Raw genomic sequence first — 111,082 nt, forward strand, 5'->3', positions numbered from 1 at the left:
GCTGCAGGCGCTGGCGCGCATCAAGTCCTTTGCCACGGTCGGCGTCGACCCGGCCGTGATGGGCATCGGCCCGATCCCGGCCACGCGCAAGGCACTGGCACGTGCCGGCCTCACGGTGGCTGATCTCGACGTGGTCGAGATCAACGAGGCTTTCTCTTCGCAGGCGCTGGCCTGCATCCGCGAGCTGGGATTGAACCCAGCCACCGTCAACCTCGATGGCGGCGGGCTCGCAATCGGCCATCCGCTGGGCGCCACCGGTGCGCGCATCACGGGCAAGGCGGCTTCGCTGCTGGTGCGCGAGAAGGGCCGCTATGCGCTGGCCACGCAGTGCATCGGTGGCGGGCAGGGCATCGCCACGGTGCTCGAGCGCGTTTGAGCACCGCGTGACAAGATTCCCCGCCCACACCCGAGGAGACCCCATGGCCGGGACCCTGTACCTGGAAGACCTGTCGCCGGGCGCTCGCTTCACGAGCGGCGAACAGGCGCTGGACGCGGCGCAGATCGTCGAATTCGCGCAGCGCTTCGATCCGCAACCCTTCCACCTGGATGTGGAGGCAGCGAAAAGCACCTTCTTCCAGGGCCTCGCGGCCAGCGGCTGGCACACGGCCTCGATCACGATGCGGCTCTTGGTTCAAAGCGGTCTGCCGCTGGCCGACGGCATCATCGGTTCGGGCGGCGAGATCCAGTGGCCGAAGCCGACCCGTCCGGGCGACGTGCTGCATGTCGAGAGCGAGGTGCTGGAAGTGATCCCCTCGCGCTCGCGGCCCGAGCGCGGCATGGTGGTGGTGCGCAGCGAGACGCTCAACCAGCATGGCGATGTTTGCCAGCGGCTCACGACCAAGCTGGTGGTGTCGCGGCGGCCTGCCGGCTAGTCTTGCTGCAGGTTCTGTAGTTCCTCGTCGGTGAACCCGGCCCGCGCGCGGGCCTCGAGGTTGAAGGGCGCCCGCAGGCGCGGCGCCTCGTGCCGCCGGTACAGCACGCGGTAGTGCGCGATCGGATCGAGCCCTTCTCGCTCGCACAGCCAGAGGTACCAGCGGTTGCCGATGGCCACGTGGCCGACCTCGTCGCGCAGGATGATGTCGAGGATCTCGCAGGCCCTGAGCGCATCGGGCGTGTTCACGCGCCGGAGCTTGGCCTGGATCAGCGGTGTCGCATCCAGCCCGCGCGCCTCCAGCGTGCGCGGCACCAGCGCCATGCGCGCGAGCACATCGTCCTTGGTCTTCTCGCACATGCTCCACAGGCCGTCATGGCCGGTGAAGTCGCCATAGCTGCAGCCCATGCCGCGCAGATGCTCGTGAAGCAGCGTGAAGTGCTGCGCCTCCTCGTCGGCCACGCGCAGCCAGTCGCGGTAGTAGGCCTCGGGCATGCCGTCGAAGCGCCAGGCGGCGTCGAGCGCGAGATTGATCGCGTTGAACTCGATGTGGCAGATCGAATGGACCAGCGCCGCGCGGCCCTCGGGCGTGAAGGGCGAGCGCTTCTCGACCGCGGTGGCGGCCACGCGCAGCGGGCGATCGGGGCGGCCCGGGACGCCGGCCTCGTCGCCGGCTGCGCGGATGGGCTCCGGCGCCATCGGATGCAGCGCGGCCTGCGCCGCCGTGGCGCGCGTCGCCGCGACCTTGCGGTCGGGATCTGTCAGGCGCAGCGCGGCCAGGGCGCCGAGGCGGGGGTGCATCCCTACAATTCTAGTTTTTCCCCCTTCAGGAGCACGGCGATGGCCCTCTACGAAATCGACGGCGTGGCGCCGCAGCTTGGACCGGGCGCCTATGTCGCAGACAGCGCACAGGTCATCGGCCGCGTCGTCATGGGCGAGAACGCGAGCATCTGGTTCGGCGTGGTGGCGCGTGGCGACAGCGACACCCTGACCATCGGCCGCAACAGCAACATCCAGGACCTTTCGATGCTGCATGCCGATGCCGGCGTGCCGCTGACCATCGGCGAGAACGTGACGGTGGGCCATCAGGTCGTGCTCCACGGCTGCACCGTGGGCGACAACTCGCTGATCGGTATCGGGGCAGTGGTCTTGAATAACGCCAGGATCGGCCGCAACTCGATCGTTGGCGCCGGCAGCGTCGTGACCGAAGGCAAGGAGTTCCCCGACAACTCGCTGATCATCGGCTCGCCGGCCAAGGTGGTGCGCACGCTCGACGATGCCGCCGCCGCCCGTCTTCGGCAGAATGCCGACCACTATGTGAAAAACGCCCGTCGCTTCGCGATGGGCCTGAAGAAGATCGGCTGAAGAAGCCGCTCGGAGAGATTGCCTTGAGCGAGTTGCACAAGTTCCTGTTCGACGGCATGCCGGTGCGCGGCATGATCGTTCGCCTGACGGAAGCCTGGCAGGAAATCCTGGCGCGGCGCGCCTCCAACACGAGTACCGGCGCCTATCCGACCCCGGTGGCCGAACTGCTCGGCGAGATGACGGCGGCGGCCACCCTGATGCAGGCCAACATCAAGTTCAACGGTGCGCTGATCCTGCAGATCTTTGGCGACGGCCCGGTCAAGGTCGCCGTCGCCGAGGTCAAACCCGACCTGAGCCTGCGCGCCACCGCCAAGGTGGTGGGCGAGCTCGCGTCCGATGCGCATCTGCCCGAGATGGTCAATGTCAGCAACAAGGGCCGCTGCGCGATCACGCTCGACCCCAAGGACAAGCTGCCGGGCCAGCAGCCCTATCAGGGCGTGGTGCCGCTTCACGGCGACAGCGGCGAGAAGCTCGGCCGCCTGAGCGAGGTTCTGCAGCACTACATGCTGCAAAGCGAACAGCTCGACACCACGCTGGTGCTCGCGGCCGACGACAAGGTGGCGGCCGGCCTCCTGATCCAGCGCCTGCCGGTGAAGGGCGAGGCCAACCTCGAAGGCACGGCCGCCGGCGATCGCAACCAAGCCAACGAGGACCAGATCGGCCACAACGAGGACTACAACCGCATCTCGATCCTCGCCTCCACCCTGACGCGCGACGAGCTGCTCACGCTCGACGTCGAGACCATCCTGCGCCGCCTGTTCTGGGAAGAGAAGCTGCTGCGCTTCGAGCCGCAGAGCGGCATGCTGGGGCCGCATTTCGCATGCACCTGCGGCCGCGAGCGCGTGGCCCAGATGATCCGCGGGCTGGGTGTGGAGGAGGCCGAGGGCATCCTCGTCGAGCGCGGCGATATCGAGGTCGGCTGCGACTTCTGCGGCAAGCAGTACCGCTTCGATGCGGTCGATGTCGCGCAGCTGTTCACCGCGCCGGGCGCCCAGCTGCCGGCGAGCCCGGTGATGCAGTAGATCGCTCGAAGCCGCTGAAGCGGATGTCCGGCGCGCTCGTGTTGTGGCGCGAAGGGAGGCTGCGGCCGAAGCGCACTTCCGCCGCCTGCAGCGTGGACACTTCCGGCAGCGGCTTGGTCTCGGTGGCGGCTTGCGGTGTGGTCCGCCACGACACCTCGCTCATGTCGGCGTTGTCGGGCGCGACGTACATCGAGCGCAGGACCGCGAATCGGGGACCGTGCCGGCGCCCCGGCTTCATGGCGACGCCGAGCGCGGTGCGCGACGCGCTGATCTCCTGGACATCGACAGTCGCTGAGCCACCGTTCGCGAACTTCAGCTTGAACCGGAGCGGCTGCGTGTCGATGGTAATGTCGATGATGTTCGCGACCGGACGCCCGGCCTGCTCGACCGGCCCCATCACGAAGGACGAACCGTAGACACCGTCGCCGAAGCGCGGTGCCGGCAGCGGCTTGATGCGCCAGTAGCCGTCGGCGGGGTACATCACCAGCGCTTCGAGCGGCTTGGCGCCGGTCTTCGCGAAGACCTGGATCATGTGGAACCCGCCTGCGGTCTTGCGTCCGTCGACGCGCACCGGCACGCGGTGCGGCCGCCAGAAGCTGGGCAGCGTCATGCCGACGACCATCCAGCGCGGCCCGTCGTGCAGCACTTCGCGGCGCTCCTTGAAGGTGTGGCGCGGGTCCGTGGGATGCGTGCTGCCATCGAAGTTGCAGCCCGAAAAATCCGGCGCAGTGATGTCTTTGTCGATGGATGCCAGGTACGCGGGTGGCAGCGCCTCGACGCGGAATTTGCGGATGTTCTTTCCGCTCAGGTTCAGCGAAACGTTGTCTTCTTCGGCGCAGGCGGTCGCGTGGGTCTCGTTGTCGATCGTCGCCTGGATTGGCGCGGCCGAAACTGCCGCGGAAGACAGCAGGGCCCACAGCAGGGCGGCCGCACGGAGTCTGAGGTGCATTCGTTCGGTTCCTTTACGAGCGCTTCGCAACGAGATCGCTGAACAGCCGGTGTTCGCACGCGGGGTCGGAGCACTTGTCGCAGGCCCAGGACCATGCAGCTGCCGCTCCCCGCGCGGCACTTCGGCGGGCGTCGGGGTCTGCGGCGGCGTTGATCGCATTCCATGCGTTGGCCAGTTGCTCCGCGCCTTCGCCGTGCACCACCGCAAAGCTCAGGTTCGCGTCCATCAGCGCCTTGCGCAGCATCTCGTCGATCGGCGTCGGCGAGGCCGGGGCGATGAGCAGGATGAGGGCATGGCCGCGATACGCCTCGAGCGCGGTTGCATCGAACGCGTGTTCGGGCAAGGGGTCGGCCACGAGCGTGGCGGCGATGTCGCGCTGCGCAAGCCGTTGCGCGAGCGCCTCGGCGAGCTGGGTCTTGCCGCCGTCATCAGCGCCTAGCAGCGCGATCACGCAGCCGGCCGGCAGCGCAGGCGTCATGGCATTCAGCGCGTGATCTGCACGAACACTTCGTTGGGCTTGACCATGCCGAGCTCCTGCCGCGCGCGCTCCTCGACCATCTCGAGCCCTTCCTTCAAGTCGTTGACCTCGGAGTTGAGCCGGTCGTTGGTCACGGCCGCTCGCGCATTGGACTCCTTCTGCTCGGCCAGCTTGTCCTTGAGTTGGACCACGTCGCGCACGCTCCCGCGCCCGGTCCAGAGCTGCCACTGGAGGATCAGCAGCAACAGGACCAGGATGATCGGGACGATGCGTGAACGCATGGCGTCTCGGTCGCAGGGCTAGCGCAGGTTGTAGAAGGCGCCGCGGCCGGGGTAGCTGGCGACGTCGCCGAGGTCTTCCTCGATGCGCAGCAGCTGGTTGTACTTGGCGATGCGGTCCGAACGCGACAGCGAGCCGGTCTTGATCTGGCCGGCGTTGGTGCCGACCGCGATGTCTGCGATGGTCGAGTCTTCGGTTTCGCCCGAGCGGTGGCTGATCACGGCGGTGTAGCCGGCGCGCTTGGCCATCTCGATCGCGGCGAAGGTCTCGGTCAGGGTGCCGATCTGGTTGATCTTGATCAGGATCGAGTTGGCGATGCCCTTGTCGATGCCTTCCTGCAGGATCTTGGTGTTGGTCACGAACAGGTCGTCACCCACCAGCTGCACGCGCTTGCCGAGGCGTTCGGTCAGCATCTTCCAGCCGTCCCAGTCGCCTTCGTGCATGCCGTCTTCGATGCTGATGATCGGGTACTTGTCGACCCAGGTCGCGAGCATGTCGATCCAGTTGCCGGCCGACAGCGTGAGGTTCTCGCCGGAGAGAACGTAGTGGCCGTCCTTGTAGAACTCGCTGGCCGCGCAGTCCAGGCCCAGTGCGATCTGCGTGCCTGCCGTGTAGCCGGCCTTGTCGATCGCTTCCAGGATCAGCTGGATCGCGGCTTCATGGTTTTCGACGCTCGGCGCGAAACCGCCTTCGTCGCCCACGGCGGTGCTGATACCGCGGTCGCCCAGGATCTTCTTGAGCGCATGGAACACCTCGGCGCCGTAGCGCACCGCTTCGCGGAAGCTGGTCGCGCCCACGGGGATGATCATGAACTCCTGCAGGTCCAGGCTGTTGTTGGCGTGCGCGCCGCCGTTGATGACGTTCATCATCGGCACCGGCAGCTGCATGCCGCCCATGCCGCCGAAGTAGCGGTACAGCGGCAGGCCCGATTCTTCGGCCGCGGCGCGGGCCACGGCCATCGACACGGCCAGGGTCGCGTTGGCGCCCAGGCGGGCCTTGTTGTCGGTGCCGTCGAGGTCGTTCAGCGTGCGGTCCAGGAAGGCCTGTTCGCTCGCGTCCAGGCCCAGCACGGCCTCGGAGATCTCGGTGTTGATGTTCTCCACCGCCTTGAGCACGCCCTTGCCCAGGTAGCGGCTCTTGTCGCCGTCGCGCAGCTCGATCGCCTCGCGCGAGCCGGTCGAAGCACCGGAGGGAACCGCCGCGCGGCCCATGGTGCCCGATTCGAGCAGCACGTCGCATTCGACGGTGGGGTTGCCGCGGCTGTCGAGAATTTCGCGCCCGACGATGTCAACGATTGCACTCATCTTTTCTCTTTCTCAAAAATTCGAATCACAGACCTTCGACAACGATCATTCGCATGACCGCCGCACCTTGGCGAGACGCGCGAGCTTCTCCGTATTCAGGCGACTCGCTGAACTTCTTCGCGGCCTCGACGCTCGGGAACTTGAGCACGACGAGGCGTTGCGGATTCCAATCGCCCTCGAGCACTTCGACCTTGCCGCCGCGCACGCAGACTTCTGCGCCGTAGACCTGCATGGCTTTGGAGGACAGCTTCTTGTACTCCTCATATTGCGTCGGATTCGTGACCTCGACATTCGCAATGATGTATGCGCTCATGACTGAAATGTGTTCTCCAGGAATGCGTTTTTCTTGGTAACGCCGTCGAGCGCCAGCAGCGTCTCGAGCAGCGCCTTCATGTGCTTGAGCGGCACGGCATTCGGCCCGTCGCTCAGTGCCTTGGCAGGATCGGGGTGCGTCTCCATGAAGAGGCCGGCCACGCCCACGGCGACCGCGGCGCGCGACAGCACCGGCACCATCTCGCGCTGGCCGCCCGAGCTCGTGCCCTGGCCGCCGGGCAGCTGCACCGAGTGCGTGGCATCGAACACCACCGGCGCGCCGGTCTCGCGCATGATCGCGAGCGAGCGCATGTCCGACACCAGGTTGTTGTAGCCGAAGCTGGCGCCGCGCTCGCAGGCCATGAAGCTGTCTTCGGGCAGCCCCTTTTCCTTGGCCGCCGCGCGCGCCTTGTCGATCACGTTCTTCATGTCGTGCGGCGCGAGGAACTGGCCCTTCTTGATGTTGACCGGCTTGCCCGACTGCGCCGCGGCGCGGATGAAGTCGGTCTGGCGGCACAGGAAGGCGGGCGTCTGCAGCACGTCGACCACCTGTGCAGCGGCCGCGATGTCTTCTTCGGTGTGCACGTCGGTCAAGACCGGCAGGCCCAGCTCGCGCTTGACCTTGGCCAGGATCTCCAGGCCCTTGTCGCGGCCCGGGCCGCGGAAGCTGGTGCCCGAGGAGCGGTTGGCCTTGTCGAAGCTGCTCTTGAAGATGAAGGGGATGCCGAGCGCGGAGGTGATTTCCTTCAGCGTGCCGGCAGTGTCCATCTGCAATTGCTCGGACTCGACGACACAGGGGCCGGCGATCAGGAAGAAGGGCTTGTCGAGCCCGATGTCGAATCCGCAGAGTTTCATGCCACGACCTTCAGTGCTTTCTTGTCCGCGCCCTGGTGTTCCAGCGCCGCCTTGATGAAGGCGTTGAACAAGGGATGGCCGCTCCATGGCGTGGACTTGAATTCGGGGTGGAACTGCACGCCCATGAACCACGGGTGCACGTCCTGCGGCAGCTCGACGATCTCGGTCAGATGCTCGCGCTGGGTGAGCGCCGAGATCACCAGGCCGGCGCGGCGCAGCTCGTCGAGGTAGTTGACGTTGGCCTCGTAGCGGTGGCGGTGGCGCTCGGTCACCACGTCGCCGTAGATGCTGTGGGCCAGCGTGCCCGCGGCCACGTCGGAGCTTTGGGCGCCCAGGCGCATGGTGCCGCCGAGGTCGGACTTCTCGTCGCGCAGCTTGATAGTGCCGTCGTTGTCCTTCCACTCGGTGATCAGCGCGATCACGGGGCAAGAGGTTTCGGGATCGAACTCGGTGCTGTTGGCGTTCTTGAGCCCGGCGACGTTGCGGGCGTACTCGATGGTCGCGACCTGCATGCCCAGGCAGATGCCGAGGTACGGCACCTTCGTTTCGCGGGCAAAACGCGCCGCCGAGATTTTGCCCTCGACGCCGCGCTGGCCGAAGCCGCCCGGCACCAGGATCGCGTCGTACTTGGCGAGCCGGGCCACGTCCTGCGGGGAGATGGTTTCCGAGTCGACGTAGTCGATCTTCACGCGCGCATGATTCTTCATGCCGGCATGGCGCAGCGCTTCGTTGAGCGACTTGTAGCTGTCGGAGAGGTCGACGTACTTGCCGACCATCGCGATCGTCACTTCCTTCTGCGGATGCTCGACCTCGTAGACCAGGTCGTCCCAGCGCTTGAGCTTGGCCGGCGGCGTGTTGATGCGCAGCTTGTCGCAGATCAGCCCGTCCAGGCCTTGTTCGTGCAGCATGCGCGGCACCTTGTAGATGGTGTCCACGTCCCACATCGAGATCACGCCCCATTCGGGCACGTTGGAGAACAGCGAGATCTTGGCGCGTTCGTCGTCCGGAATGGGCCGGTCGGCGCGGCACAGCAGGGCATCGGCCTGGATGCCGATGGCGCGCAGTTCCTTGGCGGTGTGCTGGGTGGGCTTGGTCTTGAGTTCGCCGGCGGCGGCGATCCAGGGCACGTAGCTCAGGTGCACGAAGGCCGAGTTGTTGGGGCCCATGCGCAGGCTCATCTGGCGCACCGCTTCGAGGAAGGGCAGCGATTCGATGTCGCCGACGGTGCCGCCGATCTCGACGATCGCCACGTCCACCTCGTGCGGCGTGCCGAGGCCGGCGCCGCGCTTGATGTATTCCTGGATCTCGTTGGTGATGTGCGGAATCACCTGCACCGTCTTGCCGAGATAGTCGCCGCGGCGCTCCTTCTCGAGCACCGACTTGTAGATCTGGCCGGTGGTGAAGTTGTTGGCCTTGCGCATGCGCGTGGTGACGAAGCGCTCGTAGTGGCCGAGATCGAGGTCGGTTTCGGCGCCGTCGTCGGTGACGAAGACCTCGCCGTGCTGAAAGGGCGACATCGTGCCGGGGTCGACGTTGATGTAGGGGTCCAGCTTGATGAGGGTGACTTTGAGGCCGCGCGATTCGAGGATCGCGGCGAGCGAGGCGGAGGCGATTCCCTTGCCCAGGGAAGACACCACACCACCGGTGACGAAGACGAATTTGGTCATGCCAGTTCCGAACTTGCAGGTCCGGGCAGTGGGAAATGGGGATTATAGGTGGGGCCTCTTGCCCTGGCCGCCGTAGGGCCGCCACAGATACACTGCCGGCCATGCAAGACCTCGCAGGAAAACACATCGTTCTGGGCCTGACCGGTGGCATCGCCTGCTACAAGTCGGCCGAACTTTGCAGGCTGCTCGTCAAGGCCGGCGCCACCGTGCAGGTGGTGATGACCGAGGCTGCCACGCAGTTCATCACCCCGGTGACCATGCAGGCGCTGTCCGGCCGGCCGGTCTACACCTCGCAGTGGGACGGGCGCGAGGCCAACAACATGCCGCACATCAACCTGAGCCGCGAGGCCGATGCGATCGTGCTGGCGCCTGCGAGTGCCGATTTCATTGCCCGCCTGGTGCAGGGGCGTTCCGACGAACTGCTGAGCCTGCTCTGCCTCGCGCGTCCGGCCGAGCGCGTGCCGCTCCTGATCGCGCCGGCCATGAATCGCGAGATGTGGGTTCATCCGGCCACGCAGCGCAACTTGCGCCAGGTCGACGCCGACGGCGCTCGGGTGCTGGGTGTCGGCAACGGCTGGCAGGCCTGCGGCGAGACCGGCGACGGCCGCATGCTCGAGGCCGAGCAACTCCTCGAGGAGATCGTGGCGCAGTTCCAGCCCAAGGTGCTGGCCGGCCGGCGCGTGGTCGTCACGGCCGGCCCGACCTTCGAGGCGCTCGATCCGATCCGCGGCATCACCAACCACTCGTCGGGCAAGATGGGCTTTGCCATCGCGCGCGCGGCGCGCGAGGCGGGCGCCGAAGTCACCCTGGTGGCCGGCCCGGTGCACCTGCCCACGCCGCGCGGCGTCGGCCGCGTCGACGTGATCTCGGCCAAGGAGATGCTCGACGCGACCCTGCGTGCCACGCAGGATGCGGCGGTCTTCGTCGCAACGGCCGCGGTGGCCGATTGGCGGCCGGCATCCCACAGCAAGCACAAGATCAAGAAAGACGGCCGCGGCCAGCCGCCGGCGCTCCATTTCGTCGAGAACGACGACATCCTGCTCACCGTCGCGCAAGGCGAGCGCGCCAAGGCCGGCCGGCTGTTCTGCGTGGGTTTCGCGGCCGAAAGCGAAAACCTGGCCGAGCACGCGAAGGCCAAGCGCGAACGCAAGGGTATTCCGCTCCTGGTCGGCAATATCGGCCCGCTGACCTTCGGGCAGGACCACAACAGCCTGCTGCTGGTCGACGCCAAGGGCGTGCGCGAGTTGCCGCGTGCGCCCAAGCTCGCGCTGGCGCGCGAACTGGTGGCCGAAATCGCGGCACGCCTGCCGGCAAGGAGCTAGCGATGAATCCCCAATGGAACACGCCGCCTGATGGCGACTTCGCGAGCTACGTGGAGCGGCTGACCGCGCAGGCGGCATTGCCCAGAAGCGAGAACCAGAACGGCGAGCACGGTCTGGACGTCGGCATGACGCCGTCCTCCGAGCCGCACAACGCGATCGCGGATGCAGCCTCTGCCGCGCGGCGCAGCGCCCAGTCGAATGGCGAGGTGCGCCCGGCGGCGGGCAGCGGCGACGTGGTGCGCAAGATGATCAAGGTGCTGGGCATCGCCTGGGTCCTGATCCTGCTCGTGCTGTTGTCGATCGACGTGCCCTTGGGCGTGGTCGCGGTGGTGTTTGCGATTGGCCTCTGGCTGGCGCACAAGCTGCGGCGCCTGGCGCTCCCTCCCGGCATGGAGAACTGGAAGCAATGGGTCGAGGCAGCGGCCAGGAAACAGCAAGAACATCAGCAGCAAAAAAGGCGTGGCAAGTAAGTGAAAGTCGACCTTCGAATCCTCGATCCCCGCATGCAGGACCAGTTGCCTGCCTATGCAACCTCCGGCAGCGCCGGGCTGGACCTGCGCGCCTGCCTCGATGCGCCCATCACGCTGGAACCGAACGCCTGGCAACTGGTGGGCACCGGCATTGCGGTCCACCTGGCCGATCCCGGCTACGCCGCGCTGATCCTGCCGCGCTCGGGCCTGGGCCACAAGCATGGCATCGTGCTCGGCAATCTCGTCGGGCTGATCGACAGCGACTACCAAGGCGAGCTGAAGGTCAGCGCCTGGAACCGCAGCGACACCGCCTTCGTGCTGCAGCCGATGGAACGGCTGGCCCAACTGGTGATCGTGCCGGTGGTGCAGGCGCAGTTCCGGGTGGTGTCGGAATTCCCGCCCAGCGAGCGCGGCGAAGGCGGCTACGGCTCGACCGGCAAGCATTGAGGCGAGGGGCTGTAGGCTCGCTCCCACAGGTAAAGAATGGAACCGGCGATGCGGTTTTGGCATCGAAGGTTTCAACATGTGTGCACGGTCATCGCGCAAGAGCGCGATGCGTTAGGACACATGCGCAGCGCGCATCGCGCCAGACCTGTTTCGAGGAGCACTACACCATGAAGATTTCAATCCGCCTTGTTTCCGTCACTGCATCCGTTCTTGCGCTCGCAACCCTGACCGCCTGCGTGGCGCCGGCGCCGGTCTATCAGACCTCGCGCTATCCGTACCAGCCGGTTCAGCCGGTGGCCCAGTCGCCCTATGTGGAATATGGCCATGTGGCCAATATCGAGGTGCTGCGCAGCCAGACCGCAGGCACCGGCACCACCGGCGGCGGTGCGGTGGCCGGCGGCGTCCTCGGCGGCGTGGTCGGCAATCAGTTCGGTCATGGCAGCGGCCGCGCGGCGGCGACTGCGCTGGGCGTGGTCGGCGGTGCGCTGCTGGGCAACAGCATCGAAGCCAACCGCAACGCGCCGCGCGTCTACGAAAGCTACCGCGTCTCGATCCAGACCGACAACGGTGCCTACCGTTCCTTCGATGTGCCGAGCCCGGGCGACCTGCGCGTCGGCGACCGCGTGCGCATCGACGGCGGCCAGATCTCGCGCTTCTGAGCGCGCAGTGCACAAAAGAAAAAGCCGGGCATGCCCGGCTTTTTTTGTCCTTGTGTCCCTTGTTGTTAGTGCAGCAGGTTGTTGCCCGGCGCCATCGGCGGCACCTTGAAGAAACCTGTGCCCGCCGTGCCCCGGCCGATTTCTTCTTCGGTGGCTTCGCGCACCGACTTCACCGTGATGTCGAGCCGGATCGCGATACCTGCGAGCGGATGGTTGCCGTCGAGCACCAGGTGCTCGGGGTAGATCTCGCTCACGGTGTAGATCGCGTTCTTGGGCATGTCGTGATTCACGCCCGCGGGCAAGGCGGCGCCGTCGAAGGTCATGCCTTCTTCCGTGCCTTCAGGAAAGAGGGCGCGCGGCTCGAGGAAGAGCAGCTGGTCGTTGAAGTCGCCGAAGGCCTGTTCAGGTTCGAGCTGGAGCAGCACCCGAGCGCCGGGCCCGTGGCCGAGCAGGGCGGCCTCGATCGCATCGAAAAGATCGTCGCCACCGACCAGGAATTCGACCGGATCGTCGAGCACGTCGAGCACCTCGCCCAGGGTGTCTTTCAGCGTCCAGGTCAGGCCGACCACGCATTGTTCAGAGATTTCCATTGCAGAATTCTCCCATGGAGATTCATCGATCCTTGCCTTTGCTCGGCGGCCTCAGCGCTTCGCAATTCATGCGCCGTCACTGGCAGAAGAAACCGCTGCTCGTGCGCCAGGCCGTGCCCGCCATGGTGCCACCGATCGAGCGCCAGGCGCTGTTCGCGCTGGCCGAACGCGAGGAGGTCGAGACGCGGCTCATTCGCCACGGAAAGGCCGGCTGGACCCTGCGGCATGGCCCCTTGCCGCGCAGGGCGCTGCCATCGCTGAAGCAGCCTGACTGGACACTGCTGGTGCAGGGCGTCGATCTGCATCACCAGGGCGTTCATGCATTGTTGCAGCAGTTCCGTTTCGTTCCCGACGCGCGGCTCGACGACCTGATGATCAGCTATGCGAGCAACGGTGGCGGCGTCGGCGCGCATTTCGACAGCTACGACGTGTTCTTGCTGCAGGCCCAGGGACAGCGCCGCTGGTCCATCGGCAAGCAGCGCGATCTGCGCCTGCAGCCCGTGGTGCCGCTCAAGATCCTGGCGCAGTTCGAGCCCGAGCAGAGCTTCGTGCTCGAAGCCGGCGACATGCTCTATCTGCCGCCGCGCTACGCGCACGAGGGTGTCGCGGTCGGCGGCGACTGCATGACCTATTCGATCGGACTGCGCGCGCCGGCCGCCGCCCCGCTCGGCGTCGACCTGCTCGCGCGCATCGCGGAGGCGCAGGCCGAGGCGCTGGAGGATGCGCCGACGAAGACGGCGCTTCATTACCGCGATCCCGCGCAGCCTGCGGTGGAGGCGCCGGCGGCGATACCGCCCGCCCTGCAAGCCTTTGCGCGCGATGCGGTGTTGGCCGCCTTGCGCAACCCCGACGCGATCGATCGTGCGCTGGGCGAATCGATGACCGAGCCCAAGCCCACAGTCTGGTTCGACCAGGGCGAGTTGCCGTCGGCGCTCGCCGGCGTTGCGCTCGACCGCCGCACGCGTATGCTCTACGACGCGCGGCATCTCTACATCAACGGCGAAAGCTTTCGCGCCTCGGGCCGCGATGCGAAGTTGATGCACCTTTTGGCCGATCAGCGCGCGCTCGGTCCGCGCGATCTCCGAGGCGCGAGCGAAGGTGCGCTGGCGCTCCTGGGCGACTGGTGCGAAGCGGGGTGGCTGCATGCCGAATGAAGAAGTCGACACCACGTCCTTGCCCGAGGGGCCCTTCGATGGCCGTCATGCCTTTCAGGCCCATCTGCATGCGGCGCTCGCTGCTGCTGTGCAACAGAACTGGCGCGAGATCATCCTCTCCGACCCCGGCTTCGGCGATTGGCCGCTGGGCGAGCGCGCCATCGCCGATGCGCTGCAGGCCTGGTCGGCCAACGGGCGCAGCTTCGTGCTGCTGGCGCAGCGCTTCGACGTGTTCGAGCGCGAGCATGCACGCTTCGTGCACTGGCGCCGCATGTGGAGCCACATTGTCGACTGCCGGGCCTGCGAGGGGCCGGGCCTGCCGCAGGTGCCGAGCGGCATCTGGACGCCGTCCTGGTTTCTGAACCGCATCGATGTCGAGCGCAGCCGCGGTGTCTGCGGCCGCGAGCCCGCGGGCCGGCGCGCCTTGCGCGAAAGAATCGACGAGTGCCTGCGGCATGCGCGACCGGCCTTTCCGGCTTCCACGCTGGGCTTGTAAGCCAATGCCGCGAATCGCGGCGCCAGACATCTTCCTGCGAGGGTGCAGGTCTAGAATTTTTCTTTCGAGACCTTCATCCAAAGGAGTCATGTAATGAGAAAGTCCGTCCTGCTCGCCTCACTGATCGCCGCTGCTGCATTGACTGCTTGCGGCAAGAAGGAGGAATCCGCGCCGGCCGTCGTCACCCCGCCGCCTGCCGCCGTCACGCCGGCACCCGCACCTCCGCCTCCACCGGCAGCAGCACCTGCTGCGCCCGATACGTCGGCCACGACGCCTGCACCGTCGCCCGGCTCGCAGTCGGCACTCGATGCGGCCAATGCCGCCACCGAGGCGGCCAAGAAGAAAGAGGAAGCACCCAAGCAGTAGGGCTGCAGCACATGCTCAAAGGCCGCCTTCGGGCGGCCTTTTTCATGGTGCGCCCAGCATGGGCGCCCTCCCGGAGGTGCAAGTCCTCCCGTAAGTTGATCACAGCGAACGAAGCGAAGCGCAACTGCATGAGGGCGACTGATTGTGGGAAGGAAGCGTGGAGCGAAGCTGCGAGCCGATGGACAAGAACCGGATAGAAGGCGGTGCCGAGCAGGGCGAGCGGGCCATGAACCGCGAAGCTCTCGTGATCAAGGCGAGGCGGCGTAGATCCGGCGGTTGTGCAGCGAAGGAGTGCGTTCTTACCTGGGGAGATCTCGCCTTGCGCCTGAAAGGGCGACCGTGTCGAACGGGAGCGAGAAGTCAGCAGAGGTCGTAGTAGCCGGAGTTGCGGGGCTGAAGAGGCCGGAAGTCAAACGGCGAAGGACCGAACGAGAGCAAGTGTTGAGCAAGACGTCGATGTCCGAGGCCATGCGTCAGATGCCCGCGCAAGCGGGGCGGGCGGGAGTCGCGCGCGGTGAAGCCGCGTGTCAACCCGCCAGCGACGAAGCCGAGGGCCCGCGACGTGAAGCGACAGACACGGGGTCAGCGCTGCTGCAAGCGGCGCTGACGAGAGACAACCTGCAGCGCGCGCTCAAGCGGGTGCGGGCCAACAAGGGCGCCGCCGGTGTGGACGGACTGGACATTGACCAGACCGTCGAGCATCTGGTGACGGCCTGGCCGGGCATCCGGGGGCAACTGCTGCGGGGCCAGTACCGGCCCAGTCCGGTACGGCGGGTGGAGATCCCCAAGCCTGACGGAGGCCAGCGCGAGCTGGGCATCCCGACGGTGGTGGATCGGCTGATCCAGCAGGCGCTGCTGCAGGTGCTGCAACCGATTCTGGACCCCACCTTCAGCGAGCACAGCTACGGCTTCAGGCCGGGACGGCGCGCCCAGGACGCGGTATTGGCCGCGCAGGCGTACGCGCAGTCCGGGCGCAGGGTCGTGGTGGATGTGGACCTGGAGAAATTCTTCGACCGGGTCAACCACGACATCTTGATCGATCGCCTGCAAAGACGCATTGCCGACGTCGGAGTCATCCGGCTGGTACGGGCGTACCTGGACAGCGGAATCATGGATGGCGGGGTGGTACAGGAGCGGCATCAGGGCACACCGCAAGGTGGGCCGCTGTCGCCGTTGCTGGCCAACGTGCTGCTCGACGAAGTGGACAAGGAACTGGAACGCCGGGGCCACTGCTTCGCGCGCTACGCCGATGACTGCAACGTGTACGTGCGCAGTCGTCGGGCGGGCGAGCGGGTGATGGCGCTGCTGCGGCGGCTGTATGACAAGCTGCGCTTGAAGGTCAACGAGACCAAGAGTGCGGTCGCCAGTGCGTTCGGGCGCAAGTTCCTGGGCTACGACCTGTGGTTGGCCCCGCGAGGCGAGGTCAAACGCGGGGTGGCGGCCAAGCCGCTGACGACGTTCAAGCAGCGTGTGAGGGAACTCACGGGCCGCTCGGGCGGGCGCAGCATGGCGCAAGTGGTGCAGGGGCTGCGCCCCTACCTGCTGGGCTGGAAGGCGTACTTCGGGCTGGCGCAAACACCCAAGGTCTGGCGCGAGCTCGACGAGTGGCTGCGCCACCGACTGCGCGCGCTTCAGCTCAAGCAGTGGAAGCGCGGCGCGACGATGTACCGGGAACTGCGCGCCCTGGGCGCAAGTCCCGGGGTGGCGCAACGCGTGGCGGCCAACAACCGCCGCTGGTGGCGCAATAGCGCCAAGCTGCTCAACAGCGTGCTGAACATCGCCTGGTTTGATCGCTCGGGACTACCCCGACTCTCATGACCCAAAACTCTCGAACCGCCCGGTGCGGACCCGCATGCCGGGTGGTGTGGGAGGGGCACAGTCTATGAAGACTGCCCCCTATCCCGATTGCGCCCAGCATGGGCGCACTCCTGCGGGTGTAAGTCCCGCCGTAAGTTGATCACGACGAGCGAAGCGAAGCGCAACCGCAGGAGGGTGACCGATTGTGGGAAGGAAGCGCGGAGCGTAAATCATGAGCCGATGGACAAGAACCAGATATGAGGCGCTGCCGAGCGGGGCGAGCGGGCATGAATCCGCGAAGCTCTCGTGATCAAGGCTCAGGCGGCGTAAATCTGGCGGTTGTGTGATGAAGGAGTGCGTTCTTACCTGGGGAGATCTCGCCTCGTGCCTGAAAGGGCGACGGGCCTGCCCGGAGCGAGAAGTCAGCAGAGGCCATAGTAGTCGGGTGATCCGGCGAAGGGCCGAACGAGAAGGACAGTGACGAGGCATGTCGACCGGTAGTGCATGGCATCAGAAGTCCGCGCAAGCGGAGCGACCGACGCGAGGGCGAGGTGAAGCCACGCCTGAGCGGGGGCGCGATGAAGCACAGCTGTCGCGGCATGATCAAACGCACTGGGGGCCAGATGACCTGCTGGAGCAGGCGCTGGCAAAGCACAACATGGCTGCGGCGTGGAAACGCGTCAAAGCCAACAAGGGGAGCGCCGGCGTCGATGGACGCACGGTGTGGTGGTGGACGTGGACTTGGAGAAATTCTTCGATCGCGTGAACCACGACATCCTGATGGATTCGCTTGCGTGCCATCCAACTGAAGTTCTGGTGTCGGGGCCCGACCATGTACCGTGAACTGCGCGCCTTGGGCGCCAGCCGCGATGTGGCAGCCCAGATCGCCGGGAACTCTCGCCGCTGGTGGCACAACAGCGCACTCGGCCTGAACCGGGTGCTCACCATCGCATACTTCGACGGCCTCGGAGTTCCCCGCCTATGCTGACCTCAACTTCTCGAACCGCCCGGTGCGGACCCGCATGCCGGGTGGTGTGGGAGGGGTCCGGTCTTTGTTGACCGGCCCCTATCCCGATTGCCTAGAGATCGAGCCAGGGCGAGCCCTCTGCGGCGTTCGCCGTCAGCATCTCGTCCTCGCCGGCGCCGAGTGCTTCGGCCATCGCGCGCCGCACGATCTCGGGCCGGTTGTTCTGTTCGCTCAGGTGGGCTGCCAGAACGTGGCGCAGTCCGCCGTGATGCACGGCACGCGCAATGGCTGCCGCGGCGGCGTTGGACAAGTGGCCGTAGTTGCCGCCGACGCGCAGCTTCAGGAAGGGCGGATAGGCCGAGCCGGCCAGCATGTCGCTGTCGTGATTGAACTCGATCAGCAGCGCGTCGAGCCCCATCAAGCGGGCCAGCACGTGCGGTGTCGCGTGCCCGAGGTCGGTCAGCACGCCGAGGCTGCGCGCGCCATCGGTGCAGCGCAGCTGCAGCGGCTCACGGGCATCGTGCGGAACGGTGAAGGGCTGGACCACGATGTCGCCGACTTCGATGTCAGCGCCGTCGCGCGCCAGACCCAGGCGGCCTTCGAAATCGCGCCCGCCGGTGGCGAGCCAGGTGCCCTCGCTCATCCAGACCTGCAGCCGCTCGCGGCGCGACAGCGCGTGTGCGCAGCCGATGTGGTCGCCATGCTCGTGCGTGACGAAGACCGCGTCGATGTCGCAGGCCGCGAGGCCTGCGCGTGCCAGCCGCGCGTCGAGCTGCCGCAGCCCGAAGCCGCAGTCGATCAGGAGCCTCGATGTGCGGCCGCCGCTCGTCGCCTCGACCAGCGTGGCATTGCCCGTGCTGCCGCTGCCCAGACTGCGGAAGCGCAGCATTCGAGAAGACCTACTTCAGGTCGTCCGCGATGACCTGCACGATGCGTTGTGCATTCGCCGAGGTTTCGGGCGCGCCGCTTTCGTTGAGTACCGCCACCGTGCTGGCATCGCCCTGGCCCTTGACCATGATGCGGTACTTGAGCGGCGCCTCGGCCTTGCCCGAGCTGCTGAACAGCTTGCCGAAGAAGCCGGGCTCCTTCTTGTCCGGGTTGGGCGCCACGTAGCGCACGAAGTAGGTGCCGGCGCTGCGGTCGCGGTCTTCGACCGTGAAGCCGGTGCGGTCCAGCGCGAGGCCGACGCGGCGCCATGCCCGCTCGAAGTTTTCGTTGATCTGCACCACCGGCTGGCCACCGACGTTGGCGACGCTGGCGGTGCGCGCGGGTGCGCTGGTCGCGGCGAGCAGCTTCGACTGCTCCTGCGAAACGCCCAGCTTCACCATCAGGCGGCGCAGGAATTCGGTTTCGAGCTCGGGGTCGGTGGCGCGCGGCTGCCAGACCGTCTGGTCCTTGCGCGCGGTGTTGTAGACCTCTTCCATGCCGCGGTGGCTCACGAAGATCTCGGTGCCGTTGGGCGTGCGCTCGAGGCGGGTGCGGAAGCGATCGAGTTCGCCGGTGGAATAGACCGAATCGACCAGCTTGCCGAGCGTGCCGCGGATGACGTCCTGCGGCAGCTTTGCACGGTTCTCGGCCCAGTCGGTCTCCATGATGCCGAGGTTGCGCTGATCGGTGGTGAGCAGGAAGCCGTTCTCCTGCCAGAAGTCGCGCACCGGCTCCCAGAGCTGGTCGGGCGAGCGGTTGACGACGATCCAGCGCTGCGAACCCGAGCGCTCCATGCGAACGTCGCCGATGTTGCCGACGGCCGTCGGGATGCTGGGCGCGTTGGCAATGCCGGCCTGGTAGCCGCTGGCCGTCACCGCGCCGCCGGGCACCGCGTAGCGGTTTTCGCGCGAGAGCTGCGTGAGGTCGGGCGGCACTTCGAGCGTGGGTGCCTTGCCGGCGCTCTTGTAATCGATCTTGTCGCTCTCGAGGACCGAGCAGGCGGCGAGGCTGGCGATCAGGGCCAGCAGTGCGAATCGCGAAATGGTTTTCAACGTCGTCTTCCTTGTGGAATGTTTAGCTCAATCGATGGGCAGCAGCGTCCCGCTGTGTCAGAGCGCCGGCTGCGCAAAAGGTTGCCGGCGTTCGCGAAGGGCGGTGCGGATGGAATCAGTCCTTGAGCAAGCCGCTGGCGCGCAGCGCGGACTCGACCACCGGACGGCTCGCTTCGGCGAGCTCGGTGAGCGGCAGGCGCAGTGCACCGCCGCACAGGCCGAGCCGGGCCATGGCCCACTTGACCGGGATCGGATTCGGTTCGACGAACAGATGGCGATGCAGCGGCATCAGCTCGAACTGGATCTGCATCGCGCGCCGGGTGTCGCCGGCGATCGCGGCCATGCAAAGCTCATGCATCTTGCGCGGCGCCACGTTGGCCGTGACGCTGATGTTGCCCTGGCCGCCGCACAGCATCAGCGCGACGGCGGTCGGATCGTCGCCCGAATAGACCGCGAAATTCTTCGGCAGATCGCGGATCAGCCACTGCGCGCGTTCGATGTTGCCGGTGGCTTCCTTGATGCCGACGATGCCGGGCACCTGCGCCAGGCGCAGCACGGTGTCGTGCGCCATATCGGCCACCGTGCGGCCGGGCACGTTGTAGAGCACGATAGGCAGATCGCCCACGGCCTCGGCGATCGCCTTGAAGTGCAGGTACTGGCCTTCCTGCGTCGGCTTGTTGTAGTAGGGCACCACCTGCAATTGCGAGTCGGCGCCCACGCCCTTGGCGAACCTGGCGAGTTCGATCGCTTCCTTGGTGGAATTGGCGCCGCAGCCGGCCATCACGGGAACGCGGCCCTTGGCCTGTTCGACCGCGACGCGGATGATCTCGCAGTGCTCCTCGACGTCGACCGTCGGCGACTCGCCGGTGGTGCCGACCACGCCGAGGCAATCGGTGCCTTCGTCGATGTGCCAGTCGATCAGCCGGCGCAGGGCGGGATAGTCGACACTGCCGTCGTCATGCATCGGCGTGACGAGCGCGACGATGCTGCCTGTCAGTTGCTCCAAGGGGGTCTCTTTTGTCGGTGGACGAAAAGCAGACATTCTACTAACTGGCGGCGGGCCCTCGGAGCGGGTAGCGCGGCGGCGTTCCGGGCGAGTGGATGGCGGGCCGGACGGCCGCGATCCGCTGCATGAAGCGCTCCGGCTGTGCCAGGAAGCCATCCTCGTAAGCCACGACCCGCAGGCCCGCGCAGGCGCCGAGCAGTTCGCCCGGCTGCAGCAGGAAATCGGGCCGCGAGGGCCTGCCCACGGTCTCGTTGCCCGCGGCGAAGGTTTCGTAGAGCAGCACGCCGCCGGGCGCGACCGCGGCGACGATCTCGGGCAGGCGCGGCCGCCAGAGGTAGTTGGTGACGATCACCGCCCCGAATACCCGGCCGCCAAGGGGCCAGGGCCCGGACTCGATGTCGGCCAGCACAGCCTGCCCGAACTCGGCCGCCGAAGCGATGGCTTCCGGCGACCGGTCCACGCCCGTCACCGGATGCCCGCGCTCAGCGAACCAGCGCATGTGCCGCCCCGCGCCGCAGGCCACGTCGAGCACGCCGGCGCCGGGCGCCAGCAGGTGCGACCAGCCCACGATCCAGGGGGAGGGCGGGAGGTCGTGGCTCAGAAGCAGGCCCAGATCTGGTCCACCAGCGTCACGAGGAAGCCGGGGCGCGTGTAAAGCGCGAACACGCCCAGCAGTGCCAGCACCGCCGCGCCCAGCCAGCCGGCTTGCACGAGGTGATGGCGTGTGTTGGGGCGCATGGCGAAGGATCTCAGGCCGGCTGAGGAACCGGGCGCGCGATCGCGCCTTCCTTGACCGGCAGGTTGACCAGCGCCGCGAACACGCCGAGCGCGATTGCGAGGTACCAGACGATGTCGTAGCTGCCGGTGCTGTCGTAGAGATAGCCGCCGAGCCAGACGCCGAGGAAGGAGCCGACCTGGTGGCTCAGGAACACGAAGCCGCCCAGCATCGACAGGTGCGCCACGCCGAAGATCTGGGCCACGATGCCGCTGGTCAGCGGCACGGTCGACAACCACAGGAAGCCCATCACGCTCGCGAACACGTACACCGTGAGCGGCGTGATCGGCGTCAGCAGGAAGATCGCGATCGCCGCCGCACGGCTGAAGTAGATGGCGGCCAGCAGCTTGCGCTTGGCCAGCCGGGCCCCGAGCGAGCCTGCGACGTAGGTGCCGAAGACATTGAACAGCCCGACCAGCGCCAGCGCATAGCTCGCCACCTCGGGCGACAGCCCCTTGTCGCGCAGGTAGCTCGGCATGTGCACGCCGACGAACGCCAACTGGAAGCCGCAGACGAAATAGCCCGCCATCAGCAGCACGAAGCTCGGGTACTTGAAGGCCTCGTGCACCGCCTGCAGGATGGTCTGGTCGCGGTGCGCGACGGCTGCGTGGCCGACACGCGGCTCGCGCAGGCCGAAAGCGAGCGGCACGATCAGGAGCACCATGAGCGCCAGCACCAGCAGGGCCGTGTGCCAGCCGAAGCCCGCGATCAGGTGGCCCTCGACCGGCACCATGAGGAACTGCCCGAAGGAGCCGGCCGCGGCGGCCACCCCCATGGCCCAGGAGCGCCGCTCCACTGGAATCTGGCGGCCGATCACGCCGTAGATCACGGCGTAGGTGGTGCCGGCCTGCGCGGCGCCGATCAGCACGCCGGCCGTCAGCGCGAAGAGCAGCGGCGTGGGCGAGAGCGCCATGCCCGCGAGGCCCAGGGCGTAGAACACCGCGCCCATCACCAGCACGCGAAAGGCGCCCAGCTTGTCGGCCAGCATGCCGGCGAAGACGCCGATGACGCCCCAGGACAGGTTCTGGATCGCGATCGCGAGCGAGAAGCCTTGGCGCGACCAGCCCTGTTCCTGCGTGATCGGCTGCAGCCAGAGGCCGAAGCCGTGGCGGATGCCCATGGAGAGGGTGACGATCATGGCGCCGCAAAACAGGACTTGCTTGAGCGACAGCGGCTTGAGGGTGGAATTCATTCCAGGCAATGTATCCAAAGCCGGAGCAGCCGCATGGCACGGCGGCGACGGGGATTGTTGATATTTTCGGGCCGCGCTGATGCGGCGGCGGCATCAGAGGGCTTCTGTATGTCCATACAGGGTTTTCGCCGGGCCACGCATACAATCCGCCCCCATGGCGACCCTCAGCAAGACTCCCCCGGCCTATTCGGAAGGCTCGATCCGCGTTCTCAAGGGCCTCGAGCCCGTCAAGCAGCGACCGGGCATGTACACCCGAACGGACAACCCGCTGCACATCATCCAGGAAGTGCTGGACAACGCCGCCGACGAGGCGCTCGCGGGCTACGGCAAGAAGATCAAGGTCACGCTGCACGCGGACGGCTCGGTCAGCGTCGAGGACGACGGCCGCGGCATCCCCTTCGGCCTGCATCCGGAAGAAAAGGCGCCGGTGGTCGAACTGGTGTTCACCCGGCTGCACGCGGGCGGCAAGTTCGACAAGGGCTCGGGCGGTGCCTACAGCTTCTCGGGCGGCCTGCACGGCGTGGGCGTGTCGGTGACCAATGCGCTGTCGGTGCGGCTCGAGGTCCAATCCTTTCGCGAAGGCAAGGCAGCGCAGCTCGCGTTCTCCGGCGGCGACGTGATCGAGCCGTTGGTGGTGCGCGCCAACGACGGCGGCGACCGCAAGCAGGGCACCACGGTGCGCGCCTGGCCGGACGCCAAGTACTTCGAATCGCCCCAGCTTCCGATCCATGAGCTGACCCATCTGCTGCGCAGCAAGGCCGTGCTGATGCCGGGCGTCACCGTCACGCTGGTGGTCGAGAAGACCAAGGAAACGCAGCAGTGGCTCTACAAGGGCGGTCTGCGCGACTACCTGATGCAGGAGCTCAACGGCGACCCGGTGATCCCGCTGTTCGAAGGCGCGGGCCATGCCGACAAGAACGCCGACAACTTCGCCGAGGGCGAGGGCGCCGAGTGGTGCGTCGCCTTCACCGAGGAAGGCCAGCCGGTGCGTGAGAGCTACGTCAACCTCATTCCCACCAGCGCCGGCGGCACGCACGAGAGCGGTCTGCGCGACGGCCTGTTCAACGCGGTCAAGAGCTTCATCGAACTGCATTCGCTGCTGCCCAAGGGCGTGAAGCTGCTGCCCGAAGACGTGTTCGCGCGCGCCTCGTACGTGCTCTCGGCCAAGGTGCTCGATCCGCAGTTCCAGGGCCAGATCAAGGAGCGGCTCAATTCGCGCGACGCCGTGCGGCTGGTGTCCAGCTTCGTGCGGCCGGCGCTGGAGCTGTGGCTCAACCAGCACGTCGATTACGGCAGGAAGCTCGCCGAGCTGGCCATCAAGGCCGCGCAGACACGCCAGAAGGCCGGCCAGAAGGTCGAGAAGCGCAAGGGTTCGGGCGTGGCCGTGCTGCCCGGCAAGCTGACCGACTGCGAGAGCAAGGACATCGCCCACAACGAGGTGTTCCTGGTCGAGGGCGATTCGGCCGGCGGCAGCGCCAAGATGGGCCGCGACAAGGAAAGCCAGGCCATCCTGCCGCTGCGCGGCAAGGTGCTCAACACCTGGGAAGTGGAGCGCGACCGCCTCTTCGCCAACACCGAAATCCATGACATCTCGGTCGCGATCGGCATCGATCCGCACGGCCCCGAGGACACGCCCGACATGTCGGGCCTGCGCTACGGCAAGGTCTGCATCCTGAGCGATGCCGACGTCGACGGCTCGCACATCCAGGTGCTGCTCCTGACGCTGTTCTTCCGCCATTTCCCGAAACTGATCGAAACCGGTCACGTGTATGTCGCCAAGCCGCCGCTCTTCCGCGTCGACGCGCCGGCGCGCGGCAAGAAGCCGGCCTCGAAGGTCTACGCGCTTGACGAGGGCGAACTGGTCGCCATCCTCGACAAGCTGCGCAAGGACGGCGTGCGCGAAGGCGCCTGGAGCATCAGCCGCTTCAAGGGCCTGGGCGAAATGAGCGCCGAGCAGCTGTGGGAGACGACCCTCAACCCCGACACGCGGCGACTGCTGCAGGTGCGCCTGGGCCGCTTCGACGTCTCGGGCACGCAGGGCGAGATCACCAAGCTGATGGGCAAGGGCGAGGCCGCGGCGCGACGCGAGTTGATGGAGCTGCGGGCCGACGATGTCGAGGTCGATGTTTGAGCGCGTGACGCAGTAGGCGTTCGCGCCGAAAATGCGTCTCTGACCCCCATGCGCACCCTTGGCCGTTTCCTCCCATTGCTGCTGGCCCTGCTGCTGTCGACGACGCAGCCGCTCGCGCACGCGGCTGACATCTTTGGCTACGTCGACGAGCGGGGCGTCGCGCATTTCGCGCCCGAAAAGCTCGACGAGCGCTACCAGCTGTTCTTCCGCGGCGGCCAGAGCTTCGACACGGCGGACGGCATCGGTCCGCTTTTGCGCGGACGCGCCGGCAGGATCGACGGCAAGGTGCCGCGCGCCTCGCAGACCCTGCTCGCGCTGTTCGAGGCCTCGCCCAGCTACAAGCCCGCGCAGGGAGCGTTGCGCGAAGCCGCCAGGCGCCATGCGATCGACTACGAACTGCTGCAGGCCCTGATCGCCACCGAGTCGGGCTTCGATGCGCAGGCCGTGTCGCCCAAGGGCGCGCTCGGCCTCATGCAATTGATGCCGGCCACCGCGCAGCGCTACGGCGTGCAGGCCGACAAGCGCGGCTCGCTCGAGAAGAAGCTGTTCGACCCGCGCATCAACATCGCTGCCGGCTCGCGCTACCTGAGCGACCTGATCGAGATGTTCCCCGGCGACATCGAGCTCGCGCTTGCGGCCTACAACGCGGGCGAGGGCGCGGTGCAGCGCGCCGGCAACAAGATACCGAACTACCGCGAGACGCAGAACTACGTGAAGACGGTGCTGCAGCTCTACGCCTATCTCAAGCCTTCGGCGGCCGCAGGCCGCGGCGGCAAGGCGCCGGGGCGCGTGCGCATGGAACTTGCGCCGCCGCGCGGCGGTGCGCTGGGCCGCGGCAACATGCCGCCGGATTCGCGGGGCGTGCCCGCGATGCCTTCGCTGCCCGAGCCGCCGCAGGGGCTGCGGCTCGATCCCGCCCTGTCCTGAAGCTCGATGCAGCGCCGAAACTTCGTTCTCGCCACCGCGCTGGCCGCCACGACCGGTGCGGCGCGCGCGCAGCACCATCTGCCCGTGGCCCCGTCCTCGGCCGAACCCTACGCCAGGCTGCAGGGCGGCGTGCCGCACCACATGACGCCGGAGCAGGAGGCACAGCGCGTCACCGACAGCCCGGCGCCGGCCGGCGCGCCGGGCCGCTGGGTGCCGCGCGCGGCCCTGCCGATCCCGCGCAGCGAGATGGCCTGGGCCACGGCCGCGCAAGGCCGCATGCACGTGGTCGGCGGCTACGGCGAAGGCGCGGTCAACCGCGACTACCACCACATCTACGATCCGGCCGCCGACCGCTGGCTCGACGGCGCGCCGCTGCCGCGCGGCGCCAACCACGTCGCGGTGGCGGCCGAGGGCGGGCGCGTCTATGCCCTCGGCGGCTTCGTCGAGCAGAACCGGCGCTCGGACACCAACGCCTACGTCTATGAGATTGCGGCCAACCGCTGGACCGCCATCGCGCCGCTGCCGCGCCCGCGAGGCGCCGCGGCCGCTGTGGTGCAGGGTGGCGCCATCCACCTGATCGGCGGCGCGTCCGAGCCCGCGGCCGAACGCGCCAGCGTGGGCTGGCACGAGGTCTACGACCCCCAGGCCGACCGCTGGTCCTCGCGCAAACCGCTGCCCGGCGCGCGCGACCATGTGGGCTGCATTGCGCACAACGGCCAGATCCACGTGATCGGCGGGCGCTTCAACACCTTCGAATACAACACCGAACTGCACCACGTCTACCTGCCGGCGCGCGACACCTGGGAGTTGCGCGCGCCGCTGCCCACCGCGCGCTCGGGCCATGGCCTGGTGGTCTATCGCGGCCGCCTCTATGCCATGGGCGGCGAGGGCGGCTTCCTGGCCGGCGGCGTGCCGCGCCTGGCCAAGGTCTTCGGCCAGATGGAAAGCTACGATCCGGTGGCCGACAGCTGGCAGCGCCATGCGCCCATGCCCACGCCGCGCCATGCGGTGGGCGCGGCCGTGATCGGCGACTGGATCTACGTCGCGGGCGGCGGCGCGGTGCTGGGCGGCAGCGTGCAATCGGCGGTGCACGAGGCATTCACACTGGGCTGAGCGCGCTCGCACGCGACGGCCTGCAACTCTTTTTTTCTTCTCTCTTTTCTTCATGGACTCCCAACCCCCGCTCGATCTCCTGGGCCCTGCCGACGAAGGCGACAACGCCCTCACGCTGGCCGACTACGCGCAGACCGCCTACCTCGAATACGCGCTCAGCGTGGTCAAGGGCCGCGCGCTGCCCGACGTCAGCGACGGCCAGAAGCCGGTGCAGCGGCGCATTCTTTATTCGATGTCGCGCATGGGCCTGGGCTTCGGCGGCGCCAACGGCACTGTCGGTGCCAAGCCGGTCAAGAGCGCGCGCGTGGTCGGCGACGTGCTGGGCCGCTTCCATCCGCACAGCGACCAGGCCGCCTACGACGCGCTGGTGCGCATGGCGCAGGATTTCTCGCAGCGCTATCCGCTGGTCGACGGCCAGGGCAACTTCGGCAGCCGCGACGGCGACGGCGCCGCGGCGATGCGCTACACGGAGGCGCGGCTGGCGCGCATCACCAGCCTGCTGCTCGACGAGATCGACGAGGGCACGGTCGATTTCATCCCCAACTACGACGGCTCGACCGAGGAGCCGCGCCTGCTGCCCGCGCGGCTGCCCTTCACGCTGCTCAACGGCGCGAGCGGCATCGCGGTCGGCCTGGCCACCGAGATCCCGAGCCACAACCTGCGCGAGATCGCAGACGCCTGCGTGGCGCTGATCAAGTCGAACGGCAAGCTCAGCGAGGAAGAGCTGTTCGCGCTGGTGCCCGGCCCCGACTATCCGGGCGGCGCGCAGATCATCAGCGGCGCGGCCGACATCGCCGAGGCCTATCGCACCGGCCGCGGCTCGCTCAAGGTGCGCGCGCGCTGGAAGATCGAGGAGCTCGCACGCGGCCAGTGGCAGCTGGTGGTCAACGAGTTGCCGCCGGGCGTGAGCACGCAGAAGGTGCTGGAAGAGATCGAGGAGCTCACCAATCCCAAGATCCGTGCCGGCAAGAAGGCGCTCACGGCCGAGCAGACGCAGCTGAAGGCGGCCGTGCTCTCGGTGCTCGACGTGGTGCGCGACGAGTCGAGCAAGGATGCGGCCGTGCGCCTGGTGTTCGAGCCCAAGACCTCGCGCATCAGTCAGGAGGAGTTCATCACCACGCTGCTGGCGCAGACCTCGCTCGAAAGCTCCTCGCCGATCAATCTCACGATGGTCGGCATCGACGGCAAGCCGACGCAGAAGTCGCTGCGCCAGATGCTCAACGAGTGGATCGCCTTCCGCGAGATCACGGTCGAGAAGCGCTCGCGCCATCGCCTGGGCAAGGTGCAGGACCGCATCCACATCCTCGAAGGCCGGCAGCTGGTGCTGCTCAACATCGACGAGGTGATCGCGATCATCCGTGCGGCCGAGGATCCGAAAGCGGCGCTGATCGCGCGCTTCGATTTGAGCGAGCGGCAGGCCGAGGACATCCTCGAGATCCGCCTGCGCCAATTGGCGCGGCTGGAGGCCATCAAGATCGAGCAGGAGCTCAAGGGCCTGCGCGAGGAGCAGAAGAAGCTCGAGGACATCCTCGCGAGCCCGGCGGCGCTGCGCCGCCTGCTGGTGAAGGAGATCGAGCAGGACGCGAAGAGCTTCGAGGACCCGCGCCGCACGCTGATCCAGGCCGAGAAGCGCGCCGTCGCCGAAGTGCGCGTGGTCGACGAGCCGGTGACGGTGATCGTCTCTCAGAAGGGCTGGGTCCGCACGCAGAAGGGCTGGGCCAGCGAGCGCGCCGCGGGTGCGGCCGCACCCGAGTACAGCTTCAAGTCCGGCGATGCGCTCTACGGCGCCTTCGAGTGCCGTTCGGTCGACACCTTGCTGGTCTTCGGCACCGCCAAGGACAAGACCGTGCGCGTCTACACCGTGCCCGTGGCCTCGCTGCCGGGCGGGCGCGGCGACGGCCAGCCGGTCACGACGCTGATCGATCTCGACAGCGGCACGCACGTGGCGCACTACTTCGCGGGACCGCCCGGGGCGGCGCTGCTGCTCGCCAACACGGGCGGCTACGGCTTCATCGCCTCGGTCGAGAACATGATGTCGCGCCAGCGCGGCGGCAAGGCCTTCGTCGACGTGGGCGAGGGCGAGCAGCTCACCCGGCCCTCGCTGGTCGGCGGCGCGAGCGGTGCCGAGCCGATGCCGCCGGCGACGCACGTGGCCTGCGCCTCGACGGGCGGACGCATCCTGACCTTCGAGATCCTCGAGATGAAGGCGCTGCCCAAGGGCGGCCGCGGGCTCATGCTGATCGACCTCGACGCCAAGGACACGCTCGCCGGCGCCGCGGCCTACACGCGCAGCGTGAAGATCGAAGGTATCGGCCGCGGCGGCAAGGAACGCGAGGAGACGCTGGAGATCCGCACGCTCAACAACGCTCGCGCCAGCCGCGCGCGCAAGGGCAAGGCGGCCGATCTCGGCTTCAAGCCGACGAGCATCGTGCGGGTGCTCTGAGCATGGAATTCGGCGCCCTCGGCATCTTCGTTCTCGTCATCAGCTGCGCCTGCAGCTTCCTGCTCGCGCGCTGGCTCGGCAAGCGCCGGCGCGATGCGCGCCGGGAGCGGGAGCGGCGCGCGGCGGAGGCGGGCCAGAGCCGGCAGGTGCGGCGCGCGAGAGAGCGGGCCAACAACCGTTCGGGCTGAGCTTGTCGATGCCTGGTACCGGCTTCGACCTTCGACCTTCGACCTTCGACCGGCCCAGGACAGGCCGAGCTCAGCACGAACGGTTTGGGATGGGGCCTACCTCAGGCTTTCCCACCAGCGCACGTTCGTGCGCGGCCGTCCCACCGTCAGCACCTCGCCGATCTCCGGCGTCGCAAGCTCGATCTTCTTCGCCTGCGAGAGGTCGGCAATGCGGTCCAGCGGGTCGCGCCAGGTGTGGAAGGCCAGGTCGAAGGTGCTGTTGTGCACCACGTAGAGCATCTTGCCGCGCAGGTCCTGGAAGGCCTGCACGCTCTGTTCGGGCGTCATGTGCACCGAAGGCCAGTAGCTGTCGTAGGCGCCGTTTTCCATCAAGGCCAGGTCGAAGCCGCCGAAGCGCTCGCCGATCTGCCTGAAGCCGGGGAAGTAGCCCGAGTCGCCGCTGTAGAAGATGCGCTCGCCACCGCTCTGGATGACCCAGGAGGCCCACAGCGTCTTGTTGCGGTCGTTCAGCGTGCGGCCCGAGAAATGCTGCGCCGGCGTCGCCGTGAGGCCGACGCCGTCGTGCTCCGCGGCCTGCCACCAGTCGAACTCGGCCACGCGCTCGGCCGGCACGCCCATCTCGATCACGCGAGCGCGCACGCCCAGCGGCACGAAATAGCGCTGCACGCGCTGCGCCAGGTACTCGATGGTCGCCACGTCGAGGTGGTCGTAGTGGTCGTGCGAGAGGATCAGCCCCTCGATCGGCGGCAGCTGCTCGAGCGTGAGCGGCGGCTGGTGGAAGCGCCGGGGCCCGATCCACTGGAAGGGCGAACTGCGCTCGCTGAACACCGGGTCGATCAGCCAGTACTTGCCGCGCAACTTGAGCAGGTGGGAGGAGTGGCCGAGGCGGATCACATGGGTGCCCTGCGGATCCAGGGCGTCGAGTTGCGCGGTGGTGACGGCGCGCACGGGAATCGGGTCGACCGGCACGGTGCCGTTCTTGGTGCCCGCGATGAAGCGCGACCAGATCTTCCACGGGCTCGCGGAGGGCAGGGCCTGCGGATTCGGCGGATTCTGAAAGCTGCAGCCATTGAACTGCGGCGATGCCGCATAGGGCGTTTCGCAGGCGCCGGTGGAGGTGCTGGCGCAAGCGGCCATGAGGCCGCAGGCCGCGGCCAGGAGAAGGCCTCTGCAGAGGGTGTCGGCTGTCATCGCCGCGAGCTTAACCAAATGACTTGCATTCCGGCATAGACCATTTGCGGCATTGATACCCCTCGCCAAGCGTGAAATATTCCACGCGGAACGACGAGGAGCCGCATGGACGACACCATCCAAGAGCTGGTGGCAACGCGCCGCAAGGCGCTGGCGGGCGTCGACGACGGCCGCAGGCCCTGGGGCCTGGCCCTGTCGGGCGGCGGCATCCGCAGCGCCACCTTCTGCCTCGGACTGATGAAGGCGCTGGCCTCGCGCCGGCAACTGCTCAAGTTCGACCTGGTCTCGACCGTCTCGGGCGGCGGCTACATCGGCGCCACCCTGGGCCGGCTCTGTACCGAAGCGAAATCGGCCGACGAGGTGCGCGACATCGAGCGCGCGCTCGGCGACGTCGATCGCGCGCGCTTCGGCTGGTGGCTGCGCAGCAACGGCCGCTACCTCATTCCGGGCGGGCTGCGCGACACGCTGTTCGCCAGCGCGCTCTACCTGCGCAACCTGCTGGGCACGCATATCGAGATCGCGATCGCCGCCGGCCTGATCGGCATGGTGCTGGCCGCCATCAACCTGCTGCTGTGGGACACGGTGTTCCGTGCCGTGGACCTCAACAGCCTGCCCTCGGACGCGCAGGCCGGCGTGACCGATCTCGCAAGCGTGCAGTCGGTGCGCCTGCTGGTGCAATGGTCGACGCAGTGGCCCACGCTGTGGTTCACGCTGGTCGGTCCCTTCATCGCATCGGTGGTGCTGGCCTGCGCCTACTGGTCGGTGCGCGACAAGCCGTCCACCTCGTCGATGCTGCTGCAGGTGGCGATGTGGTGCGCGCTCGGCGCCGGCGCCTGCTGGATCGGGCCGCGGCTGGTGCGGCACTACAGCGGGCCGCTCTGGCTCGCGCCCACCTTCGTGGCCTTCGCGCTGTGCTGGGTGGTCGCGCTGCTGTGGGTGCTGTGGCGCAGCAGCAAGCGCACGCCGGCGCAGCTGCGCAACGAGCTGACGGAGGGGCTCGCCGCGGTGATCAACTCGGCATTGCTGATCGTGATGCTGGGCCTGCTCGACCGCAGCGCCTGGTGGCTCGCGGCCGAAACCCAGCGGGAGCGTGCTTCCTACGGCGCGGCGCTGCTGATCGTGGCAGCGGCGCTGCGCGGCGTGCTGCCGATGCTGTTGTCGCAGAAGCGCCAGGCGCCCGGCATCGGCAAGACGCTGATGCTGACGCTCGCCAGCCTGTTCGGCCTGCTGCTGGCCTTCTGCCTCGCGGCCTGGTGGGTCGGCGTGGTCTATTCGGTGGTGCTGCTGCCGGTGTTCACGCCCGAGGGGCTGGACTTCTCGCGCGGCTGGGTCTGGCTCGGCACCATCGCCGTGATCGTCGGCAGCTATGCGCTGGTCACCGGGCGCAACTTCGGCTTTCTCAACGTCTCCTCGCTGCACATGTTCTACAAGGCGCGCATCGTGCGCGGCTACCTCGGCGCCGCCAACGCCAAGCGCCTGGGCGCCAGCCCGACGGACGCGGTCTCGGGCCTCGAGCCGCCGCGGGTGCCGGTCGGCGAGGTCGATGCGCGCGACGACATCTCGCAGCTTCGCTATGCGCCGCACCTGCATGGCGGACCGGTGCACCTGGCCAACGTCTGCATCAACCAGACGCACGACCCCAAGCAGCGCCTGTTCAACCGCGACCGCAAGAGCCAGCCGCTCACGATCGGCCCGCTGGGCTGGATGCAGGCCGGCGGCGCCAACTGGGCGCAGGCGCATGGCGACGGCGCGCTCACGCTTGGCGCATGGACGGCGATCTCGGGCGCGGCCTTCGCGCCCGGGCTCGGCCGGCTCACCAAGCGCGGCATCGCGGCGCTGTCGGTGTTCGCGGGCCTCAGGCTCGGCTACTGGTGGAACAGCGCCGAAGCCGGCATCGTGCAGCGCGGCGCCGCCGTGCATGCCAGCCCGCTCCTGATGAAGACGCGCTTCATGCTGCTCGAATGCTTCGGCGCCTTTCCCGGCAGCAGCTCGGCCAACTGGTACCTGAGCGACGGCGGCCATTTCGAGAACACTGGCGCCTACGCGCTGCTGCGGCAGCAGGCCTCGCTGATCGTGATCGCGGATTGCGGCGCCGATCCGGAGTACCGCTTCTGCGACCTCGAGATCCTGATCCGGCGCGCCCGCATCGACCTCAACGCCGAGATCACCTTCATGAAGCCGCGGCCCGGCGCCGACTGGGCGCACCTGGGCGCCTTCGGCTCGCTCAACGATCTTGCCTCGCCCCACAGCCAGGCCTGCCTGGCGCTGGCGCAGGTGCGCTATGCGAGCGGCGCGACGGGGCAGATCGTGCTGGTCAAGCCCAACGTCTCGGCGGCGCTGCCGGTCGACCTGGTGAATTTCAAGGCTGCCAATCCGCTCTTTCCGCAGCAGCCGACCACCGACCAGTTCTTCGACGAGGCCCAATGGGAGAGCTACTTCCGGCTCGGCGCCGAGATCGGCTCGCGCCTCGAAGGCGAGATGCTCGACCAGGTGGCGATGGGCGCGCCCGGGCTCTTCGTGCCCGACGACGGCCAGGCGCAGCCGGCGGCGCGCGCGGCTGACGCCAGCGACGACAAGGACGGCGCCGCCGCCCCCACGGCCGGCGCGATGAGCCGGCTGCAGGCCCGCGTGATGAAGGCCGGCGCCGTGACCGCATCGGTCGGGCTCGGCACGGCCGCCACCTTCGGCGTCGCGGCCTGGCAGGGCATCGACAGCTGGCGCGTGCAGCGTGCCGAGACGCAGAAGGCCGAGAACAGCGCATTCAAGGACCTCACCGAACTCTGGGCCCGCCTGCGCGCCGGCGCCGCCACGACCAGCGAAGCGCCGGCGCTGCTGGCCGCCGAGCTGCTGCGCACCGGCGATCTGCTGTGCCGCGACGGCAGCGAGAACTTCATGGCGAAGTTCCGGCTCTCGGTGCGCATCGTCGACGATGCCAAACAGGCCTGCACCAACGAAGCGCCCGAGCAGCGCACGCCGGCCTGCGCGCGTCTGCTCGACCCCGGCAACGGCATCGACTGCCTGCAGCCGACGCAGGCGCCGGCGTGCGCGCCGCGCTACTGGGCGCGCGACTACTCCGGGCAGACGGGTTCCAAGCAGAACTGCAGCGGCACCTTGCCTGAGCCCTGGCCGGTGGTGGTGTGGCTGCGCGATCGGCTCACCGGGCCGCCCGACGTGCAGGTCGCCGCCGCGCCGCCGCCAGTCGTGCAGGGGGCGCAGCCGCCCTACATGCCGCGGCCAGCCCAGAACGGCGAAGCGCCGGCGAACGGCACGCCTCCCGCGCCCGCCGCGGTCGCGCCGCCGCCGGCCGGCGTGTGCAACGACACCGTGGTCTACATCCAGACCTACGGCTCCGCGCTGCGCGACAAGGCCCGCGCGTGGCGCGGACCCTGGCGCGCGCTGGGCGCTTCGGTGCCGCCGATGGAGGACGTGCTCAGCACCTCGCGCCGGGCCGGACGCTCGCCGCCCACCGGCCATCCCGAGCCCAGCGTGATCATCCGCGACGAGACGGCGCGCGCCTGCGCGCAGGCCCTGGTCCAGACCGCCGCCTCGCCGACCGGCCAGCCCTGGGTCATCAAGCTGCTGCCGCGCTCGATCAAGGCGGCGCCCGGCGCGATCGAGGTGTGGCTGCCGCGGAGCAAGGACGCGTCGGCGGGCTGATGAAACCCGTCGTGCAGCGGAACATTCGCTCCGAGCTTAGGGCCTGTTAACAGGCCCTAGTCCGACCCCGGCCGCCAGACCCGCATCAGCACCGCCAGCTTGGTGCGGAAGGTATGGCGCTCGTCCGAGAGCGCATCCAGAAAGTCCGACAGCCGCTTCGACTTGACCATGGTGTAGACCGTGAGGCAGGTGGTCAGCACGCCCACCACGGCAAACCACACCAGTTTGCGTGCCAGCGGCGCCTCGGCCTCGGCCAGCAGGTTCATGCCGAGGAAGCCGGTGGTGATGGTGCCGATCAGGCCGAACAGCGTGACCACCGTGAGCCGCACCACCGTGTTGGCCTGGCGGCGCAGGCTGTCGGCGTCGAGATACGTGTTCATGTCGGCGATGCGCACCTTGACCTCCTCGTAGAGCGGATCGAGCCCGAGGTGCGTGGTGCACAGGTGCGACAGCGCGCGCACCTGCGCCTGTTCCGAGATCTCGTGGAACCAGTAGCGGTGCGTGAAGCGAAGAAAGCCCTCGAAGCTTGTGCGGATCGCGCGCTTGAAACGCTTGACGCTGGCCACGTCGTGTATGTTGAGCATGCGCAGCGCCTCGACCAGGCGATCGGAGAACATCAGCAGCGCGGCCTTCTGGAAATGCGCAATCAGGAACAGCAGGAAGTGCTGGTGCCGGAACTGCGCCAGCACGCCGCGGTCGCGGCAGCAGAAGTATTCGGAGTGCGCGTCGCCGACCACGATGAGCGCGCGGCCGTTGCACATGTAGCGCGTGTTGGGCGCGGCGCCGGCATCGACCCAGAAGCGGTCGTAGCAGTATTTCTGCTCGAAGTCGGCCACGTGCTCTTCGGCATAGGGCAGGGGGCCGGCGCCGCCGACCGCAGGCTCGGCCGCGCCCGTGACCAGAGCCAGGCGGACGAAGTCGTTGCGCGAGAGCCGGCGCGGGTCGTCGAGCGAGAGGTAGGCCATCACCGGCATGCGGTAGTACTCGAGCTGGCGGAAGCGCAGCTCGCCCGGCTGCTCCGAATGGTCGCTCACCAGCGGCTGCATCAGCCAGGCCCAGTGCGCGGCAATGCGCGGCGCGCGGTGCTCGGCCACGTGCGAGAGAAAGGCCTCGCGGTTCTGCACGTCGGAACTCGAAAGCACGCTGCCGTCGCTGCCCAGCCACTCGACGCTGTGCATGCAATGCAGCGCAGCGCCCTGGGCATCCCAGCCGCCGGGATAGGCGCGGCCGAAGCGGTAGAGGATTTCCTGCGCCAGCGGCAGGCTCAGGTCGTCGGCGCCGACCTCCATGTTGAGCAGCACCACGTCGACGTCGTAGAAGAAGTACAGGTCGACATGCACCACCTGCAGCACGACGGGCGCATCGCCGGGCCGGGCCACCACGCGCACGGCGGCGATGTCGCGCCGGCGGAAGATGCGCATCGGCGAGTCGCCGCCGTCGGGGCCCCCGGACTGGCGCCGCGCGCGGCCTTCGCCGTAGAGGAAGCGCTGCACGTAGGGAAGGAAGCTCACGAACTCGTTGTAGTGGCGCTCGTGGAAGCGCTCGCTGTCGCCCGTGTACTCGTCGATCTCCTCGCGCCAGGGAGAAGCGTCGCCGAGCTCGTGCAGCACGTCCCAGGGGCTGCGGTGCGCGTGGCGGGGCTGCGTCGTCGGCATCAGCCGCAGGGGCCACAACAGGGCCTGGCGCAGATGGCGCACGGTGGGCGCGGCGCCCGCACTTTCGCCCCGTGTCGCGGTGTCCGGCAGGGTGGTGGTCAGCATCGTGCGAGTGTAGGCAGAAGGCCGACTAGGGGAAATCCCTGATGTGATGCTGAAACCGGTTTCATACACTTCGTTCCCTCGCATCGAAGTCTTGTCTCCAGAGCGGGATGCACCATCCCGAACCTGTCTCCCCCGTGAACTACCAATTCCAGTTCGACGCTGTCTTTGCCGCGTGGCCGCTGCTCTTGAAAGGCACCTGGATCACCATCCAGCTCTCGCTCGTCGCCACGCTGCTGGGCCTGGTGGTGGCCATCTTCTGCGCCTGGGGCAAGACCTCGGGGCCGGGCTGGCTGCGCTTCATCGTGAACGCGTACATCGAGGTGATCCGCAACACGCCCTTCCTGGTGCAGCTGTTCTTCTTTTTCTTCGCGCTGCCGGCCATCGGGTTGCGCTGGTCGCCCTACACGGCGGCGCTCACCGCGATGGTGGTGAACCTCGGCGCCTATGCGGCCGAGATCGTCCGCGCCGGCATCGAGTCGATTCCCAAGGGCCAGATCGAGGCGGGCAGGGCGCTCAACCTCAAGCCCTGGGAAATCTTCCGCTTCGTCATCATCAAGCCGGCGCTCAAGGCCATCTACCCCGCGCTCACCAGCCAGTTCATTTTGCTGATGCTGAGCTCGGCGGTGGTGTCGGTGATCTCGGCCGACGACCTGACCTCGGTCGCCGCCAACCTGCAGTCGCAGACCTTCCGCAGCTTCGAGATCTACATCGTGGTCGCCGCCATCTACCTGGCGCTGGCGCTCGCGTTCTCGGCGCTGTTCAAGCTGATTTACCGGCGCACCCTCAACTATCCGGATCGGCGCTGACCACCATGCGTACCTTCGGTTATCCAGAGTTCCTGTTCATCCTCGAGGCGGCCAAGTGGACGCTGGCGCTGTCGCTGATCGCCTTCGTAGGCGGCGCCATCCTCGGGCTCGTGATCGCGCTGGCCCGCACCTCGGACAGCAAGACCGCGCGTCTTCTTTCCACCGGCTTCATCCAGATCTTCCAGGGCACGCCGCTGTTGCTGCAGCTCTTCCTGATCTTCTTCGGCGCGCCGGTGCTCGGCTTCGATATCAACCCGTGGATCGCGGCCGGCGTGGCGCTCGTCCTCAACAGCGCGGCCTTCCTCGGCGAGATCTGGCGCGGCTGCATCGAGGCCATTCCGCGCGGCCAGTGGGAGGCAGCACAGGCGCTCAACCTCGGCTACGCGAGCCGCATGCGCGACGTGGTGCTGCCGCAGGCCTTCAAGATCGCGTTGCCGCCGACCGTGGGCTACGTGGTGCAGATCATCAAGGGCACTTCGCTGGCCGCGATCATCGGCTTCACCGAGATCACGCGCGCCGGCCAGATCATCAACAACGCGACCTTCCAGCCGCTCTACGTGTTCACGACAGTGGCGGCGATCTACTTCGTCATCTGCTGGCCGCTGTCGCTGGCGGCCGCGCGCATGGAACGCCGGCGCGCCCGGGCGCTCGCGCGCTGAGCTTGTTTCTCTTTTCGTTTCTGTCCTCAACCCAGGAGACTTCGACATGACCTTCTTCACCACCCGCCGTGCGGCCGTCGCAGCGCTCGGCCTCGGCGCCGCACTGACCGCCTTCGCACCCTTCGCATCGGCCCAGACCATGGCTGACATCAAGAAGAAGGGCGAGATCACGATCGGCATGCTGGTCGACTTCCCGCCCTACGGCACGACCAATGCCAAGAACGAACCCGACGGCTACGACGCCGACGTCGCCAAGCTGCTGGCCAAAGACTGGGGCGTGAAAGCCAACATCGTGCCGGTCACCGGCCCGAACCGCATTCCCTTCCTGCTCACCAACAAGGTCGACCTGCTGGTCGCCTCGCTGGCCGTGACGCCCGAACGTGCCAAGCAGGTGCAGTTCTCGCAGCCCTACGCGGCCGCGACCATCGTGCTCTACGGCAAGACCGGCGCCAACATCAAGAGCGCGGCCGACCTGAAGGGCCAGCGCGTGGGCGTAGCCCGCGCCAGCACGCAGGACGTGGCGGTGACCAAGGCCGCGCCCGAGGGCACCGAGATCCGCCGCTTCGACGACGACGCCTCGGCCATGCAGGCGCTGATGTCGGGCCAGGTCGATGCGATCGGCTGCTCCGTCACGGTGGCGGCGCAGATCGCCAAGCGGGTGCCGCCCAAGACCTTCGAAAACAAGTTCACGCTGGTGCAGCAGGCCATGGCGGTGGCGATGCGCCCGGGCCAGGACGACCTGCTGAAGAACGTGAACGAGTTCGTGCAGAAGAACACGGCCAACGGCGAGCTCAACAAGCTTTACAACAAGTGGCTCCAGACCGATCTGCCGAAATTGAACTAAGCCCCATGACGGACGCAGTCACGACCCACGCCGGCACGGAATCGATCATCCGGCTCGAGGCGGTGAACAAGTGGTACGGCACTTTCCAGGTGCTGACCGACATCGATCTTTCGGTGCGCACCGGCGAACGCATCGTGATCTGCGGGCCCTCGGGTTCGGGCAAGTCGACGTTGATCCGCTGCATCAACCGGCTAGAGACGGTGCAGAAGGGCAAGATCGTGGTCGACGGCATCGAGCTCACCGCCGGCGGCAAGAACGTCGACGCGGTGCGCGCCGAGGTCGGCATGGTGTTCCAGCAGTTCAACCTGTTCCCGCACCTCACGATCCTGCAGAACTGCACGCTGGCGCCGATGCGCTCGCGCGGCATGAGCAAGGAAGAGGCCGAGGAGGTGGCGATGAAGTACCTCACGCGCGTGCGCATTCCCGAGCAGGCGCACAAGTACCCGAGCCAGCTGTCCGGCGGCCAGCAGCAGCGCGTGGCGATCGCGCGTGCGCTGTGCATGTCGCCCAAGATCATGCTGTTCGACGAGCCCACTTCGGCGCTGGATCCCGAGATGGTCAAGGAAGTGCTCGACACCATGATCGGCCTGGCCGAGGACGGCATGACCATGCTGTGCGTCACGCACGAGATGGGCTTTGCGCGCAGCGTGGCCGACCGCGTGATCTTCATGGCCGACGGCAAGATCGTCGAACAGGCGCCGCCGGGCGAGTTCTTCGGCAGCCCGAAGCACGAGAAGACGCGCCAATTCCTCGGCCAAATTCTCAGCTCGCATCAAGCACACTGAGCGATGCCTCAAGTACTGATCTCTCTGTCGTCCTTCGGCGCGGCCGAGGTGGGGCGGCACGGCCAGCTGTGGTGTGCGCAACTGGCCATGGCGGCCGGCGCCGACAGCGTCGAGGTGCGCGGCGAATTGCTGCGCGATCCTGCGGCCGAACTGCCTGCGCTCGCGGGCCTTGCTTCGGTCTACTCCAGTCCCGAAGGTCTCTGGGCCGAGGGTGGCTTGCTCGACAGCGCTGCACTCGCGCGCGGCCTCGCCGCCGCGACCATGCTGGGCGCGCGCCGGCTCAAGATGGCCATCGGCGACTTTCGCGCGTCCTCGCACGGCGCGCTGGCCGGCCTGCGCTCGCGGCTTGCCGAGACGCCGATCGAACTCGTGATCGAGAACGACCAGACCGTGTCGGCCGGCACGCTGCCCGCGCTGCAAAGCTTCTTCGATGCGGCCGACCATGCCGGGCTCGATCTCGGCATGACCTTCGACATGGGCAACTGGCACTGGATCGGCGAATGCCCGCTGCAGGCGGCCCAGGCGCTGGCCCCGCGCGTGCGCTACGTGCATTGCAAGGGGGTTCAGCGCCTGCCGGCCAAATGGGTCGCGGTGCCGCTGGCCGAATCCGCCGCGCCCTGGCGCGCCGTGCTGCGCGCCTTGCCGGCCGAGGTGCCGCACGCAATCGAATACCCTCTGATCGGCGACGATTTGCTCGCCATCACGCGCGACCAGGTTGCGCATATCCGAGCATTGCGAACATGACAAACCCTGCCTTCGACGTCGCGCTCTTCGGCGAGGCCATGCTCTTGCTGGTGGCCGACCAGCCTGGCCCGATCGAGAACGCCACCGCCTTCCACAAGCGCACGGCCGGTGCCGAAACCAATGTCGCGATCGGCCTCGCGCGTTTGGGCCTCAAGGTCGGCTGGGCCAGCCGGCTCGGCACCGATTCGATGGGCCGCGCGCTGCTCGCCACCATGCAGGGCGAAGGCATCGATTGCTCGCACGTGATCAGCGACCCGACGCAGCGCACCGGCTTCCAGTTCAAGGGCCGCGTGACCGATGGCAGCGACCCGCCGGTGGAATACCACCGCAAGGGTTCGGCCGCGAGCCACATGGGCCCGGCCGATGTTGACGAGGCCTGGCTGCGCTCCGCGCGGCACCTGCATGCGACCGGCGTGTTCGCGGCCATCTCCGACACCAGCCTGCAGGCCGCGATCAAGAGCATGGAGGTGATGCGCGCGGCCGGCCGCACGATCTCCTTCGATCCCAACCTGCGGCCCACGCTGTGGGCGTCGACCGAGGTGATGCGGCGTTCGATCAACGACCTCGCGGCCCGCGCCGACTGGGTGCTGCCCGGCATGGAAGAGGGCCTGCTGCTCACCGGCGAGACGACGCCCGAGGGCGTGGCGCATTTCTATCGCGGGCTCGGCGCGAAGCTGGTGGTGGTCAAGCTCGGCGCCGAGGGCGCCTACTATGACGGCGATGTGGCCGGCACCGGGCGTATCGACGGCTTCCCGGTGGCGCAGGTGATCGATACCGTGGGCGCCGGCGACGGCTTCGCGGTCGGCGTGGTCAGTGCGCTGCTGGAAGGCAGGACGGTGCCCGAGGCGGTGCGCCGCGCTGCCTGGATCGGCGCCCGCGCCGTGCAGGTGCTGGGCGATACCGAAGGCCTGCCGACGCGGGCGCAATTGAACGAAGCGAGGCTGTGATGCGCAAGAAGGTGTTGGTCTTTCGCGAACTGCCTGACGACCAGCTCGCCCGCCTGCAGGCGGTGCACGAGGTCACGGTCGCCAATCCGCGCATCGCGGCCGAGCGCGAGGCCTTCGAGGCCGCGCTGCCACTGGCCCAGGGGCTGATCGGTTCGAGCTATCCGGTGGACGATGCGCTGCTCGAACGCGCGCCCAAGCTCGAAGTGATCTCCAGCGTTTCGGTCGGCGTCGACAACTACGCGCTGGCTGCCCTGCATGCGCGCGGCATCATGCTGTGCCACACGCCCGGCGTGCTCGACGAGACGGTGGCCGACACCGTGTTCGCGCTGCTGATGGCAACCAGCCGCCGCGTGGTCGAGCTCTCCAACCTCGTGCGCGAGGGCCGCTGGACCGGGAACATCGGCGAGGATCTGTTCGGCTTCGACGTGCACGGCAAGACGCTGGGCCTGCTGGGCTTCGGCCGCATCGGGCAGGCCATCGCGCGCCGTGCCGCTTTGGGCTTCGGCATGCCGGTGCTCTACCACGCGAGGCGCCCGGTCGATCTGGCTGCTCAGTCGCCGGAGCTGCTGGGGCGCGCGATGCACACGTCGCTCGACGATCTGCTGGCGCGCGCCGACTTCGTGGTCGCGATGCTGCCGCTGTCGGACAGCACGCGCGGCATGATCGACGAGCGCGTGTTCGCTCTCATGAAGCCGGGCGCCATCTTCATCAACGGCGGCCGCGGCGCCACCGTGCAGGAACACGCGCTGCTCGCCGCGCTCGACCAGGGCAGCTTGCGCGCCGCCGGCCTCGACGTGTTCGCGACCGAGCCGCTGCCCGTGGATTCGCCGCTCGCCACCCATCCGCGCGTGACGCCGCTGCCGCACATCGGCTCCGCCACGCACGAGACGCGGCATGCGATGGCCGAACTGGCCACCACCAACCTGCTGCAAGCGCTCGCGGGCGAGCGGCCGGCGGCGGTCTACGACACGGCCTTCGCTTGAACGCGCGACCGCCCATGCAGCGCCCGGCCAAAGCAACGATTGCAGACGTCGCCAAGGCGGCGGGCGTCTCCAAGGCCACCGTCTCGCGCTTTCTCAACCACCGCGAGCGCCTGCTGAGCCCCGACATCGCGGCACGCGTCGAGGCCGCGGTCGCCCAGCTGGCTTACACGCCGAGCCCGATGGCGCAGGCCCTGAGCCACGGCCGCTCGCGCCTGATCGGCCTGATCGTTGCTGACATCACCAACCCCTATTCGGTCGCGGTGCTGCGCGGCGCCGAGAAGGCCTGCCAGGACGCCGGCTACCTGGTCATGCTGTTCAACCTCGGCAACGACATCGACCGCGAGCGCGAGGCCATCGATGCGCTCGCGGGCTACCAGGTGGACGGCTTCATCCTCAACACGCTGGGCCGCGGCGCAGGGCTGATCGATGCCGACGCGCTGCATGGCAAGCCCGCGGTGCTGGTGGATCGCCGCCATGCCGGCATGCACACCGACTTCGTGTCGCTGGACAACCCCGCGGCAATGCAGGCCGCCTGCGGCCACCTCGTCGAGGGCGGGTACCGCGAGCTGCTCTACATCACCGAGCCGCTGAAGGGCGTGAGCTCGCGGCGCGAGCGCACCGCCGCTTTTGGCGACTGCATCGCGGCCCACGAGCCGCGCGTCGCGGGTCAGGTGTTCGAGAGCACCGGCGACGACGGCGATGCCCTCGATGCCGCGCTGCGCGCCCTGCACAAGCGAGCCAAGCGCGGGCGGCGTGCGGCGGTGCTGGCCGGCAATGCGGTCGTGACCTTGCGTGTGGCCTCGGCCATGGCGCGCCTGGGCTGGCGCTTCGGCGAGGAACTCGGCTTCGTGGGCTTCGACGATCCAGAATGGGCGCCCTTGATCGGACCGGGCCTCAGCGCCATCGCGCAACCCACCGACGCCATCGGCCGCGCCGCGGCGACCTGCCTGATCGAACGCCTTCGCGGCCTCGAAGGGCCACCGCGGCAGCTGCTGCTGCCTGGCGAGCTGGTTGTGCGAGGTTCGTCGGGTTCGGCCTGACGTTTTCGATTGTTGGCAAAGGGGAAACGGAGAACTTCCCCTGGGGGCCTTTGACGCCGTCGATGCGGCTTCAAACTCACCACCTCGCACTGCAACAAGCCTCGACGCACCGCGCCGCGGCTCCTTCCAAGGCTTCCCCATCCATGAATGCGCCCTGCACCTCATGCGCCGATGCGCTGCCCTCCGTCTCTGAAACCACCGAAACCCCCCGTTCCGCCTGGCTCGCGGTCGGCTCCATCGCTGTCGGCACCTTCTCGATGGTCACGACGGAATTCCTGCCGATCGGCTTGCTGACGGACATCGCCGCCGGCATGAACGTCACCGACGGCACGGCCGGCCTCATGGTCACGATGCCGGGCGTGCTGGCCGCCTTCGCCGGGCCGGCGCTGATCGTCGCCTCGGGCCGTCTCGACCGGCGGACCGTGATGATCGCGCTCTCCGCGCTGCTGGTTGCATCCAACCTGCTGGCCGCCTTCGCGCCGAACTTCGCGACCATGCTGGTCGCGCGTTTCCTGCTCGGCCTTTGCATCGGCGGCTTCTGGACCTTTGCGCCGGGCGCCGCCACGCAGCTGGTGCCGGATGTTTCGAAGGCGCGCGCCATGTCGCTCGTGCTGGCAGGCGTTTCGGCGGCCACCGTGTTCGGCGTGCCGGCCGGCGCCTTCATCAGCAACTTCGCTGGCTGGCGTGCGGCCTTCGCGGTGACGGGGCTGCTCGCGGCGGTCGTGCTGGCAGCGCAGATCTGGCTGCTGCCGGCGATGCCGCCGGCGCGCGCCATTCGCCCGCGCGACCTGCTGACGCCGCTCACGCGCCGCATGGCGCAGGTCGGATTGCTGGCGGTGCTGTTCCTGATCGCCGGGCATTTCGCGGCCTACACCTACCTCACGCCGCTGCTGCAGCAGACCTTCGGGCTGGCGCCGGGCGCGGTGACGGCGCTGCTGCTGGTCTATGGCGCGACCGGCTTCATCGGCACCTTCGTCGGCGGCAGCCTGGTGGCGCGCAGCGTGCGCGGCACCACGCTGCTGGCGACGATGCTGCTCGCCGCGGCGCTGCTGCTGTCGACGGTGGCCGGCAGCGGGATCGTGGCCGGCGCAGCCGTGGTGGTCGTTTGGGGTGTGGCCTTCGGTCTGATCCCGGTCTCGCTGACCGCCTGGATGATGGAAGCCGTGCCCGACGCGCAGGAGGCCGGGCAGGCGCTGCTGGTGAGCGGATTCCAGGTCGCCATCGCGTCGGGCGCGCTGATCGGTGGCGTGACGGTCGACGGCTACGGCATCTCGAGCACCATGCTCCTGAGCGCCGCGCTGGTGCTGGTGGCCACGGCCGTGGTCGCCATGCTGGGCCGCGGGCCGCGGCCGGAGGTACGGTCAGCGGCTTGACGGCGAGGGCGCCGCCTCCCGCGGCGTCACTCGACTTCCGCGATCAGCTCGATTTCGACGCAGGCACCCATCGGGATCTGCGCCACGCCGAAGGCGCTGCGCGCATGCGCGCCTTTCTCGGGGCCGAAGACCTCGGCGAAGAATTCGCTGGCGCCATTGGTCACCAGGTGCTGCTCGGTGAAAGTGCCGACCGAGTTGACCAGGCTCATCACCTTGACGATGCGCTTGACCTTGTTCAGGTCGCCGATGGCGGCCTGCAGCGTGCCGAGCAGGTCGATCGCGATCGCGCGCGCAGCCTGCTTGCCTTCTTCGGTGCCGAGCGTCGCGCCGAGTTGGCCGACCCAGGGCTTGCCGTCCTTCTTGGCGATATGGCCGGAGAGGAACACCAGCTTGCCGGTCTGCACATAGGGCACATAGGCGGCGGCGGGGGCCGAGACCGGCGGCAGCGTGATGTCGAGGCTGGAAAGTTTGTCGTAAACACTCATGAAGGATCCTCGTCTTGTTGGGATTGCGATTGAGATTGAGATTGCGATTGTGATTGCGTCTGTGTTTGTGTCTGCGCTTGCGACAGCGCCGCTTGCTGCGCCTCGGCCCGCAGCTCTTCGAGCGGCTGCACCGTGACGCCGACGTCGAGCGTGTGGCGCGCGCCGCCGTGCAGCACGCCGCGCATCGGCGAAACGTCGGAATAGTCGCGGCCGATGGCCAGCGCCACGTAGTCCTCGCCGGGTTGGCGGCCGTTGGTCGGATCGAATTCGGCCCAGTCGCCGGGTCCGTCGGCGCCGGGCAGGTAGACCGAGACCCAGGCATGCGAGGCATCGGCGCCGACCAGCCGCGGGCGGCCGGGCGGCGGCTGCGTCAACAGGTAGCCGCTCACGTAGCGCGCCGGCAGGCCCAGCGTGCGGAAGCAGGCGATCATGATGTGGGCGAAGTCCTGGCACACGCCATGGCGCTGCGCCAGCGCCTCGATCGCCGGCGTGCTGATCTCGGTGCTCTCGGTGTCGTAGACGAAGTCGCGATACATGCGCAGCGTGAGGTCCATGGCCGCGTCGAACACCGGACGGCCGGGCGCGAAGCTGGGCCGCGCGTAGGCGGCGAAGTCGTCGTGCCGCGGCACGTAGCGCGAAGCGAAGACGAATTCGGAGGCCGGATCGAAGGGCAGATCCTTGGCGTAGCGGAAGCGCTCGCGCACCTCTTCCCAGGGCAGCTCGAGCGAGGCCGCCGGCGACAGCACCGGCGGGCCGGTCTCGACCACGCTCTCGGCCGTGACCACCAGTTCCTCGTGCGTCGAATCGAGCGCGAAGAAAGCGCGCGTGTTGCCGTAGACGTCGGGCGACTCGCCGCGCTGCGCGGGCTCGGGGCTGATCGCCAGCGCATGGCTCACCAGTCGCTGCGAGCCGGTGGCCAACGGCTTCAGGTGCGCGAGATGCTGCGCGGTCTCGACCGGCGGCGTGTACGCATAACGCGTTTCGTGGGTGACGTGGAGCAACATGATCAGGCACCGACCGAACGCAGCGACTCGGACGTGAGGGTGAAGTAGCGGATGCCGATGGCGTCCGACACATGGTAGGCCGCGGTCTCGCAGTTTTCGAGCACATCCTCGAGCGCGGGATGGCGTCCGTCGAGGCCGGCTTCGCAGAGATGTTCGAGTGTCCACGTGGCCGGAGCGGGCAGCTCGTGCGAGAGGGCGGTGAGCTTGCCCGGCGCGCTGCCCGCCAGCCGTGCGATGCGGCCGCGCAGCGTTTGCGTGACCCAGGCCAGCGAACGCGGGTTGTCGCCGTCCTGCACCAGCAGGTCGACCAGGGTCGCGACATCGCGCCGCTGCTGATAGCGCGCGTGGAAGGTGATGGTGCTGTCGAACAGCGCAACCATGGCCTCGAAGCCGCTCATCTCGTGCACCGAACCGATCTCGAGACCGGCCGCCAGCGAACTGGAGAGAAAGCCGAGCCGCTCGATGTGGCGGCCGATCGAGAGCAGCCGCCAGGCGTCGTCGCGCGTCATGCGATCGGTCTGGGCGCCGGTCATTGCCGCGAGCGCGGCGCTGGTCGATTCGAGCATGCGCAGCGCCCCGGCGCTCGCGTAGCTGCCTTCGCCCTTTTCGCCGGCCTGCTCGGCGGAGCGGCGCAGGAATTCGGCTTCGGCGCGCACGATCTGGTTCCAGTTGTCCTGCGACAGTCGCTCGCGCACCGCGGCCGCGGCCTCGCGCACGCAGCGCAGGCTGTAGCCGACGCTGCCGCCCTTTTCGACGTCGCCCAGCTCCGCGATCAATGCGCGTTCGAACACGCGGCGCGACTTCGGGATGGTCGGCACATCGCGCGGCACCAGCGCATTGCGCAGCGCCAGGCGATGCAGCCAGGCCAGGAGCGCCGGCGAGGACTGGTCTTCGCCGCCGAGCAGGTCGAGCGTGAGCCGCGCGAGGCGCACCGCGTTCTCGGCACGCTCGGTGTAGCGGCCGAGCCAGAACATGTTCTCTGCCGCGCGGCTGGTGACCGGCGCGCGGTGTCGCGCGAGCGAGGCCGGCGTCGCATGCGACTGCAGCAGCGTGGTGCGGTCGACCTCACCGTGGGTCTGCACCCAGACGTCGGCGCTGCTGCCGCCGCGCTGCATCGAGGCGATCTGCGCATCGGCGCCCGCGAGCCGCGCCAGGCCGCCGGGCAGCACCCGCCACGACTTTGCGCCGTCGCTCACCGCGAACACCCGCAGCAGCACCGAGCGCGGCGTGATGTGGCCGGGGCCGAGGTCCTGGGTCCAGGTCGGCATCTGCGACAGCGGCAGGTAGCTCTGCACCGTGTGCTCGTCGCCCTGGCGCACGATGCGCCCGGCCCATTCGTCGAGCGCGCGGCGTCCCATGCGGCTGCCGAGCACGGCGTCGAAGCTGGTGTGGGAATCGTCGCCGGGGTAGGTGGACTTGATCGCGCAGCTGTCGAGCTGCGGCAGCACCGCTTCCATGGCGGCGCGTTCGCCGCACCACCAGGTGGGCAGGGCCGGCAGCCGCAGCTTCTCGCCGATCAGGCGGCGCGCCAGCGCCGGCAGGAAGCCGAGCAGGGCGGGCGACTCCAGGAAAGCCGAGCCCGGCATGTTGGCCACCAGCACGTTGCCGGCGCGGATCGCCTGCAGCAGGCCCGGCACGCCGAGCGTGGAGTCGGGCCGCAGTTCGAGCGGGTCGAGGTACTGGTCGTCGAGCCGCTTGATCAGCCCGTGCACCGGCCGCAGGCCCTGCAGCGTCTTGAGGTAGAGGCGCTGGTCGCGCACCGTGAGGTCGCTGCCTTCGACCAGCGTGACGCCGAGGTAGCGCGAGAGGTAGGCGTGCTCGAAATAGGTTTCGTTGTAGGGCCCGGGCGTGAGCAGCGCGATGTGCGGCGGCTGGCCGGCGGGGCACATGTGCTGCAGGCCTTCCATCATCGCGTGGTAGGTCGCGGCCAGGCGCTGCACGTGCAGCGCTTCGAAGGCCTGCGGAAACTGGCGCGCGATCGCGAGCCGGTTCTCGAGCAGGTAGCCCAGGCCCGAGGGTGCCTGTGTGCGCTGCGACACCACCCACCAGTTGCCGTCGGGTCCGCGCGCCAGGTCGAAGGCGGCGATGTGCAGCCAGGTGTCGCCGGGCGGCTTGACGCCGTGCATCGCGCGCAGGTAGCCCGGATGGCCATGCACCAGCGCGGGCGGCAAGAGGCCCTCGGCCAGCAGCTGCTGCGGCCCGTAGACGTCGGCCATCACGCGGTCAAGCAGGCGCGTGCGCTGCAGCACGCCGGCCTCGATCTGGGCCCAGCTCTCGGGCGAGACGATCAGCGGAAAGAGGTCGAGCGACCAAGGGCGCTGCGGGCCGTCGGCATCGGCGTACACGTTGTAGGTGACGCCGTTGTCGCGGATCTGCCGCTCGAGGCTGACCGCGCGCCGCGGCAGGTCGTTGAAGCCGGTGGCGCCCAGCTGCTCGAAGAAATCGGCCCAGGCGGGCGCCAGCGGCGGGCGCTCGCGCGCAGAGGCCTCTTCAGCATGCACCGCGGGCGGCGCGGACGAAGCCTCGTACAGCGGCGCCGGCTGGGAGGGCCCGCCAACGCGCGGGGCCGCGATCGGCGTCGCGGCCCCGCGCAGCTCGTCGAAGTGGCCCGGCGCTGCCGGCGGGGCGAGCGCCGAGGCCAGCTCGGCGGGCGCTTCCAGCGCCTGGGCGTCGAAAAGGGATTCGTTCAGTGGGTCCAAGATGTGCCGATTGTCACATCGGCGTCATCGCGATGGGGCGGTGGGCGATGACCCCAGGAACTCCGCGGAACCGGCTTTGCCGGGCCGCTGGTGTTGCCCCCTGCAAGGGGGTTGGCGAGAGCGACACGAAGTGCGCGAAGCCTGGGGGTGGGCTCATCCTCGTCTCAAATCCAACGTGAACGGGAACTCGCGGCTTCCAGCAAGTTCGATCGTCGCCGGTGGCGTGCGCAGCAGGCCGGGGGTATGGCCCATGCGCGAGAAGCGCGAATGGCGCCGGCTTTCGGCCTCGTTGGCGTTGACCGGGAAGCTCTCGTAGCTGAGCCCGCCCGGATGCGCGACGAAGTACTGGCAACCGCCGAGCGAGCGCTTCATCCAGGTGTCGACCAGGTCGAAGGTGAGCGGCGCATGGACGCCGATGCTGGGATGCAGCGCCGAGGGTGGATTCCAGGCCTTGTAGCGGATGCCGGCCACGAATTCGCCGACCGTGCCGGTGGGCTGCAGCGGCAGCACCTGGCCGTTGACGGTGACGACGTGGCGGCTTTCGTTGAGGCCGGTCACGCGCACCTCGATGCGTTCGAGCGAGGAGTCGACATAGCGCACCGTGCCGCCGGCCGAGCCTTCCTCGCCCATCACGTGCCAGGGCTCGAGCGCGTTGCGCAGCGACAGCTCCACGCCCATGGCCTGGACCTGGCCCACCAGCGGGAAGCGGAACTCGAAATGCGGCGCGAACCAGTCCGGATCGAAGGCGAAGCCAGCCTGCCGCATCTCGCTGATGACGTCCTCGAAATCCATCTTGACGAAGGTCGGCAAGAGAAAGCGGTCGTGCAGCTCGGTGCCCCAGCGCGTGGCGGGTGCCTTGTAGGGCTCGTCCCAGAAGCGGGCGATGAAGGCGCGCAGGAGCAGCTGCTGCGCGATGCTCATGCGCGCGTGCGGTGGCATCTCGAAGGCGCGCAGCTCCAGCAGGCCGAGGCGGCCGGTGGCGGAGTCGGGCGAGTAGAGCTTGTCGATGCAGAACTCGCTGCGATGCGTGTTGCCGGTGACGTCGACCAGGATGTTGCGCAGCGTGCGATCCACCATCCAGGCCGGCATGTTCTGGCCGTGGATCTCGCGGTTGCGCGCGATTTCCTTGAGCGCGATCTCGAGCTCGTAGAGCTGGTCGTTGCGCGCCTCGTCGACGCGCGGCGCCTGGCTGGTCGGGCCAATGAACATGCCCGAGAACAGATAGCTCAGCGACGGGTGGTTGTGCCAGTAGAGCAAGAGGCTCGCGAGCAGCTCGGGCCGGCGCAGGAAGGGGCTGTCGGCCGGCGTGGCGCCGCCCAGCACGAAGTGGTTGCCGCCGCCGGTGCCGGTGTGGCGGCCGTCGGTCATGAACTTCTCGGCCGACAGGCGCGTCTCGAAGGCCGCGTTGTAGAGGAACTCGGTGTGATCGACCAGCTCGCGCCAGTTGTGCGCGGGATGGATGTTGACCTCGATCACGCCGGGGTCGGGCGTGACCTGCAGCATCTTGAGGCGCGGATCGCGCGGCGGCGGGTAGCCTTCGATCACGATCTGCACGCCCAGCTGCTCGGCCGTGGCTTCGACCGCGGCGACGAGATCGAGGTAATCCTCCAGCCGCGCCAGCGGCGGCATGAACACGTAGAGCACGCCCGAGGCGCTCCCCACCTTCTCGGCCGCCGGCCCGTTGGCGCGGCGCGGGTCGCGCACCTCCACGCACAGCGCGCTGCGCGTGATCCAGTGGGCCGATTCGCCGCGCCGCGGCTCGCGGGTCGTGGTCGGATCGGAGGAGGCCGCGGCAGCGCGTGCCGCCGCCGGGTTGCCGTGCGCGGCCTGGAAGCGCAGCGCGGACGGCGCCTGCTGCGGTACGCCGAAGTCGTAGGGCACGGCGCCCAGATCGACCGGCGCGCCGGCGAGCCCGCCTTCATAGCGCGCACGGAAGAGGGTGGAGGCGGGCAGCGGCGCGCGCGGCGCGGTGGGGTCGCGCTCCACCAGGTAGGGATAGTCGCCCTTGCTTACCCAGGGTTGCGAATCGAGCGGCAGGCGGTAGCCCATCGGCGAATCGCCGGGGACCAGGTACATGCGGTCGTCGCGCAGGAACCAGGGGCCGGTCTTCCAGCCCGGTCCGGCGAGCGCGGGCGCATCGGTGTCGGCGTTCGCGGCCTCGATCGGCAGCATGTAGCCGATCACCGCATCGAGCTTCTGCGTGAACACGCGGCGCAGGCGCACGCGTTCCAGCTCGTCGTCGAGCTTCGAATCGAAGGGGTCGACGTTCACCGGCAGCCGGCGCTCGCGCCAGAGGTAGTAGTAGACGTCTTCGTAGCCGGGCTGCACGAAGCGGTCGGTGAGGCCGAGCTTGTGCGCGAGCGCGCTGGTGAAGCGGCGCGCGTCTTCGCTCGTGTAGTGGGTGGGCGTGCGTTCGTCGGCGAAGAGCTCGGGCTTGTGCCACAGCGGCTGGCCGTCGGCGCGCCAGAAGATCGACAGCGCCCAGCGCGGCAGCTGTTCGCCCGGGTACCACTTGCCCTGGCCGAAATGAAGGAAGCCGCCCTGGCCGTATTCGGCGCGCAGCTTGTGCACGAGCTCGGTCGCGTAGCCGCGCTTGGTCGGGCCGAGCGCATCGGTGTTCCATTCGGGCGCGTCGCGGTCGCTGGTGGCGACGTAGGTCGGCTCGCCGCCCATCGTGAGGCGCACGTCGCCGGCATTCAGGCGCGCGTCGACTGCCTCGCCGAGCGCCAGCACCTCGGCCCATTGATCGTCGGTATAGGGCTTGGTCACGCGCGGCGATTCGTGGATGCGCGTGACCTTCATCTCGTGGGCGAAGTCGACCTCGGCCTCGTCGACCGCGCCTTCGATCGGCGCCGCACTCGAAGGTGTGGGCGTGCAGGCCAGCGGGATGTGGCCTTCGCCGGCCATCAGGCCCGAGGTGGCGTCGAGCCCGATCCAGCCGGCGCCGGGCAGATAGACCTCGCACCAGGCGTGCAGGTCGGTGAAGTCGACCGTGGTGCCGCTGGGGCCGTCGAGCGCCTTCACGTCGGGCGTGAGCTGGATCAGGTAGCCCGAAACGAAGCGCGCCGCCAGGCCGCAATGGCGCAACAGCTGCACCAGCAGCCAGCCCGAATCGCGGCAGGAACCGGAGGCATTGGCCAGCGTCTGCTCGGGCGTCTGCACGCCGGGCTCCATGCGGATCAGGTAGCCGACGTCCTTCTGCACCTGCTGGTTGAGGCCGACGAGGAAGTCGATCGTGCGCTTCGTCTTGCGGTCGATCTTCTCGAGGTAGGCCGCGACCAGCGGCGTGGCAGGGTCGGCCACGAGGTAGGGCGCGAGTTCCTGCGCCTGCGATTCGGTGTACTTGAAAGGGAAGTTCTCGGCCTGCGGCTCGAGGAAGAAGTCGAAGGGGTTGTAGACCGCCATCTCGACCACGAGGTCGACCGTGACCTTGAACCCGCGCGTCTTCTCGGGGAACACCAGCCGCGCCTGGTAGTTCGCGAACGGGTCCTGCTGCCAGTTGATGAAGTGCTGCTCGGGCTCGACGCGCAACGAATACGAGATCACGTTGCTGCGGCAATGCGGCGCGGGGCGCAGGCGGATCACCTGCGGTCCCAATTGCACCGGGCGGTCGTACTTGTAGTGGGTGACGTGGTGGAGAGCGGCGTGGATGGACATTTTTTCTCGGAACGTCGAGGTTGCCTCGGAGTGAGACGCATACTAGCCCACACGGATAGCAATTAGCGCGCCACAGAGAGCGTGTAAGGGAGCGATTGCAGCATGTCATCAGGGATCGTTGCGTGACGCCGGGCGGGGAGCCGCGCGGCCTGGCTTTCTTTGCCACCATGGCCGGCTCGGTGCTGGGCGCTGCGCTGCAATTGCAGCAGGCGGCGCTGTGGCATGGTGGTGTTTACGCCGGGGTGCTGTTGGCCGCGGTCGCCGGCGGGCTGTTGCTGCGGGGATTGCGACGCTCGGTCCTGGCCATGCTGCTGCTCGGCGCGATGGCCGGCGCCGGCCTCGCGGGCTGGCGCGCGACCGCCTATGCGGGTGATGCGCTGGCGCCCGCGCTCGAGGGGCGCGACCTGCAGGTGGGGGGCATCGTTTCGCAGATGCCGCAGCGCGGCGATGGCGCCGTGCGCTTTCTCTTCGACCTCGAATCGGCGCGCTGGGCCGGCGGTGACGACCGCGGCATGCCGCGCGTGACCCCGCGAATGCCAGCGCCGGACCGCGAAACGCTACTGGCACCACGTTGTTCCCTAGAAGCACTGGCCCTGAACTTGCTAAGCTACGCCCAAGGAGATTGGTCGTCCCATGCACAAATTCGACGAGATGTACGAGCAGCTGCCCTACCATGGCGCAGCGGTCCGAAACCACTACAAGCGCTACGACCAATGGCTCGCGAAGCAGCCCGGCGAGGTGATGCGATCGCGGCGCGAGGAGGCGGAAATGATCTTCCGCCGGGTCGGCATCACCTTTGCCGTGTACGGCGCGAAGGACGAGGACGGTTCGGGCACCGAGCGCCTGATCCCCTTCGACCTGCTGCCGCGCATCATTCCCGCGCACGAGTGGGAAAGCATGGAGAAGGGGCTGGTGCAGCGCGTGACCGCGCTCAACCGCTTCATCCACGACGTCTACCACGGGCAGGAGATCGTCAAGGCCGGCGTGGTCCCCTCAGAGCAGATCTTCAACAACGCGCAGTACCGCCCCGAGATGGTGGGCGTGAAGGTGCCCAACGACATCTACTCGCACATCTCCGGCATCGACATCGTGCGCGCGCCGGACGCGGCCGGCAACGGCGAGTACTACGTGCTCGAAGACAACCTGCGGGTTCCCAGCGGCGTGAGCTACATGCTGGAGAACCGCAAGATGATGATGCGGCTCTTCCCCGAGCTGTTCAGCCAGAACCGCGTCGCGCCGGTGGCGCACTATCCCGACCTGCTGCTCGAAACCCTGCGCGCCTCCGCGCCGCCCGCGACCGCCGAGCCCACCGTGGTGGTGCTCACACCCGGCATGTACAACAGCGCCTACTTTGAGCATGCCTTCCTCGCGCAGCAGATGGGCGTGGAGCTGGTCGAAGGGCAGGACCTCTTCGTCAAGGACGACTTCGTCTACATGCGCACCACGCGCGGCCCGCGGCGCGTCGACGTGATCTACCGCCGCGTCGACGACGACTTCCTCGACCCCGAGGTGTTCCGCCCCACGTCGACGCTCGGTTGCGCCGGCCTCATGCGAGCCTACCGCGAGGGCAACGTCGTGATCTGCAATGCGGTCGGCACCGGCGTGGCGGACGACAAGTCGATCTACCCCTACGTGCCGAAGATGATCGAGTTCTACCTCGGCGAGAAGCCGATCCTCAAGAACGTGCCCACCTACATGTGCCGCAACAAGGAGGAACTCGACTACACGCTGGCCAACATGAAGGACCTGGTGGTCAAGGAAGTGCACGGCGCCGGCGGCTACGGCATGCTGATCGGCCCGGCGGCGACGCATGCCGAGATCGAGGACTTCAAGAAAGCCGTGCTCGCCAAGCCCGACGGCTACATCGCGCAGCCCACCTTGAGCCTGTCGACCTCGCCCACCTTCGTGGAGGCCGGCATCGCGCCGCGCCACATCGACCTGCGCCCCTTCGTGCTCTCGGGCAAGGAAGTGCAGATGGTGCCTGGCGGCCTCACGCGCGTCGCGCTCAAGGAGGGCTCGCTGGTCGTCAATTCGTCGCAGGGCGGCGGCACCAAGGACACCTGGATTCTCGAAGGGGACCGCCGCACCAAGCCGCGCTCGGAATCGCAGTCGCAATCGCAATCGCAAACCCAAGTGGGTTGATCAGGGGAGCACCACAGCATGTTGTCACGCACCGCCGATCACCTCTACTGGATGTCGCGCTACACCGAGCGGGCCGAAAACACCGCGCGCATGCTCGACGTCAACTACCAGACCTCGCTCTTGCCGCAATCGGCCGAGGTTGCCAAGTACGGCTGGCAGGGCCTGCTCTCCATCAGCGAGCTGCTGCCCTTGTTCAACGAAAAGCACGAGCACATCGTGCCCGACGAGGTGATGGAGTTCATGGTCAAGGACGAGTCCAATCCCTCGTCGATCCTTTCGTGCCTCCGAGCCGCGCGCGAGAACGCGCGGGCCGTGCGCGGCGCGCTCACCACCGAAGCCTGGGAGACGCAGAACACGACCTGGCTCGAGGTCAACCGCATGCTGCGCGCCGGCGAATTCGAGCGCGACCCGGGCCAGTTCTTCGAATGGGTCAAGTTCCGCTCGCACCTCTCGCGCGGCGTGACCCTGGGCACCATGCTGCAGGACGAGGCCTTCCACTTCTCGCGCCTGGGCACCTTCCTGGAGCGCGCGGACAACACGGCACGCCTAGTCGACGTGAAGTTCCATGCGCTCAACAGCGAGTTCTTCGGCACCGCCACCGAGGAAGACCAGGAGTACGACTTCTATCACTGGAGCGCGATCCTGCGCAGCGTCTCGGCCTTCGAGGTCTACCGCAAGGTGTACCGCGACGTGATCAAGCCTGAACGCGTGGCCGAGCTCCTGATCCTGCGCGCCGACATGCCGCGTTCGCTGCATGCGAGCCTGGTCGAAGTGGTGAGCAATCTTGCGAAGGTGCAGAACGACCAGAGCGCGGAGACGCAGCGGCGTGCGGGGAAGCTGCTGGCCGATTTGCAGTACGCGCGGGTCGATGAGATTCTGGCGACGGGACTGCATGCCTATCTGACGCAGTTTCTCGATCGGGTGAATGAGTTGGGGTGGCGGATCAGTCAGGACTTTTTGGTGCCTGGGCACTGAGCATTTTTCGACTGCGAGTCGGCGACTACGGCGCGCTGTGGGCGCAAGTTCATCGACCTGTAGGACCGACTCTAAACACCGATGGGCGATTCAAAGCAGACTTTCCGGTCCGCCACGGATTCGATGGTGATTCATTGTCGGGTGCATCGTGCCGTTCCCTATGAAACACATAGTGCGAGCGGAACATGATGTCCAGCGCATAGGCCGCCATGCGCCTTGACTCTACCTTCGAGCGGCCAAAGCGGCCCTGATAGTACGCGGCCATCGTCGGCTCGGCCAAACGGTACTGCTTGCGAATTTGACCGAGCAGTTCGTGGTTATAGGGTTCCTTTCGCGCCCAGTCGGCGAGCGACGCATCGGGCGAATCGTGTTCTGGTTTCGCGGGTCATCGTCGCTCACCTGCGCGATGAAATCGTCGGACTTCGTTGCTTCCGGAACCGCGAAGATCGCGTACTGATCGCCTCTCCATCCGTATGGAGTTTCATCAACGACCAGGCGATAGCCGGCTTGGCTGACTTTCTGCCAGTACACGCTTCGGTGCGAGAAGTTGCCGGTCTTCGGCTGCTTGTCGAATGCCGACGGATCCGCTGTGAGCGCATCGCCGCCGGAGATGTCGCGACCCGAGGGCCCAAGGACCACCTCACTGGTCACGCCGGTCGGGATCACGGGTGGGGAATATAGGTAGGGGATGTCCTTGCGTGGCGAGGGGTTGAGGCTCGCCCGCCAACAGGTCGAAAATGCAATCTTCGCATCGCGTGGCAATTGCAGGGATGACGGACTAGGCTGGCACCGGCCCAAGCGCCTATTTGGCCGGCGATGTGCGGGCTAGCCATGGAGGCAATGCGCGATGAAAAACGATGTCAACACGAAGGCGCGACTTGCGTTCGTGGCGTTCCTGCTTGTGTCGATTCTCGCTGGGGCAATCTGGTATTTTGTTTCCATAAGCGATTATGTGAACTATCAGATTTCTACCGAGGAGTCCGTCTCCGGCCTCATTGCCGATGCTCCTGTCGAATTCCACGGCGTTGATGTGGGAAGGGTGAAAAGCGTCAAGCTGGTCCGGTCGAATTCAGTGAGTATTTTGTTGAGTATCGACAAGACCGCTCCGATTACCTCGGCCAGCGTCGCCACGATCACCTCGCGTGGACTCGCTTCGCGAGGATTCACCGGCTACGTTTACATTGCTATCGAAGACGTCGGCATCGATTCGCGGCCGCTGGCAGCACGGCCGGGCGAACTTTATCCGACAATACCGACGGCGCCGTCGAAATCAATGACGCTCGACGGGACGCTGACTCAGATGAACGAGAATGTCCAAGCCGTCACTGAGCTGCTGCAATCGACATTCGACGAGAAGACCATCGCATCGCTGAAGCAATCGGTCGACAGCTTGCAGCAAGTAACCAAGGTACTGGCAGAAAATACCAGGAAGCTGAACTCGATCGTTGCCAATACCGAGCGCGCGAGTCATCGTCTGGAGCCTCTGCTGGAATCGAGTCATGACACAGTGAGAGCGCTTCAGACGCAAATCCTCCCTGAGGCTCACAAGACTCTGTCCAATCTCGATGCGCTGTCCAGTTCCCTCTCCGGCGTGGCGACCAGGATCAATCGAGACCCGTCGATCTTGATTCGCGGCACCAGGCCTCCACCGCTTGGGCCCGGGGAAGAAAAATGAAGGGAAGTATGGCGAGGGCGGCGCTGGTTGCGCTATGTGCCATCCTGCTTTCGGGCTGTGCCCTGTTGTCGCCGGTCGATACTGCCGCCAAGAAACATGTGCTGAGCAGCATCCCACTCGACCTGCCCAACGAACGGACTCGCTCCGCGACCCTGTTGGTTCTGGTCCCCGAGACCCATCCGGTCTATGGCGCGACGCAAATGGCCTATACCACCCAGGCCCATCAAATCGCGTATTTCAGTCGGAATGAATGGGCGGAAACACCAGCGCAGATGATGCTGCCTCTGATCGTCAAGACAATTTCGAATACGCACTATTTCAGCGAGGTCCGGTCGCCTCCTCATTTTGGTCGCCACACTTTCGCTCTTCGCACCGAAATCCTGGAGCTCAAGCAGGACTTCACTTCAGACCCCGCGATACTGCAGCTCACGATACGCTTCCATCTAAGTCGCGAGGCAATGAATCGGGTTATCGCGACCAAGGAAGTGTCGGTGCGCGAACCCTTGCGGGAGAGAAATCCCTCCGCCGGGGTCGCGGCGGCCAATGAGGCTGCGGTAAAAGTATTGCGGGAACTCGCCAGGTTCGTGGTCGAGAAAGCGGGTTAGGGCAGCATTTTGCGCAAAGTATCGTCCTTGAATACGAAATGATGCCTCAGTGCCGCGCCCACATGGACGAATATGACAAGCACGAGCACATAAGCGAGCCACTTGTGGACATCGATGAGTCGCTGAAACAGATGGTCGTCGCGAGGAAGGAAATCAGGCAGCGTGAACAAGCCAAAGAACGATACCGGGATGCCAGCGGCGGAAGACATGAGCCAACCAGTCATCGGCAAGACGAACATCAGTGCGTAAAAGGAGAGATGGACGAATCGGGCGGCGATTTTTTGCCAATCAGGCAGGTGTGCAACCAGTTGCGGGAGCACATTCGTCAAACGCCAACCCAAGCGCACCGCGAGCAAGACGAGTACCAGCAAGCCAAGCTCCTTGTGGTAGAGAATCAGCGTGATCTTTTTTGTATTGAAGCCGACATCTGGAAGCGTGACCATGTAGATGCCCAATGCCAAAAGTCCGATGACAAGAAAAGCCATCAACCAGTGGAGCAGGATCGCAACAGCGCCATAGCGGTCCTCGGTGTTCTCGATCGGGGTCATGGCATCAAACCAGCGTCGCCCTCCGCACCGCCAGCTCCCACCGCTCCATCTTCTCCTCAGCCTTCACCCGGCTCAGGGTAGGCATGAAGCGCCGTTCGACGCGCCACTGCTTCGACAACTCACCCAGGTCGCGGTACACGCCGGTCGAGAGTCCTGCCAGGTAAGCCGCACCGAGCGCCGTGGTCTCGATGACCTCCGGCCGTACCACCGGAATCCCCAGCAGATCCGCCTGGAACTGCATCAGCAGATCGTTGACGGCCGCGCCGCCGTCGACGCGCAACTCCGCCACCGGCGTGCCGCCCGCGGCGACCGCATCGCGGCTCATGGCCTGCAGCAGCGCGGCGCTCTGATAAGCAATGCTCTCCAGCGCCGCGCGCGCGATGTGCGCGACGGTGGTGCCGCGCGTGAGGCCGGTGATGGTGCCGCGCGCGTCGGCGTTCCAGTAGGGCGCGCCGAGGCCGGTAAAGGCCGGCACCATCATCACGCCGCCCGCATCGGGCACGCTCTCGGCCAGCGCCTGCACCTGTGCGCTGCCCTGGATGGCCTTCAAGCCGTCGCGCAGCCACTGCACTACCGCGCCGCCGACGAACACGCTGCCTTCCATCGCGTACTGCGGCTGGGCGCTGGTCTGCGCCGCGCTGGTCACGAGCAGGCCGTTCTGCGAAGGCTGGAAGGCGCCGCCGGTGTGCATCAACAGGAAGCAGCCGGTGCCATAGGTGTTCTTGGCCATGCCGGCCTCGAAGCAGGCCTGGCCGAAGAGGGCGCTTTGCTGGTCGCCCGCCACGCCGCCGACGGGCAGGCTGCGCTCGAACAGGCCCGCGTCGGTGTCGGCAAAGTGCGCGCTCGAAGGCTTCACCTCGGGCATCAGCGAGGCGGGGATGTCCAGCGCCTTCAGCAGATCGGCATCCCACTGGTTGCTGCGGACATTGAAGAGCATGGTGCGCGAGGCGTTGCTTACGTCGGTCACATGCACCTTGCCACCGGTCAGTTGCCAGATCAGCCAGCTGTCGACGGTGCCGAAGGCCAGCTCGCCGCGCTCGGCCGCGGCGCGTGCGCCGGGCACGTTGTCGAGCAGCCAGCGCAGCTTGGTGCCGGAGAAGTAGGCGTCGATCACGAGACCGGTCTTGTCGCGGATGGTGTCGGTCATGCCGTCTTCGCGCAGCCGTGCGCACAGCGGCTCGGCGCGCCGGTCCTGCCAGACGATGGCGTGGTGCACCGGCTGGCCGGTTTTGCGGTTCCACAGCACGGTGGTTTCGCGCTGGTTGGTGATGCCCAGCGCGTGGATGTCGCTCGCTGTGAGCTTCGCTTTAGCGAGCACCTCGCGCGCGGTCGCGAGCTGGCTGGTCCAGATCTCCACCGGGTCGTGCTCGACCCAGCCGGGCTGCGGGTAGATCTGCGTGAGCTCTTGCTGGGCGATGGCGACGATGCGGCCTTCGCGATCGAAGACGATGCTGCGGGAGCTCGACGTGCCCTGGTCGAGGGCGAGCAGGTAGGTCATCTCAATGGTCCTTTGATGCGATCTCGCAGCGCACCTGTGCGCGCTCGAGCAGCTCCGGAAAAGGCGGCGGCGGCTCGGCGTCGGTGAAAAGGCAATCGATCTGCGACAGCTTCGCCAGCTCGATCATGGCAGGGCGGTTGAACTTGCTCGCGTCGGCCGCGAGCCAGACCTCGCGCGCCTGCGCAATGATGGTCTGCGCCACCTTCACCTCGCGCAGGTCGAAGTCGCGCAGCGTGCCATCGTCCTCGATGCTGGAAACGCCGATCAGCGCGATGTCGACCTTGAACTGGCGGATGAAATCGACCGTCGCCTCGCCCACGATCGCGCGGTCGCGCAGCCGCACCGAGCCGCCCGCGACGATCACCTCGCAGTTCGGGTTGTCGCTCAGGATGGTCGCGACATTGAGGTTGTTCGTGATCACGCGCAGCCCGGTGTGGCGCAGCAGCGCTTTCGCGATCGCCTCGGTGGTGGTGCCGATGTTGAGGATCAGCGAACAGTCGTTCGGCACCCGCGCGGCCACGGCGCGCGCGATGCGCGCCTTGCCTTCGGCATTGAGCGTTTCGCGCTGCTGGTAGCCGATGTTCTCGGTGGTCGAACTCGGTACGCGCACGCCGCCATGGAAGCGCGCCAGCAGGCCTTCGTCGGCCAGTCGCTGCACGTCGCGGCGCACGGTCTGCAGCGTCACTTCGAGCATCTCGGCCAGCTGTTCGACCGTGATCGAGCCGCGGGCGCGGACGGTGTTGAGCAGCTTGAGTTGGCGGGGGTTGGAGTTCACTGACATGAAAGAGAAGAGCGCGCGGGGCGCGTTACTTTAAAACGAAAGAAAACGAATGGACTTAAGGGTTAACGCCAAGGAAAATCGCGCATTAAGGAACCAAAATGAAAGAATACGAAAACGCCTCAAGCGAAATAAGTGAACAAATTCACGGGTCCATCCCTCCGTCCGTTGTGAGCGCCATCCCCCCGTCCACCTCCGCCGCCATCACCGACTGCGACGTGCTCATCGTCGGCGGCGGCATCAATGGCTGCGGCATCGCGCGCGATCTGGCGGGCCGTGGCTTTCGCGTGCTGCTGTGCGAGAAGGACGATCTCGCGGCGCACACCTCCTCGTCGTCCACCAAGCTGATCCACGGCGGTCTGCGCTACCTCGAGTACTACGAGTTCTCGCTGGTGCGCAAGGCCTTGCAGGAACGCGAGGTGCTGCTCAAGAGCGCGCCGCACATCATGTGGCCGCTGCGTTTCGTGATGCCGCACGATCCCTCCATGCGGCCGGCCTGGATGGTGCGCATCGGCCTCTTCATGTACGACCACCTGGCCAAGCGCGAGGTGCTGCCGGGCTCGCGCGCTATCGACCTGCGCAGCCACGCGGCCGGCGAGCCGCTCAAGCCGCAGTTCAAACGCGGCTTCGTCTACTCCGACGGCTGGGTCGATGACGCGCGGCTGGTGGTGCTCAATGCGCTCGATGCGCGCGCCAAGGGGGCCGAGGTGCTGACCCGCACGCGCTGCGTGAGCGCGCGCCGCGATGTCGATGGCTGGACCGCTCTGCTCGAATCCGCGGGCGGCGCCCAGCGCACCGTGCGCGCGCGCGCCGTGGTCAATGCGGCGGGGCCCTGGGCCGAATCCTTCTTGCGCGGCGTGGCCCACGCGGCCAAGGGCGAGGCGTTGGCCACGCGGCACCTGCGGCTGGTCAAGGGCAGCCACATCGTGGTGCCACGCCTCTTCAAGCACGACCACGCCTACATCTTCCAGAACCCCGACAAGCGGATCATCTTCGCGATTCCCTACCAGGACTATTTCACGCTGATCGGCACCACCGACATCGAGCTGAACGGCGACGACCCCGGCGCGGCGCGCATCGGCGCGGACGAGATCGACTACCTCTGCACCCAGGCCAGCCGCTACTTCGAGAAGCCCATCGTGCCGGCCGACGTGGTCTGGACCTACTCGGGCGTGCGGCCGCTGCTCGACGACGACTCGGGCGACCCCTCGGCCGTCACGCGCGACTACCTGCTCGAAAGCAACACCGGTGCCGCACCGCTGCTGTCTGTGTGGGGCGGCAAGATCACGACCTTTCGCAAGCTCGCCGAAGACGCGGCCGACGAGGTGGGCCGGATGCTCGGCGATGCGCGGCCGGCATGGACCGAAGGCGCCTTTCTCGCGGGCGGCGACCTGTCGGGCTGGATCGGTACCGCCGCGCGGCCCGATGACGATTTCGAACGCTTCGTGGCAGCGGTTGGCTCGAAGTACCCGTGGCTCGATGCCGCGCTGGCGCGCCGGCTCGCGCGCGCCTACGGCGCCCGCATCTCGAACGTGATCGGCGATGCGCAATCGACGGCCGACCTCGGCGCCGCCGTGGCACCCGGCCTGCACGAGCGCGAGCTGCGCTATCTGCACAACGAGGAGTGGGCCTGCAGCGGCGACGACGTGCTCTGGCGCCGCTCCAAGCTGGGCCTGCACCTCACGCGCCAGGAGCGCGAGCAGGTCGGTACCTGGATGGAGATCAACACGAGTTCGCAAGAAGGAATTGCTGCATGCAACTGACACTCGAGCGCGTCACCAAGAAGGTGGGCGCCCAGACCTGGCTCTACCCGCAGAGCATCGCGCCGAAGCATGGTGCGGTGACCGTGCTGCTGGGCGCCACGCAGGCCGGCAAGACCAGCCTGATGCGGCTGATGGCCGGCCTCGACACGCCGACCGAAGGCAAGGTGCAGGTCGACGGCAAGGACGTGACCGGCGTGCCGGTGCGCGAGCGCAACGTGGCGATGGTCTACCAGCAGTTCATCAACTACCCCTCGCTCAAGGTGGGCGAGAACATCGGCTCGCCGCTCAAGCTGCGCGGCGAGAAGAACGTCGATGCGAAGGTGCGCGAGCTGGCCGACAAGCTGCACATCGGCATGTTCCTCGACCGCTATCCGGCCGAACTCTCGGGCGGCCAGCAGCAGCGCGTGGCGCTGGCGCGCGCGCTGGCCAAGAACGCGCCGCTGATGCTGCTCGACGAGCCGCTGGTCAACCTCGACTACAAGCTGCGCGAAGGCCTGCGCGAAGAACTCACGCAGCTCTTCGCCACCGGCGACTCGACCGTGATCTACGCCACCACCGAACCTGGGGAGGCCCTGCTGCTGGGCGGCTACACCGCGGTGATGGATGCCGGCGAGCTGCTGCAGTACGGGCCGACCGCCGAGGTGTTCCATGCGCCGCAGTCGCTGCGCGTGGCGCGCGCCTTCAGCGACCCGCCGATGAACCTGCTGGCCGGCCGCGTGGTCGCCGGCGGCGTGCAACTCGAAGGCGGGCCGCTGCTGCCGATCGCGCTGCCGGCGGGCGTCGAAGGCGCCGTGACCATCGGCCTGCGCGCGAGTGCGCTGAACGTGAACGCGGGGGAGGGCGACATCGCCCTGCCCGGCAAGGTCGAACTGGCCGAGATCTCTGGCTCCGACACCTTCGTCCACGCCGAGACGCTGGTGGGCGAACTGGTGGCGCAACTGACCGGGGTGCACCGCTTCGAACTCGGCACGGCGATCACCTTGTACTTCGCGGCCTCGCAGGCCTACGTGTTCGACGCCGGCGAGCGGCTCGCGGTGGCGCCGGCCTGGCGCCGGAAGGGAGACTGACATGGCCCGCATCGACCTCGACCTGGCCCATGCCTATCGCCCCAACCCGAGGGAGGACAGCGACTATGCGCTGCTGCCGCTCAAGATGAGCTTTCGCGACGGCGGCGCCTACGCCTTGCTCGGCCCCTCGGGCTGCGGCAAGACCACCATGCTCAACATCATCTCGGGCCTGCTCGCGCCCTCGCAGGGCAGCGTGCGCTTCAACGGTCGCGACGTGACGCTGGAGACGCCGCAGCAGCGCAACATCGCGCAGGTGTTCCAGTTCCCGGTGATCTACGACACCATGACCGTGGCCGAGAACCTCGCCTTCCCGCTGCGCAACCGGCAGCTGCCAGCCGAGCAGATCAAGAGGCGGGTGGGCGAGATCGCCGAGATGCTCGACATGAGCGGTCAGCTCAACCAGCGCGCCGCCAACCTCGCGGCCGATGCCAAGCAGAAGATCTCGCTCGGCCGCGGGCTGGTGCGCAGCGACGTGTCGGCGGTGCTCTTCGACGAGCCGCTGACCGTGATCGATCCGCACCTCAAGTGGCAGCTGCGGCGCAAGCTCAAGCAGATCCACCGCGAGCTCAAGCTCACGCTGATCTACGTCACGCATGACCAGGTCGAGGCGCTGACCTTCGCCGAAGAGGTGGTCGTCATGACGCGCGGCAAGGCGGTGCAGGTGGGCAGCGCCGAGGCGCTGTTCGAGCGTCCGGCCCACACCTTCGTCGGCCACTTCATCGGTTCGCCGGGCATGAACTTCCTGCCGGCGCAGTGCGCGGGCGGCGTGCTGGAGATCGCGGGCAACCGGCTCGCGCTGCCGCGGGCGCTGCCCGACGGCGCGCTCAAGCTCGGCATCCGGCCCGAATACCTCGCGCTGGCCGAACTCCAGTCGCCCGGCGCATTGAGGGCCACGGTCACGCAGTTGCAGGACGTCGGGACGCACCAGATGCTCAGCGCGCAGATCGGCGAGAGCGTGCTCAAGGCCCGGCTGCATTCCGATGCGCAGGTGCCGTCGGTCGGCGAGCCGGTCTGGCTCAAGGTGGTGGACAAGCACACCTGCTATTACCGCGATGAGGAGCTGGTCGCATGAACGGAACCGTGAAACCCATCAACCAGAAGGCCTGGTGGCTGGTGCTGCCGGTGCTGCTGTGCGTGGCCTTCTCGGCCATCGTGCCGCTGATGACGGTGGTCAACTACTCGGTGCAGGACATCATCTCGCCCGAGCGGCGCGTGTTCGTCGGCACCGAATGGTTCGCCGCGGTGATGCGCGACGACGAGCTGCATGCAGCCCTGTGGCGCCAGCTCGGCTTCTCGCTCGCCGTGCTCGTCGTCGAGATCCCGCTGGGCATCTGCCTGGCGCTGTCGATGCCATCGACCGGCTGGAAGTCATCGGCCGTGCTGGTGGTGGTCGCGCTCTCGCTGTTGATTCCGTGGAACGTGGTCGGCACCATCTGGCAGATCTTCGGGCGTGCCGACATCGGGCTCTTCGGTTGGGCGCTGCAGAAGCTGGGCATCGACTACAGCTACACCGGCAACGCGCGCGATGCCTGGCTCACGGTGCTGGTGATGGACGTCTGGCACTGGACGCCGCTGGTCGCGCTGCTGTGCTACGCCGGGCTGCGCTCGATTCCCGATGCCTACTACCAGGCCGCGCGCATCGACGGCGCAAGCAAGTTCGCGGTGTTCCGCTACATCCAGCTGCCCAAGATGCGCGGCGTGCTGGTGATCGCGGTGCTGCTGCGCTTCATGGACAGCTTCATGATCTACACCGAACCCTTCGTGCTGACGGGCGGCGGTCCGGGCAATGCGACCACCTTCCTGAGCCAGTACCTCACGCAGAAGGCCGTCGGCCAGTTCGACCTCGGTCCGGCGGCCGCCTTCTCGCTGATCTATTTCCTGATCATTCTGCTGCTGTGTTTCGTGCTCTACAACTGGATGCAGCGGGTCGGCACGCAGGAAGTGGAGGAAACGAAATGAACGAACGCCGCTTCCGCAAGCGCAGCGTCTTCCTGCTGCTCTACATCCTGTTCGCGCTCCTGCCCATCTACTGGATGGTCAACATGAGCTTCAAGACCAACGAGGAGATTCTTTCGAGCTTCTCTTTCTTCCCCCAGCAGTTCACCTGGGCCAACTACGCGCGCATCTTCACCGACGAATCGTGGTACTCGGGCTACATCAACAGCCTGATCTACGTCGGCATCAACACGGTGATCTCGCTCACGGTCGCGTTGCCGGCGGCCTATGCCTTCTCGCGCTATTCCTTCCTCGGCGACAAGCACGTGTTCTTCTGGCTGCTCACCAACCGCATGACGCCGCCGGCCGTGTTCCTCTTGCCCTTCTTCCAGCTCTACACCACGGTCGGGCTGATGGACACACATCTGGGCGTGGCGCTGGCGCACCTGCTCTTCAACGTGCCGCTGGCGGTGTGGATCCTGGAAGGCTTCATGAGCGGCATTCCGCGCGAGATCGACGAGACGGCCTACATCGACGGCTATTCCTTCCCGCGCTTCTTCCTCACCATCTTCCTGCCGCTGATCAAGGCCGGCGTCGGCGTCGCGGCCTTCTTCTGCTTCATGTTCAGCTGGGTCGAGCTGCTGCTGGCCCGCACGCTGACCAGCGTGAACGCCAAGCCGATCGTGGCCACGATGACGCGCACGGTGAGCGCCTCGGGCATGGACTGGGCCACCTTGGCGGCCGCTGGCGTGCTGACCATCGTGCCGGGCGCGATCGTGATCTGGTTCGTGCGCCACTACATCGCCAAGGGCTTCGCGATGGGACGCGTCTAAGGAGACAAAAAAATGTTCGAGTGGATGGTCTGGACCACGCCGGTGGCCGTTTTCTTCAGCTGCATCGCACTGATGCTGGTCGGCATGACCGTGTGGGAACTCAAGTCGCCGACCACCCTGCGCCGCGGTTGGCTGCCGATGGAAACCACGCGCGGCGACCGGCTCTTCATCGGGCTGCTCATCGCGGCCTACATCAATCTGGCCTTCATCGGCCTGGCCGGCCTGTTCCAGGAGTGGTTCAGCCTGGAGGTCGAACCGTCGATCTGGATCAGCTTCGTGCTGTCGATGCTCGCGCTGGCGCTGATCATGCGCAAGGGCTGACGGCAATCGCTTTCTTCAGCTGTCCGGCTCTTCGCTTTCCCGGGGCCGGGATCTGCACAACACCGGGAAGCACCATGAGGAGACATCCATGAAGATTCGCTACACAGCGTTGGCACTGGCAGCGGCGACTTTTGCCTTGCAGAGCGCCTGGGCCGGAGAACCGGAGGCCAAGAAATGGATCGACAGCGAATTCCAGCCGTCGACCCTGAGCAAAGACCAGCAGACCGCCGAGATGAAATGGTTCATCGACGCCGCCAAGAAGTTGCAGGCCAAGGGCGTCAGGGAGATCTCGGTGGTGTCCGAAACCATCACCACGCACGAGTACGAATCGAAGACGATGGCCAAGGCCTTCGAGGAAATCACCGGCATCAAGGTCAAGCACGACCTGATCCAGGAAGGCGACGTGGTCGAGAAACTGCAGACCTCGATGCAGTCGGGCAAGTCGATCTACGACGGCTGGGTCTCCGACTCCGACCTGATCGGTACCCATTACCGCTACGGCAAGATCATGAACCTGACCGACTACATGGCCGGCAAGGGCAAGGAATACACCAACCCGGGCCTCGACCTCAAGGACTTCATCGGCACCAAGTTCACCACCGGTCCAGACGGCAAGCTCTACCAGTTGCCCGACCAGCAGTTCGCCAACCTCTACTGGTTCCGCGCCGACCTGTTCGCGCGCCCCGACCTGAAGGACAAGTTCAAGGCCAAGTACGGCTACGACCTGGGCGTGCCGCTCAACTGGAGCGCCTACGAGGACATCGCCGAGTTCTTCAGCGTCGACGTGAAGACCATCGACGGCAAGCCGATCTACGGCCACATGGACTACGGCAAGAAAGACCCGTCGCTCGGCTGGCGCTTCACCGATGCCTGGCTCTCGATGGCCGGCACCGCCGACATCGGAACGCCCAACGGCCTGCCGATCGACGAGTGGGGCATTCGCGTCGGCGACGACAAGTGCACGCCGGTGGGCGCCAGCGTGTCGCGCGGCGGTGCGACCAATTCGCCCGCGGCCGTCTATGCGCTGACCAAGTACATCGACTGGATGAAGAAGTACGCGCCCAAGGAAGCCACCGGCATGACCTTCGGCGAAGCCGGCCCGGTGCCCGCGCAGGGCCAGATCGCGCAGCAGATCTTCTGGTACACGGCCTTCACCGCCGACATGACCAAGGCCGGCCTGCCGGTGGTCAACGCGGACGGCACGCCCAAGTGGCGCATGGCGCCCGGCCCGAACGGACCGTACTGGAAGCAGGGCATGCAGAACGGCTACCAGGACGTCGGCTCGTGGACCTTCTTCTCTGCGCACGACGAGAACCGCACGGCCGCCGCCTGGCTCTATGCGCAGTTCATCACTTCCAAGACCACCTCGCTCAAGAAGACCATCGTGGGCCTGACGCCGATCCGCGAGTCCGACATCCAGTCGAAGGCGATGACCGACATGGCGCCCAAGCTGGGCGGCCTGGTCGAGTTCTACCGCAGCCCGGCGCGCGTGGCCTGGTCGCCGACCGGCACCAACGTGCCTGACTATCCGAAGCTGGCGCAGCTCTGGTGGAAGAACGTGGCCGAGGCGGTGACGGGCGAGAAGACGCCGCAGAAGGCCATGGACAACCTGGCCGACGAGATGGACAACGTGATGGGCCGCCTGGAGCGCGCCGGCATGGCCAAGTGCGCGCCCAAGCTCAATGCCAAGGGCGATCCCAACAAGTACCTGAGCGACCAGCATGCGCCGTGGAAGAAGCTGGCGAACGAGAAGCCGAAGGGCGAGACCATCGACTACAACAAGCTGCTGAGCGCTTGGAAGGAAGGCAAGGCACGCTGAGCGCCTGAAGCGCAAGGCTTCGAGGGCTGCTGTGCGAAGGCGCAGCAGCCCTTTTTGCTTTGGGGTCGACCGCGCTTTGCTAGCCTCGCGCGATGCCTGGAAGACGCGAATTCATCCTGCTTGCAGCGGCACTTCTGGGCCGTGCCCATGCCCAGACGGGTGCCGATGCGATGGCCGAGCGCCTGCGTGCCGGCCGGTGCGCGCTGCTGTGGCGCCACGCGCAGACGACGCAGGGCGTCGGCGATCCGCCCGGCTTCAGGCTGGACCACTGCAGCACGCAGCGCAACCTGAGCGAGGCGGGCCGTACGCAGGCCCGCGCGGCGGGCGAGTGGTTGCGTGCCCGCGGCCTCGCACCGGGCGCCGTGCGTTCCAGCGCGTGGTGCCGCTGCAAGGACACGGCGGACCTGGCCTTCGGTGCCCATTCCCTGTGGGCGCCTCTCAACTCGACCTTCGGCAGCACTGAGATCTCGGCCAATAACCGGCAACTCCTGCTCGAGGGACTGGCGCGCATTCCGGCCGGTACTTTCGAGGTCTGGGTTACGCACCAGGTCAACATCACGGCCTTCACCGGCGAGTCGGTGGCGATGGGCGAAGCGGTGGTCGTCGATCGCGCGGCCAAGGTCGTGGCACGCGGCGGCTTTGGCGGCTGATCAGCCGATCGCTTGCTGCAGATTGATGCGCGCCTGGGCTTCCAGCTTCGCCCGGATCGATGCGCTGAGATAGAGCGGATCGCGCGCCAGGAAGCGGCCGAGAATTTCACGCCGTCGCAGCTCGAAGACTTCGGGCGGCACATGTGCGTACTCGGCGCGGATCTGCCGCTCGTACTCGGCAAAGCGCGCGGCAGGCGCGCCGAGGATCGAGAGGTCGATGTCGACCAGCAACTGTGCATCGGCATCTTCGGGCTGTGCGTGGTGGCGCGTGGCCATCACCAGCGCATGGACGCGCCGGGCCGCATCGCCCGCGACGCCGGCGGCCAGCAGCGCGGCTTGCGCCCAGTCGGCGCTTCGCGCCTCGTTGTCGCGCCGGTGCACGTCATAGATCGCGTCGTGGAACCACAGCGCGAGCGCGATCTCGGCCGGGCGCTCTGCATGGCTGCGTTCGCGCGCGAGACCGGCCAGGCATTCGTCCAGGTGCTGCAGCGTGTGGTAGGCGCGATGCGGCTCGCTGTAGTGCGCCAGCAGCTTGGCCAGCAGCACCTCGTCGGGCGCAGCGACGCCGAGGTCGCGCCAAGCATCGATCCACGAGGCGCGCCGCACGCCGGCGTCCATGGCTACTGCCCCATCGCGGTGCGGACTTCGCGGCCGAGATCGATCACCGACATCGCGTAGTAACTGCTCCAGTTGTAGCGCGTGATCACGTAGAAGTTCTGCGTGCCGGCCACGTAGTTCGGCGCGTCGGCACCGTTCTGCAGCTCGATCAGCGCGAGCAGGCCCTTGTGCGTGAGCGCCTCGCCCTCGAGCACGGCGCCGCCGGCCACGAACGCGTCGGCGCTGAAGCTGGGCAGGATGTCGGGCGCCATCAGCACGTCCTTTTTGAGCCGCGCCTCGTCGAAGCCGACCGGGTAGATCGGCGGCATGCCCGGCTGCCAGCCGAAGGCCCTGAAATAGCTGGCCACCGAACCGATCACGTCGGCCGGGTTGTTGACCAGGTCGATGCGGCCGTCGCCGTCGAAGTCGATCGCGTACTTGGCGATGCTGCTCGGCATGAACTGCGGCATGCCCATCGCGCCCGCATAGCTGCCGACCGGCATCATCGGATCTTCCGCGGTGCGGCTTTCGGTGCTGAGAAAGCTTTCGAGCTCGCCGCGGAAGAAGGCCTGGCGCTCGGCCGCGCGCGGATGGCCTTGGGGGAAATCGAAAGCCAGCGTGGCCAGCGCATCGATGACTCGGAAGTTGCCCATGTTGCGGCCGTAGATGGTCTCGACGCCGACGATGCCGACGATGATCTCGGACGGCACGCCGTACTCGGCTTCGGCGCGCGCCAGCGTGTCGGCATTGGCGCGCCAGAAGCGCACGCCGGCCGCGATGCGGATCGGGTCGATGAAGCGGCTGCGATAGACGCGCCAGTTCTTCGCCGTGCCCCTGGGTGCCGGCAGCATCAGGCGCGGCACGTTGGGCAGCAGCCGTGCGTTGCCGATGGTCGCGCGCACCCATTTGCGATCGAGGTTGCGCCGTTCGGCCACGTCGTCGGCGAACTGCATCGCGTCGTCGCGCGTGGCATAGGGCGTCTCGCCGCGCACGGTTTTCTGAGCCGATGCGGGGGTCGGGGCGGTCAGCAGGAGGAGGGCCAGCGGAAGAGCGGTCGAAAGAAGGAGGCGCATGGCCTCGATTGTGCCGCCCGTGCCCGGCGCTCTCGTGCGGGACACATGTGGTTTCAGCGCGGCCAGGCCAGGCGGCGGAACTCGGCCTTGAGCGCGGCCAGCGCCGGCCCGGGCGTTCTGGCGTAGCGCTGCGCCTCGAGCTTGAGCAGCCAGTCCGCAGCCGCCTGCGCGCCGGCACCGAAGCGTTCGGCCAGCCGGGCCGCCATCTGGCGCGGCGGCATCGCGTCGGGCACCTCGATGCCTGCCTTCTTCATGCGTGCACGGGCCTGGCCGAGCAGGCGCAGCCACGGGTCGTGCTGGCTGCGTTCCCACAGCGTCCAGCCGGCGCCCGCCAGGCTGGCCACGACCAGCAGCACGAGCAGCACGGTCGCCAGGTCCTGCAGGCTCGGCGCTTCGAAGCCCAGGTTCTTGAGCAGGTCGAGCTGCCGGCTCTGCGTGTAGTTGAGCACCCACTGGTTCCAGCCGTTGTTGACCGCTTCCCAGGCGGCGCGCAGGTTCTGCGCCAGCGTGGGGCTCATCCCGTTGATCGCGCCGGCGAAGAGGCCCGGCTGCGGCGCGAGGCGCTGGAACTGGCCGACGCGGTCCGGCGAGATGGCGCCGGTCGGATCGACGCGTATCCAGCCCGCGCCTTCCTGCCACACCTCGGCCCAGGCGTGCGCATCGCTGTGGCGCAGCGTCCAGAAGTTGTCGACGCCGTTGATCTCGCCGCCCTGGTAGCCGGTGACGATGCGCGCGGGGATGTCGAGCGCGCGCATCAGCACCACGAAGGCCGAGGCGATGTGTTCGCAGAAGCCGGCTTTCCTGTCGAACCAGAACTCGTCGGCGGTGTCGTTGCCGTAGACACCGGGTTCGAGCGTGTAGCTGTAGCCCCCCGTGCGCAGCCGTTGCAGAGCGGCCTGCACGAAGGCTGGCGTGGCCGCGCCGGCGAGGGCCGGGTCGCGCTTCATCTGCGCGGCCAGTTCGGCCGTGCGCGGGTTCGAGCCCGGAGGCAGCGCCACGTAGGGTTGCAACGCGGCTGTGCGGCGCTGCGGGCCGCTCTGGAACTGCGTGAAGCTCTGGGCGCGGTAGCGCACCAGGTCGCCGATCGGCCGGTTCGCGACCCATTGCAGCTCGGGCGTGCCGAACAGTTCGTAGCCCGGCAACTCCGGCTTGGCCGGCGCGGCATCGAGCGTCAGCAGCCAGGGGCGGTTGCTGGGCTCCAGCGTGACTTCGTAGCCGATGGCGTCCCCGCGCACGCGCAGGTTCTGCGGCAGGAAGCCGCGCGAGAAGAGCGGCGGCGATGTCCATTCGCGGCCGTCGAACTGCGACAGCACCGGGCCGCGGAAGTACAGGTCGCGCTGCGCCGGGATGCGGTTGCCGTCGAACCTGATGCGCGCCGCGATGCCGTCGTCGAGCGCGAGCTGCGCGATGCTGCCCACGCGCATCGTGTTCGAGAGGCCGGTGCGGCCGGTCATCGCGTCGTTGGGCGTGCCCCAGAGCGGCGCCATGCGCGGGAATAGCAGGAACAGCACCAGCATGATCGGTGCGCCGAGCAGCGCCATCCAGCCCGCGGTGCGCGCCGCCTGCATGAGCGGCGGCTTGCCGACCGGCATGTGGGCGTTGACCAGCGCGGTCAGGAGGCCCAGCAGTGCCAGCAGCATCGCGAAGGCGGTGGGCAGCGACTGCGAGTAGAAGAAGTTCGTGAGCATCGTGAAGAAGCCCAGAAAGAAGATCACGAAGGCGTCGCGCCGGGCGCGCAGCTCCAGCGTCTTGAGCGCAAGGAGGATCACGATCAGCGTGACGCCGGCGTCGCGGCCAAGCAGCGTGCGATGCGTGGCGTAGGTGGCGACCAGCGTGACCGCGAGCAGGCCGGCGCGCCACCATCTGCTGGGCAGCGGCTTGGCCTGCACGGCCAGGACGCCGCGCCAGAACAGGACGATGGCGGTAAGGGTGCTGCACCACCAGGGCAGATTCGGGACCTGGGGCAGCAGGATGAGCGCGATCACGCCGAGCAGGAAGAGGGTGTCTCTGGCTTCCCGGGGCAGCGATTGGAGCTTGGTCAACATAAGGCCAGCACCTCCAGACACCGCCGCTTGTGCGCCTCCCCCTGAGAAGGAGCAACCACCTTGCCGCCCACCCGCAACCCGTAATCCACGCCCAACCGGTCCGCCATCAGCACCCACGCGCAAAGCCGCGACAGCCGCGCTTCCCAACCGGGCAGGCCGGCAGATTGCGCGTCCAGCCACAGCTCCTGCCGCTGCGCCTGCTGCGTGTCGCGGCTCACGAGTTCTTCCGAGCCCGTGGCCTGCGCTCGCGCCGCGCGCTTCCACACCACGAGCTTCAGCGGGTCCCCGCGCCGATATGCGCGCACCCCGTCGTACTCGCCGGCCACGTTCGCGCGCAGCATCGACGCCGCCGCCTGCCCGGCCAGGGGTTCGCCGGGCGGCAGCGGCGGCGGGTTCGGCTCGGGGGCCGGGTAGACCAGCACCTGCGAGGCCGGCCGCCACACCGTCCAGACGCGAAAGGTGCCCAGCGGAAAACGGGTTTCGGCCGTGAGCGTCGGCACCGGATGCAGACCGCGGCGTTCGGGCTTGAAGGCGACCTCGACCGTTGCGCTGCCCTCGGCCGGCACGTCGCTCCACGACCATTGCCCGCTGTGACGCACGGCCAGTCCGATGCCGTAGCGCGTGCCGCGCCGGGCGTTGTGCAGCACCACGCGGAACACGGCGGCCGCACCCGCATAGCGCGGATCGGGCGTCATCAGGCGCAGCGCGAGCCCGCGCAGGGTGGCATGGCACACATACATGCCGACCGCCACGCTGCCGGCCAGCAGGAAGGTCAGCAGATAGCCGAGGTTGAGCTGGTAGTTGATCGACGCGATCAGCAGCAGCAGCAGCGTGGCGCCCAGCATCCAGCCCGCGGGCGTCGGCACGATATAGACGTTGCGCTGCGTGAGCTCGAGCGTGTCCGAAGGCGGCCGGCGCGAGAGAAACCAGCCGTCGATGCGCGAGCGAAGCGGCGCCAGCAGTTTCACGGCAAGGGGACTGCGGCGGTCATGGCGCGCACCTGCTCGACCGCGCCGCGGCCCGCATCGCCGAGCGGCGTGAGCCGGTGCGCGATGGTTTGCGGCAGCACGGCCTGCACGTCGTCGGGCGCCACGTAGTCGCGGTTGGCCAAGAGCGCCTGCGCCTTGGCCGCGCGCAGCACCGCGATGCCGGCGCGCGGCGAGAGGCCCTGCAGGAACCAGCGGCCCGAGCGCGTCGCGGCGATCAGGTCCTGCACGTAGTTCAGGAGCGGCTCGGCCGCATGCACCTGCAACACGCGCTGCTGCAGCGCCGTGAGTTCACCCGCTGTCAACAAGGCCGGCAGACCCGCGAGCATTTCGCGCCGGTCGGCGCCGGCCAAGAGTTCGCGCTCGGCCGCGCGGTCGGGGTAGCCCAGCGAGATGCGCATCAGAAAACGGTCGAGCTGCGACTCGGGCAGCGCGAAGGTGCCCAACTGATCGTGCGGGTTCTGCGTCGCGATCACGAAGAAGGGGGTGGGAAGAGGGCGGGTTTCGCCTTCCACCGTGACCTGCTTCTCCTCCATCGCTTCCAAGAGCGCGCTCTGGGTCTTGGGACTGGCGCGGTTGATCTCGTCGGCCAGGAGCACCTGGGCAAAGATGGGCCCGGGGTGGAACACGAAGGCCTGCTGTCCGCGGTCGTAGATCGCCACGCCCGAGAGGTCGCCCGGCATCAGGTCGGCGGTGAACTGAACCCGCGAGAACTGCAGGCCGAAAGTGTGCGAAAGCGCGTGGGCGAGGGTGGTCTTGCCGACGCCCGGCACATCCTCGATCAGCAGGTGACCGCCGGCCAGGAGGCAGCCCACGCAGTCGCGCACCTGTGCCTCTTTGCCCACGATCACCGTGTTAAGCTGGCCGAGCAAACTGGCGAGCTTCGCGGCAACGTCCATTTTTGTATCCATATGCAAACAATACCGTAAAGCCCTGCGGCCCTACGCTGCATGAGGCTACGACGTGATCGATCCATGGGCAAAACCGGCTATTTCACCCACCGCGACTGCTGGAAACACGAGATGGGCGCGGGGCATCCCGAATGCCCCGAGCGGCTCGATGCGATCGAGGACCGGCTGCTTGCAACCGGCGTCGCCGACGCGCTCGAACGCGCAGAGGTGCCGCTGGCCACGCTGGCGCAGATCACGCGGGCGCACAGCGTCGAACACCTGGAACTCCTCGAGGCGCTGAGCCAGCGGCTGATCGCCGATGCGCCGGCCGGCGGCCCGCGCTACGCGCAGCTCGATCCCGACACCGCGCTCACGCGCTTCACCGTGCTCGCTGCCCGCCGCGCCGCCGGCGCCGCCATCGCCGCGACCGACGCGGTGATCGCCGGCGAGCTGGACAACGCCTTCTGCGCAGTGAGGCCACCCGGCCACCATGCCTGCCACGACAAGGCGATGGGCTTCTGCTTCCTCAACAACGTGGCGATCGCGGCGCGCCATGCGATCGAAGAACATGGCCTGGAACGCGTCGCGATCGTCGATTTCGACGTCCACCACGGCAACGGCACCGAAGACATCCTGAGCAACGACCCGCGCGTGCTGATGGTGGGCTTCTTCCAGCATCCCTTCTATCCGTACAGCGGCACCGACCATCCGGCGCCGAACATGCTCAACCTGCCGGTGCCGGCCTATACCAAGGGCATGGACGTGCGTGAACTGATCGAAGCCTGCTGGATGCCGCGGCTCGACGAATTCAAGCCGCAGATGATCTTCGTGAGCGCGGGTTTCGACGCCCATCGCGACGACGACCTGGGCCAGCTCCGGCTCAACGAGAACGACTTCGCGTGGATCACCGAGCGTGTCCGCGACGTGGCGCGACGCCATTCCCAGGGCCGCATCGTGTCGATGCTGGAAGGCGGCTACAACCTCGATGCGCTCGCGCGCAGCGTCGAAACGCACCTGCGCGTGCTGGCTGATCTCTAGGGCAGCCCCTAGGATGGATCTCAGCGCCTTCACTCAGCGCCTCGGCCAGATCGACGCGCGCAGCCTGTGGATCGAACTTGCGGCTCTGGTCGGCTGCGTGGCGCTGGCCTGGGCGGTCTGCCGCTGGTTCGGCCGCGACCAGCCCAAGGATTCGATCTGGTTCGGCGAGCGCACCTTCGATGGCCTGCTGTTCCCGCTGCTCGCACTGCTCTTGACCGATCTGGCGCGCCGCTTCGTGCTCGAGTTCCAGCCGGTGCTGGTGCTGCGCATGGCGGTGCCGGTGTTCCTTTCGCTCGCGGCCATCCGCCTGTTCGCGCGGGTGCTCAGGGCGGTGTTCCCGACCTCGGCGCTGATCCGCCTGGTCGAGCGCACGATCTCGTGGATCGCATGGATTGCGGCGGTGCTCTGGATCGTCGGCCTGCTGCCCGCGGTGCTGGCCGAGCTCGAGAACATCACACTGGCCTTCGGCAAGACCCGCGTCAGCCTGCGCACCATCCTGGAAGGCATCCTGTCGGCCGGCCTCGTGCTCGTGATCGCGCTGTGGATCGCCTCGACGATCGAGAAGCGCATCTTGCGCACCTCGGTGACCGACCTGTCGATGCGCAAGGTGGCGTCGAACGCGATCCGCGCCTTCCTGCTCCTGATCGGCCTGCTGTTCGCCTTGTCGGCGGTGGGGGTCGACCTGACGGCGCTCTCGGTGCTGGGCGGCGCGCTGGGCGTGGGCCTCGGCTTCGGCCTGCAGAAGCTGGCCGCCAATTACGTGAGCGGTTTCGTGATCCTGCTGGAGCGCTCGATCCGCATCGGCGACAACGTCAAGGTCGACGGCTTCGAGGGCCGCATCACCGACATCAAGACACGCTACACGCTGGTGCGGCAGGGCAACGGGCGCGAGTCGATCGTGCCGAACGAATCGCTGATCACGAGCCGGGTCGAGAACCTTTCCGTGTCTGACCTCAAGTTCAACATCACGACCAGCATCGTGGTCGGCTACGACAGCGACGTGGCGCAGGTGCAGGCCATCTTGTGCGATGCGGCCGCCGCGCAGGCGCGCGTGCTGAGCGATCCCGCGCCGGTCGCATTCCTCGTCAACTTCGCGCCCGACGGGCTGGAGTTCAGCCTCAACTTCTGGATCGCCGATCCCGACAAGGGCAAGGACAACGTCCGCTCGCCCATCAACATCGCGATCCTCGAGGGCCTGCGTGCCGCCGGCATCGACATTCCGTACCCCCAGCGCGTGCTGCGCGTCGAGTCGCTGCCGCCCGGCGTTTCGGCGCCCGAGGCGGCTCGCCTATAATCGCAAAAAAAGCACGATCGTTCTTTTTCTTCGCGCCCCACGCCAGGTGATTGAAATGAACAGCTCGCGCAGAGGCCGGCGCCTAAAATCTCCGGTTCCCCTGCACCCCCGGTTTCGCAATTCAATGGAGTCAAGCCAATGAAGGTCCTGGTCCCCGTCAAGCGGGTCGTCGATTTCAACGTGAAGGTGCGCGTCAAGTCCGACGGCACCGGTGTGGACATCGCCAACGTCAAGATGAGCATGAACCCCTTCGACGAGATCGCCGTCGAAGAGGCGGTCCGCCTGAAGGAAAAGGGCGTGGTCACCGAAGTCATCGCCGTCTCCTGCGGCGATGCCAAGTGCCAGGAGACCCTGCGCACCGCCATGGCCATCGGCGCCGACCGCGGCATCCTGGTCGAGACCTCCGAAGAACTGCAGCCGCTGGCCGTGGCCAAGCTCTTGAAGGCCCTGGTCGACAAGGAACAGCCGCAACTCGTCATCCTCGGCAAGCAGGCCATCGACGACGACGCCAACCAGACCGGCCAGATGCTGGCGGCCTTGGCTGATCTTCCGCAAGCTACTTTCGCTTCGAAGGTCGAGGTCGAAGGCGACAAGGTCAAGGTCACGCGCGAAGTCGACGGCGGCCTGGAAACCATCCAGCTCACGCTGCCGGCGGTCATCACCACCGACCTGCGCCTGAACGAGCCGCGCTACGTCACCTTGCCCAACATCATGAAGGCCAAGAAGAAGCAGCTCGACACCTTCAAGCCCGAAGACCTGGGCGTGGACGTCAAGCCGCGCCTGAAGACCCTGAAGGTCAGCGAGCCGCCGAAGCGCGGCGCCGGCATCAAGGTGCCCGATGTCGCCACCCTGGTGGACAAGCTCAAGAACGAAGCGAAGGTGATCTGACCATGACCGTACTTGTTATTGCCGAACACGACCACGCCACCGTCAAGCCGGCGACCCTCAACACCGTGACCGCGGGCATCGCCTGCCAGAGCGGCGATGTGCACGTGCTGGTGGCCGGCGCCAACGCCGCCGAAGCCGCGGCTGCTGCCGCCAAGATCGCGGGCGTCGCCAAGGTGATCGCGGCCGACAGCCCGTCGCTGGCCGAGAACCTGGCCGAGAACGTCGCAGCCCAGGTTCTGGCCATCGCCAAGAACTACAGCCACATCCTGTTCCCGGCCACGGCCAACGGCAAGAACGTGGCGCCGCGTGTGGCGGCCAAGCTCGATGTGGCGCAGATCAGCGACGTCACCAAGGTCGACAGCCCCGACACCTTCGAGCGCCCGATCTATGCGGGCAATGCGATCGCCATCGTGCAAAGCAGCGATGCGATCAAGGTGGTCACGGTGCGCACCACCGGCTTCGATCCGGCGGCAGCCACCGGCGGCAGCGCCACGGTCGAGAGCGCCGAGGGCGTGGCCGACAGCGGCAAGTCGAGCTTCGTCGGACGCGAAATCACCAAGAGCGAGCGTCCCGAACTCACGGCCGCCAAGATCATCGTCTCGGGCGGCCGGGCACTCGGCAGCGCCGAGAAGTTCACCGAAGTGATGGCGCCGCTGGCCGACAAGCTCAACGCCGGCCTGGGCGCCAGCCGCGCCGCAGTGGACGCGGGCTACGCGCCCAACGACTGGCAGGTGGGCCAGACCGGCAAGATCGTGGCGCCGCAGCTCTACATAGCCTGCGGCATCTCGGGCGCGATCCAGCACCTGGCGGGCATGAAGGATTCCAAGGTGATCGTGGCGATCAACAAGGACCCGGAAGCGCCGATCTTCTCGGTGGCCGACTATGGCCTCGAAGCCGACCTGTTCACGGCCGTGCCGGAACTGGTCAAGGCCCTGTAAGAAGAGGCCTTCGTCGAGTTGAAGAGAGGGCATCGTTCGCGATGCCCTTTTCGTATCTGCTGCATTGGAGACAACCATGAGCTACACCGCCCCCATCAAGGACATGCTGTTCGACATCGAGCACCTCGCGAACATCGCGCAGGTCTCGCAGATGCCGGGCCTCGAAGACGCCGGGCTCGAAACCGCCCAGGCCGTGCTCGAGGAATGCGCGCGCTTCAACCGCGACGTGGTCGCGCCGCTCAACGTCGCGGGCGACCGGCATCCGTCCTCGTTCAAGGACGGCCGGGTCGCGACCACGCCGGGCTTCAAGGAAGCTTTTGCGCAGTACGTGGCGGGCGGCTGGCAGGGCCTGCAGCATCCGGCCGAGTTCGGCGGCCAGGGCTTGCCCAAGACCATCGGCGCGGCCTGCGGCGAGATGCTCAACTCGGCCAACATGAGTTTCGCGCTGTGTCCGCTCCTGAGCGACGGCGCCATCGAGGCGCTGCTCACGGCCGGCTCCGACGAGCTCAAGGCCACCTACCTCGAGAAGCTGGTGAGCGGGCAATGGACCGGCACCATGAACCTGACCGAGCCGCAGGCCGGCAGCGATCTCGCAATGGTGCGCAGCCGCGCCGAGCCGCAACCCGACGGCAGCTACAAGATCTTCGGCACCAAGATCTTCATCACCTACGGCGAGCACGACATGGCCGAGAACATCGTGCACCTCGTGCTCGCGCGCGTGGCCGGCGCGCCCGAAGGCGTGAAGGGCATCAGCCTGTTCGTTTGCCCCAAGTTCCTCGTGAACAAGGATGGTTCGCTCGGCGAACGCAACGACGTGCATTGCGTGAGCATCGAGCACAAGCTGGGCATCAAGGCCAGTCCGACCGCCGTGCTGCAGTACGGCGACCACGGTGGTGCCGTGGGGTACCTCGTGGGCCAGGAAAACCGCGGCCTCGAATACATGTTCATCATGATGAACGCAGCCCGCTACGCCGTCGGCATGCAGGGCATCGCGATCGCCGAGCGCGCCTACCAGCAGGCGGTGGCCTATGCCAGGGACCGCGTGCAGAGCCGTCCGGTCGACGGCTCGATCAACGCCAGCGCGCCGATCATCCATCACCCCGACGTGAAGCGCATGCTGATGACGATGCGCGCCTACACCGAGGGCTGCCGCGCCATGGCCGCGGTGGCCGCGGCCGCCTACGACGCGACGCATCACCACGCGGACGCAGACACGCGCAAGCAGAACCAGGCCTTCTACGAATTCATGGTGCCGCTGGTCAAGGGCTATAGCACCGAGATGAGCCTGGAGGTCGCCTCGCTCGGCGTGCAGGTGCACGGCGGCATGGGCTTCATCGAGGAGACCGGCGCGGCGCAGTACCTGCGCGATGCCAGGATCCTCACCATCTACGAAGGCACCACCGCGATCCAGGCCAACGACCTGGTGGGCCGCAAGACCGCGCGCGACGGCGGCCAGACCGCGAAGGCCATTGCCGCGCAGATCGAGCAGACCGAGGCCGAGCTCGCGAAGCAGGACAGCGTTGCAGCACGTGCGGTGCACAAGCGCCTCACGGCCGCGCGCCAAGCCTTCGTCGAGGTGGTCGACTTCGTCGCCGGCCAGACCAAGTCATCGCCCAATGCCGTGTTCGCGGGCAGCGTGCCCTATCTGATGCTGGCGGGCAACCTGGTGGCCGGCTGGCAGCTCGCGCGCTCGCTGCTGGTGGCCGAAGCGCTCGCCAACGCCGGCACCGACACCGCCTTCATGAACGCCAAGATCGCCACCGCGCGCTTCTATGCCGAGCACATCCTCAACAAGGCGCCCGGCCTGCGCGACAGCATCGTCGATGGCGCCGAGAGCGTGACGGCGCTGGCGCTCGACGCTTTCTGAATCCAGTCAGTCAACATCCGGAGACCCCATGTCCAAGCTGCCTTCCGTACTCGCCAATCTCCCGCTGCCGATCATCGGCTCGCCGCTGTTCATCATCAGCAACCCCAAGCTCGTGATCGCGCAGTGCAAGGCCGGCGTCGTCGGCGCGATGCCTGCGCTCAACGCGCGGCCCGCGTCGCAGCTCGAAGACTGGCTGGCCGAGATCACCGAAGAGCTCGCGGCGTACAACAAGGCGAATCCGGACAAGCCGGCCGCGCCCTTCGCCATCAACCAGATCGTGCACAAGAGCAACGACCGCCTCGAGCATGACATGGCGATGGTGGTGAAGTACAAGGTGCCGATCGTCATCACCTCGCTCGGCGCGCGCACCGACGTCAACGATGCGGTCCACAGCTACGGCGGCGTGACGCTGCACGACATCATCAACAACGCCTTCGCGAGGAAGGCGATCGAGAAGGGCGCCGACGGCATCATCGCCGTGGCGGCCGGCGCCGGCGGCCATGCGGGCATCAAGAGCCCCTTCGCCCTGGTGCAGGAAATCCGCCAGTGGTTCGATGGCCCGATCGCCTTGTCGGGCTCGATCGCGACGGGCGGCGCGGTGCTCGCGGCGCAGGCCATGGGCGCCGACTTCGCCTACATCGGCACCGCCTTCATCGCCACCGAGGAGGCGCGCGCCAGCGCCGAGTACAAGCAGGCCATCGTCGACGGCACCTCCGACGACATCGTCTATTCGAACCTGTTCACCGGCGTGCACGGCAACTACCTCGCGCCCAGCATCGTGGCCGCCGGCATGGACCCGGCCAACCTGCCGCAGGGCGAGCTCAAGACCATGAATTTCGGCGGCGGCGACGGCAGCAAGGCCAAGGCCTGGAAGGACATCTGGGGTTCGGGCCAGGGCATCGGCGCCGTGACCGAGGTCGCGAGCGCCGCCGCTTTCATCGACAAGCTCAAGCGCGAGTACGACGAAGCGCGTCGCCGCCTTGCGCTCTGACACCGCGGCCACCGCGGCGCGCCTGCCGCTGCTCGATGCGGCGAAAGGCCTGGCCTGCGCCGTGATCGTCGGGCACCACCTCGCGCGCTACGGGCCCTTGCCGGCAGGCGCGTCCTCCCTCGCGCCGGGGCTGTTCGAATGGCTGGCGCAGGATGGCCGGCTGGCGGTGCAGGTGTTCCTGGTGCTGGCCGGTTTTCTGGCGGCGGGCAGCCTGGCGCCCGACGGCGTGCTGCGGGTCGACCGGCCGCTGGTCCGCGTGTTCCAGCGCTACGGCCGGCTTGCGATGCCCTACCTGGCGGCACTGAGCTTCAGCGTGCTGGTCGCCGCGCTGGTGCGGCCCTGGCTCGACGACGAGGCGGTGCCCGCGGCGCCGGGCATTGCGCAGCTGCTGGCGCACGGGCTGCTGCTGCAGGATCTGCTCGGCTACGACGCCTTGTCCACCGGCGTCTGGTACGTGGCGATCGACTTCCAGCTCTTCGTGCTGGCGCTCGCGGCGATCAGCTTTTCCGAACTGCTGCAGCGGCGCTGGTCCCTGCGGCCGGAGCGGTCGCGCTGGCTCGCCGTGGCGCTGGTGCTGGTGCTGGCCGTCGCCTCTCTCGCGGTGTTCAACCGCAACGAAGAGCTCGACGACACGGCGCTCTATTTCTTCGGCGCCTATGGCCTGGGCATGGGCGTGTTCTGGATCGGCCGCGCGACGCGGCTACGCACCTGGCAGTTCGGCATCGCGCTGCTGCTCGTGGTCGGCGCCGCGGCCCTGGCGCTCGACTGGCGCAGCCGCATCGCCACGGCGCTGGTCACGGCGCTGCTGCTGGCTGTGGTCCAGCGCCGCGCCGGGCCCGAGCCGGCCGCATGGCCGCCGCTCGCGCAGCCGCTGCTGCGGCTGGGGCGCATCTCGTACTCACTGTTCCTGATCCACTTTCCGGTGCTGCTGCTGGTGAGCGCGGCGTTCGACCGGCTCGCGCCCGACGGGCCCTGGGTCGACCTGATCGGCCTCCTGGCCACCTTCGCGCTGTCGATCGTCGCGGCGATGCTGCTCTACCGGTGGGTGGAGTCGCGGCCCGCCACCTGGCGCGCCGTGCTGGCCTTGTTTGCGGGCCTGCTGGTCTGCGGCGCGGTGGCCTCTTCGTAGCTTCCTGGCTTCTTAGCGGCCTGCCGCGAGCGCCTCTGCGTAATGCGCCGAGAAGGTCTCGGCGACGACCTCCCAGTCGTAGCGCTTGGCCCGCTGCTGCGCGGCCATCGACATCGCGGTGCAGCGCTCGCCGTCGAGGCCCGCGACCTCGCGCACCACGGCCAGATCCTTGGCGCCGATGTCGAAATCGAGGAAGAAGCCGTTGACCGAGCGCTCGACGAAGCCGTTGATCGGCGCCATGTCGCGGCACAGCACGATCTTGCCGGCGGCCATCGCCTCCAGGATGCCGATGCCGAAGCCCTCGTACTCGCTGCCCGTGACGAAGACCGTGCGCTGCTGCAGCTCCTGCAGCAGGGCGGCGTCTTCGATGTAAGGATGCAGCCTGACCGAGTCATCGAGCTGGAGGGCGCCGATCTGCGCCTGCAGCGATTCGCCCAGGTTGTCGAAATCGGGCCCGGCGATCAGCAGGTCGATCTTGATCCCTTGGTGCCTTGCCATGGCCACGGTGTCGATGACCGCGTCGATGCGCTTGTTGCGCGACCAGCGACCCCAGTAGATCCACTTGGTGGGGTCGGGCGCGCCGGTGAGGCGCCCGCCCTGGAACTTCGAGTACGCGATGCCGTTCTCGCATTTCTCGACCCTGTTCGAGAAATGGCTGAAGTAGGCCTTGTCGGATTCGCTGCTCGCGAGGATCTTCCGGTAGCGGCGCAGCAGGCGGCGCATCAGCACGCGCTCGTGCAGCCACTTGATCGCGCCGTGTTTGGCCGTGTGGCGAAAGCCGCCGTGCGTACTCAGGACGGCGGGGATGTCGCGGCATTGAAGCAGCACGTTGCCGGTGAGCATCATCAGTTGCGGATCGTGCACGTGCAGCAGGTCGTAGCCGGCGGCAAGCCGGCCGAGCTCGCGCGCATAGCCGGCCAGGCGGTTGCCCAGCACCGGCACCCGGAACACCTTGATGCCGTCCAGCTCGCCGACCGAAAACCCCGTGTGCTTGGCGGACACGTGCGCGATGTCGACCTGGCTGCCCTGGGCCGAGTTGCGCACCGCGAGTTCCCGCACGACGGACTCGATGCCTCCGATCTCGGGAAAGTAGGTCGGCGTGATGTAAAGAATCTTCATGGCGTCGTAGCTTAGCGGGTGCACCATGCCGCTTCGGGCGATTGCCCGTGCCGTGTCACATCCGCTATCATTGTGGAACGTTCAGTAAATACTGAAATTACACGAATTCAACAAAATGCAGCCTCGCGCACCCTCGCTCGCCGGCTTGCGATCCCTGGACCCGCCAAGGCTCGCCGCCTTCGTTCAGGGTGCTGCCGCGCTGCTGTGGCTGCCGCAGGCGGCCTTGCTGGCCTGGGCCGTCGAGGGCCTGGCGGCGGGCACGGGCTTGGCGGCGGTGCTGTGGCCCGCAGGCGGGATCGTGCTGCTCGGGCTGCTGCGCGTTGTCTGCGAGGCCTGGGGGGCGCGCCGCGTCTTTACCGGCGCGCGAGCGGCGCTGTCGGAACTGCGCGCACGGGTCGCTGCCGCACTGGCGGCACGTTCGCCGCTGGACCGTGCGCGTCCGGCCTCGGGGCTCGCGGCCAGCGTGATCGCGGAGCAGGCGGAGGCGGTGGTGCCGTACCTGGTGCGCTACGGCCCGGCGCGCTGGCGCGCGATGGTCGTGCCGCTCGCGATCCTGCCGGTGGTGGCCGGCTTCTCGTGGGTGGCGGCATTGGTGCTGCTGGTCGCGGCGCCGCTGATCCCATTCTTCATGGCCATCGTGGGCTGGCGCGCGCGGGCCGCGAGCGAGGCGCAGCTGGTGGAAACGGGAGGCATGAATGCCTTCCTGCTCGACCGGCTGCGTGGCCTTCCCACCTTGCGTGCGCTCGGTGCGATAGCCGCCACTGCGCTCAGGCTCGGCGAAGCGGCCGAGGCGCTGCGACGGCGCACCATGGCGGTATTGCGCATCGCCTTCCTGTCGTCGGCCGTGCTGGAGCTGTTCTCGGCGCTGGGCGTGGCGATGGTCGCGGCCTATGTCGGTTTCCATCTGCTCGGCACCTTCGAGTTCGGCACCTGGGGCCGGCGCCTGAGCCTGGGCGAGGGCATGTTCGTGCTGCTGCTGGCGCCGGCTTTCTTCGAGCCGCTGCGCGAGCTGTCGGCGGTCTGGCACGACCGCGCAGCCGGCGAGGCGGCGCTCGATGCGCTCGACCGGCTCGCGCGCACCGATGTGGCGCTGCCCGGCGCGCAGAGCGAATTGTCGGCCGGCGACGAGGCCACGGCCGGCGCGCCCTCGGTGCATGTGCATGGCCTGCATTTCTCCCATGCCGGCCAAGACGCCTTCTTCGAGGACTATGACCTGCGCATCGTCGCCGGCGAGCATGTCGCGCTGATGGGGTCCAGCGGCTCGGGCAAGACGGCCTTGCTCTGCCTGATCGCAGGGCTGGTGCCGGCGCGGCAGGGCGAGATCGCGATCGGCGGCGTCCCGCTCTCGGACCGGACCGTGGCCGCACTGCGCCGGCGCATGGCCTGGATGGGTCAGAAGCCCCACGTGTTCGCGGGCTCGGTGCAGGCGAACGTGACGCTGGGGCGCGCCGGCGCGGACTCGGAACAGGTCGAGGCCGCGATGAAGTTCGCGCAGTTGGACCGCGTGGCCCAGGCCCACCCGAGCGTGGCGCTGGGCGAGGGCGGCAGCGGGTTGTCGGGCGGCGAGGCGGCGCGGCTCGCGCTGGCGCGGTTGGCCGTGCATCCCGAGGCCGACCTGCTGCTGGTCGACGAGCCCACGGCACACCTCGACACCGAGACCGCGGAGCGCGTGGCCGATGCGCTGATCGAACTCGCGCGCGGCAAGACCCTGATCGCCGCGACGCACGATCCCGTGCTGGCCGCGCGCTTGCACCGCGTGATCCGGCTCGACGCCGTGCCCGCGAAGGAAGCGGCATGAAGCTGTGGCGCGATCTTCGTCCAGTCGCGGGACTCTTTGTCGCCGCGGAGCCGCGCAGGCTCGTGCTCGGCGCGGCCCTCGCGGCGCTCACCGTCCTGATGGGCATGGCGCTGCTTGGCCTCTCGGGCTGGTTCATCACCGCCACCGCGCTCGCAGGCCTGCATGCCGCGACCGCGATCGTCTTCGACGTCTTCATGCCCTCGGCCGGCATCCGCCTGCTGGCACTGGGCCGCACCGCATCGCGCTATGGCGAGCGGCTGATCACGCACGACGCGAGCTTTGCCGTTCTGGCCGCGCTGCGCGTGCGCCTGTTCCGCGGCTGGGCCCGGCCCGATGCCGCACGCCAGTTGCTGGCGCGGCCGGCACGGCTCTTGTTCCGATTGACCGCGGACATCGATGCGCTCGAATCCTTCTACCTGCGCCTCCTGGTGCCCGCCGCCGCGGCGCTCGGCGCGGCGCTGCTGGCGGGCCTGGTGCTCGGCGTCATGAATCCCTGGATGGGCGGGTTGCTCGCGCTCTGGTTGCTGGCCGCGGGCTGGGGCATCGCGCTGGTGGTGGCGCAGCGTGCGCGGCCGGCCGCAGTGCGGCGGGCCCAGGCGATGGAAAGCCTGCGCGCACGCGCCGTGGACCTGGTCGCCGGCCAGACCGAACTGGTCATGGCGGGCCGCATCGACGCGCAGCGCGAGGCGCTGGCCGCGGCCGACCGCCACCTGGCCAAGGCCGACCTGGTGCTGAACCGGCTCGAAGCCGGCGCCGGCATGGCCTATGGCATGGCCGGCGCGCTGACCCTGGCGGCGGTGCTGCTGGCGGTGGGCCTGCTGGCGGACGAGGGCGCGATCGGCGCGCCGGCCGCGGCACTGGCGCTGCTGGTGGCACTGACGGCCATTGAACCCTTCGCTGCCTTGCGCCGCGGCGCGCTCGATGCCGGGCGCAGCTGGCTCGCGGCGCGGCGGCTGGCCCCGCGCATGGCGGTCGAGCCGAAGGCCCTGCATGGCCCCGCGGCGCCCGATGAGGGCCTGGCGCTGCAACTGAAGGATGTCGTCGTGGCGCACCCCGGCAGCCGCGTGCCTGCGCTGCAGCTCGGCGCGCTGGCACTGGCCGCGGGCGAGCGTGTCGCGCTGATCGGTGCGAGCGGTGCAGGCAAGTCGACGCTGCTCGCGGCGATCGCGGGCGAACTGGCGCCGCAGCAGGGTGAACTCCGCGCGCAAGACCATTGCCTGTTGACGCAGCGCACCGAACTCTTCCACGACAGCCTGCGCGACAACCTGCGGCTCGCCGACCCGGCGGCCGACGAGGCGCGGCTATGGGCGGTGCTGCGCGCCGCAGGGCTGGCCGACGAAGTCCGCGCCATGGCCCGGGGCCTCGATACCCTGCTCGGCGAAGGCGGCCTGGGCCTTTCCGGCGGCCAGTCGCGACGCCTCGCGTTGGCGCGCCTGCTGCTGCGGAACGTACCCTTTTGGCTGCTCGACGAGCCCACCGAAGCGCTGGACACTGCGACCGCACACGATGTGCTGCAGCGTCTGCGCGTTCAGGCCGCGGGACGAAGCCTGTTGATCGCGACCCATCTGCGGCGCGAGGCCGCGCTGGCGGACCGGCTGCTGTGCATGCGGGCCGGTCGCATCACGGCCGACCTGCGGCGCGGCACGGCGGCCTTCGATGCCGCCCTGAGCGCACTGCGGCCCGACTGAGATCGCACGCCGACCACAAGAAAACGAAAGGAACCCCATGGACCTCGACATCGTTGCACTTTCACGCTTGCAGTTCGCGCTCACGGCGCTCTACCACTTCCTGTTCGTGCCGCTGACCATCGGCCTCGCGGTGATCGTCGCGATCATGGAGACGGTCTACGTCATGACCGGCCGCACCATCTGGCGCGACATGACGAAGTTCTGGGGCCTCTTGTTCGGCATCAACTTCGCGATGGGCGTGGCCACCGGCATCGTGATGGAGTTCCAGTTCGGCATGAACTGGAGCTACTACAGCCATTACGTGGGCGACGTCTTCGGCGCGCCGCTGGCCATCGAGGGGCTGATGGCCTTCTTCCTTGAGGCGACTTTCGTCGGCCTGTTCTTCTTCGGCTGGGACAAGCTCTCCAAGGTCGGCCACCTGGTCACCACCTGGGCGGTGGCCATCGGCTCCAACTTCTCGGCGCTGTGGATCCTGATCGCCAACGGCTGGATGCAGAACCCGGTGGGCGCGGCCTTCAACCCGCAGACCATGCGCATGGAAGTGACCGATTTCTTCGCCGTGCTGACCAACCCGGTGGCGCAGGCCAAGTTCGTGCACACGGTGTCGGCAGGCTACACGGTCGCTTCCATCTTCGTGCTCGGCGTGTCGGCCTGGTACCTGCTGCGCGGGCGGCACCTGCAGCTGGCCAAGCGCTCGATGACGGTGGCCGCCTCCTTCGGCCTCGCGGCCTCGCTCTCGGTCGTGGTGCTGGGCGACGAGAGCGGCTACCTCTCGACCGAGCACCAGAAGATGAAGCTCGCCGCCATCGAAGCGATGTGGAAGACCGAGCCGGCGCCGGCCGCCTTCACCGCCTTCGGCTTCCCCGACCAGGAAACGCGCGAGACGCACTACGCGATCCACATCCCCGCGGTGATGGGGCTGATCGGCACGCGCTCGCTCACCACCGAGATCCCGGGCATCGACGACCTCGTGCACCGCGCCGAGCTCAACATCCGCGTCGGCATCTCGGCCTACGATGCCTTGCAGAAGATCCGCGCGGCCGGCAGCGAGACCGAAGTTCCGGAGTCGGCGCGCAAGATCTTCGAGGCCAACGGCCATGCGATGGGCTATGCGCTGCTGCTCAAGCGCTACGTCGACGACCCGCGGCAAGCCACGCCGGAGCAGATCGCCAAGGCCGCGCTGGACACCGTGCCGGCCGTGGCGCCCCTGTACTGGTCCTTCCGCATCATGGTCGGGCTCGGCATGTTCTTCATCCTGCTGACCGCCACCTTCTTCGTGCTCTCGGCGCGGCGCAGGCTCGACGCGCATCCGTGGCTGCTCAAGCTCGCGGTGTTCGCGATCCCGCTGCCGTGGATCGCCGCCGAGTGCGGCTGGATCGTGGCCGAGGTCGGCCGCCAGCCCTGGGTGATCGAGGGCGTGCTGCCGACCGCGGTGGCGGTGTCGAACCTCGGCGTCACCACGCTGCTGATCACCATCGCGGGCTTCGCGCTGATCTACACCGTGCTGTTCCTGATTGAGATGAAGCTGATGTTGAAGGCGATCCGCAAGGGGCCCGAGGAACATCCGGTGCCGCCGCCCGCGGCCTATCGCGCCGAGGCCGACCCCGAGCTGGCCGCCACGCTGCCCCGCACACCTCTCGCCGCCGCAGATTGACCTCACGGAGCACGACATGATCCTGCACGAACTCATTTCCTACGAAACCCTGCGCCTGGTCTGGTGGCTGCTGCTCGGCGTGCTCCTGATCGGCTTTGCCGTGACCGACGGCTTCGACCTCGGCGCCAACATGCTGCTGCCCTTCGCCGGCCGCAACGATCTCGAACGCCGCGTCATCATCAACAGCGTCGGCCCGGTCTGGGAAGGCAACCAGGTGTGGCTGATCCTCGGCGGCGGCGCGATCTTCGCGGCCTGGCCGCAGCTCTACGCGGTGTCCTTCTCTGGCTTCTACCTCGCGATGTTCGCGATCCTCGTGCCATTGATCTTGCGGCCCGTGGCATTCAAGTTCCGCAGCAAGAATGACGATGCGCGCTGGCGCACGCGCTGGGACTGGACGCTGTTCGTCACCGGCCTGGTGCCCGCGCTGATCTTCGGCGTGGCCATGGGCAACGTGCTGCAGGGCGTGCCCTTCCGGCTGGCGCCCGACATGCGCATCTTCTACGAGGGTTCCTTCTTTGGCCTGTTGAATCCCTTCGCCTTGCTGTGCGGCCTGGTGTCGGTCGCGATGCTGGTGATGCACGGCAGCGCGTGGCTGCAGTTGAAGACCCAGGGACCGATCGCCGATCGTGCGCGCGCCTTCGGCAGCGTCGCGGCGCTGCTCACGCTGGTGCTCTATGCGCTGGCCGGCTATGTGCTGTGGAGCTGGGTCGACGGCTACCGGGTGACGAGCGCGCTGCCGACCGGCGGGCCGTCCAACCCGCTGCTCAAGATGGTCGAAGTGCAGCCGGGCGCATGGTTCGCCAACTATGCGGCGCGGCCGTGGATGTGGGCGGCACCGGGCCTGGGATTGGCCGGCGCGCTGCTGGCCTTCGTGGGGCTGCGCCTGCGGCGCGAAGTGTTCACGCTGCTCGCCAGCGCGCTCGGCATCGTGGGCATCATCCTCAGCGTCGGCGCCTCGATGTTCCCCTTCATCCTGCCGTCGTCGATCGACCCGCGCGCCAGTCTCACGGTGTGGGATTCGTCATCGAGCCACCTGACGCTGTTCATCATGCTGGTGGTCACCGCCATCTTCATCCCGCTCATCGTGGCCTACACCAGCTGGGTCTACAAGGTGCTGTGGGGCAAGGTCGATGCGGACGCGATCAAGAACGAACGCGGTCACGCCTACTGAATCAAGAAAAGGAACCGAACCATGTGGTACTTCGCCTGGCTGCTGGGCCTCCCTCTCGCCGCGACCTTCGCGGTGCTCAATGCGATGTGGTACGAGCTGATGGACGACGAGGCGATCCGGCGCGACAAGCTCGAGAAGCCCTAGCTTGCTGACTGGCTCGCCCGTCTGGGCGCACGCCCGGCATGCGGTGTGCGACCCCACTGCACCGGCCCTTCGGGATCCCCTGCAGTGCTCGCCTTTCGCAGGGTCTCGCTCGAACTCGCCTTCGGCTCAGACAATCGCGAGCCCTGATCCGCGAAAGGCTGCGCTCCTCGGCGGCGCAGAGGGGATCGCCCGACCCGCACCGCATACCGGGCTTTGGGGGTGATCGATGGTTGCATGCGCCGCAAGCCATTGTTCGACGAGCCGGCCTGAACCCTAGGCCCCCACCTTCTTGCCCTTTGCCCCGGTGATGCGGTCCTTGAGCGTGAGCACTTTGGTCACCGTCGCTCCCATGCCCATCAGCTGCATCGCAGTCTCGGGCGCCAGGCGCTGCACGTCGTCGAACCATTTCATGAGCCGGTCGATCAGGTCGTGCATCTCGCGCATGCGCTGCTGGGCGTGGCGCTCCTCGTCGCTCGTGGGTTCTTCGAGCAGTGCCATGCGCAGCATCGAAAGCGTCGGCTCGACCTCGCGGCGGCGCCGTTCCTCGGCCAGCACGCGGAAGATCTCCCAGACGTCGGCCGGCGCCTCGAAGTACTCGCGACGGTCGCCCGGCTGGTGGCGCAGCTGCACCAGCCGCCAGGCCTGCAGCTCCTTCAGGCCCATGCTCACGTTCGAACGCGAGAACTCCAGCATCTCGGCGATCTCGTCCGCGTTGAGCGCGCGCTGCGAGATGAAGATCAGCGCATAGATCTGGCCGACGGTGCGGTTGATGCCCCACTTGCTGCCCATCTCTCCGAAGTGTGCGACGAACTGGCGGTTGAGCGGGGGCAGGGGGTGAGAAGGCATCGGCGCATTTTCGCGCCGAATTGCTGTAGCTTCAAGAAAGACTGAAAACTCGTGCCGCTACTTCCATGGCGTCGGCGCGGGAACCTCGCAGGCCGGCTCGACATCGATGCTCTTGAAATCGGCCGGCGAGACGATCTCGAGGTACTCCATGTCGGGCGAGTAGTCGAAGAGGTAGTGCCGGATGCCGGGGCGCTGGTGCACCACGTCGCCGGCCTCGACCAGCGTCTCCTGGTCTTCGTACATGAACCTGGCCCAGCCCTTCACCATGATGACGATCTGGAACTCCGCCTCGTGCCGGTGCCAGCCGGTGCCCGCTTCCGGTGCCATGTTGGCCTTGACGAGGTGCGCAATGACCTTGCCGTGCGTGGCCTCGGCGATGCCCAGGTCGCGGTACAGGAAGAAGTCGCGCAATCCGCCCGAGACGTACTCGGTGTCGCCGGGCTTCACGTGGGAGAACTTCGTGTCGGTGCGGTCCAGCATGGGAACTCCTTGTGGCGGTGGGATGCTGCGTCGCAATATGCATAAAGCGTTCCCGCGTCGGGCTTGACAGCGGTGCCGCGCGCTTCGAAACTCAACCACATGGTTCACTCTGATGCAGACACCCTCGATGCCGTCTTCGCGGCGCTGTCCGATTCGACGCGCCGCGCGGTGCTCGAAACGCTGGGGGAGGGCGGCGGCCTCACCGTCACGGAACTCGCGCAGCCGCACGGCATGTCGCTCACCGGCTTCATGAAGCATCTGCGCGTGCTCGAGAACGCAGGGCTCGTCTCCCGCACGAAGGAGGGCCGCATCGTGCGCTGCGAGCTCTCGCCTCAGCCCATGCAGGAGGCCGCCGTGTGGTTGTCCCGCTATGAAAAATTCTGGGCCGAGCGCCTCGACGCCCTGGCCCGCTTCCTGTACCACCAAGAGGAGACCGCATGGCGAGCCCTGCCACCCGGGACGAAGAACGCCCCTCGCTCACCCTCCGCCGGCACTACGAAGTCGCGCCCGACAAAGTCTGGCGGGCGTGGACCGACCCGCAAGCGCTGAAGCTGTGGTTCGGCCCGGCCGAGATCGTCTCGGTGCCGGTCTCCGAGATCGACCTGCGCGTGGGCGGCCGCTTCCGCGTGGTGATGCTGGAAGCGAACGGCGAGCGGCACGAGGTCGGCGGCGTCTACCGCGAGATCGTTCCGAATCGCAAGCTGGTCTTCAGCTGGGCCTGGCGCAGCACGCCCGAGCGCGAGTCGCGCGTGACGGTGCTGATCGAGCCCTCGGGCCGCGGCGCCGATCTCGAATTGCGCCACGAGCAGTTCTTCGACGAGGCCGCGCGCGAAGGCCACGAACACGGCTGGACCGGCTCGCTGGTGAAGCTGGAGGCCTTGCTCGGCAGCGCGGAAGCGCCCTGATGGCGACAGCGCTGGCCGCAGTGCGCGAGGCGGTGGATGCGGTCTACCGCAGCGAGTCGCGCCGCATCTTCGCGACGCTGGTGCGCCTCCTGGGCGACTTCGACCTGGCCGAGGAGGCGCTGCACGACGGCTTTCGCGCGGCGCTCGAGCAATGGCCTGCGAGCGGCATCCCGGCCAGCCCGCGCGCCTGGCTGGTGTCGGCCGGGCGCTTCAAGGCCATCGACGGCCTCCGCCGCCGCGCACGCTTCGATGCCTGGGACGACGCAGGCGATGCGGCCGAGGCCATCGCCGACCCTGCGCTGGCCTGGGATGAGCGCGACGTCGATGCCGAGACGCTGGAGGACGACCGCCTGCGCCTCGTCTTCACCTGCTGCCACCCGGCGCTGGCGCCCGACGCGCAGGTCGCGCTGACGCTGCGCGAGGTCTGCGGCCTCGCGACCGAAGACATCGCCAATGCCTTCCTGGTGCCCGCGCCGACGATTGCGCAACGCATCGTGCGCGCGAAGGCCAAGATCCGCGAGGCCCGCATTCCCTACCAGGTACCGCCCGTGGCCGAGCTGGCCGAACGGCTCGATGCCGTGCTGCGCGTGGTCTACCTCGTGTTCAACGAGGGCTATGCGGCCTCGTCCGGCGAGACGCTGACGCGTCCCGACCTGTCGGCCGAGGCGATCCGGCTCGGCCGGCTGCTGGTCGACCTGCTGCCCGAGCCCGAGGCCGTGGGCCTCTTGGCGCTGATGCTGCTGCACGAGTCGCGGCGTGCCGCACGAACCTCGGCATCGGGCGAGATGGTGCTGCTCGACGAGCAGGATCGCAGCCTGTGGAATCGGGCATCGATCGAGGAGGGCGCTGCCCTCGCGATGCGCGCGCTCTCGTCGCGCCGCTTCGGGCCCTACACGCTGCAGGCCGCCATCGCGGCGGTGCATGCCGAAGCCGCGGATGCGCAATCCACCGACTGGGCCCAGATCGCCGGGCTCTACGAGGTGCTGCTGCGCGCCGAGCCTTCGCCGGTGGTGGCGCTCAACCGCGCGGTCGCGATCGCGATGCGCGACGGGCCGGCGGCCGGCTTGCCCCTCATCGATGAAATCCTCGCGCGCGGCGAGCTCGCGGACTACCACCTGGCCCACGCGGCGCGCGCCGATCTGTGCCGGCGGCTCGGCCGCACGGCACAAGCGAGGGCATCGTACGAACGTGCGCTGGCGCTCGCGCGGCAGGCCCCCGAGCGGCAGTTTCTCGAGCGGCGGCTGGCTGAGCTTGCATCCTGAAACAAATTCGAGCGGGCGCGAATGTCGATTGGCGGCCTCTGCGTTCGACCAGTGGGTGTCAGTCACCCAATCCTTTTCTGGAGATGCACATGAAATACCTCTGCATGGTCTATTTCGACCCCAAGCTGCTCGCGACGATGACGCCGAGCGAGCGCGCCACGCTGGACGCCGATTCGATGGACTACGACAAGGAGCTCGATGCGCGCGGCCAACTGGTCGTCGCGGAAGCCCTGCAGTCGGTGAAGACGGCCAAGGTCGTGCAGGTGCGCAAGGGCACGATGTCGCGGACCGACGGCCCCTTCGCCGAAACCAAGGAGCAGCTCGGCGGCTTCATCCTGATCGACGTCCAGGACCTCAACGCCGCGATCCAGGTGGCCGCCAGGATCCCGCTCGCGAAGTACGGCAGCATCGAGGTGCGCCCCATCGCGAAGGTCGAGAGGATTGCGTCATGAGATACCTCTGCATGATCTTCGCCACCGACGAGCAGATGAGCGTGCTCTCGCCCGGCGAGATGCGCGACTTCGTCAACGCGCACCTGGACTACGACGACCAGTTGCGCGCGAGCGGGCATTTGGTCGAATCGGAAGGCCTGGAGGCGGCCCGCACTGCCGCCGTCGTGCGCGTGCGCAACGGCAAGCTGTCGGTGACCGACGGCCCCTTCGTCGAAACCAACGAACAGCTCGGCGGCTTCTACCTGGTCGAGGCCGCGAGCGACGAAGAGGCGGTGCGCATCGCCGCCGGCATTCCGTCCTCGCGCGTGGGCAGCATCGAGGTGCGCCCCGCGCTGGTCTGGGAGCACACGCCATGAGCCGCCGGGCCGTTCCCAAGGCGAATACCGCAGCGCGCAGCGCGGAGGTGATTCAATGAACGCCCCGGCCGCCGGCGCCAGGGCCAGCGCGCGCGAATGGATCGGCCTGGCCGTCATCGCGCTGCCCTGCATGATCTATTCGATGGACCTCACGGTCCTCAACCTGGCGGTGCCGCACCTGAGCGCCGCGCTGCATCCCAGCAGCGCCCAGATGCTGTGGATCGTCGACATTTATGGCTTCATGCTCGCGGGTTCGCTGATCACCATGGGCACGCTGGGCGACCGCATCGGCCGGCGCCGGCTGCTGCTGATCGGCGCGGCCTGCTTCGGCATCGCCTCGGTGCTGGCCGCCTTCTCGAGCAGCGCCGCGATGCTGATCGCCACGCGCGCGCTGCTTGGCATCGCAGGCGCCACGCTCGCGCCCTCGACGCTCTCGCTGATCCGCAACATGTTCCTCGACGCCCACGAGCGCAGCGTGGCCATCGGCATCTGGGTGGCGAGCTTCTCGGTCGGCGGCACCATCGGCCCGCTGATCGGCGGGGCGCTGCTCGAGCACTTCTGGTGGGGCTCGGTGTTCCTGATCGGCGTGCCGGTCATGGTGCTGCTGCTCGCGCTCGGGCCCTGGTTGCTGCCCGAGTACCGCGACACGCAGGCCGGGCGGCTCGACCTGCTGAGTGCGGCGCAGTCGCTGTTGTCCGTGCTCGCCGTCGTCTATGGCCTCAAGCGCATCGCCGAAGCAGGCATGGGCGTGCTGCCGCTGGCGGCCATTGTGGTGGGCGTGGCGATCGGCATCGCCTTCATCCGCCGGCAGGGGCGGCTGGCCGATCCGCTGATCGAGCTGCGGCTGTTCCGCGTGCCGGCCTTCAGCGCCGCGCTCGCGATCAACACGCTGGCCTTCTTCATCGCCTTCGGCGGGTTCCTCTTCATCGCGCAGTACCTGCAGCTCGTGCTCGGCCTGTCGGCCTTGCAGGCGGGCCTGTGGAGCGTGCCTTCGGGCGTGGCCTTTGCGCTTGGCTCCACGATCGCGCCGCGGCTGGTACGGCTGGTGCGTCCCGGCTTCGTGGTGGCCGGCGGCCTGCTCGTGGCCGCGGCCGGCTTCGCCTTGCTGAGCACGGTGGACCGCATCGACGGCCTGGTCAGGCTGGTCGTCGCCTACGGGGTTCTGTCGCTGGGGCTTTCGTTCGCCTTCACGCTGGCGGTCGACTTGATGGTCGGCACGGCGCCGCCCGAGCGTGCCGGTGCGGCGTCGGCGATCTCGGAAACGAGCTCGGAGTTCGGCGGCGCGCTGGGCATTGCGGTGCTCGGCAGCGTGATCGTCGCCATCTACCGCCACGCCATGGGCGAGGCCCGGATCGACGGCGTACCAAAGGCCGCGCTCGAAGCCGCACGCGCCAATCTGGGTGTTGCTGCGGACACCGCGGCCGCGCTCCCGGGGCCTGCAGGCGCGGCCCTGTTCGATGCCGGGCGCGAGGCGTTCGCGCGGGCCTTCGAGACGACGGCCACCATCAGCGCAGCGGTGGCGCTGGCGGCCGCGGTGCTGGCCGCCATCATGCTGCGGCGTGTGGGATCGCCACCGGGCCAGCCGTCCGGCAATGTCGAAGTGACTTTGTTGGGATAATCCGCCGCATGAGCGGCAATACCTTCGGCACCCTTTTTGCGGTCACCAACTTCGGCGAGTCCCATGGTCCCGCGATCGGGTGCGTCATCGACGGCTGCCCGCCCGGCATGGCGCTCAGCGAGGCCGACATCCAGGGCGACCTCGACCGCCGCCGCCCCGGCACCAGCCGCCACGTGACCCAGCGCAACGAACCCGATGCGGTGCAGATCCTCTCCGGCGTGTACGAGGGCAAGACCACCGGCACGCCGATCGCGCTGCTGATCCAGAACACCGACCAGCGCAGCAAGGACTACGGCCAGATCGCGCAGCAGTTCCGCCCCGGCCATGCCGACTTCGCCTACTGGAAGAAATACGGCATCCGCGATCCGCGTGGCGGTGGCCGCTCCTCGGCACGGCTCACGGCGCCGATGGTCGCGGCCGGCGCGGTGGCCAAGAAGTGGCTCAACGAGAAGTACGGCACGGTGTTCCGCGGCTGCATGGCGCAGATCGGCGACATCGCGATCCCCTTCGAGAGCTGGGAGCACGTGCCGAACAATCCCTTCTTCGCGCCCATTGCCGACGTTTCCAAGCTCGAGGCCTACATGGACGCTTTGCGCAAGGCCGGCGACTCCTGCGGCGCGCGCATTCGCGTGACCGCATCGAAGGTGCCGGTAGGCCTCGGCGAGCCGCTGTTCGACAAGATGGATGCCGACATCGCCTGGGCCATGATGGGCATCAACGCCGTCAAGGGCGTGGAGATCGGCGCCGGCTTCGCGAGCGTCACGCAGCGCGGCACCGTGCACGGCGACTCGATCACGCCCGAGGGCTTCGAGAGCAACAACGCGGGCGGCACGCTCGGCGGCATCACCACCGGGCAGGATCTTGAGGTCAGCATCGCGATCAAGCCGACCAGCTCGATCATCAGCCCGCGCCGGTCGGTCGATGTCAACAACCAGCCGGTCGAGGTTGTCACCAAGGGCCGGCACGACCCCTGCGTCGGCATCCGCGCGACGCCGATCGCCGAGGCGATGCTGGCGCTGGTCGTGATGGAGCATGCGCTGCGCAACCGCGCGCAATGCGGCGACGTGCAGGGAGAGCAGGAACAGGGGCAAGCTGCCGACGCGTCGTCGCCGCAGGCGTCCTTCCTCTAGTGTCCGACCCGCCCGTGGCGGGCGGCCGCGGCCACCTGCTGGCCTTCGCGGCACTCTCGGCCAGCTACTTCGCGCACATCGGCTTCTTCAATCCGTACCTGCCGCTGTGGCTGAAGGATCTGGGGCTGCCGATCTTCACCATCAGCCTCTTGACCTCGGTGCAGTCGATCACGCGGGTCTTCGCGCCTTATGCATGGGGCGCGCTGAGCGACCACACGGGGCATCGCGTGCTGCTGCTGCGCATCAGCGCGGCCGTGGCGCTGGTGTCCTCGTTCGGGCTGTGGTGGCACGGCGGCGCCTGGTGGCTGGGCCTCGTGCTGCTGGTGATGTTCACGCACACCAGTTCGATGATGTCGCTCACCGAAGCGGCCATGGCGCACCTGGTGGCCGGCGACTGGGGGCGCTACGGCCGCATCCGGCTCTGGGGCTCGGCGGGATTCCTGGTCACGGTCTTCTTTGCCGGCGAATGGTTCGAGCATTTCGGCATGGGGCACTTTCCAGCCTGGGCGGGCGGCACGCTCGCCATCGTGCTGATCGCGACCTTGCGCCTGCCCGACGTGCGCGAACCGGCGGCGGCCCACTCGATGGTGAAGGATCCGGTCGGGCCGGTGCTGCGCATTCCGGCGGTGCGCTGGTTCTTCATGTCGCTGTTCTTCCACGTGATGGCGCACTTCGCGGTCTACGGCTTTCTCTCGCTGTACCTCGATTCGCTCGGCTACGGCAAGGGGACCATCGGCTTGCTGTGGGCGCTGTCGGTGGTGGCCGAGATCGCCTGGTTCTACCTGCAGGGCCGGCTGCTGGGCCTGTTCGCGATGCCGCGCTGGCTCCTGATCTGCGGCGTCGCCGCCGTGCTGCGCATGGGGATCACCGCGGGATGCGGCCAGTGGGTCTGGGCGCTGGTGGCGGCGCAGGCCCTGCATGCGCTCTCGTTCGCAGCGCATCACACGGCCTGCATCGCGATGGTGTCGCGCCATTTCCCGGGGCGGCTGCGCGGACGCGGGCAGGCGCTCTTCACCGTGATCGGCTACGGCTTCGGTGGCGTGCTCGGCGTGCTGGCCGGCGGCGCGATCGCGCAGCAATTCGGCTATGTCGCGATGTTCGGCGTGGCGACCCTGCTTGCCGTGGTGGGCAGCATTTGCGCGTGGCGGGCGCAGCGGCTGGAAGCGGGCGGTTGACCTCCCGGCGACAGCTGGCTAAAGTAAGGATTCCTTACTTTAGGAATATTCCATGCTTGCCAAGATGACCTCCAAGAACCAGCTCACGCTGCCGCGCAGCGTGACGGACCAGGTCGGCGCCACGGAGTACTTTGACGTCGCGGTGCACGACGGCCAGATCGTGCTGACGCCGGTGCGCATCCAGCGCGGCGATGCGGTGCGCGCCAAGCTCGCGGCGCTGGGTCTGACCGATGCGGATGTTCGCAATGCCGTCGATTGGGCACGGCAGGGGGCCGAACCGGCCGCGCTGATGGCTGCCGAGCCGCCGCCTGCCTATCGCGTCAAGCGTGCGCGCTCGGCTGGCAGCGCTCCCGCCAAGACCAGGCGCAAGGCCTGAGCGCGTGGCCGCCCGGCGGGTGGTGTTCGACACCAATGTGGCTCTTTCGGCCTTGCTGTTCGGCGGACCGGCGACACGGCGGCTGCGCGAGCTGTGGCAGCAGGGCGCGTGCACGCCGCTGGTCAGCACGGCGACCGCAGGCGAACTGGTGCGCGTGCTGGGCTATCCGAAGTTCAGGCTTTCACCACAGGAGCGCGAGGAGCTGTTGGCCGACTATCTTCCCTTTGCGCAGGTCGTGACGCTGCCCGATCCGCCGCCCGTCGTACCAGCGTGCCGTGACCCCTTCGACGTGCCCTTCCTGCAACTCGCGGTCACGGGCAAGGCGACGCTGGTGACGGGCGACCGCGATCTCCTGGTGCTGTCAGGGGCAACCAAGTTCCCCATCCTCGCCATCGAGCCGTTCATCGAGGGATTCGCTTCCCTCTGAAAACCTCAGTTCAGCTTGTCGCGCCGCGGCATGTCGGCGCCGCGCCGCGAACAGGTGATCGCGGCGGCCCGGGCGGCAAAGCGCAGCAGATCGGCGAGCGATGCATTTCCGAGCGCCGACAGCGCCTCGGGCGTGAGCGCATCGTGCTCGTCGAGCCAGGTCAGGAGGGCCGCCTGGAAGGTATCGCCCGCACCCACCGTGTCCACCACCTCGGTCTCCGGTGCCGGCACGTCGGCCTGCGCCGCCCCGGTCCACGCGCTCGCCCCATGGCGGCCGCGCGTCACCGCGACCAGGTTCACGCCCCGCTCGAGCCAGCGTGCCGCCACTTGCTCCGGCTTTTCGGCCGGATAGAGCAGGCCCAGGTCTTCGTCGCTGACCTTGACCAGGTGCGCGATCGACACCATCTGCTCGACCACCGCGCGCCAGTGCGCGAGGTCGGGCTCGACGTTGAGGCGCACGTTGGGGTCGTAGGCGATCAGGCGCCGTTCGCGCTCGCGCGCCGCCAGGGCGCGCAGCGCGCTTCCGACCGGCTCCACCGCGAGCGCGTAGGAGCCGAACTGCAGCACGCGCGCCGCTGTAGGCAGCGCCGGCAGCGTGTCGTGCGTGATCTGCCGGTCCGCCGCACCCGTGCCGTGGAAGGCATAGCGCGGCACGCCGGTGGCGTCGACGCTGATCACGCTGAGCGTGCTCGGTGCGTCGCTGCGCAGCACCAGCGAGGTGTCGACGCCTTCGGCGCGCAGCGAGGCCAGCAGGCGCTCGCCGCAGGCATCGGTCGACAGTCCCGCCAGGAAGGCCACCGGCCGTTCCAGCCGGGCCAGCCCCTGCGCCACGTTGAGCGGCGAGCCGCCGATGCGCGCATCGAGCGTCATGCCGGTGGCCGTCCATTCGCCCGTGTAGACATCCATCAGGGCTTCGCCGCAGACGACAAACATCTCATCCTCCAGAAAGTGCCAGGTTAGATAGCGACAAACATTCGTGAAACACCGCGGAACCGGCTTTGCCGGGCCGCTGGTGTTGCCCCCGGAAGGGGGTTGGCGGACCACACGAAGTGGGGGAGCCTGGGGGAGAGCTTTATCTCGGCGCCTGCCAGCCCTTGTAGTCCTTGACGTTCGTGCGCGTGATCAAGGTCGAGGGCAGCAGTGTCATCGGATTGGCGGGCTTCTTGCCGTTCATGATGTCCTGCCCGATCTCGACCGCCTTCTGCGCAATCATGTACGGGTCCTGGCTGGCCGAGGCCTGTACCTGCGTGTCGCTCTTGAGCGCCGTCTCGATGTCGGGCGCGCCGTCAACCGAGGTGATGACGATGTTCTTGCGGTTCAGCTGCTTGGCCGCGAGATCGGTGCCGATGGCCTGCGGATCGTTGATGGCGAACACCGCGTCGATCTTCGGGAAGCGCGTCAGGTGGTTCTGCATCACGTTGAGGCCGCCTTCGCGCGAGCCCTTGGCGTCCTGGTCGTCCGACAGGATCTTGATGTCGGGGCTCTTCTTCAGCACCGTCTTGCAGCCGTTGACGCGATCGATCACGGCCGATACCTGCGGGCCGTTCTGGATGATCACGTTGCCCTTGCCGCCGAGCTTCTCGACGATGTACTGGCAGGCGAGCTCGCCGGCCTGCACGTTGTTGGTCTGCACGGTCGCATCGGCGCCGTTGGCCGCCACGTCGACGCCCACCACGACGATGCCAGCCTTCTTCGCCTTCTGCAGCGCGGGCTCGATGGCCTTGGCGTCGACCGCGTTGACGAGGATCATGTCCGCGCCCGAGGCGATGAAGCCGTCGATCTGCGAGAACTGCTTGTTGAGGTCGTAGTCGGCCGACAGTGCATTGACCTTGGCATTCGGGCTGTACTGCTTGACCTTGGCTTCGGCGCCCTTGGCGAGCGAGACGAAGAAGGGGTTGCCGAGCGAGCCGAGCGTGATGCCGACGCTCTTGATCTGCTTGTTCTGGGCCTGCGCCGCCGGGGCAGCGAGGGCCGCGGCGATCACGGCGAGTGCGAACAATGACTTGCGCATGGAATAGTCTCCTGGTCGTGGTTGGGGAAATGAAAGGGGTTCAGGTACGAGCCGAGTCCTTGCGGCGGTAGCGGTCCAATGCGACGGCGCCGATGATCACCAGGCCCTTGACGATGTACTGCCAGATGTCCGAGACACCCATCAGGATCAGGCCGTTGGTCAGCACCGCGATGATCAGCGCGCCGATCAGCGTGCCGAGGATCGAGCCGGTGCCGCCGACGAAGCTGGTGCCGCCGAGGATCACCGCCGCGATGGCGTCGAGTTCGTACGAGGCGCCGAGCTGCAGGCCGTTGGCCGCATAGAGCCGTGCCGAGGCCATGACCCCGCCCAGGCCCGAGAGCAGCCCCGAGGTGCAGTAGACGAACAGCAGCACCGCCCAGACCTTGATGCCTGCCAGGCGCGCGGCTTCGGGATTGCCGCCGACCGAGTAGATGTTCAGGCCCAGCACGGTGCGGCGCAGGATGAACCACGACAGCGCCACCACCGCGAAGGCGATGATCACCAGCCAGGGCACGCCCAGCACCTCGCCGTTGCCGATGAAGGCGAAGGGCAGCTGCGGGTTGAACACGGTGGTGTCGTTGCCGAGCAGCCGCGCAATGCCGCGCACCGCGGTCAGCGAGCCCAGCGTCACGATGAAGGGCGGCAGTTTGACGAAGGCGATCAGCACCCCGTTGATCAGGCCGAACAGCAGCCCGCAGGCCAGGCCGGCGGCAATGCCAAGCATGCCGAACTCCGGCACGTTTGACACCAGCATTGCCACCACTGCGGAGGCCGCGAGGATCGAGCCCACCGACAGATCGATGCCGCCGGTGAGGATCACGAAGGTCATGCCGGCGGCCAGCACGATATTGATCGAGGCCTGCTGCGTCATGATCGACAGGTTCTGCAGGCTGAAGAAGTTGTCGCTCGCGAAGCTGAAGCCGATGCACAGAAGCACCAGCACCGGCAGCATGCCGAGCGCACGCATGATTTCGCGGCCGGAAGCGCCGCTAAGCGCGCGGGGCAGGGCGGGGTTGGCCGGCGCCGGGAAGGCGGGGGAGGTCTGCTTGCTCATGGGGATGTCTCCTGTTGCGCCGTCTGTCTCAGTGCAGCACGGGCGCGTGGGTGGCAGCCGCGCCGGTGGCGAGCGCGACGATGTTTTCCTGGGTGATGGGCAGGCCGCTCGCGCCGCCCACCTCGCCGACGAGATGGCCTTCGCGCATCACGATCACGCGGTCGCAGATACCCACCACCTCGGCCAGTTCGCTCGAGATGACGAGCACCGCGACGCCGCGCCGCGCCAGCTCGTCGATCAGGCGGTAGATCTCGCTCTTGGCGCCGATGTCGACGCCGCGCGTCGGCTCGTCGAGGATCAGCACCTTCGGCGCGAGTTCGAGCAATCGGGCGAGCAGCACCTTCTGCTGGTTGCCGCCGGACAGCGAGCCGACGTTGACCCGCGCCGAGGGCACGCGGATCGACAGCTGCGCGATCGCGTCGCGCGCGCGCTGGGCGGCGCGCTTGCCGTCCATCACGCCGCCGGCGTTCGCGTCGCGCGGGCACACCATCACGTTGATGTTGTCGCGCACCGATTGGTCGAGAAACAGGCCCTGGCCCTTGCGGTCCTCGGTCAGGTAGAGGATGCCGGAGCGGATCGCGTCGATGGGCCTGGCGATCTTCAGCAGCGCGCCGCTGCCGTTGAGGGAGACCTCGCCGCCGGTGCTCGGATCGGCGCCGAAGATCAGGCGTGCCAGCTCGGTGCGGCCGGCGCCGACCAGGCCGGCCAGGCCGAGCACTTCTCCCGCATGCAGCTCGAAGCTGCAGTCGTGCACGCGCCGGCCGTCGCTGAGGCCGCGCACCGTGAGCGCCTTGTCGCCGGTGTGCTGGCCGTGGTGTTCCTTGCGGTAGAAGCCCGAGAGATCGCGGCCCACCATCATCTTCACCAGCTTGTCGCGCGAGAGCTCGGCGCGGGTCAGCGTGCCGACGTAGGCGCCGTCGCGCAGCACGGTGACCTCGTCGGCGAGCTCGTCGATCTCGTCCATGCGGTGGCTGATGTAGAGGATCGCCAGGCCTTCGTCGCGCAGGCGCTTGATCAGCGCGAACAGGCGGTCGGTCTCGTGGGTCGATAGCGGTGTGGTCGGTTCGTCCATCACCAGGATGCGGCAGTCGAAGTGCACCGCGCGCGCGATCTCGACCAGCTGTCGCTGCGCGATCGAGAGCGTCGCGACGCGGGTCGCCGGGCCGAAGTCGGCGCCCAGGCGCTGCAGCGTCGCCTCGCAAGCGCTGGCCATGCCGGCGCGGTCGACCAGGCCGCCGCGTCGCAGCGCCCGGCCCATGTAGATGTTCTCGGCCACGCTGAGGTTGGCCGCGAGGCTCAGTTCCTGGTAGATCACCGACACGCCGAGGTGCTTGGCCGCGAGCGGGCCGTCGATGTGGACCTGCTTGCCGTCGATCAGGATCTCGGCGCCGGGGTCGGGCATGTAGGCGCCCGACAGCACCTTCATCAGCGTCGACTTGCCGGCGCCGTTCTCGCCCATCAGCGCATGTACGTGGCCGGCGCTGGCGCGCAGCCGCACGTCCTGCAGCGCCTTGACGCCGGGGAAGGTCTTGGAAATCTTGCGCAGCTCCAGCAGCGCGGGGGGGGCTTCATGCATTCGCTGTCTCCGGGTGGCGGGGGCGTGAACGTCCGCGCAGCACGTCCGCGCGCGGCGAGAAGTTGAAGAACATCGGCAGGCTGGCCGCGCCGATCGCGCCGGCGTCGGCGCGGAAGCTGCCGCGCAGGATCCGCGGGGTCTGGCGCGCCTCGGGCGCGATCGCGCGCAGGCCTTCGTCGAGGCGCTTCATGAGCTCGTCGATCAGGCCGCTGTCGATGTCGCAGTCGATCACCACCACCGGCAGGTCCAGCACGGCCAGCGATGCGCGCGTCGAAGGCACCAGCGCATCGACGCAGTCGTCGAGCCATTCGCGCACCTCGGGCCGGCCGGACTTGACGCAGGCCTCGAGCTCGGCATGGCCGCGCACCGCGATGCCGTGGTGGCGCAGGTGGCGCGCCAGCGCGTTGAGCGAGGCGCGCGAGAGCAGGATGTCCCAGCGCCGGTCCGACACCGGGGCCGAGGCCAGGCGGCTGGGCGGCACCGGCATCAGGCCGAGGTCGGCCGCGTTGCCGGTGGGGCCGCGCAGGCTTTCGCCGCCGATCACCGCACCTGCGCCGAGTGCCGCGCCGATGAAGATGTAGAGGAAGTCGTTCTCCTCGCGGCCGATGCCGAAGAACAGCTCCGCGATCGCGGCCGCGTTGCCGTCGTTTTCCTTGAAGACGGGCTGGTCCACGGCGCGCGCGAGCATCGCGCCGAAGTCGACCTCGTCCCAGATGCGGAAGTCCGCCTTCAGGTCGAGTTCGCGCAGCCAGCTGCCGAGGTTGTAGGGCTGGGCCAGTCCGACGCCCATGAGCCGGCGGTGCTGTGCCGCGTCGAGCGTGGCCATCATGCGGCTCACGTCCTTGTGCACCAGTGCCAGCGCGCGGTCGGGGTGGGGCAGCAGCAGGTCGTGCGCCGCGCGGGCCAGGATCTTGCCGCCGAGGTCGATCATCACCGTCTCGATGCTGGTGCGGTCCAGCCGCACGCCGATGCCGTAGGCGCCTTCGGGATTGACGCGGTAGAGCCCGGCGGGCTGGCCGCGCTGGCCTTCCTGACGGCGGCCCGCGGGTTCGATCAGCCGCGATTCCTCGAGCGACTGCACGATGCTGCCGACCGCCGTGTTCGTGAGCTGGGCCCAGCGTGCCAGATCGGCCTTCGACGCCTCGCCGGCCCGGCGCAGCCGCTGCAGCAGGCTGCGCTCGTTGTAGAGGCGCAGGTTGACCGAGTTGGTGCCCCGACCGGGACCGGCTGTCGTCACTGGCTGTCTCCTGGCCCCGGTGCCGAGGCGCAATTAATTAATTCAAGTTGAATAAATAGTAGAAGCAAGCGCCGGCGGGCCATCCAGGGTTAACCCGGAAAAATGCAAGAAAGTATGTGTTGGGGCCCGTTGCGCACGTCGTGAAGGGGTGCGAAAGCAAGACCGTATCGGTCAGGGCATCCTGTCCCGTGAACCCGGGGACAAACCCCGATTCCGCGCGAAAGTCGCACGAAATTGATCGATGATCGATCGCAACCCCTGTCCGCGACATTGCCGGCGCTCCGGGGGCGCACCTACAGTTGCCTCGCCCCTTCCCAACGGAGACACACATGAGCAAACCCCAGGAGCACGAGCCGCAAGGCCGGCACCAGTCGAAGAAGGCCGCCGCCAGCGGCTGGATCGGCTCGGCCCTCGAGTACTACGACTTCTTCATTTACGCCACCGCAGCAGCGCTGATCTTTCCGCAGATCTTCTTTCCGAAGGGCGATCCGAATATCGCCATCGTCGCCTCGCTCGCGACCTATGGCGTCGGCTACGTGGCGCGGCCGATCGGCGCCTTCTTCCTGGGCCACTGGGGCGACACCCACGGCCGCAAGCAGGTGCTGATCCTGTGCATGTTCCTGATGGGCTTCTCGACCATCGCCGTCGGCCTCTTGCCCACCTACGACCAGGTCGGCCTGCTGGCGCCGGTGCTGCTCGTGATCTGCCGCCTGGTCCAGGGCTTCGCGGTGGCCGGGGAAATCTCGGGCGCCAGCTCGATGATCCTGGAGCACGCGCCCTTCGGGCGCCGCGGCTTCTTCGCCAGCTTCACGCTGCAGGGCGTGCAGGCCGGCCAGATCCTGGCCGCGGCGGTGTTCCTGCCGCTCGCGCACTACATGCCGGAGGATGCCTTCAACAGCTGGGGCTGGCGCATTCCCTTCCTCTTGAGCTTCATCGTCATCGTCGCGGGCTACATCATCCGCCGCGAGGTCGACGAGACGCCCGCCTTCGCCGAGGAAGGCAGCAAGCAGCAGCGCCCGCGCTCGCCGATCGTCGACGCCTTCAAGTACAGCTGGAGGGACATGCTGCGCGTCGTGCTGATGGCGCTGATGAATGTGATCCCCGTGGTCGCCACCATCTTCGGCGCGGCCTATGCGGTGCAGTCCGCCTACGGCATCGGCTTCGCGAAGGACATCTACCTGTGGATTCCCGTGCTCGGCAACATCCTCGCGGTGCTGGTCATTCCATACGTCGGCAACCTCTCGGACCGCATCGGCCGCAAGCCGCCCATCGTCTTCGGCGCGCTGGCCTCGGGCCTCCTGGCCTTCGGCTACCTCTACGCGATCAGCATCAAGAACGTGCCGCTCGCGATCTGCATGTCGCTTTTGATGTGGGGCGTGGTCTACCAGGGCTACAACGCGGTGTTCCCGAGCTTCTACCCCGAGCTGTTCCCGACCCGCACCCGCGTCTCGGCGATGGCGATCTCGCAGAACATCGGCACCGCCGCCACCGCCATGCTGCCGGCGCTGTTCGCCACGGTGGCGCCTCCCGGCGCGGCCAACATCCCGCTGATCGTGGGCTCGCTGGCCTTCGGCATCACGGTCATCTCGGCACTCGCCGCGCTGAGCGCGCGCGAGACCTATCGCATCCACATGAACGACCTCGGCAATCCCGACGCGGCGCCCGTGCCGAAGCCGGAATACGAGCACCTGCGCGAACAGACGCTGGCCGACGCGAGGATGGCGAAGGCCGCGGTCTGAAGGAAACCCCGTTCGCCCTGACCCTGAGCTTGTCGAAGGGCTGCGCGTGGCTTCGACCCTTCGTCGAGCTCAGGGCAGGCCAGGCTCAGCCCGAACGGTAGTTGGCAGCGCGATCAGATCAGGTTGCGCATCGCCTGCGCCGTTTCGCGCAACACCGGGAGGACGCGGGCGACCGCGTCCTCGCTGCTTTCATGGCCCATGGGCATCGTGATGTTGAGCGCGCCCACCAGGTCGCCGTGCCGGTCGCGCAGCGGCACGGCGATGCCGCGCGAATTGAGGTCCAGCTGCTGCTCCGAGAGCGCCCACCCCTGCGCGCGGATGCGCGCGAGTTCGAGCTTCATGCGCTCCTTGCTCGCGATGGTGTGCGAGGTGAAGACGGTGAGCTCGTGCGTGGCCAGCCAGTGGCCGAGCTCCTCGTCGCCGCGCATCGCCAGCATCAGCATGCCCGAGGCCGTGACCTGCGCCGGCACCCGCGCGCCCAGTACGTAGCCGGTGCTCATGCTGCGGTTGGGGCCGTTGCGCGCGATGTAGACCACCTCGTCGCCGTCCATCACGCTCAGATACGCGATCTCGTGCGTGCCGGCGGCCACCCGCTGCAGAAAGGGCTGCACGATGCGCGGCAGGCGTGCCGATTCGAGGTAGGACTGGCCCAGGCGCAGCACCCGCGGCGTCAGCCAGAACAGCTTGCCGTCGCCCGCTACGTAGCCCATGTGCTGCAGCGTAAGCAGGTAGCGGCGCGCGGCGGTGCGCGTCATGCCGGTGCGCTGGCCGGCTTCGCTCGCCGTCATGCGCGGGTGGGCGTCGTCGAAGGCCTCGATGATGGACACGCCGCGCTCCAGGCCGGCGATCCAGTCGCGCTTGTCGAGTTCGGGTGGGGCGGGGCGAGTGTCGAGGTTCATTGAGGACAAACCCTGGAATCGTTCGATGATCGATCACTATAGAACGATCAACGCGCTATTCTCGCGCCACCGACTTGGATCGTGCAAGTGGGAACCCTACATTAGCGACCATTCCTGCCAAATTGCGCGATAGTCGAACAACTCCGAGCGAGACGCCATCATGTTCCCCTCCATTGCAGGCAGCACCGACCTTTACCTGCTCCCCGGCGATCCGGTGACCAACGTGCGCCTGCCGCGCATGTTCAACAGCGTCTTCGAGCGCTTCGGCATCGACGCGGTGATGGCGCCGGTGCAGGTGGCGACGCGCGACTTCGCCGTCTTCGTCAAGGCCGCCTTCCTCGCCAGGAACGTGCGCGGCATGGTGATCGCGCCGCCGCACAAGCCGCTGGTGGTGGACCTGCTCGACGGCGCCGGCCTGTTCGGCCGCGTCGCCGGCTCCGTCAACGTGGTGCGGCGCATCGCCAACGGCGAGCTCGAGGGCGATCTCTTCGACGGCGAGGGTCTCCTGGGCGCGCTGGACCACTACAACATCCCGTTCCGCGGCAAGCGCGTGCTGATCCTCGGTGCCGGCGTCAGCGCCGCGGCCATCGGCGTCGCGCTGGCCGAGGGCGGCACGGTCCACGGCGCCGAGCACATCGCCTTCCACGACACCTCGGCCGGCAAGGCAGCAGGGGTCGCGGCCAAGCTCGATGCCTTCTTCGACGCGACCACGGTCGCGGTCGACAGCAGCGATCCCGAAGGCTACGACCTGGTCATCAACGCCACGCCGATGGGCCTGAAGGAGGGCGACGCCTTGCCGGTGGACGTGGAGCGCATGGACGCCCACGCGGCGCTATTCGACATCCTGCTGCGCAACCAGCCCACGCCGCTGGTGCGCGCCGCCCGCGCGCGCGGGCTCAACGCGCAGGCCGGCTTCGAGATGCTGATCCAGCAGATGCCGTACTACCTCGACTTCTTCGGCCAGACGGCCGCGGCGCATGGTGTGCGCGACGACGCGCGTTTCCTGCGCGAGCTGATCTACCCAGCCGCAATGGCGGCCGAGATCGACGCCCCGCTGCGCTACCACTCCGACAGCGTGGCCTGAAAGGGCGCGCGCAAAGCATCATGGCCATCTCCCTCGACCGTTTCGGCTTCAACACCGTCACCATGGGCGGCGACCTCGGGCACAAGCTCGAATGCATGAAAGCCGCGGGTTTTTCCGGCGTTGAGCTGTGGGCGCGCGACCTGATCGCGCACCCCGCCGGCGTCGAGAAAGCGGCCGAACTGGTGAAGGCCAGCGGCCTCAAGGTCACCGACTTCCAGCCGCTGCGCGATTTCGAATGCGCGCCCGACGCCATGCGGCCGCACCGGCTCGAGATGGCGCGCGAACAGCTGCGCCAGATGGCGCTGGTCGGCGCCGACCTGCTGCTGGTGTGCTCCACCACCTCGCCGCTGGCCATCGACGATCCGGAGCGCGCGGCCGAAGACTTGCGCACGCTCGCGACGCTGGCCACGCCGCTCGGCATCCGCATCTGCTACGAGGCCCTGTCCTGGGGCCGCCACGTCAACCGCTGGCACCAGGCCTGGGACATCGTGAAGCGCTGCAACCGCCAGAACGTGGGCCTCAATCTCGATTCCTTCCACATGTCGGTGCACGGCGACGACACGCCCGAGACGCTCGCGCAGCTGGCCCAGGTGCCGGTCGAGAAGATCTTCCTGGTGCAGCTGGCCGACTACTTCTTCGAGTACAGCGACCGCCAGGCCGACATGATCGAGCTCGCGCGCCACCAGCGCCTGTTTCCGGGCGAAGGCCTGCACGACGTGCGCGACCTGGTGCAGCTGCTCGAGGACAAGGGCTACCGCGGCCACTACACCTTCGAGGTGTTCAACGACGACTATGTGAATTCCGACCCCATGGTGGTCGGCCAGCGCGCCATGAAGAGCGCGCGCTGGATCAGCGAGAGCCACGTGAGTACCAGCAATTCAACCCCAAGGAGACAAGCATGACCATCGTTCAGTCGCGTCGATTCGCGATCCAACTCATCGCCGCCTGTGCCGTGGCCGCGGGCGCTTCAGGCGCCTTCGCGCAGAACACGATCAAGATCGTCAACATCGTGGAGCTCTCGGGCGGCGGTGCGACCGCCGGCACCAACTTCAAGAACGGCGTCGAGCTGGCGGTGAAGGAGATCAACGCCTCGGGCGGCATCCTCGGCAAGAAGATCGAGTCGAGCACCAGCGACACGCAGAGCAATCCCGGCGTCGCCAAGGGCCTGACGCAGAAGGCGGTGGACAACGAGGTCTTCGCCATCTTCGGCCCCGTGTTCTCGGGCTCGATCATGGTCAGCATGGCCGAGAGCCGCCGCGCCGAGATTCCCAATTTCACCGGCGGCGAGGCGGCCAGCATCACTCAGCAGGGCAACAAGTACATCTTCCGCACCAGCTTCACGCAGACCACCGCGATGCCGAAGGTCGCGCGCTACATCGACCAGCAACTGAAGGCGAAGACGCTGGCCATGATCTACGTGAACAACGACTTCGGCAAGGGCGGCCTCGATTCGATGAAGAAGGCGCTGGCCGCCACGCCGGTGAAGATCGCGGCCGAGATCTCGACCGAGCCGGGCCAGATCGACTTTTCCGCCGCGGTGCTGCGCGCCAAGCAGAGCAATGCCGATGCGCTCTTCGCCTACAGCAACGAGGAAGAGTCGGCGCGCCTGCTGCGCGAGCTGCGCAAGCAGGGCTGGACCAAGCCGATCATCGGCGAGACCACGCTCACCGGCCAGAAGGTGATCGACCTCGCGGGCGAGGCCGCCAACGGCGCGATCGCGCACGTGGGGCTCACGGTCGACGCGCCGAACCCGGCCATCCGCGCCTTCCGCGCCAAGTTCGAGAAGGAATACAAGTACGTCTCGGACCACAACGGCATGAAGGGCTACTCGGGCATCTACCTGTTGAAGGCTGGGATCGAGAAGGCCGGCAAGCTCGACCGCAAGGCCGTGGCCGCCGCGCTGCACGGCCTAAAGGTAAGCACCGCGCAGCAGCCCGGCGTGCTGATGGACGTCAGCGTCGACGCCAACGGCGACCTCGACCGCGAAAGCTTCATGGTGGAGGTGAAGAACGGCAAGCAGGAAGTGATCGCCACGCTGCCGGCCCTGGGCGCAGCCGCCAAGTAGCCCCGCCATGACGGACTTCATCCAGCTCTTCTTGAGCGGGCTGGCCACCGGCAGCATCTATGCGCTGGCTGCGCTGGGCTTCACGTTGCTGTGGCAGGCCAGCGGCACCATCAACTTCGCGCAGGGCGAGTTCGTGATGCTGCCGGCCTTCGCGATGCTCGCCTTCATGTCCTTCGGCGCACCACTCTCGCTGAGTTTCGTGCTGACGATCGTGGTGGCGGTGTTCGTGCTGGGCTGGCTCTTCAAGCGCGGCCTGGTCGATCCGCTGTTCAAGTTCGGGATGATGCCGATCGTGGTGGCCACCATCGGCCTGTCGATCGCGCTGCGCAACGGCGTGCGCGCCGGCTACAGCGCCGAGGCCCATCCGTTCCCCAGCCTCTTCGCCGACAAGCTCTTCAACGTGGCGGGGGTCACCGTCACGATGGCCGACCTCGGCACCTTCGGGCTGGCGGTGGCGATCGTGCTGGCCACGCAGGCCTTCATCTCGAAGACCGTGACCGGCCGCGCGATGCAGGCCGTGGCGCAGAACACCGAGAGCGCGAGCGTGCTGGGCATCAACGTGCCGCGCATGATCTTCTACACCTTCGCCATCAATGCGGCGCTGGCGGTGGCGGCGGCGCTGCTGGTCACGCCCACCTACCTCGCCAAGTTCGACATGGGCGAGGGCCTGGGCACCAAGGCCTTCTTCGCGGCCATCATCGGCGGCTTCAACAA

Annotated in this window: 105 protein-coding genes and 1 pseudogene (2 of these 106 only partly in view); 67 read left to right on the plus strand and 39 right to left on the minus strand. The window is 67.8% G+C overall.

Features of this window, described 5'->3' with window-relative positions:
• Both ACSQ9I_RS10995 and ACSQ9I_RS11000 read left to right on the plus strand, forming a co-directional pair.
• On the plus strand, nt 1–376 hold the 3' end of the coding sequence (locus ACSQ9I_RS10995; RefSeq protein ID WP_436313189.1) for a thiolase family protein. The gene continues 758 nt to the left of window position 1, outside the view; only the last 376 of its 1,134 coding nucleotides appear in the window; its start codon lies beyond the left edge, outside the window; its stop codon occupies nt 374–376.
• 43 nt (nt 377–419) lie between these two features.
• Nucleotides 420–872 carry a MaoC family dehydratase gene (locus ACSQ9I_RS11000; RefSeq protein WP_436313190.1) on the plus strand — a complete coding sequence of 151 codons (453 nt, stop codon included), beginning with the start codon at nt 420–422 and terminating at the stop codon, nt 870–872.
• Here ACSQ9I_RS11000 and ACSQ9I_RS11005 read toward each other — a convergent pair.
• Complete coding sequence (locus ACSQ9I_RS11005) at nt 869–1,672, minus strand: ferritin-like domain-containing protein (RefSeq protein ID WP_436313191.1); 804 nt, start codon at nt 1,670–1,672, stop codon at nt 869–871. The two genes, ACSQ9I_RS11000 and ACSQ9I_RS11005, sit on opposite strands and share 4 nt — an antisense overlap.
• A gap of 39 nt (nt 1,673–1,711) precedes the next feature.
• Here ACSQ9I_RS11005 and ACSQ9I_RS11010 point away from each other — a divergent pair, with 39 nt between their 5' ends.
• Together ACSQ9I_RS11010 and ACSQ9I_RS11015 are read left to right on the plus strand one after the other, a co-directional pair.
• Entirely contained in the window at nt 1,712–2,236 is a 525-nt protein-coding gene (locus tag ACSQ9I_RS11010; RefSeq protein WP_436313192.1) for a gamma carbonic anhydrase family protein, read from the plus strand.
• 23 nt (nt 2,237–2,259) lie between these two features.
• Complete coding sequence (locus ACSQ9I_RS11015) at nt 2,260–3,258, plus strand: Hsp33 family molecular chaperone HslO (protein WP_436313193.1); 999 nt, start codon at nt 2,260–2,262, stop codon at nt 3,256–3,258.
• Here ACSQ9I_RS11015 and ACSQ9I_RS11020 read toward each other — a convergent pair.
• The 7 genes from ACSQ9I_RS11020 to ACSQ9I_RS11050 are packed head-to-tail and all read right to left on the minus strand — an operon-like array spanning nt 3,212 to nt 9,102.
• Nucleotides 3,212–4,207, minus strand: a complete 996-nt coding sequence (locus ACSQ9I_RS11020) for a hypothetical protein (RefSeq protein ID WP_436313194.1) — start codon at nt 4,205–4,207, stop codon at nt 3,212–3,214. The genes ACSQ9I_RS11015 and ACSQ9I_RS11020 overlap by 47 nt on opposite strands.
• A gap of 13 nt (nt 4,208–4,220) precedes the next feature.
• Nucleotides 4,221–4,685 carry a hypothetical protein gene (locus ACSQ9I_RS11025; RefSeq protein WP_436313195.1) on the minus strand — a complete coding sequence of 155 codons (465 nt, stop codon included), beginning with the start codon at nt 4,683–4,685 and terminating at the stop codon, nt 4,221–4,223.
• Between the two features lie 5 nt (nt 4,686–4,690).
• A complete protein-coding gene (ftsB, locus tag ACSQ9I_RS11030; RefSeq protein WP_093102551.1) occupies nt 4,691–4,966 on the minus strand; it encodes a cell division protein FtsB in 276 nt (91 codons plus the stop codon).
• Nucleotides 4,967–4,984: 18 nt separating this feature from the next.
• Nucleotides 4,985–6,268, minus strand: a complete 1,284-nt coding sequence (gene eno / locus ACSQ9I_RS11035; RefSeq protein WP_093102552.1) for a phosphopyruvate hydratase — start codon at nt 6,266–6,268, stop codon at nt 4,985–4,987.
• Nucleotides 6,269–6,293: 25 nt separating this feature from the next.
• Nucleotides 6,294–6,581: a DUF1330 domain-containing protein gene (locus ACSQ9I_RS11040; protein WP_093102554.1), complete on the minus strand. Its 288-nt coding sequence runs from the start codon at nt 6,579–6,581 to the stop codon at nt 6,294–6,296.
• The gene (gene kdsA, locus ACSQ9I_RS11045; protein ID WP_093102556.1) at nt 6,578–7,435 is read right to left on the minus strand and encodes a 3-deoxy-8-phosphooctulonate synthase; all 858 of its coding nucleotides are present in this window, start codon (nt 7,433–7,435) and stop codon (nt 6,578–6,580) included. Before kdsA ends, ACSQ9I_RS11040 begins: the two co-directional genes overlap by 4 nt.
• Entirely contained in the window at nt 7,432–9,102 is a 1,671-nt protein-coding gene (locus tag ACSQ9I_RS11050) for a CTP synthase (RefSeq protein ID WP_093102558.1), read from the minus strand. Before ACSQ9I_RS11050 ends, kdsA begins: the two co-directional genes overlap by 4 nt.
• Before the next feature lie 101 nt (nt 9,103–9,203).
• On the opposite strand from ACSQ9I_RS11050, the gene coaBC reads away from it, so the two are divergent.
• From coaBC to ACSQ9I_RS11070, 4 genes are all read left to right on the plus strand, one after another.
• On the plus strand, nt 9,204–10,424 hold the full coding sequence (coaBC, locus tag ACSQ9I_RS11055) for a bifunctional phosphopantothenoylcysteine decarboxylase/phosphopantothenate--cysteine ligase CoaBC (RefSeq protein WP_436313196.1): 1,221 nt from the start codon (nt 9,204–9,206) through the stop codon (nt 10,422–10,424).
• Between the two features lie 2 nt (nt 10,425–10,426).
• Nucleotides 10,427–10,894 (plus strand): hypothetical protein, encoded by a 468-nt coding sequence (locus ACSQ9I_RS11060; RefSeq protein WP_436313197.1) that lies wholly within the window; start codon nt 10,427–10,429, stop codon nt 10,892–10,894.
• Complete coding sequence (gene dut, locus ACSQ9I_RS11065; protein WP_093102564.1) at nt 10,895–11,341, plus strand: dUTP diphosphatase; 447 nt, start codon at nt 10,895–10,897, stop codon at nt 11,339–11,341.
• A 167-nt stretch (nt 11,342–11,508) separates the two neighbouring features.
• On the plus strand, nt 11,509–12,000 hold the full coding sequence (locus tag ACSQ9I_RS11070; protein WP_093102566.1) for a glycine zipper 2TM domain-containing protein: 492 nt from the start codon (nt 11,509–11,511) through the stop codon (nt 11,998–12,000).
• Between the two features lie 65 nt (nt 12,001–12,065).
• Here ACSQ9I_RS11070 and ACSQ9I_RS11075 read toward each other — a convergent pair whose 3' ends face one another.
• Nucleotides 12,066–12,590, minus strand: a complete 525-nt coding sequence (locus ACSQ9I_RS11075) for an FKBP-type peptidyl-prolyl cis-trans isomerase (RefSeq protein WP_436313198.1) — start codon at nt 12,588–12,590, stop codon at nt 12,066–12,068.
• 14 nt (nt 12,591–12,604) lie between these two features.
• Between ACSQ9I_RS11075 and ACSQ9I_RS11080 the strand changes: the two genes are divergently transcribed.
• The 5 genes and pseudogenes from ACSQ9I_RS11080 to ACSQ9I_RS11100 form a co-directional block, all read left to right on the plus strand.
• Entirely contained in the window at nt 12,605–13,744 is a 1,140-nt protein-coding gene (locus tag ACSQ9I_RS11080) for a JmjC domain-containing protein (RefSeq protein WP_436313199.1), read from the plus strand.
• The gene (locus ACSQ9I_RS11085) at nt 13,734–14,240 is read left to right on the plus strand and encodes a hypothetical protein (RefSeq protein WP_436313200.1); all 507 of its coding nucleotides are present in this window, start codon (nt 13,734–13,736) and stop codon (nt 14,238–14,240) included. The genes ACSQ9I_RS11080 and ACSQ9I_RS11085 overlap by 11 nt, the downstream gene beginning before the upstream one ends.
• Nucleotides 14,241–14,333: 93 nt before the next feature.
• Nucleotides 14,334–14,606: a hypothetical protein gene (locus tag ACSQ9I_RS11090; RefSeq protein ID WP_436313201.1), complete on the plus strand. Its 273-nt coding sequence runs from the start codon at nt 14,334–14,336 to the stop codon at nt 14,604–14,606.
• A 456-nt stretch (nt 14,607–15,062) separates the two neighbouring features.
• Nucleotides 15,063–16,424 carry a group II intron reverse transcriptase/maturase gene (gene ltrA, locus ACSQ9I_RS11095; RefSeq protein WP_436315738.1) on the plus strand — a complete coding sequence of 454 codons (1,362 nt, stop codon included), beginning with the start codon at nt 15,063–15,065 and terminating at the stop codon, nt 16,422–16,424.
• Between the two features lie 766 nt (nt 16,425–17,190).
• Nucleotides 17,191–17,391 (plus strand): annotated as a pseudogene (locus ACSQ9I_RS11100) (group II intron reverse transcriptase/maturase); the annotation flags it as partial.
• Between the two features lie 91 nt (nt 17,392–17,482).
• Here ACSQ9I_RS11100 and ACSQ9I_RS11105 read toward each other — a convergent pair.
• The 6 genes from ACSQ9I_RS11105 to ACSQ9I_RS11130 form a co-directional block, all read right to left on the minus strand.
• A complete protein-coding gene (locus ACSQ9I_RS11105; RefSeq protein ID WP_093102575.1) occupies nt 17,483–18,259 on the minus strand; it encodes an MBL fold metallo-hydrolase in 777 nt (258 codons plus the stop codon).
• A gap of 10 nt (nt 18,260–18,269) precedes the next feature.
• The gene (gene bamC, locus ACSQ9I_RS11110) at nt 18,270–19,349 is read right to left on the minus strand and encodes an outer membrane protein assembly factor BamC (protein WP_093102577.1); all 1,080 of its coding nucleotides are present in this window, start codon (nt 19,347–19,349) and stop codon (nt 18,270–18,272) included.
• 115 nt (nt 19,350–19,464) lie between these two features.
• A complete protein-coding gene (gene dapA / locus ACSQ9I_RS11115) occupies nt 19,465–20,391 on the minus strand; it encodes a 4-hydroxy-tetrahydrodipicolinate synthase (RefSeq protein ID WP_436313202.1) in 927 nt (308 codons plus the stop codon).
• A gap of 4 nt (nt 20,392–20,395) precedes the next feature.
• Nucleotides 20,396–20,923, minus strand: a complete 528-nt coding sequence (locus ACSQ9I_RS11120; RefSeq protein ID WP_436313203.1) for a class I SAM-dependent methyltransferase — start codon at nt 20,921–20,923, stop codon at nt 20,396–20,398.
• 29 nt (nt 20,924–20,952) lie between these two features.
• Entirely contained in the window at nt 20,953–21,093 is a 141-nt protein-coding gene (locus tag ACSQ9I_RS11125) for a hypothetical protein (protein WP_170855468.1), read from the minus strand.
• An 11-nt stretch (nt 21,094–21,104) separates the two neighbouring features.
• Entirely contained in the window at nt 21,105–22,322 is a 1,218-nt protein-coding gene (locus ACSQ9I_RS11130) for an MFS transporter (protein ID WP_436313204.1), read from the minus strand.
• 154 nt (nt 22,323–22,476) lie between these two features.
• Here ACSQ9I_RS11130 and ACSQ9I_RS11135 point away from each other — a divergent pair, with 154 nt between their 5' ends.
• The 5 genes from ACSQ9I_RS11135 to ACSQ9I_RS11155 are packed head-to-tail and all read left to right on the plus strand — an operon-like array spanning nt 22,477 to nt 29,124.
• The gene (locus ACSQ9I_RS11135) at nt 22,477–24,453 is read left to right on the plus strand and encodes a DNA topoisomerase IV subunit B (RefSeq protein WP_436313205.1); all 1,977 of its coding nucleotides are present in this window, start codon (nt 22,477–22,479) and stop codon (nt 24,451–24,453) included.
• A gap of 48 nt (nt 24,454–24,501) precedes the next feature.
• On the plus strand, nt 24,502–25,380 hold the full coding sequence (locus ACSQ9I_RS11140; RefSeq protein ID WP_436313206.1) for a lytic transglycosylase domain-containing protein: 879 nt from the start codon (nt 24,502–24,504) through the stop codon (nt 25,378–25,380).
• Nucleotides 25,381–25,386: 6 nt separating this feature from the next.
• Entirely contained in the window at nt 25,387–26,493 is a 1,107-nt protein-coding gene (locus ACSQ9I_RS11145) for a Kelch repeat-containing protein (protein WP_436303585.1), read from the plus strand.
• Nucleotides 26,494–26,545: 52 nt separating this feature from the next.
• Nucleotides 26,546–28,936 (plus strand): DNA topoisomerase IV subunit A, encoded by a 2,391-nt coding sequence (parC, locus tag ACSQ9I_RS11150; RefSeq protein WP_093102589.1) that lies wholly within the window; start codon nt 26,546–26,548, stop codon nt 28,934–28,936.
• A gap of 2 nt (nt 28,937–28,938) precedes the next feature.
• The gene (locus tag ACSQ9I_RS11155) at nt 28,939–29,124 is read left to right on the plus strand and encodes a hypothetical protein (protein WP_093102591.1); all 186 of its coding nucleotides are present in this window, start codon (nt 28,939–28,941) and stop codon (nt 29,122–29,124) included.
• Between the two features lie 96 nt (nt 29,125–29,220).
• On the opposite strand, the gene ACSQ9I_RS11160 is transcribed toward ACSQ9I_RS11155, so the two are convergent.
• A complete protein-coding gene (locus ACSQ9I_RS11160; protein WP_436313207.1) occupies nt 29,221–30,315 on the minus strand; it encodes an MBL fold metallo-hydrolase in 1,095 nt (364 codons plus the stop codon).
• A gap of 105 nt (nt 30,316–30,420) precedes the next feature.
• On the opposite strand from ACSQ9I_RS11160, the gene ACSQ9I_RS11165 reads away from it, so the two are divergent.
• Nucleotides 30,421–33,972: a patatin-like phospholipase family protein gene (locus tag ACSQ9I_RS11165; RefSeq protein ID WP_436313208.1), complete on the plus strand. Its 3,552-nt coding sequence runs from the start codon at nt 30,421–30,423 to the stop codon at nt 33,970–33,972.
• A 56-nt stretch (nt 33,973–34,028) separates the two neighbouring features.
• On the opposite strand, the gene ACSQ9I_RS11170 is transcribed toward ACSQ9I_RS11165, so the two are convergent.
• Nucleotides 34,029–35,732, minus strand: coding sequence for a hypothetical protein (locus ACSQ9I_RS11170; RefSeq protein ID WP_436313209.1), 1,704 nt, complete (start codon nt 35,730–35,732; stop codon nt 34,029–34,031).
• A 134-nt stretch (nt 35,733–35,866) separates the two neighbouring features.
• On the opposite strand from ACSQ9I_RS11170, the gene ACSQ9I_RS11175 reads away from it, so the two are divergent.
• The 9 genes from ACSQ9I_RS11175 (at nt 35,867) to ACSQ9I_RS11215 (ending at nt 43,913) form a co-directional block, all read left to right on the plus strand.
• Nucleotides 35,867–36,538, plus strand: coding sequence for an amino acid ABC transporter permease (locus ACSQ9I_RS11175; protein ID WP_093102689.1), 672 nt, complete (start codon nt 35,867–35,869; stop codon nt 36,536–36,538).
• Between the two features lie 5 nt (nt 36,539–36,543).
• Nucleotides 36,544–37,197, plus strand: a complete 654-nt coding sequence (locus ACSQ9I_RS11180; protein ID WP_093102599.1) for an amino acid ABC transporter permease — start codon at nt 36,544–36,546, stop codon at nt 37,195–37,197.
• Between the two features lie 46 nt (nt 37,198–37,243).
• Complete coding sequence (locus tag ACSQ9I_RS11185; protein WP_436313210.1) at nt 37,244–38,041, plus strand: transporter substrate-binding domain-containing protein; 798 nt, start codon at nt 37,244–37,246, stop codon at nt 38,039–38,041.
• A 5-nt stretch (nt 38,042–38,046) separates the two neighbouring features.
• Nucleotides 38,047–38,826, plus strand: a complete 780-nt coding sequence (locus ACSQ9I_RS11190; protein WP_436303590.1) for an amino acid ABC transporter ATP-binding protein — start codon at nt 38,047–38,049, stop codon at nt 38,824–38,826.
• A gap of 3 nt (nt 38,827–38,829) precedes the next feature.
• Nucleotides 38,830–39,570: a sugar phosphate isomerase/epimerase family protein gene (locus ACSQ9I_RS11195; RefSeq protein ID WP_436303591.1), complete on the plus strand. Its 741-nt coding sequence runs from the start codon at nt 38,830–38,832 to the stop codon at nt 39,568–39,570.
• Nucleotides 39,567–40,517, plus strand: coding sequence for a sugar kinase (locus ACSQ9I_RS11200; protein ID WP_436313211.1), 951 nt, complete (start codon nt 39,567–39,569; stop codon nt 40,515–40,517). The genes ACSQ9I_RS11195 and ACSQ9I_RS11200 overlap by 4 nt, the downstream gene beginning before the upstream one ends.
• Nucleotides 40,517–41,500 carry a 2-hydroxyacid dehydrogenase gene (locus ACSQ9I_RS11205; protein WP_436313212.1) on the plus strand — a complete coding sequence of 328 codons (984 nt, stop codon included), beginning with the start codon at nt 40,517–40,519 and terminating at the stop codon, nt 41,498–41,500. The genes ACSQ9I_RS11200 and ACSQ9I_RS11205 overlap by 1 nt, the downstream gene beginning before the upstream one ends.
• Before the next feature lie 14 nt (nt 41,501–41,514).
• A complete protein-coding gene (locus tag ACSQ9I_RS11210; RefSeq protein WP_436290576.1) occupies nt 41,515–42,540 on the plus strand; it encodes a LacI family DNA-binding transcriptional regulator in 1,026 nt (341 codons plus the stop codon).
• A gap of 143 nt (nt 42,541–42,683) precedes the next feature.
• A complete protein-coding gene (locus tag ACSQ9I_RS11215) occupies nt 42,684–43,913 on the plus strand; it encodes an MFS transporter (protein WP_436313213.1) in 1,230 nt (409 codons plus the stop codon).
• A 26-nt stretch (nt 43,914–43,939) separates the two neighbouring features.
• Here the strand turns inward: ACSQ9I_RS11215 and ACSQ9I_RS11220 are convergent, their stop codons facing one another.
• The 4 genes from ACSQ9I_RS11220 to ACSQ9I_RS11235 all read right to left on the minus strand — a co-directional run bounded on the left by ACSQ9I_RS11220 (nt 43,940) and on the right by ACSQ9I_RS11235 (nt 51,758).
• Nucleotides 43,940–44,398 (minus strand): RidA family protein, encoded by a 459-nt coding sequence (locus tag ACSQ9I_RS11220; RefSeq protein WP_436313214.1) that lies wholly within the window; start codon nt 44,396–44,398, stop codon nt 43,940–43,942.
• The gene (locus ACSQ9I_RS11225) at nt 44,395–45,402 is read right to left on the minus strand and encodes a transglutaminase family protein (protein ID WP_436313215.1); all 1,008 of its coding nucleotides are present in this window, start codon (nt 45,400–45,402) and stop codon (nt 44,395–44,397) included. Before ACSQ9I_RS11225 ends, ACSQ9I_RS11220 begins: the two co-directional genes overlap by 4 nt.
• A 2-nt stretch (nt 45,403–45,404) precedes the next feature.
• Entirely contained in the window at nt 45,405–48,101 is a 2,697-nt protein-coding gene (locus ACSQ9I_RS11230; protein WP_436313216.1) for a circularly permuted type 2 ATP-grasp protein, read from the minus strand.
• Nucleotides 48,102–48,254: 153 nt separating this feature from the next.
• The gene (locus tag ACSQ9I_RS11235; protein ID WP_436313217.1) at nt 48,255–51,758 is read right to left on the minus strand and encodes a DUF2126 domain-containing protein; all 3,504 of its coding nucleotides are present in this window, start codon (nt 51,756–51,758) and stop codon (nt 48,255–48,257) included.
• 633 nt (nt 51,759–52,391) lie between these two features.
• Between ACSQ9I_RS11235 and ACSQ9I_RS11240 the strand changes: the two genes are divergently transcribed.
• Nucleotides 52,392–53,900: a circularly permuted type 2 ATP-grasp protein gene (locus tag ACSQ9I_RS11240; RefSeq protein ID WP_093102618.1), complete on the plus strand. Its 1,509-nt coding sequence runs from the start codon at nt 52,392–52,394 to the stop codon at nt 53,898–53,900.
• Between the two features lie 18 nt (nt 53,901–53,918).
• The gene (locus ACSQ9I_RS11245) at nt 53,919–54,875 is read left to right on the plus strand and encodes an alpha-E domain-containing protein (RefSeq protein ID WP_093102619.1); all 957 of its coding nucleotides are present in this window, start codon (nt 53,919–53,921) and stop codon (nt 54,873–54,875) included.
• A 222-nt stretch (nt 54,876–55,097) separates the two neighbouring features.
• On the opposite strand, the gene ACSQ9I_RS11250 is transcribed toward ACSQ9I_RS11245, so the two are convergent.
• Nucleotides 55,098–55,541, minus strand: coding sequence for a hypothetical protein (locus tag ACSQ9I_RS11250; RefSeq protein WP_436313218.1), 444 nt, complete (start codon nt 55,539–55,541; stop codon nt 55,098–55,100).
• A gap of 181 nt (nt 55,542–55,722) precedes the next feature.
• Between ACSQ9I_RS11250 and ACSQ9I_RS11255 the strand changes: the two genes are divergently transcribed.
• Together ACSQ9I_RS11255 and ACSQ9I_RS11260 are read left to right on the plus strand one after the other, a co-directional pair.
• On the plus strand, nt 55,723–56,550 hold the full coding sequence (locus tag ACSQ9I_RS11255) for an MlaD family protein (protein ID WP_436313219.1): 828 nt from the start codon (nt 55,723–55,725) through the stop codon (nt 56,548–56,550).
• Nucleotides 56,547–57,155, plus strand: a complete 609-nt coding sequence (locus tag ACSQ9I_RS11260) for an ABC-type transport auxiliary lipoprotein family protein (RefSeq protein ID WP_436313220.1) — start codon at nt 56,547–56,549, stop codon at nt 57,153–57,155. Before ACSQ9I_RS11255 ends, ACSQ9I_RS11260 begins: the two co-directional genes overlap by 4 nt.
• Here ACSQ9I_RS11260 and ACSQ9I_RS11265 read toward each other — a convergent pair.
• The 3 genes from ACSQ9I_RS11265 to ACSQ9I_RS11275 are packed head-to-tail and all read right to left on the minus strand — an operon-like array spanning nt 57,152 to nt 59,976.
• The gene (locus ACSQ9I_RS11265) at nt 57,152–57,703 is read right to left on the minus strand and encodes a cytochrome b (protein ID WP_436290568.1); all 552 of its coding nucleotides are present in this window, start codon (nt 57,701–57,703) and stop codon (nt 57,152–57,154) included. The two genes, ACSQ9I_RS11260 and ACSQ9I_RS11265, sit on opposite strands and share 4 nt — an antisense overlap.
• Before the next feature lie 4 nt (nt 57,704–57,707).
• The gene (gene glpK / locus ACSQ9I_RS11270) at nt 57,708–59,201 is read right to left on the minus strand and encodes a glycerol kinase GlpK (protein WP_436313221.1); all 1,494 of its coding nucleotides are present in this window, start codon (nt 59,199–59,201) and stop codon (nt 57,708–57,710) included.
• A 1-nt stretch (nt 59,202) separates the two neighbouring features.
• Nucleotides 59,203–59,976, minus strand: coding sequence for a DeoR/GlpR family DNA-binding transcription regulator (locus ACSQ9I_RS11275; protein WP_436315739.1), 774 nt, complete (start codon nt 59,974–59,976; stop codon nt 59,203–59,205).
• Between the two features lie 104 nt (nt 59,977–60,080).
• On the opposite strand from ACSQ9I_RS11275, the gene glpD reads away from it, so the two are divergent.
• From glpD to ACSQ9I_RS11315, 8 genes are all read left to right on the plus strand, one after another.
• Nucleotides 60,081–61,742 (plus strand): glycerol-3-phosphate dehydrogenase, encoded by a 1,662-nt coding sequence (glpD, locus tag ACSQ9I_RS11280; protein WP_436313222.1) that lies wholly within the window; start codon nt 60,081–60,083, stop codon nt 61,740–61,742.
• A complete protein-coding gene (locus ACSQ9I_RS11285; RefSeq protein ID WP_436290565.1) occupies nt 61,733–62,809 on the plus strand; it encodes an ABC transporter ATP-binding protein in 1,077 nt (358 codons plus the stop codon). The genes glpD and ACSQ9I_RS11285 overlap by 10 nt, the downstream gene beginning before the upstream one ends.
• 1 nt (nt 62,810) lies before the next feature.
• Nucleotides 62,811–63,881 (plus strand): ABC transporter ATP-binding protein, encoded by a 1,071-nt coding sequence (locus ACSQ9I_RS11290; protein WP_093102630.1) that lies wholly within the window; start codon nt 62,811–62,813, stop codon nt 63,879–63,881.
• A complete protein-coding gene (locus tag ACSQ9I_RS11295; protein ID WP_436290564.1) occupies nt 63,878–64,768 on the plus strand; it encodes a carbohydrate ABC transporter permease in 891 nt (296 codons plus the stop codon). The genes ACSQ9I_RS11290 and ACSQ9I_RS11295 overlap by 4 nt, the downstream gene beginning before the upstream one ends.
• A complete protein-coding gene (locus tag ACSQ9I_RS11300; RefSeq protein ID WP_093102633.1) occupies nt 64,765–65,577 on the plus strand; it encodes a carbohydrate ABC transporter permease in 813 nt (270 codons plus the stop codon). Before ACSQ9I_RS11295 ends, ACSQ9I_RS11300 begins: the two co-directional genes overlap by 4 nt.
• Nucleotides 65,578–65,589: 12 nt before the next feature.
• Complete coding sequence (locus ACSQ9I_RS11305) at nt 65,590–65,898, plus strand: DUF2160 domain-containing protein (RefSeq protein ID WP_436313223.1); 309 nt, start codon at nt 65,590–65,592, stop codon at nt 65,896–65,898.
• 88 nt (nt 65,899–65,986) lie between these two features.
• Complete coding sequence (locus tag ACSQ9I_RS11310) at nt 65,987–67,717, plus strand: ABC transporter substrate-binding protein (protein ID WP_093102636.1); 1,731 nt, start codon at nt 65,987–65,989, stop codon at nt 67,715–67,717.
• Between the two features lie 92 nt (nt 67,718–67,809).
• On the plus strand, nt 67,810–68,367 hold the full coding sequence (locus tag ACSQ9I_RS11315) for a histidine phosphatase family protein (RefSeq protein ID WP_436313224.1): 558 nt from the start codon (nt 67,810–67,812) through the stop codon (nt 68,365–68,367).
• Here the strand turns inward: ACSQ9I_RS11315 and ACSQ9I_RS11320 are convergent, their stop codons facing one another.
• Genes ACSQ9I_RS11320 through ACSQ9I_RS11340 form a run of 5 tightly spaced genes read right to left on the minus strand, consistent with a single transcriptional unit; the run spans nt 68,368 to nt 73,967 of the window.
• A complete protein-coding gene (locus ACSQ9I_RS11320) occupies nt 68,368–68,985 on the minus strand; it encodes an HD domain-containing protein (RefSeq protein ID WP_436313225.1) in 618 nt (205 codons plus the stop codon).
• A 2-nt stretch (nt 68,986–68,987) separates the two neighbouring features.
• Nucleotides 68,988–70,037: a lytic murein transglycosylase B gene (gene mltB, locus ACSQ9I_RS11325; RefSeq protein ID WP_436313226.1), complete on the minus strand. Its 1,050-nt coding sequence runs from the start codon at nt 70,035–70,037 to the stop codon at nt 68,988–68,990.
• A gap of 53 nt (nt 70,038–70,090) precedes the next feature.
• Nucleotides 70,091–72,082, minus strand: a complete 1,992-nt coding sequence (locus ACSQ9I_RS11330) for a transglutaminaseTgpA domain-containing protein (RefSeq protein ID WP_436313227.1) — start codon at nt 72,080–72,082, stop codon at nt 70,091–70,093.
• Entirely contained in the window at nt 72,076–73,044 is a 969-nt protein-coding gene (locus tag ACSQ9I_RS11335) for a DUF58 domain-containing protein (protein WP_436315740.1), read from the minus strand. Before ACSQ9I_RS11335 ends, ACSQ9I_RS11330 begins: the two co-directional genes overlap by 7 nt.
• Nucleotides 73,045–73,046: 2 nt before the next feature.
• Nucleotides 73,047–73,967 (minus strand): AAA family ATPase, encoded by a 921-nt coding sequence (locus ACSQ9I_RS11340; protein ID WP_436313228.1) that lies wholly within the window; start codon nt 73,965–73,967, stop codon nt 73,047–73,049.
• 75 nt (nt 73,968–74,042) lie between these two features.
• On the opposite strand from ACSQ9I_RS11340, the gene ACSQ9I_RS11345 reads away from it, so the two are divergent.
• From ACSQ9I_RS11345 to ACSQ9I_RS11375, 7 genes are all read left to right on the plus strand, one after another.
• Nucleotides 74,043–74,996: a histone deacetylase family protein gene (locus tag ACSQ9I_RS11345; RefSeq protein ID WP_436313229.1), complete on the plus strand. Its 954-nt coding sequence runs from the start codon at nt 74,043–74,045 to the stop codon at nt 74,994–74,996.
• A 13-nt stretch (nt 74,997–75,009) separates the two neighbouring features.
• Nucleotides 75,010–76,290: a mechanosensitive ion channel family protein gene (locus tag ACSQ9I_RS11350; protein WP_093102646.1), complete on the plus strand. Its 1,281-nt coding sequence runs from the start codon at nt 75,010–75,012 to the stop codon at nt 76,288–76,290.
• Between the two features lie 138 nt (nt 76,291–76,428).
• Nucleotides 76,429–77,178, plus strand: a complete 750-nt coding sequence (locus ACSQ9I_RS11355) for an electron transfer flavoprotein subunit beta/FixA family protein (RefSeq protein ID WP_093112348.1) — start codon at nt 76,429–76,431, stop codon at nt 77,176–77,178.
• Nucleotides 77,179–77,180: 2 nt separating this feature from the next.
• Entirely contained in the window at nt 77,181–78,116 is a 936-nt protein-coding gene (locus tag ACSQ9I_RS11360) for an electron transfer flavoprotein subunit alpha/FixB family protein (protein WP_436313230.1), read from the plus strand.
• Nucleotides 78,117–78,192: 76 nt separating this feature from the next.
• Nucleotides 78,193–79,983 carry an acyl-CoA dehydrogenase gene (locus ACSQ9I_RS11365; RefSeq protein ID WP_436313231.1) on the plus strand — a complete coding sequence of 597 codons (1,791 nt, stop codon included), beginning with the start codon at nt 78,193–78,195 and terminating at the stop codon, nt 79,981–79,983.
• A 28-nt stretch (nt 79,984–80,011) separates the two neighbouring features.
• Complete coding sequence (locus ACSQ9I_RS11370) at nt 80,012–80,974, plus strand: NAD(P)H-dependent flavin oxidoreductase (RefSeq protein ID WP_093109431.1); 963 nt, start codon at nt 80,012–80,014, stop codon at nt 80,972–80,974.
• Between the two features lie 22 nt (nt 80,975–80,996).
• Complete coding sequence (locus tag ACSQ9I_RS11375; protein WP_436315741.1) at nt 80,997–82,103, plus strand: acyltransferase family protein; 1,107 nt, start codon at nt 80,997–80,999, stop codon at nt 82,101–82,103.
• 12 nt (nt 82,104–82,115) lie between these two features.
• Here ACSQ9I_RS11375 and ACSQ9I_RS11380 read toward each other — a convergent pair whose 3' ends face one another.
• Nucleotides 82,116–83,222, minus strand: a complete 1,107-nt coding sequence (locus tag ACSQ9I_RS11380; protein ID WP_436313232.1) for a glycosyltransferase family 4 protein — start codon at nt 83,220–83,222, stop codon at nt 82,116–82,118.
• A gap of 115 nt (nt 83,223–83,337) precedes the next feature.
• On the opposite strand from ACSQ9I_RS11380, the gene cydD reads away from it, so the two are divergent.
• From cydD to cydX, 5 genes are read left to right on the plus strand one after another with little or no spacing between them, the layout of a single operon-like run.
• Nucleotides 83,338–85,020: a thiol reductant ABC exporter subunit CydD gene (cydD, locus tag ACSQ9I_RS11385; protein WP_436313233.1), complete on the plus strand. Its 1,683-nt coding sequence runs from the start codon at nt 83,338–83,340 to the stop codon at nt 85,018–85,020.
• Nucleotides 85,017–86,708, plus strand: coding sequence for an ATP-binding cassette domain-containing protein (locus tag ACSQ9I_RS11390; protein WP_436313234.1), 1,692 nt, complete (start codon nt 85,017–85,019; stop codon nt 86,706–86,708). Before cydD ends, ACSQ9I_RS11390 begins: the two co-directional genes overlap by 4 nt.
• A gap of 37 nt (nt 86,709–86,745) precedes the next feature.
• On the plus strand, nt 86,746–88,362 hold the full coding sequence (locus ACSQ9I_RS11395) for a cytochrome ubiquinol oxidase subunit I (protein ID WP_436313235.1): 1,617 nt from the start codon (nt 86,746–86,748) through the stop codon (nt 88,360–88,362).
• A gap of 16 nt (nt 88,363–88,378) precedes the next feature.
• Entirely contained in the window at nt 88,379–89,533 is a 1,155-nt protein-coding gene (gene cydB, locus ACSQ9I_RS11400; RefSeq protein ID WP_436290553.1) for a cytochrome d ubiquinol oxidase subunit II, read from the plus strand.
• Between the two features lie 21 nt (nt 89,534–89,554).
• Nucleotides 89,555–89,677, plus strand: a complete 123-nt coding sequence (cydX, locus tag ACSQ9I_RS11405; protein WP_086924947.1) for a cytochrome bd-I oxidase subunit CydX — start codon at nt 89,555–89,557, stop codon at nt 89,675–89,677.
• Between the two features lie 273 nt (nt 89,678–89,950).
• On the opposite strand, the gene ACSQ9I_RS11410 is transcribed toward cydX, so the two are convergent.
• Nucleotides 89,951–90,523: a GbsR/MarR family transcriptional regulator gene (locus tag ACSQ9I_RS11410; protein WP_436313236.1), complete on the minus strand. Its 573-nt coding sequence runs from the start codon at nt 90,521–90,523 to the stop codon at nt 89,951–89,953.
• 57 nt (nt 90,524–90,580) lie between these two features.
• Nucleotides 90,581–91,003 (minus strand): cupin domain-containing protein, encoded by a 423-nt coding sequence (locus ACSQ9I_RS11415; protein ID WP_093109424.1) that lies wholly within the window; start codon nt 91,001–91,003, stop codon nt 90,581–90,583.
• Nucleotides 91,004–91,102: 99 nt separating this feature from the next.
• On the opposite strand from ACSQ9I_RS11415, the gene ACSQ9I_RS11420 reads away from it, so the two are divergent.
• From ACSQ9I_RS11420 to ACSQ9I_RS11465, 10 genes are all read left to right on the plus strand, one after another.
• Nucleotides 91,103–91,552 carry an ArsR/SmtB family transcription factor gene (locus ACSQ9I_RS11420; RefSeq protein WP_436315742.1) on the plus strand — a complete coding sequence of 150 codons (450 nt, stop codon included), beginning with the start codon at nt 91,103–91,105 and terminating at the stop codon, nt 91,550–91,552.
• A complete protein-coding gene (locus tag ACSQ9I_RS11425) occupies nt 91,441–91,908 on the plus strand; it encodes an SRPBCC family protein (protein WP_436313237.1) in 468 nt (155 codons plus the stop codon). Before ACSQ9I_RS11420 ends, ACSQ9I_RS11425 begins: the two co-directional genes overlap by 112 nt.
• Nucleotides 91,908–93,170, plus strand: coding sequence for an RNA polymerase sigma factor (locus tag ACSQ9I_RS11430; RefSeq protein WP_436313238.1), 1,263 nt, complete (start codon nt 91,908–91,910; stop codon nt 93,168–93,170). Before ACSQ9I_RS11425 ends, ACSQ9I_RS11430 begins: the two co-directional genes overlap by 1 nt.
• A gap of 89 nt (nt 93,171–93,259) precedes the next feature.
• Nucleotides 93,260–93,622: a YciI family protein gene (locus ACSQ9I_RS11435; RefSeq protein ID WP_436303627.1), complete on the plus strand. Its 363-nt coding sequence runs from the start codon at nt 93,260–93,262 to the stop codon at nt 93,620–93,622.
• A complete protein-coding gene (locus ACSQ9I_RS11440) occupies nt 93,619–93,978 on the plus strand; it encodes a YciI family protein (protein ID WP_436313239.1) in 360 nt (119 codons plus the stop codon). The genes ACSQ9I_RS11435 and ACSQ9I_RS11440 overlap by 4 nt, the downstream gene beginning before the upstream one ends.
• Nucleotides 93,979–94,033: 55 nt before the next feature.
• Entirely contained in the window at nt 94,034–95,596 is a 1,563-nt protein-coding gene (locus ACSQ9I_RS11445) for an MFS transporter (protein WP_436313240.1), read from the plus strand.
• A gap of 8 nt (nt 95,597–95,604) precedes the next feature.
• A complete protein-coding gene (gene aroC, locus ACSQ9I_RS11450; RefSeq protein ID WP_436313241.1) occupies nt 95,605–96,726 on the plus strand; it encodes a chorismate synthase in 1,122 nt (373 codons plus the stop codon).
• On the plus strand, nt 96,726–97,901 hold the full coding sequence (locus tag ACSQ9I_RS11455) for an MFS transporter (RefSeq protein WP_436313242.1): 1,176 nt from the start codon (nt 96,726–96,728) through the stop codon (nt 97,899–97,901). Before aroC ends, ACSQ9I_RS11455 begins: the two co-directional genes overlap by 1 nt.
• Nucleotides 97,902–97,953: 52 nt before the next feature.
• The gene (locus ACSQ9I_RS11460) at nt 97,954–98,277 is read left to right on the plus strand and encodes an AbrB/MazE/SpoVT family DNA-binding domain-containing protein (protein WP_436313243.1); all 324 of its coding nucleotides are present in this window, start codon (nt 97,954–97,956) and stop codon (nt 98,275–98,277) included.
• Nucleotides 98,278–98,299: 22 nt separating this feature from the next.
• The gene (locus tag ACSQ9I_RS11465) at nt 98,300–98,704 is read left to right on the plus strand and encodes a putative toxin-antitoxin system toxin component, PIN family (RefSeq protein ID WP_436313244.1); all 405 of its coding nucleotides are present in this window, start codon (nt 98,300–98,302) and stop codon (nt 98,702–98,704) included.
• A gap of 5 nt (nt 98,705–98,709) precedes the next feature.
• Here ACSQ9I_RS11465 and ACSQ9I_RS11470 read toward each other — a convergent pair whose 3' ends face one another.
• From ACSQ9I_RS11470 to ACSQ9I_RS11490, 5 genes are all read right to left on the minus strand, one after another.
• On the minus strand, nt 98,710–99,636 hold the full coding sequence (locus ACSQ9I_RS11470) for a carbohydrate kinase family protein (RefSeq protein WP_436313245.1): 927 nt from the start codon (nt 99,634–99,636) through the stop codon (nt 98,710–98,712).
• Between the two features lie 139 nt (nt 99,637–99,775).
• A complete protein-coding gene (locus ACSQ9I_RS11475) occupies nt 99,776–100,714 on the minus strand; it encodes an ABC transporter substrate-binding protein (RefSeq protein ID WP_093109413.1) in 939 nt (312 codons plus the stop codon).
• A gap of 40 nt (nt 100,715–100,754) precedes the next feature.
• Nucleotides 100,755–101,768, minus strand: coding sequence for an ABC transporter permease subunit (locus ACSQ9I_RS11480; RefSeq protein WP_436295199.1), 1,014 nt, complete (start codon nt 101,766–101,768; stop codon nt 100,755–100,757).
• A gap of 28 nt (nt 101,769–101,796) precedes the next feature.
• The gene (locus ACSQ9I_RS11485) at nt 101,797–103,344 is read right to left on the minus strand and encodes a sugar ABC transporter ATP-binding protein (RefSeq protein ID WP_436295198.1); all 1,548 of its coding nucleotides are present in this window, start codon (nt 103,342–103,344) and stop codon (nt 101,797–101,799) included.
• Entirely contained in the window at nt 103,337–104,581 is a 1,245-nt protein-coding gene (locus tag ACSQ9I_RS11490; RefSeq protein WP_093109410.1) for an ROK family protein, read from the minus strand. Before ACSQ9I_RS11490 ends, ACSQ9I_RS11485 begins: the two co-directional genes overlap by 8 nt.
• A 329-nt stretch (nt 104,582–104,910) precedes the next feature.
• Here ACSQ9I_RS11490 and ACSQ9I_RS11495 point away from each other — a divergent pair, with 329 nt between their 5' ends.
• Nucleotides 104,911–106,320 (plus strand): MFS transporter, encoded by a 1,410-nt coding sequence (locus tag ACSQ9I_RS11495; protein WP_436313246.1) that lies wholly within the window; start codon nt 104,911–104,913, stop codon nt 106,318–106,320.
• Nucleotides 106,321–106,433: 113 nt separating this feature from the next.
• Here ACSQ9I_RS11495 and ACSQ9I_RS11500 read toward each other — a convergent pair whose 3' ends face one another.
• Nucleotides 106,434–107,219, minus strand: coding sequence for an IclR family transcriptional regulator domain-containing protein (locus tag ACSQ9I_RS11500; protein WP_093109408.1), 786 nt, complete (start codon nt 107,217–107,219; stop codon nt 106,434–106,436).
• 160 nt (nt 107,220–107,379) lie between these two features.
• Between ACSQ9I_RS11500 and ACSQ9I_RS11505 the strand changes: the two genes are divergently transcribed.
• The 4 genes in view from ACSQ9I_RS11505 to ACSQ9I_RS11520 are tightly spaced (at most 20 nt apart) and all read left to right on the plus strand, a layout consistent with a single transcriptional unit that may run on beyond the window.
• Entirely contained in the window at nt 107,380–108,303 is a 924-nt protein-coding gene (locus tag ACSQ9I_RS11505; protein WP_093109407.1) for a shikimate dehydrogenase family protein, read from the plus strand.
• Nucleotides 108,304–108,323: 20 nt separating this feature from the next.
• Nucleotides 108,324–109,205, plus strand: a complete 882-nt coding sequence (locus ACSQ9I_RS11510; protein WP_093109406.1) for a sugar phosphate isomerase/epimerase family protein — start codon at nt 108,324–108,326, stop codon at nt 109,203–109,205.
• Entirely contained in the window at nt 109,202–110,368 is a 1,167-nt protein-coding gene (locus tag ACSQ9I_RS11515; protein ID WP_093109405.1) for an ABC transporter substrate-binding protein, read from the plus strand. The genes ACSQ9I_RS11510 and ACSQ9I_RS11515 overlap by 4 nt, the downstream gene beginning before the upstream one ends.
• 7 nt (nt 110,369–110,375) lie before the next feature.
• Nucleotides 110,376–111,082, plus strand: the 5' portion of a protein-coding gene (locus ACSQ9I_RS11520; RefSeq protein WP_214695567.1) for a branched-chain amino acid ABC transporter permease. It continues 169 nt past the right edge of the window; only the first 707 of its 876 coding nucleotides appear in the window; it begins with the start codon at nt 110,376–110,378; the stop codon falls past the right edge of the window.

It is taken from the genome of Variovorax sp. LjRoot84 (genome assembly GCF_964254305.1).
Taxonomy (GTDB): domain Bacteria; phylum Pseudomonadota; class Gammaproteobacteria; order Burkholderiales; family Burkholderiaceae_C; genus Variovorax.

Coding starts and splice junctions, on each gene's coding strand:
- ACSQ9I_RS11000 (WP_436313190.1), top strand. CDS start 420: ATGGCCGGGACCCTGTACCTGGAAGACCTGTCGCCGGGCGCTCGCTTC.
- ACSQ9I_RS11005 (WP_436313191.1), bottom strand. CDS start 1,672: ATGCACCCCCGCCTCGGCGCCCTGGCCGCGCTGCGCCTGACAGATCCC.
- ACSQ9I_RS11010 (WP_436313192.1), top strand. CDS start 1,712: ATGGCCCTCTACGAAATCGACGGCGTGGCGCCGCAGCTTGGACCGGGC.
- ACSQ9I_RS11020 (WP_436313194.1), bottom strand. CDS start 4,207: ATGCACCTCAGACTCCGTGCGGCCGCCCTGCTGTGGGCCCTGCTGTCT.
- ACSQ9I_RS11025 (WP_436313195.1), bottom strand. CDS start 4,685: ATGACGCCTGCGCTGCCGGCCGGCTGCGTGATCGCGCTGCTAGGCGCT.
- ftsB (WP_093102551.1), bottom strand. CDS start 4,966: ATGCGTTCACGCATCGTCCCGATCATCCTGGTCCTGTTGCTGCTGATC.
- eno (WP_093102552.1), bottom strand. CDS start 6,268: ATGAGTGCAATCGTTGACATCGTCGGGCGCGAAATTCTCGACAGCCGC.
- ACSQ9I_RS11040 (WP_093102554.1), bottom strand. CDS start 6,581: ATGAGCGCATACATCATTGCGAATGTCGAGGTCACGAATCCGACGCAA.
- kdsA (WP_093102556.1), bottom strand. CDS start 7,435: ATGAAACTCTGCGGATTCGACATCGGGCTCGACAAGCCCTTCTTCCTG.
- ACSQ9I_RS11050 (WP_093102558.1), bottom strand. CDS start 9,102: ATGACCAAATTCGTCTTCGTCACCGGTGGTGTGGTGTCTTCCCTGGGC.
- coaBC (WP_436313196.1), top strand. CDS start 9,204: ATGCAAGACCTCGCAGGAAAACACATCGTTCTGGGCCTGACCGGTGGC.
- ACSQ9I_RS11060 (WP_436313197.1), top strand. CDS start 10,427: ATGAATCCCCAATGGAACACGCCGCCTGATGGCGACTTCGCGAGCTAC.
- ACSQ9I_RS11070 (WP_093102566.1), top strand. CDS start 11,509: ATGAAGATTTCAATCCGCCTTGTTTCCGTCACTGCATCCGTTCTTGCG.
- ACSQ9I_RS11075 (WP_436313198.1), bottom strand. CDS start 12,590: ATGGAAATCTCTGAACAATGCGTGGTCGGCCTGACCTGGACGCTGAAA.
- ACSQ9I_RS11080 (WP_436313199.1), top strand. CDS start 12,605: ATGGAGATTCATCGATCCTTGCCTTTGCTCGGCGGCCTCAGCGCTTCG.
- ACSQ9I_RS11085 (WP_436313200.1), top strand. CDS start 13,734: ATGCCGAATGAAGAAGTCGACACCACGTCCTTGCCCGAGGGGCCCTTC.
- ACSQ9I_RS11090 (WP_436313201.1), top strand. CDS start 14,334: ATGAGAAAGTCCGTCCTGCTCGCCTCACTGATCGCCGCTGCTGCATTG.
- ltrA (WP_436315738.1), top strand. CDS start 15,063: ATGTCCGAGGCCATGCGTCAGATGCCCGCGCAAGCGGGGCGGGCGGGA.
- ACSQ9I_RS11105 (WP_093102575.1), bottom strand. CDS start 18,259: ATGCTGCGCTTCCGCAGTCTGGGCAGCGGCAGCACGGGCAATGCCACG.
- dapA (WP_436313202.1), bottom strand. CDS start 20,391: ATGTCTGCTTTTCGTCCACCGACAAAAGAGACCCCCTTGGAGCAACTG.
- ACSQ9I_RS11125 (WP_170855468.1), bottom strand. CDS start 21,093: ATGCGCCCCAACACACGCCATCACCTCGTGCAAGCCGGCTGGCTGGGC.
- ACSQ9I_RS11130 (WP_436313204.1), bottom strand. CDS start 22,322: ATGAATTCCACCCTCAAGCCGCTGTCGCTCAAGCAAGTCCTGTTTTGC.
- ACSQ9I_RS11135 (WP_436313205.1), top strand. CDS start 22,477: ATGGCGACCCTCAGCAAGACTCCCCCGGCCTATTCGGAAGGCTCGATC.
- ACSQ9I_RS11140 (WP_436313206.1), top strand. CDS start 24,502: ATGCGCACCCTTGGCCGTTTCCTCCCATTGCTGCTGGCCCTGCTGCTG.
- ACSQ9I_RS11145 (WP_436303585.1), top strand. CDS start 25,387: ATGCAGCGCCGAAACTTCGTTCTCGCCACCGCGCTGGCCGCCACGACC.
- parC (WP_093102589.1), top strand. CDS start 26,546: ATGGACTCCCAACCCCCGCTCGATCTCCTGGGCCCTGCCGACGAAGGC.
- ACSQ9I_RS11155 (WP_093102591.1), top strand. CDS start 28,939: ATGGAATTCGGCGCCCTCGGCATCTTCGTTCTCGTCATCAGCTGCGCC.
- ACSQ9I_RS11160 (WP_436313207.1), bottom strand. CDS start 30,315: ATGACAGCCGACACCCTCTGCAGAGGCCTTCTCCTGGCCGCGGCCTGC.
- ACSQ9I_RS11165 (WP_436313208.1), top strand. CDS start 30,421: ATGGACGACACCATCCAAGAGCTGGTGGCAACGCGCCGCAAGGCGCTG.
- ACSQ9I_RS11170 (WP_436313209.1), bottom strand. CDS start 35,732: ATGCTGACCACCACCCTGCCGGACACCGCGACACGGGGCGAAAGTGCG.
- ACSQ9I_RS11180 (WP_093102599.1), top strand. CDS start 36,544: ATGCGTACCTTCGGTTATCCAGAGTTCCTGTTCATCCTCGAGGCGGCC.
- ACSQ9I_RS11185 (WP_436313210.1), top strand. CDS start 37,244: ATGACCTTCTTCACCACCCGCCGTGCGGCCGTCGCAGCGCTCGGCCTC.
- ACSQ9I_RS11190 (WP_436303590.1), top strand. CDS start 38,047: ATGACGGACGCAGTCACGACCCACGCCGGCACGGAATCGATCATCCGG.
- ACSQ9I_RS11195 (WP_436303591.1), top strand. CDS start 38,830: ATGCCTCAAGTACTGATCTCTCTGTCGTCCTTCGGCGCGGCCGAGGTG.
- ACSQ9I_RS11200 (WP_436313211.1), top strand. CDS start 39,567: ATGACAAACCCTGCCTTCGACGTCGCGCTCTTCGGCGAGGCCATGCTC.
- ACSQ9I_RS11205 (WP_436313212.1), top strand. CDS start 40,517: ATGCGCAAGAAGGTGTTGGTCTTTCGCGAACTGCCTGACGACCAGCTC.
- ACSQ9I_RS11210 (WP_436290576.1), top strand. CDS start 41,515: ATGCAGCGCCCGGCCAAAGCAACGATTGCAGACGTCGCCAAGGCGGCG.
- ACSQ9I_RS11215 (WP_436313213.1), top strand. CDS start 42,684: ATGAATGCGCCCTGCACCTCATGCGCCGATGCGCTGCCCTCCGTCTCT.
- ACSQ9I_RS11220 (WP_436313214.1), bottom strand. CDS start 44,398: ATGAGTGTTTACGACAAACTTTCCAGCCTCGACATCACGCTGCCGCCG.
- ACSQ9I_RS11225 (WP_436313215.1), bottom strand. CDS start 45,402: ATGTTGCTCCACGTCACCCACGAAACGCGTTATGCGTACACGCCGCCG.
- ACSQ9I_RS11235 (WP_436313217.1), bottom strand. CDS start 51,758: ATGTCCATCCACGCCGCTCTCCACCACGTCACCCACTACAAGTACGAC.
- ACSQ9I_RS11240 (WP_093102618.1), top strand. CDS start 52,392: ATGCACAAATTCGACGAGATGTACGAGCAGCTGCCCTACCATGGCGCA.
- ACSQ9I_RS11245 (WP_093102619.1), top strand. CDS start 53,919: ATGTTGTCACGCACCGCCGATCACCTCTACTGGATGTCGCGCTACACC.
- ACSQ9I_RS11255 (WP_436313219.1), top strand. CDS start 55,723: ATGAAAAACGATGTCAACACGAAGGCGCGACTTGCGTTCGTGGCGTTC.
- ACSQ9I_RS11260 (WP_436313220.1), top strand. CDS start 56,547: ATGAAGGGAAGTATGGCGAGGGCGGCGCTGGTTGCGCTATGTGCCATC.
- ACSQ9I_RS11265 (WP_436290568.1), bottom strand. CDS start 57,703: ATGACCCCGATCGAGAACACCGAGGACCGCTATGGCGCTGTTGCGATC.
- glpK (WP_436313221.1), bottom strand. CDS start 59,201: ATGACCTACCTGCTCGCCCTCGACCAGGGCACGTCGAGCTCCCGCAGC.
- glpD (WP_436313222.1), top strand. CDS start 60,081: ATGAAAGAATACGAAAACGCCTCAAGCGAAATAAGTGAACAAATTCAC.
- ACSQ9I_RS11285 (WP_436290565.1), top strand. CDS start 61,733: ATGCAACTGACACTCGAGCGCGTCACCAAGAAGGTGGGCGCCCAGACC.
- ACSQ9I_RS11290 (WP_093102630.1), top strand. CDS start 62,811: ATGGCCCGCATCGACCTCGACCTGGCCCATGCCTATCGCCCCAACCCG.
- ACSQ9I_RS11295 (WP_436290564.1), top strand. CDS start 63,878: ATGAACGGAACCGTGAAACCCATCAACCAGAAGGCCTGGTGGCTGGTG.
- ACSQ9I_RS11300 (WP_093102633.1), top strand. CDS start 64,765: ATGAACGAACGCCGCTTCCGCAAGCGCAGCGTCTTCCTGCTGCTCTAC.
- ACSQ9I_RS11305 (WP_436313223.1), top strand. CDS start 65,590: ATGTTCGAGTGGATGGTCTGGACCACGCCGGTGGCCGTTTTCTTCAGC.
- ACSQ9I_RS11310 (WP_093102636.1), top strand. CDS start 65,987: ATGAAGATTCGCTACACAGCGTTGGCACTGGCAGCGGCGACTTTTGCC.
- ACSQ9I_RS11315 (WP_436313224.1), top strand. CDS start 67,810: ATGCCTGGAAGACGCGAATTCATCCTGCTTGCAGCGGCACTTCTGGGC.
- ACSQ9I_RS11320 (WP_436313225.1), bottom strand. CDS start 68,985: ATGGACGCCGGCGTGCGGCGCGCCTCGTGGATCGATGCTTGGCGCGAC.
- mltB (WP_436313226.1), bottom strand. CDS start 70,037: ATGCGCCTCCTTCTTTCGACCGCTCTTCCGCTGGCCCTCCTCCTGCTG.
- ACSQ9I_RS11330 (WP_436313227.1), bottom strand. CDS start 72,082: ATGTTGACCAAGCTCCAATCGCTGCCCCGGGAAGCCAGAGACACCCTC.
- ACSQ9I_RS11340 (WP_436313228.1), bottom strand. CDS start 73,967: ATGGACGTTGCCGCGAAGCTCGCCAGTTTGCTCGGCCAGCTTAACACG.
- ACSQ9I_RS11345 (WP_436313229.1), top strand. CDS start 74,043: ATGGGCAAAACCGGCTATTTCACCCACCGCGACTGCTGGAAACACGAG.
- ACSQ9I_RS11350 (WP_093102646.1), top strand. CDS start 75,010: ATGGATCTCAGCGCCTTCACTCAGCGCCTCGGCCAGATCGACGCGCGC.
- ACSQ9I_RS11355 (WP_093112348.1), top strand. CDS start 76,429: ATGAAGGTCCTGGTCCCCGTCAAGCGGGTCGTCGATTTCAACGTGAAG.
- ACSQ9I_RS11360 (WP_436313230.1), top strand. CDS start 77,181: ATGACCGTACTTGTTATTGCCGAACACGACCACGCCACCGTCAAGCCG.
- ACSQ9I_RS11365 (WP_436313231.1), top strand. CDS start 78,193: ATGAGCTACACCGCCCCCATCAAGGACATGCTGTTCGACATCGAGCAC.
- ACSQ9I_RS11370 (WP_093109431.1), top strand. CDS start 80,012: ATGTCCAAGCTGCCTTCCGTACTCGCCAATCTCCCGCTGCCGATCATC.
- ACSQ9I_RS11380 (WP_436313232.1), bottom strand. CDS start 83,222: ATGAAGATTCTTTACATCACGCCGACCTACTTTCCCGAGATCGGAGGC.
- cydD (WP_436313233.1), top strand. CDS start 83,338: ATGCAGCCTCGCGCACCCTCGCTCGCCGGCTTGCGATCCCTGGACCCG.
- ACSQ9I_RS11390 (WP_436313234.1), top strand. CDS start 85,017: ATGAAGCTGTGGCGCGATCTTCGTCCAGTCGCGGGACTCTTTGTCGCC.
- ACSQ9I_RS11395 (WP_436313235.1), top strand. CDS start 86,746: ATGGACCTCGACATCGTTGCACTTTCACGCTTGCAGTTCGCGCTCACG.
- cydB (WP_436290553.1), top strand. CDS start 88,379: ATGATCCTGCACGAACTCATTTCCTACGAAACCCTGCGCCTGGTCTGG.
- cydX (WP_086924947.1), top strand. CDS start 89,555: ATGTGGTACTTCGCCTGGCTGCTGGGCCTCCCTCTCGCCGCGACCTTC.
- ACSQ9I_RS11410 (WP_436313236.1), bottom strand. CDS start 90,523: ATGCCTTCTCACCCCCTGCCCCCGCTCAACCGCCAGTTCGTCGCACAC.
- ACSQ9I_RS11415 (WP_093109424.1), bottom strand. CDS start 91,003: ATGCTGGACCGCACCGACACGAAGTTCTCCCACGTGAAGCCCGGCGAC.
- ACSQ9I_RS11420 (WP_436315742.1), top strand. CDS start 91,103: ATGGTTCACTCTGATGCAGACACCCTCGATGCCGTCTTCGCGGCGCTG.
- ACSQ9I_RS11425 (WP_436313237.1), top strand. CDS start 91,441: ATGGCGAGCCCTGCCACCCGGGACGAAGAACGCCCCTCGCTCACCCTC.
- ACSQ9I_RS11430 (WP_436313238.1), top strand. CDS start 91,908: ATGGCGACAGCGCTGGCCGCAGTGCGCGAGGCGGTGGATGCGGTCTAC.
- ACSQ9I_RS11435 (WP_436303627.1), top strand. CDS start 93,260: ATGAAATACCTCTGCATGGTCTATTTCGACCCCAAGCTGCTCGCGACG.
- ACSQ9I_RS11440 (WP_436313239.1), top strand. CDS start 93,619: ATGAGATACCTCTGCATGATCTTCGCCACCGACGAGCAGATGAGCGTG.
- ACSQ9I_RS11445 (WP_436313240.1), top strand. CDS start 94,034: ATGAACGCCCCGGCCGCCGGCGCCAGGGCCAGCGCGCGCGAATGGATC.
- aroC (WP_436313241.1), top strand. CDS start 95,605: ATGAGCGGCAATACCTTCGGCACCCTTTTTGCGGTCACCAACTTCGGC.
- ACSQ9I_RS11460 (WP_436313243.1), top strand. CDS start 97,954: ATGCTTGCCAAGATGACCTCCAAGAACCAGCTCACGCTGCCGCGCAGC.
- ACSQ9I_RS11470 (WP_436313245.1), bottom strand. CDS start 99,636: ATGTTTGTCGTCTGCGGCGAAGCCCTGATGGATGTCTACACGGGCGAA.
- ACSQ9I_RS11475 (WP_093109413.1), bottom strand. CDS start 100,714: ATGCGCAAGTCATTGTTCGCACTCGCCGTGATCGCCGCGGCCCTCGCT.
- ACSQ9I_RS11480 (WP_436295199.1), bottom strand. CDS start 101,768: ATGAGCAAGCAGACCTCCCCCGCCTTCCCGGCGCCGGCCAACCCCGCC.
- ACSQ9I_RS11485 (WP_436295198.1), bottom strand. CDS start 103,344: ATGCATGAAGCCCCCCCCGCGCTGCTGGAGCTGCGCAAGATTTCCAAG.
- ACSQ9I_RS11495 (WP_436313246.1), top strand. CDS start 104,911: ATGAGCAAACCCCAGGAGCACGAGCCGCAAGGCCGGCACCAGTCGAAG.
- ACSQ9I_RS11500 (WP_093109408.1), bottom strand. CDS start 107,219: ATGAACCTCGACACTCGCCCCGCCCCACCCGAACTCGACAAGCGCGAC.
- ACSQ9I_RS11505 (WP_093109407.1), top strand. CDS start 107,380: ATGTTCCCCTCCATTGCAGGCAGCACCGACCTTTACCTGCTCCCCGGC.
- ACSQ9I_RS11510 (WP_093109406.1), top strand. CDS start 108,324: ATGGCCATCTCCCTCGACCGTTTCGGCTTCAACACCGTCACCATGGGC.
- ACSQ9I_RS11515 (WP_093109405.1), top strand. CDS start 109,202: ATGACCATCGTTCAGTCGCGTCGATTCGCGATCCAACTCATCGCCGCC.